The organism is Prevotella sp. AGR2160, from assembly GCF_000424185.1.
Classification (GTDB): domain Bacteria; phylum Bacteroidota; class Bacteroidia; order Bacteroidales; family Bacteroidaceae; genus Prevotella.
In genome coordinates this window covers 173015-288357 of sequence record NZ_AUJK01000002.1, presented here as the reverse complement: position 1 = coordinate 288357, position 115343 = coordinate 173015, and the positions used below count along the sequence as shown (strand labels likewise).

The following is a 115343-nucleotide window of genomic DNA, read 5'->3' as shown; positions in this document are numbered from 1 at the left end:
ACCGCTGGCAACGAGGATGACATCAGGATTCTCATCACTGCCTTTGACGATATACGCACCCTTGCGGGCCTGCTCGTAATCGTTGCCTTCCGGCAGACAGGGGATGCCCTGGCGTGAGAAGATGAGTGCTGTCGGCGTATCCATATTCTCCATGGCCATCTCCCAGCAAACCTTTGTCTCATAGACATCGGCGGGACGGAAGACGCGGACACTGTCCTGGCCTTTGTGGTTCTGCAGTTTCTCCATGAGACGGATCTGAGCCTCCTGCTCCACGGGCTCGTGGGTAGGACCATCCTCACCGACACGGAAGGCGTCGTGGGTCCAGATGAACTTCACGGGGACCCCCATGAGGGCAGCGAGACGAACGGCGGGTTTCATATAATCGGAGAAGACGAAGAACGTGCCCATAGCGGCGATGACACCCCCATGAAGCATCATACCGATGCACATATCAGCCATCGTCAACTCACTGACACCAGCCTGGAAGAAGGCACCGGAGAAGTCACCCTTTCTCAGTTCGTGGGTCTCCTTGAGGAAACCGTCGGTCTTATCGGAATTGCAGAGATCTGCGGAAGCGCAGATCATATTCGGTACCTGTTGAGCGAGTACTTTCAGACAAGCGGAGGAGGCAGCACGTGTGGCGGCATCCGGCTTCAGCTCCACCTTACTCCAGTCGATTTTCGGTGCTTTTCCGGAGAACCAAGTATCCATGAGGGCTTTCTTCTCGGGATTCTCTTTGGCCCATTCTGCTTCGGCATTGCGACGTGCAGCGACGATCTTCGTGAGCTCCTCCCGACGGTCATCATAGAGCTTCTTGACATCATCGAAGATGGCAAAGGGATGCTCGGGATCGCCACCGAGGTTCTTGATGGTGTTGACATAAGCACCGTCACCCAAGGGAGCGCCGTGGGTCTTGACGTTACGCTCATAGCTGCTGCCGTCGGCCTTGCGGGCACCCTTACCCATGACGGTATGTCCGATGATCATCGTCGGACGCTCCTGCTCGGCGATACCGGCATCAAGGGCCTTACGGATCTGTGCGACATCATTACCGTCAATCTCAATGACATTCCAATCCCAGGCACGGTATTTGGCAGCCGTGTCCTCTGTCGTGACGACCTTCGTCTCCGTAGAGAGTTGGATGTCGTTGGCGTCATAGAACATCACGAGGTTATCGAGGCCGAGGGTACCGGCGATACGGCCCACACCCTGAGAGATCTCTTCCTCTACAGCACCATCGGAGATATAACAGAAGATACGATGCTGCATGACGGTATGTCCGAGACGGGCCTCCAAGAATTTCTCTGCCACGGCAGCGCCGGCAGCGATGGCATGGCCTTGGCCCAGCGGACCGGAGGAGTTCTCGATGCCGTGGGCAACGTCACGTTCTGGATGACCGGGACAGACGGATCCCCACTGGCGGAACTGCTGAATATCCTCAAGGGTGAAACGGCCCTGGAGCGTCAGTGCGCCATAGAGCATCGGACTCATGTGACCGGGGTCGAGGTAGAAACGGTCACGGCCGGTCCAGAAGGGATCGGCGGGATCGTAGACGAGATATTCAGAGAAGAGGACATTGATAAAGTCAGCGCCGCCCATAGCGCCACCGGGGTGGCCGGACTTGGCTTTCTCTACCATGGAAGCAGCCAGGATACGGATGTTATCGGCTGCACGATTCATAAGTTTGATATCGTTCATTTTGTTTAGTGTGATGCTTCTTTTTCGGTTGGGGTGTGTAAATACACCACAAATATACGGCTTTTTCTTGAAAGTGACAAATTTTGAACGATGTTTTCAATAAAAACTCATTGTTTTATGAGATGGTGGGGGAATAAAAAAGTAGGTGGCCGCAACATGGCGGCCACCTACTAGTAGGGTTCTGATTAGTCTATTTTTCTTGCGCCATCACTGATGACGACGGGGTAGACCTCGGGCGTATGACCATATTTGGCAGCGAACTTTGTCTTGGCATCCTCAATGAACTTGTCATAGAGCTCATCCTTGACGAGGTTGATGGTGCAGCCACCGAAGCCGCCGCCCATGATACGGCTGCCCGTGACACCGTCTTCCTTGGCGATGTCATTGAGGAAGTCGAGTTCCTCGCAGGAAACCTCATACTCTTTGCTAAGTCCCTCGTGCGTCTCATACATCTTCTTGCCTACGGTCTCATAGTCACCCTTCTCGAGGGCATCGCAGACAGCGAGGACGCGGTCTTTCTCACCGAGGACGAAGTGGGCGCGCTTGTAGTCTTCCTCGCCGACTTCCTGACGGACCTCCTCAAGCTGTTCCCACGTACAGTCACGCAGGGTCTCGAAATGTCCCTCGGGATGTTTGGCGGCGATGACCTTCACGACATGCTCGCAGGAGTTGCGGCGGTCGTTATAGGGTGAGCCGGCGAGCTCGTGCTTGACCTTGGAGTTGACGAGCACGAGTTTGTAGCCTTTCGGCTCGAAGGGGAAATATTCGAACTCACGGCTGCGGCAGTCGAGGCGCATGAGCTTGCCTTTCTGTCCGAAGACGGAGGCGAACTGATCCATGATACCGCAGTTGACACCGATATATTTATGTTCGTTAGCCTGACCGGCGAGGACGATGTCCCACTTGGAGATCTTGTTGTCGGCGAAGAGGTCGTTGAGGGCCACGCCGAAGCAGCTCTCCATAGCGGCGCTGCTGCTCATGCCGGCACCCAGAGGCACGTCACCAGCGAAGGCGATGTTGAAGCCTTTCACGTCGACGCCGAGGGCGCGGAACTCCTGGATCATTCCGTAGATGAAGCGTGCCCAGGTAGCATGGGGACCTTTGGGGTCGTCAACCTTAAACTCCACGCGGTCCTTGAGATCGATGGAGTAGCACATCACCGTATCCGTACCATTGGGGCGCACCTCCGCGAGGATGCCCTTGTCGACAGCGCCCGGGAAGACGTAACCGCCGTTGTAGTCCGTGTGCTCGCCGATGAGGTTGATACGTCCCGGAGCGGTATAGAGATTTCCTGTCTTGCCGTCGAAGTGCTTGATGAAACGGCTTCTTACATATTCGATATCTAACATAGTTGTTTGTTTTATTAGTTTGGTGAGTTTTCTGGAGAATGCTTAGTCTACAGGGATATCCTTGTTGATGTTCTTACTGCCGACGAGGGCGTAGAAGAACATGTAGGCGATGGCGATGAGGGGCACGATGTAACTGATCATGTAACCGGCGTTGTCAGCGATATAGTTCTGGATCAGCGGGAGGACGCCACCACCGACGACCATCATCATGAAGATACCGGAAGCCTGAGCGGTATATTTACCGAGACCTTCAGTAGCAAGGTTGAAGATGGAAGCCCACATGATCGACGTGCAGAGACCGCAGAGGACGAGGAACAGCGCGCTCATCGGAACTGTCGTCATGGCGAAGGAAGAACCGGTGAACAGCGGCATCGTCGTCGTCACATCTTTCGGCGTGAACATGGCGATGAGGATGAAGATGACGGCTACGGACGTGTTGGTCAGCATCATCGTGCGGGAGGAGATCTTGTCAGCGATGAAGCCGGCGACGAAACGGCCGACGAGCATCAGCAGCCAGTAGGTACCGGCGACGAAGCCACCGATGGCGGCGGCATTAGCCATCAGGCCTGCGCCCTTGTCGGATGTATCGGAGATATAGAAGTTCAGCGTACCGGGAATACCGACCTCAACGCCGACATACACGAAGATGGCGATGACACCGAGAACGAAATGGCGGAAGCTCCAGGGGCTGTGCTCAAAGACGGTGTCGGCCGTTGTCTTACCCATCTCAGGATCCTGGATAGGGATGAAGGAGAGGGCGATGAAGGCAGCGGCGAAGACGGCGAGGGCGATGTAGAGCACGAGGTTCACGTCAGCCATCTTGGTGCTGGAGGTGACGGTACCGATGAGGGCACCGACGAACATAGGCGTCAGCGTGCCGGAGAGGGAGTTCAGCGTACCACCGATGAGGTTCAACTGGTTACCACGGTTACCACCGCCACCGAGGAGGTTCAGCATTGGGTTGACGACGGTGTTCAGCAGACAGACGGAGAAACCGGAGATGAAGGCACCGAGGAGATAAACATAGAATCCCGTCATTCCTGTAGGGAAGCCGGAGAGGAACTGGATGAGTACGCCGACGAAGCCGACGCCGATACCCAGAAGTGCCGTTTTCTTATATCCGATTTTCGTGAGCAGCTTACCGGCGGGTATACCCATGAAGAGGTAAGCGAAGAAGTTCATGAAGTTACCCATCATACCGAGGAGGTTGCTGCCGCCGATCTCGGGCTGGTTTTTCCACACCACGCCGATGGGTGCTGCGAGGTTAGTGACGAAAGAGATCATTGCATAGAGAAACATCATCGTAATGATGGCAATGACGGTTCCGTGCTGTTTGTTCTGATTTTCCATTTTGATCGTAATTGTTGAAATTTGTTGTTTCAGATGTGTGTTAAAGATTGGTGAATCCATCCGTCATGGTATGGCGGATGGATTCCATGGAGATATGTTATTTCTCTACACCGAACTGATAGATGGTTTTCTGGGTGTAGGTCTCACCGGGATTCAGTTCCACGGAGGGGAAATATGGATGATTCGGCGTGTCGGGGAAGTGCTGTGCCTCGAGGCAGACGGCGGAGCGACGGGGATAGGTCGCGCCGTGGGTGCCTTTGATACCGGCAAGGAAGTTGCCGGTGTAGAGCTGCAGACCCGGTTCTGTGGTATATACATCGAGCGTACGGCCGCTGACGGGCTCCAGCAGATGAGCGGCATGGGAGAGCTCGCCCTCCTCTTTCTTATTGAGCACGTAGTTATGGTCATAGCCGCTGCCGTTCTTGATCTGCTCGTTGTCGGTATCGTTGATATGGTCACCGAAGGCCATGGGCTTACGGAAGTCAAACGGCGTGCCTTCTACTTTCCGGATCTCTCCCGTGGGGATGGAGACGGGATCGATGGGCAGATAGAAATCAGCGTTGAGCTGGCAGATGACATTGTCGATCGTCGGGGTGGGGTTGGCGATACCGGCGAGGGCGAAGAAGGCGTGATTCGTGAGGTTGATGATTGTCTTCTTATTCGTCGTAGCCTGATATTTGATGATCAGCTCATCATCATCAGTGAAGGTGTAAGCCACCCAGATCTCGAGCTCACCCGTGAAACCTTCCTCACCATAGGGACTCGTCAGCTTGAGGACGCAGGCCTGGTCGTTCATGCGGGTGACATCCCACACACGTACGTTATAGCCTTTCTTTCCGCCATGGAGGTGGTTGGGTCCGTCATTGGTAGCCAGTTGGTATTCCTTACCGTGGAGGGTGAACTTTCCCTTGGCGATACGGTTGCCATAACGACCGATGAGACGGCTCAGATAAGGCTCGGGAGAGTTGATGACATCGTGGATATTATCATGGCCCATAACAACATTGCCGAAGTTGCCGTTTTTATCGGGGACCATGATGGCTACGAGGGCACCGCCGAAGTTGGTGAACGCCACTTCATGGCCTTTCTTGTTCTTGAGGATGTAGAGGTCGGTCTTCTTACCTTCTACCGTGGTCTGGAAATCCTCTCTTTTCAGGCCACACAGATTTTCAGTTTCTGTCGTGCTCATATTCATTCGTTTTTAGTTACTTTGCAATAGTGTTTTGTTATTTATTGCAAAGTAACGAAAAATCCACGACTTTGACAAAAAAAATCCACTGAATTTGCATTCAGTGGACGTTAATTTTTTCTAATTATAAACATTATCGGTGTTATTGCAATCCGGAGAGGAGGTCAGCGACGACATAAGAAGAGCCGCCGACGAAGATGAAGTCATCTTTGTCCGCCTCCTTCAGTGCAGCCTCGTAACCCGCCATGACGGTGGGGAAGGGAGTACCATGGAGTCCGTGCCGTTCTGCCGTCTCCTTGACCTTATCGACGCTGAAGGCACGTTTGCAGGCCGGCTGTACCCAGTAGAATACGGCATCCGTGGGCATCATGGACAGGACATGATCGATATCCTTGTCGTCGACCATGCCGAAGACGATGCGGCGCGTCTTGCAGGGCTGGTCGGCGATCTGCTTGGAGAGGTACTGCCATCCACCGACATTATGTCCCGTGTCGCAGATCACCGTCGGGTCGTCCTGCAGCTTCTGCCACCGTCCCTGGAGTCCGGTAGCCTCACAGACGGTAGCGAAGCCCTTCGAGATGCTGGCGGCATTGCGGATGACACCTTTATTATATAGGAGCTGGCAAGCTGTGAGGATCGTGTTCGTATTCTTATCCTGATAGATACCGCCGAGCTCACTGTGTATCGGACCGAAATAGCGGGTCTGATAGTTGCGGCCGCCATCTTTGGCAGCGTCGGCGGAGATGATCAACGGCAGGTCCTCGGCGAAGACGATGGTAGCATCCATCTCCTGCGCTTTCGACTCAAAGACGATACGCGTCTCGGGCACGGCCTCACCGATGACGACGGGCACGCGCTCCTTGATGATACCGGCTTTTTCATACGCGATCTTCCCGAGGGTGTTGCCCAGAAACTGCGTATGGTCGAAACTGATGTTCGTGATGACGGAGAGGATCGGACGGATGATGTTCGTACAGTCGAGCCGGCCGCCGAGACCTACCTCGATGACGGCGATGTCGACATGCTGGTCGGCGAAATACTTAAAGGCCAGTGCCGTGGTGAGCTCGAAGAAAGAGGGATGGAGGGGCTCAAAGAAGTCCTTCTCCTTTTCCACGAAGTTGACGACATAGTCTTCGGGGATACATTCGCCGTTGACCCGGATACGCTCTCGGAAGTCGACGAGGTGTGGGGAGGTATAGAGTCCCACCTTATAGCCGTCGGCCTGAAGGATGGAGGCGATGGTATGGGAGCAAGAGCCCTTGCCGTTCGTCCCGGCCACATGGACGGAGAGGAAATGGGTGTGGGGATGCCCGAAATGTTCATCGAGGGCCTTTGTGTTCGCCAGCCCTTCCTTATACGCAGAAGCACCCACATGTTCGAAAACAGGGGTGCTATTGAATAGATATTGTACAGTTTCTTGATACGTCATGAATGTATAAAATATTTCCCTTGCGTGGCCGCAATAGGACGGCCACCTACAAAAGGGAAGCTACGAGAACAAGTTCTTGATATGATCGAAGATTGACTTCTTCTCCGTTGATGAGGCTTGGGTGCTGTCGGAACCTTTGAAGACCTCGATGGCTGCCTTCTCCTCCTTCGTCAGCGTCTTCGGGATATAGACGGTGGTACGGACGATGATGTCACCCTTGCCACTGCCGTAGCCCTGGACGGCGGGGAGGCCCTTGCCGTGGAGGCGGAACTGCTTGCCGGGTTGTGTACCCGGTTCGATCTTCTGCTTGATCTTCGTGCCGTCGATGAGCGGAATCTCCACCTCACCGCCGAGGACAGCCGTGGGGAGGTCGAGGATGAGATTATAATACAGATCCTGACCGTTGCGGATGAACGTATCGTTGGGTTCCTCTTTCACGATGACCTGGATATTACCGTTGACCCCGTTGTGGCGGCCGGCATTACCCTTGCCGGGGACGTTGACGACCATTCCTTCGGCGACACCGGCGGGGATGTGGATCTCAACGACCTCTTCGCCTTTGACAACACCCTCGCCGCCGCAGTCCTTACACTTATGGGTGATGACCGTGCCCTCACCATGGCAGGTAGGACAGGTGGTCTGTGTCTGCATCATACCGAGCATCGTACGTACCGTCTTTACCGTCACGCCCGTGCCATGACAGGTGGGACAGGTCTGCGGCTGCGCGCCACCCTCGGCACCGGAGCCGTGACAGGTAGGACACTCGACGTCTTTCTTAACCTTGAACTTCTTCGTCACGCCCGTAGCGATCTCCTGGAGCGTGAGGTGTACCGTCAGGCGCAGGTCACTGCCGCGGAACTGCGGTTTCTGCGCGTGACCGCCGCCGAAGCCGCCACCGAAGCCACTGAAGCCTCCGAAGCCGCTGTGACCGCCGAAGATATCACCGAACATGGAGAAGATATCATCCATGTCCATGCCACCGCTGAAACCACCAAAGCCGCCTTGTGGACCGTCGAAGCCGAACTGGTCGTACTGCTGACGTTTCTGCGGGTCATGGAGGACATCATAGGCCTCCGCGGCCTCCTTGAATTTCTCCTCGGCCTCTTTGTTGCCGGGGTTACGGTCGGGGTGATATTTGATGGCGAGTTTACGGTATGCCCGTTTGATCTCGTCTGCTGACGCGTCCTTGGCGACACCAAGGACCTCGTAATAATCTCTTTTCTGAGCCATAATAATAGTGGGGAATAGGTTGAGCCGGAATGATTACTGACCAACGGCCACCTTGGCGTGGCGGATCACCTTATCGTTGAGGGTATAGCCCGTAAGGACACAGTCGATGACTTTTCCTTTCTTGTCATCGCCCATTCCCGGGACCATCGCGACGGCCTCCATATTCTCCGTATTGAAATCTTTATCCTTCGTATCAATCTTCTTGACGCCGAGACTCTCGAGGGTCTTCTCAAACTTGCGCAGGATGAGTTCCATACCCTCCCGGAGGGCCTTGCCGTCCTTATCTTTGTCGTTGGCGAGGGCACGCTCGAAGTCATCGACGACGGGGAGGATGGCCTTGATGGTCTTCTCGCCGCCGTTGAGGATGAGGTCGGCCTTCTCCTTCAGCGTGCGCTTGCGGTAGTTGTCAAACTCGGCGACGGAGCGGAGGTATTTGTCCTTCAGCTCGGCCACCTGCTGCTGGGCCTCTGCCAGCGGATCAGCGGCCTTCTGGTCCTTCTCCTCTTTTTGATCCTTGGCGGCCTCGTCAGCTTTTTTCTCTTCGGTGTCTGCCTTTTTGTCAGTATTCACCGTTTTCTGTTCTTCCTGGGCGGCCTTCTGCGCGTCGCCGTCCTCTACATGGATATTTTTCTTTTCTTTTTCAGACATCATTGCAATTTTTTGATTTTTGCTCAATGACTTGCAAAAGTTATGCCACGATGTTGGCATTACGTTAGTTATACATTTGTTCCTTCTGGGCCTTGATCTGCTCGTCGTAGATGTAGTCATCGTAATCCATGAGCTTGTCGATGGTACCCTTCGGCGTGAGCTCGATGATCCGGTTGGCGACGGTCTCGATGAACTCGTGGTCATGCGAGGAGAAGAGGACAATGCCCTTGAAGGACACGAGGTTGTTGTTGAACGCCTGGATACTCTCGAGGTCGAGGTGGTTCGTCGGCGTGTCGAGGATGAGGCAGTTGGCATTCTGCAGTTGCATACGGGCAATCATACAGCGCATTTTCTCACCACCGGAGAGGACATTGACCTTCTTTAGGACCTCCTCGCCGGAGAAGAGCATGCGGCCGAGGAAGCCTTTCATGGCCACCTCGTTGCCCGGACCGTACTGGGAGAGCCACTCCACGAGGTTCTTGTCACTCTGGAAGAACTTCGTGTTGTCGAGGGGCAGGTAGGCCGTGGTGATCGTCACGCCCCACTTATACTCACCGGCGTCGGCCTTGCGGTTGCCGTTGATGATCTCGAAGAGGGCCGTCATGGCCTTCGGGTTATGGGAGAGGAAGACGACTTTCTGTCCTTTCTCCACGGTGAAGTTGACATGGTCGAAGAGCACCGTACCGTCCTCATCGACGGCCTTCAGGTCTTTCACCTCGAGAATCTGGTTGCCGGGCTCACGGTCCATCTGGAAGATGATACCGGGATACTTACGGCTGGAGGGTTTGATCTCCTCCACATTCAGTTTGGCGAGCATCTTCTTGCGGCTCGTGGTCTGCTTGCTCTTGGCGACATTGGCGGAGAAGCGGCGGATGAACTCCTCCAACTGTTTTTTCTTCTCCTCAGCCTTCATGCGCTGGTTCTGGGCCTGACGCAGGGCGAGCTGGGAGCTCTCGTACCAGAAGGAGTAGTTGCCGGCGAACATCGTCACCTTACCGTAGTCGATATCCACCGTCTGCGTGGAGACGGCATCGAGGAAGTGACGGTCGTGGCTGACGACGAGGACCGTCTGCTCCACCTCACCGAGATATTCCTCCAGCCATTCCACAGTGTCGAGGTCGAGGTCGTTGGTAGGCTCATCGAGGAGGAGGTTCTCGGGATTGCCGAAGAGGGCCTTGGCGAGCATGACGCGCACCTTCTCGTTGTTGCTGAGCTCACTCATGAGTTTCTCATGCTGGCTCTCCTTCACGCCGAGGTTCTGAAGCAGCTGCGCGGCATTGCTCTCAGCCTCCCAGCCGTTCATCTCGGCGAATTTCAGCTCGAGGTCGGCGGCACGGTTGCCGTCCTCCTCCGTCATCTCCGGCTTGCTGTAGAGGGCCTCACGCTCCTTCATGTTCTGCCACAGGGGCTGGTGACCCATGAGGACGGTGTCGATGACGCGGTACTGGTCGTATTTGAAGTGATCCTGCTCCAGGACGGAGAGGCGCTCGCCGGGGCCGAGCTCCACGCTGCCCTTGTTGGGCTCGAGGTCGCCGCTGATGGCTCTGAGGAGGGTGGACTTGCCGGCGCCGTTGGCACCGATGATGCCATAGATATTACCATGGGTGAATTTCAGGTTCACATCCTTATAGAGGACTCTTTTTCCGAACTGGATTGCGAGATTCGTTACTGTAATCATTTTCTTAAATACTTATCTGATCATTATTTGCGTGCAAAGGTACGATTTTTTTCTGAAATGACCTAAGGAACATTTGTGCATTTGTCAAATATATTGTAACTTTGCATCAAAAAATAAGAAATATGACAATGCATCAACCAGGCAAGATGAGTCAGGGCGACTATGCCCATTACCGTGTGGACCATGAGGCGCCGCTGCTGGAGTGGCTCCTGGAGACCTTGAAAGGGGAGAGCCGCACGAAGGTGAAGGCGACGCTCCAGGGCCGTGGCATCCGTGTCAACGGCAAGACGGTGACGAAATACGACTATCCGCTGAAGCCGGGCATGAAGGTCAGCGTCTCGAAGACGAAGCGCAACCGCGTGACGTGGAAGAGCCGTTGGCTGAAGATCGTTTATGAGGACCGTTGGCTCGTCGTCATCGACAAGCGGGAGGGCATCCTGAGTATGGCGGCCGGCCATTCGACGCTGAACTGCAAGACCGTGCTCGACGAGTATTTCCATGCCACGCGGCAGAACTGTCAGGCGCATGTCGTGCACCGCCTGGACCGTGACACGTCGGGGCTGATGATCTATGCCAAGGACAAGGACACGGCGCTGGCGCTGGAGGAGGACTGGCATCATACGGTCTTCGACCGCCGTTATGTTGCCCTCGTCTCGGGAGAGATGGTGGATGATGAGGGGACGGTAGCCAACTGGCTGAAGGATAACAAGGCGTATATCACTTATTCGTCACCCGTGGATAATGGCGGCAAATATGCCGTGACGCATTATCATGTTCTCAAAAGAAGTGTTGAGCATAGTCTCGTGGAGTTCCGCTTGGAGACGGGGCGTAAGAATCAGATCCGCGTGCATACGGCGGATATGGGGCATCCCGTCTGTGGCGATATTAAATATGGTAATGGGGATGATCCTTGTGGCCGGCTGTGTCTCCATGCCTACCGTCTGTGTTTCTATCATCCCGTGACGCATCAGCCGTTGGAATTTGAGACACCGATACCGAACAATTTCATTAAAAACCTGTAGATGATGTCAGACTTCACCAATTACGTCATGGCCTTGGTGTTCCTGATCGTGGGCATCTGGCTGTTCAAGAAGATCACGTTCTGTCTTTTCCGTATCCTCATCGCCGTTTTCTTCCTGGCGGGGATATATTATTTTCTGTTTGTAGGGTAGGGACATGATTTATCATGTTCCGCCCATGATTCAACGAATATTCTCTGTGGAAATGGCTCCATCAATATTGATGATCATTGATGGAGGCATCTCGTCCACATGTTTTATCGAGTGGTTCAATATAAACGAAAAGACAGAATAACAGATTCTACATATACTGCGCGGCATATGTAAAATCTGTTACTCTGTCTTTTTTATTCCCGGTGTGGGTGGAACATGATGAATCATGTCCCGCACATCGTGGATTCATCCGTCGTACCGACGGCGGGCCGCCACAAGGGACGGCCCCTGCAAAGGGATGTTTTACTTCACGTATTTCTTTCCGTTAACAACGACGATGCCCTTGTAGGCCTTGCTGACGCGCTGGCCGGCGAGGTTGTACACCGGAGTGTTGGCGTTGACCACTGCGGCCTTCGGAGTAGCGATGCCCGTGGAGACGAGGGAAACGATGTAGTTGCCCTTGTTGATTTCATACGTGGTCTTGAACTTTGTCAGCTGACCATAGACGATGACCTCATCGCCCTCGTGGACATCCACACTGGCTTCGTCCTCAAAGGTCTTGTTGTCCAATCCGTTACCACCGTATACTTCCAGACTGTCAGTCGTGGAATTGATATCGTCCTTGATGTAATAATTGATATTCTTGTAAGTGGAGGAATAAGACGGCTTGCTGGAAACGATACCTTTTACATACACGTTGGTAGCGAGGCCCTCACCGGCATCGATGAGTGCCTTGGCCTTAGCGATGGTGTAAGCGGTCTCCTTGGTGTTGGAGATGTCAACGATTGTCGGCGTCGAGCCCTGCTCGTAGAGGGCTACCTTAGAGACCTGAACGAAACCATTTGTAGTACCTTTCTTGCAGTCAAAGACCAGGCGGTAGCACTTGTTGGCTGCGGGAGTGGTGACGGGGATCGTGATGTCGCCCTGTGCGGCACTGACATCGATGGTCTGCTCGGGGGCAGCGAAGGAGGCGGTGGTGGTATCTTTGGCAACGAGCAGCTTGACACTGTTGACATAGTCGGCACTGAACTTGTCGATGGTCACCACGATGTTACCGATGGCCTTGTCCACAGCCACTGCCGTCTCGATATAGGCCACTCCGGCTTGCGTCTTGTTACCACATTTGATGTACGTCCAAGAGCTACTGTTTTTGTTGTTGTTGAAGCCGTAGATGGTCCATTTCTGTCCGTCGGCACCAGTAGCATTCCAAGACTTGTTGTAAGCGCCAACGGCATCCTGCGTCGGTGCGGGGAATGTCAGCGTCTTGTAGGCGTCAGCGGCGCTGGCAACGGTTGAAACGAGCATCATGCAGAGCATGAGCGATAAGCGTAAAATTTTCTTCATAATCAGTTATTTTTATAGGTTTTACATGGCAAAGATACAAAAAAATTACATACGTGTCAAGTTTTGCGTGTTAAAAAATGATGAAGAAAAGGGGAGAAAAACGAAAGCGAAAAGGGAAATGTCATGTAAACGGGAGAGAAAGGAAAAAAATACTAATCAATTCTTTTCTATATCTTAAAAAAGATGTAAATTTGCAGTCAAAGAAGAGAAAAGAGAAATTAGATGAGAAATCTCAAACATGGAAATATACGAGGTGTTGGATGACTATCCTAATGATTCCATTCAACTCCGCGTCCATAATGCCCTTGCCATTTACGAGGCATTCCAACTACAGTTTTGAGGGAATAGACACCACGAAGACGGCTGACTTGCAGCTCCGCGTCTATGAATACTCCGGAGTCAGTAATGAGAGTTGCGAGTTGGGCAATATCCGTTTCCTGATCGAGAAAGATGCTGGGGACGATCATGATCCCACGGCCGTCAAGACCGTTACTGCAGTCCCCGCCTCCCGTGTCGTCCGTCGTTATAACCTTGCCGGTCAACAATCGTTCAAGGACTACGAGGGCATCCAGATTCTTCTGCTGGATAATGGTGAAGTTATAAAGGTAAAAAAGTAAACGTAGGGACATGATGAATCATGTCCCTACATTGTTAAAAAAAACAGTCAGCGGATGATGACACTGACTGAAAACTTTAGAATTTTTCCCTTCCTCTGTTTTTCAGTTCTAGAGAAAGGAATCTTGGAAATGATAGGTGGAGATGGCAAATCTTCGGCGTGAGGAAAATATCTTTCGCGGAAAATTGCGTAAACATCGTGCAGAGAAAATTCTCTACGATAGATACGACTCGTAAATGCCTTCCGGATTTTGAAAAATGCGTGAGATTTTCTGTATATTCATTGAAAAAAGTCTCGAATAGCGTATAGATATGCGAATATTTATGTGGTTTAGAATATGAAAAATACATTGAAAATTTTAAAACTTTGATAATCAGTGAGATAAGAAAGTCCGTCATTTTCGGCGTATTTGCGGCCAGATGTTCGTTTGCTGAATTTCGTGCGATTCTCAATCCTTTACTTAATGCATAGTAGGGACATAATTGATTATGTTCCGCAACAGTAGGTATAGATTTTTTTAGACAGAGTAACCGATCAAACATAAAAAAGACAGAGTAACAGATTTTACATACACTGCGCAGTATATGTTTTTATCTGTTACTCTGTCTTTTTGTATATAATCCGATTAAGTGGGTGCGTGGCCGCAACATGGCGGCCACTTACTTTTTTACTTTTTTACTTTTTTACTTTTACACGAGTCCTTTTCCGTGGCAGTTCTTGAACTTCTTTCCGCTGCCGCAGGGACAGGGATCGTTGGGACGGGGCATGTGCTCAGCGCGGTAAGGCGTGTGGTTCACGCCGGCACCCTCACGGGTGTCACGCTGCATGGCAGCCTGCTGAGCCTGACGCTCGGCCTGCTCACGCTCCTCGTCGAGGTCCGTCTTCTGCTCCTGATAGCGCTGGGAGTGCTGTTCGGGGGCAGCCTGCTGGACTTCCTGCTGCATCTCGGGGATCTGTCCGCGCATGAGGATGGAGGCGATGCGGTTGTTCATGTCGTCGATCATGCTGTCCCAGAGTTTCACGCTCTCGAGTTTGAAGACGAGCAGCGGGTCCTTCTGTTCGTAGGACGCGTTCTGCACGCTGTGGCGCAGCTCGTCGAGCTGACGGAGGTTCTCCTTCCAGTCATCATCGATGATACGGAGCATGACAACCTTCTGGAACTGCTTGACGATGCTCTTGGCCTCACTGTCGTAAGCCTCCTTGAGGTTGCAGGGAATCTGGTAGACACGCTTGCCGTCGGTGATGGGCACCATGATGCGCTCATAGATAGAGCCCTGTTCCTCATAGACCTGCTTGACGACGGGCCAGGCGACACTCTGGATACGGTCGGTCTTGCGCTTGAAGGCAGCCATAGCCTCCTGGAAGGCACGCTCGGCGAGGTCTGCCTTACTGCCGTTCTCAAACTCACCGGCATCGAAGGGAATGTCCATGGCGAGGATCTTGCGGAACTGCTCCTGGGCTCCCTCGTAACCGTTGTTGTTGACGATATTCAGTACACGGTCCCAGATGACATTGGCGATATCCATGCCGAGGCGCTCACCCATGAGGGCATGACGGCGCTTCTCGTAGATCACGGTACGCTGCTTGTTCATCACGTCATCATATTCGAGCAGGTGCTTACGGATACCGAAGTTGTTCTCCTCAACCTTCTTCTGCGCACGCTCGATGGACTTGGAGATCATCGGACTCTCGATACGCTCACCCTCCTCGAAGCCCAGGCGGTCCATGACCTTGGCGATACGCTCACTGGCGAAGAGGCGCATGAGCTTGTCCTCGAGGGATACATAGAAGACGGAGGAACCCGGATCACCCTGACGGCCGGCACGACCACGCAGCTGGCGGTCGACACGACGGCTCTCATGGCGCTCGGTACCGATGATGGCGAGACCACCGGCCTCCTTCACTTCCGGCGTCAGCTTGATATCGGTACCACGACCGGCCATATTCGTAGCGATGGTGACGACACCCTTGCCCTGCGCGTCCTGACGACCGGCCTCGGCAACGATCTGTGCCTCCTTCTGGTGCAGCTTGGCGTTCAGCACGTTGTGGGGGATATTGCGCATCTTCAACATCTTACTCAGCAACTCGGAGATCTCGACACTCGTCGTACCCACGAGGACCGGGCGGCCGCTATTGCGCATGGTCTCGATCTCGTCGATGACAGCCTTGTATTTCTCACGCGCCGTCTTATAGACACGGTCGTCGAGGTCCTTACGGATCACGGGACGGTTCGTGGGGATTTCCACGACATCGAGCTTGTAGATATCCCAGAACTCACCGGCCTCGGTGCTGGCGGTACCCGTCATACCGGCGAGCTTATGATACATACGGAAGTAGTTCTGCAGCGTGATGGTGGCGTAGGTCTGCGTGGCAGCCTCTACCTTCACGTGCTCCTTGGCTTCGATGGCCTGGTGCAGTCCGTCGCTCCAGCGGCGGCCCTCCATGATACGGCCCGTCTGCTCGTCGACGATCTTCACCTCACCGTCCATGACGACATACTCATCGTCCTTGTTGAACATCGTGTAGGCTTTCAGCAACTGCTGCAGCGTGTGGACACGCTCGCTCTGCACGCCGTAGTGGGCCATGAGCTCGTCCTTTTTGTCGAGATAAGTCTGGTCGTCGATCTTCCCGTCGCTCTTCTCTTTCTCCAGGGCGGAGATCTGCGACGTGATATCGGGGAGGACGAAGAGCTCGGGGTTGTTGGTCTGCTTGGCGAGCCAGTCGGTACCCTTATCGGTGAGGTCGGCGGAGTTCAGTTTCTCGTCGACGACGAAATACAGGGGCTCCACGGCCTTCGGCATCTCACGGTTGTTGTTGGCCATATAATACTCCTCCGTCTTCAGCATGCCGGCCTTGATACCCTCCTCGGAGAGATACTTGATGAGCGGCTTGTTCTTCGGCAGAGCCTTATAGGAACGGTAGAGGGCGAGGAAGCCTTCATCGGAGAGCTTCTGGGCCTCCTTGGCATCCTGCGTCTGCTTGCTCTTGTTGATCTTCTGCTTCGCCTCGGCGAGGAGCTCCGTGGCCTGCTTGCGCTGTACCTCATAGAGGCGCTCCACGAGGGGCTGATACTCCTCATACATCTGGTCGTCACCCTTGGGGATAGGACCGGAGATGATCAACGGCGTACGGGCATCATCGATGAGCACGGAGTCGACCTCATCGACGATGGCGTAGTTGTGCTCACGCTGTACGAGGTCGGCGGGGGAGATGGCCATATTGTCACGGAGGTAGTCGAAACCGAACTCGTTGTTCGTACCGAAGGTGATATCAGCCTGGTAAGCCTTGCGGCGGGCCTCGGAGTTGGGCTGGTGCTTGTCGATACAGTCTACGGAGAGGCCGTTGAACTCATAGAGGGGGCCCATCCACTCGGAGTCACGCTTGGCGAGGTAGTCGTTGACGGTGACGACATGGACGCCGTTGCCCGTGAGGGCGTTGAGGAAGACGGGGAGGGTAGCCACGAGGGTCTTACCCTCACCGGTAGCCATCTCGGCGATCTTGCCCTGATGGAGGACGACGCCACCGAAGAGCTGTACGTCATAGTGGACCATGTTCCACTCGATGAGGTTACCGCCGGCATGCCAGCGCTTGTGATAGATGGCCTTGTCACCGTCGATGGTGATGAAGTCATTCTTCGGGTCTGCGGCGAGCTCACGGTCGAAATCCGTGGCCGTGACGACCGTCTCCTCATTCTCCGTGAAGCGACGGGCGGTATCCTTGACGATGGAGAAGGCGACGGGGAGGACCTCGTTGAGGGCTTTCTCATACTGTTCGAGCTCGTCCTTATGGAGCTTGTCGATCTCGTTGAAGATAGACTCACGCTCGTCGATCGGCGTCTCCTCGATCTTGGCGCGGAGCTCGGTGATCTTGTCGCGGTTTTCCTTGCCGGCGTCCTGTACGTATTTCTGGATCTCCTTGGTCTTGGCGCGGAGCTCGTCGTTGGAAAGTTTCTGGATTTCGGGATAGGCATCCTTCACCTTCTGTACGATAGGCTGGATGAGTTTCATATCCCGCGTGGATTTGTCACCGAAGAGTGACTTGAGGAATTTATTGAAGTTCATTTTTTTTCTTTTTTGATAGCGCGCAATAGTTTTTGATAGCGCACGATAGATTTTGATAGCACGCAATAGATAACGTGCGCATGAGATGGATAGATAGGGCAGATTCGCCCTAAGTTTACTTTTTTACTTTTTTACTTTTTTACTTTTCCTCTATCGGTCCGGCGCACGGATGGGATGATAGCCACGGGGAGCAAGGCTCGGAAGCGTGGGCGTGGGGGAGGCGACGACGGGACGCGTGACGGCAGGGTGGGGATGCGGACATCCCGGCTCCTGACGGTGGCGCACGACGTCGTGATCATCGGCCTGCTGCTCGTCGGCGTGGATGACATAGGTCTCCACCGTGAGTTCAGCCAACGCGGCCTTGAGCGCAGCGTCAAATGTCTGCGCCTCTACGCCGGTGGCCGCGAGGACCACCATGAGGACCGTGATATACCGATTGATCATTATACCTTATTTATATAATTAATTTTTTATTTTTTAATTTTCAACGCTGCCCTTAAGAGCAAAGTCAATGCCACAAAGACCATTCCCTCGGCGTAAGACTGGAAGCAGGCGCCGATGAGGGCGAGGATGAGACATACTGTCCATACCTTCCACGCCCAGCCGAACTGCCGGCGGCGGGCCTCCTTCATGGCGGGCCAGAGGAAGAAGAGGAAGAGGGGGTTGAGGGTGAGTATCTGCAAGTTGACGCTCACTGTCGGGTGCTCGGAGAAGATCATCGCCGTGAGGATGAGACCGGCGAGACCGGCGGGGAGGAAGAGGATCAGATCGAGGATCCGGAAATTCTTTTTCTTCTTGTATTCGACGACTGACAGAATGGCAACGACGGCGAAGAGGGCGAGGGCTGCGGCGCGCGGTGTAACCCCTTCGTCGGGGAGGATCTGTGCCTGCGGCGGCAATACATAGAACGTGCTGTCGACGAGTCCCGTCGTGGCGATGTCGCGGCTGAGGTTGTCGGGCAGGAACTCGGCCTCGCGCTGCGTGATCGTGCGGTCGGCGCCGATGCCGAGGAGCAGGTCGTTGCCGAAGCGGGCCCAACGGCGGTATTCATTCCAGTGGTGGATCTCCTCACGGTAGGACGACTTGAAACCGGGACGGTAGTGGAAACGTACATCTTTCACCGGAGCCAGGAGCATGTCGCGGGCCCGTGTTGTACAGTTGTCGTAGAAATAGTTGTAACGATAGGTGCGGTTGGCGGGCATGTAGTTCGTCTCCAGAGCCTGGAGGATCTGAATTTTCTCTTCCGGCGTGAGGCGCAGACGCTGCTGGCGGACCCAACGGCCTTCCTCACGGTATTCCTCGAGGAACATGTCCATCGGACAGACGCCCATCTCGTAGTCCGTCAGTCCAAAGACGAAACGGAGGATGAAATAAGGCTGATGGAAGGAGAAGACGCCGTAGTTGACGGCGATATCCGTCCCGTTGCGGTGGTCCTCGACGCGGATGGCCGTGTGACCGTAGAGGCTCCATACCTCACTGCCGGGCCCGCAGGTGAGCAGACTGATGTCTACCGAGTCCATGCTATTCCGTTGGGACACAACAGGTTCCGTTGCCTTCGCTGAAGGAAGGAAACAAGCGGTGAACAAGAGGAGAAGTCCCCAAAAATTGATTTTGAAACGTTTCACGATGCAAAATTAACTTTATTTTCTGACTTATCCTTCTTTTGTCTCGTTTTTTTTCAATACTTTTGCAAAATAATTCATTGAACAATGAGAAAGCAGACAATCATGGCAGTCCTTCTCTTGGCTGCCTCCGCACCCGCCGCATGGGCACAGAGCGGTACCAACTCCCCCTACAGCCAGTTCGGCCTTGGCACGCTTGCCGACCAGACGAGCGGGTTCAACAGAGGCATGAATGGTGTCGGACTGGCCTTTCGTGAGCATAATCAGGTGAACTATATCAACCCGGCATCTTATTCCGCCATCGACTCCCTGTCCTTTATCTGGGATGTCGGTACCTCTCTGCAGTTGACGCATTTCGAGGAGGGCGGCGTGAAGAAGAATGCCCGCAATGGTAATCTCGAATATGTCGTCGCCGGACTACGTCTGGCGAAAGGTTTCGGCTTGTCCTTCGGTCTCATCCCGATGACGAATGTCGGCTACAGCTATTCCAACACCGATTATGTCGGCTCCTCGAGTGGCACGACGACGCATACGCTGACGAACAGCGGATCGGGTGGCTTCCATCAGGTCTATGTCGGTCTCGGCTGGAGCCCCTGGTTCCACCGCCGTTTCTCCCTTGGTGCCAACTTCTCCTATGTTTGGGGCAATTATACGCGCAGTGTCGCCGAGACCTATTCCGACAGTTATATCAACTCCGTCTCCCGTGTCTATACGGCAGATGTACAGAGCTGGCGCCTCGATCTCGGCGCGCAGTATGTCATCCCGTTGGGCAAGAAGAATGACGTCACGCTGGCCTTCACCTATACCCCGGGACATAGCCTCGGCGGTGATCCGCAGATGATCTCCACGTCGACGAACTCCACGGAGGGCACGTCGACGGCGGACACCCTCGGTACGGGTCTGAAACTGAATATGCCGGATATGTACGGCTTCGGACTGACGTGGAACCAGGGCACGCGCTGGCATGTCGGCATTGACTACAGTCTGCAGAAATGGGGCAAGCTCGAACAGCCCGCCTATATCGGCGAACGTCAGTATGTCATGACGAGTGGACTGTATATGGACCGTAAGAAGATCAATATCGGTGGTGAGTATGTGCCCAACACGATGAGCCGCCGTTTCCTCAACCGCGTCCATTACCGTCTTGGCGCGTCGTATGCTACACCTTATTATAAAATGAATACGACGAGCGGCCTTATCGACGGCCCGAAGGAATATTCTGTCAGCGGTGGTTTCGGCATCCCCTTGAGCAATGCCTACTCGAACCGCTCCTTCCTCAATATCAGTGCCCAGTGGGTACGCTCCACGACGAGTCTCATCAAGGAGAATACGTTCCGTATCAACCTCGGCCTGACCTTCGACGAGCGCTGGTTTATGAAGTTTAAGGTGGAATGATGCGTTGTTGGAGAACTATCCTTCCCGCACTGGGCCTCTTCCTGTTCTTGACGGGCTGTCAGGAGCAGAAAGAGCATATCGCCCCTGCCATCCATGACAGGGACAGTGTTGACGTGATGACCTCCTACGGCGTGAATACCCTCGTCTCCGACTCCGGCGTGATCAAATACCGCATCGTCGCTGAGCGCTGGACCGTCAACGAGGTGAAGAACCCGTCACGGTGGTCGTTTGAGAAGGGGATCTTCATGGAGGCCTTCGACGAGAACTTCCATGTCTACTCGTATGTGCAGGCGGATACGGCCTACTATTACGACCAGCGGAAGTTGTGGAACCTGCGCGGGCGCGTGCGTATCCTCACGAAGGACGGCCTGCGCTTCGCCTCGAATGAGATCTTCTGGGACATGAACAGCCATGAGATCTACTCGTTCTCCTTCTCACGCCTCGTCACCCCCGACCGTACCCTCCAGGGCACGTATTTCAAGAGTGACGAGCAGATGACGAAATATGTCGTCAGCAATACCCGCGGCTCCTTCAGCCGCAGTGATTTTGAGGACGCCGGTGGTAGCCAGCCCGCACCGTCGGATACGGCGGCGGGAATGATGCGGCCGCGCATGACGCCGATGCCCAAGAGTCAGCCGTAAGGGGCTGTTATGAGATAAAAATATGATGACACAAAGTGACCTATACACACTGATGATCGGACTATTGATCACGATGGTGTTCTCCGCCTTCTTTTCAGGCATGGAGATCGCCTTCGTCTCCAGCAACCGCATGATCGCGGAGATGGATAAGGAGAAGAATGGTCCGGCGCAACGACTTCTGAGCATTTTCTACCGACATCCCAACGGCTTCGTCTCTACGATGCTCGTGGGAAACAACATCGTTTTGGTCATCTACGGCATCCTCTTTGCCGATCTCTTCGACCAGACGCTCTTCAAGGCTTTCAACCCCGGCACGCGCGTCATCCTCGACACCCTTGTGTCGACGCTCATCATCCTCTTTACGGGTGAGTTTCTGCCGAAGACGTTCTTCAAGAGCAATCCCAACCGGCTGCTGACGCTCTTCGCGCCGTTGGCTTATCTCTTTTATATCATCCTCTGGCCAATTGCCCGTTTCTCCACGTTCCTATCGAGAGTGATGCTCCGTATCCTCGGCGTGAGGATGGAGGAGGACGATGACGATGAGGGCTTCTCGAAGGTGGACCTCGACTACCTCGTCTCTTCGAGTATCGACCAGGGCAATGACAAAGGCGAGGACAGCGACGAGGTGAAGATCTTCCAGAATGTCCTCGACTTCAGTGATACGAAAGTCCGCGACTGTATGGTGCCGCGTACGGAGATTCAAGCCGTGGAGGAGGGTTGTAGCCTCGAGGAACTCATGCAGAAGTTTATCGAGAGCGGTAAGTCGAAGATCATTGTATACCAAGAAGATATCGATCATATCGTAGGCTATATTCATAGCTCGGAGATGTTCCGCAATCCGAAGACGTGGCGCGAGCATATCCGGCAGATGCCGTTCGTCCCGGAGACGATGGCGGCACAGAAGCTCATGCATATCTTCCTGCAGCAGAAGAAGAGCCTCGGCGTCGTCGTCGACGAGTTCGGCGGTACCCATGGCCTCGTGAGTCTCGAGGATATCGTGGAGGAAATCTTCGGCGATATCGAGGACGAGCATGACAACAGCAGTTATATCGCCAAGAAGGAGCCCGACGGCACCTATCTGCTCTCGGCGCGCCTGGAGATCGACAAGGTCAACGATCTCTTCGGCCTCGACCTCCCGGAGAGTGACGACTACATGACCGTCGGCGGACTGATCCTCAATGCCTACGAGAGTTTCCCGAAGCTCAACGAGGTCGTCCGGGTCGGCCGCTATGAGTTTAAGATTCTCAAGACGACGATGACGAAAATAGAACTTGTCCGGCTGAAAATCGACGAAGAAAAGGAGAAATAAGGGCAGAAGGACGTTTTTTTCCACGGAAAATTACCATATCTGACATTTTCTTTGTATTTTTGTGGTCAGTTTTTGAGAAACAAATTCGAGAAACCCATTCTAAGAATACATAAAAATAAAATAAATCGTTAAAAACAACAATGGCAGCATTAGGAAAAATCAGACAGAGAGGTGTCATCCTGATATGTATTATCGGATTCGGCCTCTTTGCGTTCATTGCCGAGGAGCTGTTCCGTTCGTGTGAAGCCACACAGAACGACGCACGACAGCAGGTCGGTGAAGTGTTGGGTCAGAAGATCAGTGTCCAGGACTTCCAGAAACTCGTTGACGAGTATACGGATGTCATCAAGATGCAACAGGGCACTGACAATCTCACTGAGGACCAGCAGAATCAGATCAAGGACATGGTGTGGAACACGTATGTCCAGAGTAAGCTCGTCGAGAAAGAGGCCAAGAAGCTCGGTCTCACCGTTACCGACGAGGAGTTGCAGAACATCCTGAAGGAGGGTACGAACCCCATGCTCCTTCAGACCCCGTTCGTAAACCAGCAGACGGGTCGTTTCGACGTCACCGCCCTGCAGAAGTTCCTCTCCGACTACAAGGCCCAGAAGGCACAGGCCAACCCGCAGATGCAGGAGCAGTATGACAAGATCTACAAGTACTGGACCTTCATCGAGAAGACGCTCCGTCAGCAGACGCTGGCTCAGAAATACCAGGGCCTCCTCGCTCACTGCTTCCTGAGCAACCCCGTAGAGGCTAAGATGGCCTTCAAGGAGGAGAATGAGGAGAGCAATGTGCAGTTGGCTTCCTTCCCCTACAGTGATATCCCCGACAGTAAGGTGAAGATCGACGACAGCGACCTCAAGGCTAAGTATGACGAGCTGAAGGCCCGTTTCTACCAGCCGGTGGAGAGCCGCGACATTAAGTTCGTCGATTTCCAGGTCAATCCCTCCGCTGCTGACCGTAATGGTCTGATGAGAGAGATGACCGGTTATCAGAAGCAGCTCGCCGCTGCCGCTGATCCTACCGATGTCGTCCGCAAGAGCCAGTCGCTCGTTCAGTATATCGGCGTTCCCGCTCCGAAGGAGTTCTATCCTCAGGATATCGCCGCCGAGCTCGACTCCATCGCCGTCGGTTCCACAACGGGTGTCCGTGAGAACAAGACCGACAACACCTTCGATATTGTGAAGCTCGTCGCCAAGGAGAGTCTCCCCGACAGTGTTCAGTATCGTGCCATCCAGATCGGCGGCGCTACGCCGCAGGAGGCCCGCGCTACTGCAGACAGTGTCATGAAGGCCATTCAGGGTGGTGCCAACTTCGCCGTCATCGCCAAGCGCTATCAGCAGACGGGTGACGCACAGTGGGTGACCGCTCAGCAGCTCATCGGCTCCCTCGCGCAGAATGCTTCCGCCGACTCCAAGAAGATGGTCAGTGCCATTCAGCACGGTGAGGTCAACCAGTTGCAGAACATCGCGCTGACACAGGGTAATGTCATCCTGCAGGTACAGGACCGCAAGGGCTTCAAGGATGCTTATACGGCAGCCGTGATCAAGAAGACCATCGAGTTCAGCAAGGATACCTATCGTGCCGCTTATAATAAGTTCGCCAGTTTCGTGAGTGCCTCTCCGACGGCTGCCGCCATCGTGAAGAACGCGCCGCGCAGTGGCTATCGTGTACAGGATCTGAAGGATATGACGACATCCACACATTATGTCGCCAATATCCACGAGACGCGTGACGCCCTGAAGTGGATCTTCAATGGTGACACGAAGGAAGGCGCCGTATCGCCGATGTATGAGTGCGGTGACAACAACCACCTCCTCGTCATCGTCCTCGACAAGATCCATCCCGCAGGCTATCGTGGCCTCGACGATCCGCAGGTCAAGGAACTCGTGAAGGCTGAGGTTATGAAGGATAAGAAGGCCGAGATGATCGAGGCTAAGCTGAAGGGTGTCAACTCCCTTGCTGCCGCCAAGGCAAAGGGTGGCAAGATCAGCGCCGTCAACCAGATCACCTTCGCCGCTCCGGTCTTCGTCGCTCAGACGGGTGCCAGCGAGCCCGCCCTCAGTGGTGCTGTCTATGCTACCGCTGCCGGTAAGTTCTCCGCTCATCCCGTTCAGGGTCAGGCTGGTGTCTACCTCTTCCAGGTCGTCAGTAAGAAGATGCGCCCTGTGAAGTTCGACGAGAAGGCTGAGGAGCAGAAGCTGCGTCAGAAAGAGATGCAGTATGCCGGCAACTTCATGCAGGAGCTCTATCTCAACGCTAACGTCGTAGACAACAGATACCTCTTCTTCTAAACGGCTCTGCCGTTTAGAAGAAACGGAAAATAGAAAATGGATAATGGATAATGCTGGTGGCATCCTCCATTATCCATTTTCTATTTTCCGTTGTCCATTATTATTCATTCATAAAAAAAATCCCGGACATCGTAAGATGCCCGGGATTTTTTTTATGAATGAATAATTTTACTTCTTGTTCAGCAGCAGGTCGGTCTGAACGGCGACGGCGACGGTAGCGCCGACCATCGGGTTGTTACCCATTCCCAGATATCCCATCATCTCTACGTGGGCAGGAACGGAAGAAGAACCGGCGAACTGAGCGTCACTGTGCATACGGCCCATGGTATCGGTCATACCGTAGGAAGCGGGACCGGCAGCCATGTTATCCGGGTGCAGCGTACGACCCGTACCACCACCGGAAGCAACAGAGAAGTAAGGCTTGCCAGCGGCAATGCGCTCCTTCTTGTACGTACCGGCAACAGGATGCTGGAAACGTGTCGGGTTCGTGGAGTTACCCGTGATGGAGACATCGACATTCTCATGCCACAGGATAGCGACACCTTCGCGGACATCGTCAGCGCCGTAGCACTTCACCTTCAGACGAGCAGGATTGTTGCCGTAAGGAATCTCCTCGACAATATTCAGCTTGCTCGTGTAGTAGTCGAACTTCGTCTTCACATACGTGAAACCGTTGACACGGCTGATGATCTGTGCGGCATCCTTGCCCAGACCGTTGAGGATGACACGCAGCGGTTTCTTGCGAACCTTGTTGGCCATCTCGGCAATCTTGATAGCACCCTCAGCGGCAGCGAAAGACTCGTGACCGGCGAGGAAAGCGAAGCACTCCGTCTCCTCACGGAGCAGACGGGCAGCGAGATTACCGTGACCCAGACCAACCTTACGGTCGTCTGCAACGGAACCGGGGATACAGAAAGCCTGCAGACCGATACCGATAGCCTCGGCACACTCGGCAGCACTCTTGCAGCCCTTCTTGATAGCGATGGCAGCACCGGCTACATAAGCCCACTTGGCGTTCTCAAAGCAGATACGCTGTGTGTCCTCGCAGATCTGATAAGGATCGATACCCAGCTTATCGCAGATTTCATTGGCCTCTTCGAGGTTCTTGATACCATTTGCCTGGAGGGCAGCGTTGACCTGAGCCTCACGACGCTCCTGGCTTTCATACGAAACTTTTCTAATCATACTGTGGTTCCTCCTTATTCTTTACGTGGGTCGATAGATTTAACAATACCCTGGTCAGCGGTGGTACGACCATAGCGGCCCGTGAACTTCTTCACTGCCTCGTTGGCGTCCATACCATTCTTGATGGCTTCCATCATCTTGCCCAGGTGGACATACTCATAGCCACAGACCAGATCGTCCTTGTCGAGGAACATCTTCGTGATGTAACCCTCGGTCAGCTCGAGATAACGTGTACCCTTGGCCATCGTGCCATAGAGAGTACCGGTCTGGGAACGAAGACCCTTACCAAGATCCTCAAGACCAGCGCCGACGGCGAGACCATTCTCGGAGAAAGCGCTCTGAGAACGACCGTAGACGATCTGGAGGAAGAGCTCACGCATAGCCGTGTTGATGGCATCGCAGACGAGGTCAGTGTTCAGGGCCTCGAGGATGGTCTTACCCGGCAGGATCTCAGAAGCCATAGCGGCAGAGTGAGTCATACCCGTGCAGCCGATGGTCTCGATGAGGCACTCTACGATAACGCCCTCCTTGATGTTCAGAGAGAGTTTGCAGGCACCCTGCTGGGGAGCACACCAACCCACACCGTGGGTATAACCAGAAATGTCTTTGATCTCCTTTGCCTGAATCCATTTGCCTTCTTCAGGGATTGGAGCGGGGCCATGGTAAGCGCCCTTTTTGACAACGCACATGTTGTCAACTTCCTTAGAATAAATAATCATATTCGCTAATTTAATTGTTGAATATAGTTGACTTTCTTGTTTCTGTATATTGCGAATGCACCGCAAAGTTACTAAAAAGTTTGGAAAATACCATATTTTAGGTATATCTTTTTAACTCTTTAACCCTTATTTTTCTTTCCGTCGTTTGTCATTTGATTTTTTATCCGTATCTTTGCAAAGTAAAAATAGCAATTTAAAGATATGACAACAATTATCCTCAAGGATGCGGACCTCCGGAAGGCGGCGGAGGAGGGCATGGACGCCTTCGTGGACGTGTTTATCAAGGCCATCAAGGACGGGATCGGCGGGGAGCTGAACGCGGAGAATATGCCGCTCCTCAATGCCGACCAGATCACGCTGCTGGCCTGGGACATCCTCCATACGGAGGTCATGGACGGCGGACTCATCCAGCTCATCCATAACGGCTACGGGCCCTTCATCTGGATCAACCCCACGAGCAAGGCCTTCCGCGAATGGGGCATCGCCGATCTCTGCTCCTGGCTGCGCCGTTCGGAGAAGCTCTTCAAGAAATACCGGGAGGAGCTGACGCGCGACTGCACGGATGAGGAGTTCATGGCCCTCTTCGAGAAGTATCCCGAGTTTGACACCTTCGACGACGAGTTCGTGGAGCGTGAGGAGGAATGGACGGCACAGGTCGCTGCCTATATTGATGATCATATCGATAATTTCGGAACGATAGCATGAATAAGGAACAACAGGAACGCCGGAAGAAGAGTCCGGTACAGATACGTAATAAAAAAGCCTCCTTTGAATACACGTTTGTCGACACCTATACGGCCGGTATCGCCCTGACGGGTACGGAGATCAAATCCATCCGCAACGGCAAGGCCTCCCTCGTCGACTCCTTCTGCGTGATCTACAAAGGTGAGGTATGGGTGAAGGGCATGAATATCTCACCCTATTTCTATGGTTCTTACTCCAACCACGAGGCCCGCCGAGACCGGAAGTTGTTGCTCACGAAGCGCGAGATCCACCGGCTGGAGGAGGACTCGAAGCAGATTGGCTTCACCATCGTCCCTACGCTCCTCTTCATCGACGAGCATGGCCGTGCGAAACTCGACATCGCCCTGGCAAAGGGTAAGCATGAGTTTGACAAGCGACAGACGCTGCGCGAGAAGCAGGACAAACGGGAGATGGACCGCGCAATGAAGCATTATTAAAAATGATTTGATGAAGACACTGAGAGATTTGGTACAACAACGCATCGTGATCCTGGATGGCGCCATGGGCACGATGATTCAGAAGTATGGCCTCACGGAGGATGATTTCCGCGGGACCCGGTTCCGTGATGCCACGGTGGAGATGAAGGGCAACAACGACATGCTCAACCTCACGCGCCCCGATGTGATTCGGGAAATCCTTCGGGAATACCTCCTCGCCGGGGCGGATATCATCACGACGAACACGTTCTCTTCCCAGCGCGTGTCGCAGGCTGACTATCATCTGGAAGACTGTTGCCGCGAGATGGCCTATGAGGGCGCACGACTGGCCCGTGAGGAGGCCGACAAGGTCGCCACGTCCGATCATCCGCGCTTCGTCGCCGGTTCTGTGGGTCCGACGAACAAGACCTGTTCGATGAGTCCTGATGTCAGTGATCCCGCGGCCCGTGACCTCACCTACGACGAGCTCTTCGATGCTTATACTGAGGAAATCGGCGCACTCATAGAGGGTGGTGTCGATGCCATCATCGTCGAGACGGTCTTCGACTCCCTCAACTGTAAGATCGCTATCGATGCCGCCTTGCAGGAGCGGGAGCGTGCCGGCAAGCCTGATCTGCCGATCATGGTCAGTGTGACGATCAGTGACCTCGCCGGACGGACGCTCAGCGGACAGACCCTCGACGCCTTCATGGCCTCTATCTCGTCGTATCCCATCTTCTCCGTCGGACTCAACTGCTCCTTCGGCGCGCCGCAGATGCTCCCGTATCTCCGTGAGCTCGCCTCCCGTGCACCTTATTATATTAGTGCCTATCCGAATGCCGGACTGCCGAACTCTATGGGTGAGTACGACGAGACGCCGGAGTCGATGGCGCCGGAGGTTGCGAAGTTCATGGAGGAGGGACTGGTGAATATCGTCGGCGGCTGTTGCGGTACGACGCCGGAGTTCATCCGGGCCTATCTGCCGTATGCCGCGAAGGCCAAGCCCCACGTGCCGGCGCCGAAGCCGACGACGATGTGGCTCTCAGGTCTCGAGCTCCTCGATGTCACGCCCGAGGTGCGTTTCGTCAATGTTGGCGAGCGCTGTAATGTTGCCGGCAGCAGGAAGTTCCTCCGTCTCATCAAAGAGAAAAATTACGAGGAGGCGCTGACCATCGCCCGTAAGCAGGTGGCTGATGGTGCCCTCGTCATCGATGTCAATATGGACGACGGCCTCCTCGACGCGAAGGAGGAGATGGTTCATTTCCTCAATATGATCGCCTCGGAGCCCGAGATCGCGAAGGTCCCCGTGATGATCGACTCCTCGAAATGGGATGTCATCGTCGCCGGACTGAAGACGATGCAGGGCAAGTGTATCGTCAACTCCATCTCCCTGAAGGAAGGGGAGGAGAAGTTCATCGCCCATGCCCGTGACGTGAAGCGCTTCGGTGCCGCCGTCGTCGTGATGTGTTTCGATGAGGTGGGACAGGCCACGACTTACGAGCGGAAGATCGAGATTGCCGAACGGTCCTATCGCATCCTCGTCGACAAGGTCGGCATGAATCCGCTGGATATCATCTTCGACCCGAATATCCTCTCCATTGCCACGGGACTGGAGGAACACGACAACTATGCCGTCGACTTCATCCAGGCTACGGGATGGATTAAGCAGCATCTCCCCGGTGCCCATGTCAGTGGCGGCGTGAGCAACCTGAGTTTCTCTTTCCGTGGTATCAATGCCATCCGTGAGGCCATGCATGCCGTCTTCCTCTATTATGCCACGCAGCAAGGCATGGACTTCGGTATTGTCAACCCCGCTACGAAGATCACTTATGCCGATATCCCCGAAGATGAGTTGAAGATCATCGAGGATGTCGTCCTCAACCGCCGGAAGGGTGCCGCCGAGAATCTCATCGAACTCGCCGAGCAGAAACGGCAGGAGGCCGCCGCTGCCAAGGCTGCCCGCGAGGGTGGGGCAGGGACTGCTGCCGCTGCCCCTGAAGAGGAGGCCTGGCGCAAGGAGAGTCTCGACGACCGGCTGGCCTATGCCCTCCGCAAGGGTATCGGCAACTACCTTGACGAGGATCTCCATGAGGCACTCAAGCAGTATCCCCATGCCGTGAATATCATCGAGGACCCGCTGATGCGTGGTATGAATATCGTCGGCGACCTCTTCGGATCGGGAAAGATGTTCCTCCCGCAGGTCGTCAAGACCGCCCGCACGATGAAGCAGGCCGTCGCCATCCTCCAGCCGTATATCGAGGCCGAGAAGACGGAGGGTGTCGCCACGGCGGGCAAGGTGCTGTTGGCCACGGTGAAGGGCGATGTCCACGATATCGGCAAGAACATCGTCGGCGTTATCTTCGCCTGTAACAACTATGAGGTTATCGACCTCGGCGTCATGGTGCCGCCGGAGCAGATCGTGAAGAAGGCGAAGGAAGAGCATGTCGACTTCGTCGGACTGAGTGGCTTGATCACGCCGTCGCTCGACGAGATGGTACATACCGCTGAGGCGATGAAAGCCGCTGGCCTCACGATACCTATCCTCATCGGTGGTGCCACGACGAGTGCCCTCCATGTAGCGCTGAAGATCGCGCCCGTCTACGATGGTCCTGTCATCTGGACGAAGGATGCCTCGCAGCCGCCGCTCATCGCCGCCAACCTCATGGATCCTCAGCGTAGGCCGGAATATATCGCCGAACTGAAGGCCGCGCAACAGCAGCTCCGTGATGACTATGCCGTCTCGCAGGGTCAGAAGAAAGAGAAGCTCTCGAGCCTGGAGGCCGCCCGCGCCAACAAGCTCGACCTGTTCTCGTAATTCCTGGTGTTGAATGGCTTGCCGTCGTGTGCTTGTGCTTTGCAAGCACAAGAAAGCGACAATGCCCTCACATCCTAAAAAATTGTTAAGATAAGGGATGATATGATGATCGGTCCCGAAAAATCAGTAATTTTGCAGCATATTTAAAATTTTAGATATGATTTTCAAGAAGAAAAGAAGATGGCACTGCCTTCCCGGTCAGGAGCCCACGGAGATGGACAAGAAGATTATGTACTGGGAGAACAAGGGCAAAGAGGTGCCGACACGTGAGATGGTGAAGACGCCGGAGCAGATCGAGGGCATCCGTATTGCCGGAAAGCTCAATACCGGTTGTCTCGATGCCGTTGCCGCCGCTATTCATCCGGGTATGAACACCCAGGAGATTGACGATATCTGTATGCAATATTGTGAGGACCACGGCTGTCACCCCTCCTGTCTCAACTATGAAGGATTCCCCAAGAGCGTATGTACGAGTATTAATGAGGTGGTCTGCCATGGTATTCCCAAGAAAGAGGACGTGCTGCAGGAAGGTGATATCGTGAATGTCGATATGACCCTCGACTACAACGGTTTCTTCGGTGACGCCTCCCGCATGTTCATCATCGGTGGCAAGACGACGCCGGAGAAGGAACAGCTCGTCCGAGTGACGAAAGAATGTCTGGAGATCGGAGCTGAGGCCGCCAAACCTTACTGCTTTGTCGGTGATATCGGCCATGCCATTCAGAAGCATGCCGAGAAATACCATTATGGTGTCGTCCGTGATCTCTGCGGTCATGGTGTCGGCCTGGCCATGCATGAGGAGCCCGATATCCTCCATTACGGTCATAAGGGCACGGGCATGCTCCTAGTTCCCGGTATGGTCTTCACCATTGAGCCGATGATCAACATGGGCACGTGGAAAGTATTCATTGATGCCGACGATCCTTACGGCTGGGAGGTTATCAGCGGTGACGAGAAGCCGAGCGCCCAGTGGGAGCATACCTTCCTCATGACGGAGACCGGCGTGGAAGTATTATCAGAATAAGTTATGGAAAATATATATATCTTAGGTATCGAGTCCTCATGTGACGATACCTCTGCCGCCGTCCTGCGCAATGGAGTCATCCTGAGCAATGTCACGGCATCGCAGGAGGTGCACCGCGCCTATGGCGGTGTCGTCCCTGAACTGGCCTCGCGGGCGCACCAGCAGAATGTCGTGCCCGTGGTCGACCAGGCCATCAAGCGTGCCGGTATCACGAAGGAACAACTGAGTGCCGTCGCCTTCACCCGTGGTCCCGGACTCATGGGCTCCCTCCTTGTGGGCGTGAGCTTCGCCAAGGGTTTTGCCCGTTCTCTGGATATCCCTCTCATCGATGTCAACCATCTGCAGGGACATGTTATGGCCCATTATATTAAGGAGAGCGATGACGACAACCACATGCCGCCGTTCCCCTTCATCTGTCTCCTCGTCAGTGGCGGCAACAGTCAGATCGTGAAGGTCAACGCCTATAATGATATGGAGGTCCTCGGACAGACCATCGACGATGCGGCCGGTGAGGCCATCGACAAATGCTCGAAGGTCATGGGCCTCGGCTATCCCGGCGGTCCGATCATCGACAAGCTCGCCCGTCAGGGCAATCCGCTGGCTTACAAGTTCAGTGAGCCTCATATCCCCGGTCTCGACTACAGTTTCTCGGGACTGAAGACGAGCTTCCTCTATAACCTACGCAAGTGGGTGGCTGAGGATCCCGACTTTGTGGAGCATCACAAGCAGGACCTCGCGGCCAGTCTGGAACATACCATCGTCGATATCCTGATGAAGAAGCTGCGCCTCGCCGTGAAGCAGACGGGCATCAAGCATGTTGCCGTGGCCGGTGGCGTGAGTGCCAACAACGGTCTGCGCAATGCCTTCCGCGAGCATGCCGCCAAGTATGGCTGGACGATCTACATCCCGAAGTTCAGTTACACCACGGATAATGCCGCGATGATCGCCTGTGTCGGTACGTTCAAGTACCGCGACAACGACTTCGCGCCCATCGACATCCCCGCTTTCTCTAAAGTAACATTCAAATAAATCTATGGAACTCGAAACAAAAATTCTTAGCAAACAGATACAGGAGATCCTCTATGAGTCCGGCAAGACCATCGGCACAGCCGAGAGCTGTACCGGCGGCCGCCTCGCCCAGGCGCTGATCTCCGTCCCCGGTGCCTCCAACTATTTCAAGGGTGGCATCGTTGCCTACACCTATGAGATCAAAGAGAAACTCCTCGGCGTGAGCCATCAGGTCCTCGAAGAGCAGACCGCCGTCTGCGAGGAGGTGGCCCGTGAACTGGTCCTCGGTGCCATTGACGCGCTGAATGTCGACTTCGCCATCTCCGCCACCGGCACTGCCGGTCCTACGGGCGGCACGAAGGAGATCCCCGTGGGCACCATCTGGCTCGGCTACGGCAGCAAGGACGACGTGCGTACGTTCAAGCTTACGGAGGACTTCGGCCGAGACATCAACCTCGCCATCGCCACGAACAAGAGTCTGCACCTTATCCTCGACTTCCTCCGCGAGAAATCGAAGGAATGGGACGTGAAGTAATAAAAAATCTTAAAATATAGACTTCCCTTTCTGTATGAGTTGGTTATCTCACAGAAAGTTTGTAATTTTGCACTCTGTTTGGAATAAGTATCTTTTAACGAATTAAAAATTTTTGAGATAGCAATGTCGAAAATTTGTCAGATTACAGGAAAGAAGGCACAGCTGGGTTGCAATGTGTCTCACTCAAAGCACCGTACGAAGAGAAGCTTTGATGTCAACCTCTTCAGCAAGAAATTCTACTATGTAGAAGAGAACTGCTGGATCAGCCTGAAGATCAGCGCTGCTGGCCTTCGTCTCATCAATAAGGTAGGCCTCGATGCTGCTCTCAAGCAGGCTGTCGCTAAAGGCTACTGCGATTGGAAGGATATTAAAGTAATAGGAGAATAATCATCATGGCTAAGAAAGCTAAAGGCAATAGAGTACAGGTTATCCTCGAGTGCACAGAGATGAAGAACTCTGGTCTGCCCGGTACAAGTCGTTATGTCACGACGAAGAACCGTAAGAACACGCCGGAGCGCCTCGAGTTGATGAAATACAATCCGATCCTGAAGAAGATGACTCTTCATAAGGAGATCAAGTAAAGAACGTTTTAATCAATCATTAAGATATGGCAAAGAAAGCGGTCGCTACCCTCCATGAAGGTTCATCGGATGGTCGCGCATATTCAAAGGTTATCAAGATGGTGAAGAGCCCGAAGACGGGCGCTTATGTCTTTGAGGAGCAGATGGTCCCCAACGAGGCTGTCAAGGATTTCTTCAAGTAAGCCATCTATCGCATTCTGAATCATTCAGAGATTACATAAGTTAGTCGTCGTGTCCTCGGACGCGACGACTTTTTTTTGTTGCCTTTTTTCACCTCGCTGCTCTTTTTTCTATTCGTTCCCTTCGGATATCTCAATATTTTTTTGTAGATTTGCAAAAAATAATAGACTACAGTATGGCATTATTTGGATTATTCGGAAAGAAGAAGAAGGAGACGCTCGACAAAGGTCTGGAGAAGACGAGTCAGAGTGTGTTCTCCAAGTTGGCTCGTGCCGTTGCCGGCAAGTCGAAGGTCGATGATGATGTCCTCGATGATCTGGAGGAGATCCTCATCACTTCAGATGTGGGCGTGGAGACGACGGTGAAGATCATCCACCGCATCGAGGACCGTGTGGCCCGTGACAAGTATGTCTCCACGGCGGAGCTCAATGATATTCTTCGCGATGAGATCGCCGCCCTGCTGGCGGAGAACCATAGTGACGACCATGACAACTGGGATCTGCCGTCGGATCATAAGCCGTATGTCATCCTCGTTGTCGGTGTCAACGGCGTGGGGAAGACGACGACCATAGGCAAACTCGCCTACCAGTTTAAGAAAGCCGGCAAGAAAGTCTATCTCGGTGCCGCCGATACCTTCCGTGCCGCTGCCGTCGAACAGATCAGTATCTGGGGCGAGCGTGTCGGCGTCCCCGTGGTGAAGCAGCAGATGGGTGCCGACCCGGCCTCCGTGGCTTTCGACACGCTGCAGAGTGCCAAGGCCAATGGCGCTGATGTCGTCCTCATCGATACCGCCGGTCGTCTGCACAACAAGGTCGGGCTAATGAACGAGTTGAAGAAGATCAAGGATGTCATGAAGAAGGTGCTGCCGCAGGCCCCCGATGAGGTGTTGCTCGTCCTCGACGGCAGTACGGGACAGAATGCCTTCGAACAGGCCAAGCAGTTCTCCCAGGTCACCTCTGTCGACAGTCTTGCCATCACGAAGCTCGACGGTACGGCCAAGGGTGGTGTCGTCATCGGCATCAGTGACCAGTTGAAGGTCCCCGTGAAATATATCGGCTTGGGCGAGGGTATGGAGGATCTCCAGCTCTTCAACAAGCGTGAGTTTGTGGACAGTCTTTTCAAGCATCAATAATCCCGTTGCCATTCCGTTTTCAGGGAAAACAATATGAAGAAGAATCAAGTAGATTTCGTCACCCTCGGGTGTTCGAAGAATCTCGTCGATACCGAGAGTCTCATGAAGCAGTTTGAGGCCAATGGATATCATTGCGTCCACGACAGCAAGAATCCTCAGGGAGAAATTGCCGTCATCAATACCTGTGGCTTCATCGAGGCGGCGAAGGAGGAGAGTATCAATACGATCCTGGAGTTTGTGGCCGCCAAGAAGGAAGGCCGTCTGAAGCGCCTCTATGTCATGGGCTGTCTGTCACAGCGTTATCAGAAAGAGCTGGAGCAGGAGATCCCGGAGGTCGATAAGTTCTATGGCAAGTTCAACTACAAGCAGCTCCTCAAGGACCTCGGCAAGGAGGATGTGGTGACGTGCGACGGCCTCCGTCATCTCACCACGCCCCATCATTATGCCTATATCAAGATTGCCGAGGGCTGTGACCGCCACTGTGCCTACTGCGCCATCCCCATCATGACGGGCCGTCATGTCAGCCGTCCCGAGGAGGATATCCTTCAGGAGGTCCGTGACCTCGTGACCCAGGGTGTCGTGGAGTTTCAGGTCATCGCCCAGGAGCTCACCTATTATGGCATCGACCTCGACGGCAAGCATCATATCGCCGAACTCATCAGTAAGATGGCCGATATCAAGGGCGTGAAATGGATCCGGTTGCATTATGCCTATCCGAACCAGTTCCCCCTCGAGCTCCTCGATGTCATGCGGGAGAAGAAGAATGTCTGCCGCTATCTCGATATCGCCTTGCAGCATATCAGTGACAACGTGCTGAGCCGCATGCACCGCCATGTCACGAAGGCCGAGACCATCGCGCTGCTGAAGACCATCCGCGAGCGCGTCCCCGGCATCCATATCCGTACGACCCTCATGGTCGGTTTCCCCGGTGAGACGGAGGAAGACTTCCGGGAACTGATGGATTTCGTCCGTGAGCAGCGTTTCGAGCGTATGGGTGCCTTCACCTATTCCGAGGAGGAGGGGACCTACAGCGCTGAACACTACAAGGATGACGTGCCGCAGGAGGTGAAGGACCGCCGCCTCGACGAGCTTATGGCCCTGCAACAGGATATCTCCGAGGAGATCGAGGCCGCGAAAGTCGGCAAGACGATGACGGTGATCATCGACCGCAAGGAGGGCCCGTGGTATATCGGCCGTACGGAGTTCTGCTCCCCCGATGTCGATCCAGAGGTCCTCATCCCCGCCGACGAGAAGCCGCTGCATGTCGGCCGCTTCTATCAGGCCAAGATCACGGGCAGCGAGGAGTTTGACCTCTATGCCACGGTGGTGTAGGCCTACTCTGACCCTTCCCGAAGGGGTGAACTTGCAAATGTTGAATGGCTTGCCGTCGGGTGCTTGCGCTTTGCAAGCGCAAGGAAGCGCAATACCGATGGATAGAAAAATAAACTATGAACAATAAGGAATTTATTGCCGCTCTAGCAGCAAAGACCGGATATACACAGGAGGACACGCAGAAACTCTGCACGACGCTCATCGATGCCCTTGCCGACGAGGTGGAGACATCGGGGGAGGTCGGCGTCACCGGTTTCGGTACCTTCGAGGTACGGAAACGGATGGAGCGTATCATCGTCAACCCGTCAACGAAACAGCGCATGCTCGTTCCGCCGAAACTCGTGCTGAACTTCCGTCCCGTGGCCTCCCTGAAAGAGAAGTTGAAGAACGGCGACGAAAATATCAAACCGGCAAGAACAAACCGAACAGGAAAGGAGGATACTGATGGCACACGCTGAACTCGTCGCCCTCGCCTCCCGCCTTGTGGAGAAGTATCATCTCTCAAAAGGTGATGCCGAAACGTTCGTGTCTGCTTTCTTCGATATCCTGCAGCAGGGGCTGAAGGACGATCGTATCGCAAAGGTCAAGAGCCTCGGCACCTTCAAGCTCATCACGGTGAAAGACCGGGAGAGCGTGGATGTCAATACGGGTGAGCGTATCGTCATCGAGGGACGGGATAAGATCTCGTTTACCCCCGACAAGATCCTCGCCGAACTCATCAACAAGCCCTTCGCCCAGTTTGATACCGTCGTTGTCAATGAGGGTGTCGACTTCTCCGGGATCGATAGGGAATATGAAGAGCAGGAAAGCACCGCAGAGGCTGCCCCCGCAGTTTCAGAGGAAGACCATGCTCACGCAGCATCTGTGCACGCTGCCGCTTCTACAGCTCCTGTTGACGGCAATGAATCCACTGCAGGGGCCGTCCCTTGTGGCGGCCCGTCGTCGGAACGACGAATCGCCCCTAAGGAACAACGAATGGAACCGGAACGAACGGCTGCCCCCGTGGAACCCACCGTGTCGGTTGCCCCCGCGGAACCCACCGCAGAGGCTGCTCCCGTGGAACCCACCGTGTCGGCTGCCCCCGCGGAACCCACCGCAGAGGCTGCCCCAGTGGCTTCCCGTCATTCCCTTTCCCGTTTCAGTTTTTATTTCTTCTGTGGCTCCTCCGTCGTCCTGCTCATCGGACTGATTTTCCTCAGTTTCCTCTATGGCCGTGTCGCCGGAGAGCGGGATAACCTGCAGGCGCAATTGGGAATGTTGAAGCAACAAGTCAGCATGATCCAAGCCAAGACCGGCCAGCCCTCTGCCCGGGAGGCGGCGCTACAAGCCAAGCGGCAGGCCGACAGTGTGGCTCTACTCCGTCAGCATCAGGCCATTGAGGCCGCAGCAAAGGGTGGGGCAGAGGCTGACGCCGCGACTGCAGGAAAAGCGGCCGGGGCTGCTGCCGGGGCGAAAGTTCCTGCGGCAAAAAAGGTTGCCGCCGCCGGGAAGGAACAGCCGGCCGCCAGCCCGTATGCCCAAGCCGGTGCCGCTGATCCCCGTGTCCGTACAGGTGCCTATGAGATTGTCGGTATCGACCATGTCGTCACGGTGAAGGCCGGACAGACCCTTCAGAGCATTTCCCGTTCCCATTTGGGTCCGGGCATGGAGTGTTATGTCGAGGCCATCAATGGCTCTTCCGCCGTCAAGGCCGGAGAAAAAGTCAAAATACCGAAATTACGACTGAAAAAGAAGTAGTATATTTCTGACAATGAGTAGGTGGCCGTCCTATTGCGGCCACGCAAGGGATTCATTCGTGAATATGTTGGATCAATGCGGATGCGTGGCCGCAACATGGCAGGCCACCTACCAGGCCCGGATATTTCATGAGAGAGTTAGCATACCACCATTTCCCCGGGTGGGGTCGCGTGGCGGCCCCCGTGGCATGGTGGATCATGATCAATCATGTCCCTACGATTTTTTAGTATTCCTCGTCATCGGAGATATCCTCGGCCTCGAGGTTAAGGTCCTCGGGATTCTCCTCATAGGTGGTGCGGTAACTCTCTTCGGTGAGCTTGTCGTCATCGAAGGTATCATCATCGTCCTCCTCATCATTATAGTGGTCGTCCTCCTCGGGGAGATCCTCCTCGTCGTCCTCCCCGCTGTCACCGAGGTCCTTCTTGTGCTTGGCTTCCTCATCCTCCTCTTCGAAGTCGACGAGATGGCGCTTGGTCAGTTCCGGTTTCTCCTTGGCGAAGATGGCCTCTATCCAGGTGCCCTTGGGAATCTCCAGCACCTCAAAGCCGTCGTTAACTTTCTTCTCATAGAGTCCGCCGGCCTTGTGGAGGCGGTCTTTGGGCAGGGTAGTGGTAGAGATGTCGAACCCGCTCTCAATGATGTCCTGGATGCTCTGCGGCAGACTCTCCCAGCCGCCGCCGAAGTTGCGGTCGAGGACTTCCATGAGTTTGGTGGCGGAGATATGGTGGATGTTCTCGTAGGTCAGGTCAGTGACCCGGAGGATGGGGCGCTTCTTCAGTGCCATCTTCTTCTTGCCGTTCTCGCCGTCCTCGAGCTTCATCTCGCCGACCTTGAAGCCACGGGCCTCATATTTCTTGATGACCTCGGGCTTGTCGACAGTGATGGGTTCTATCTCGAAGGCACTGCGGATGACATCCAGATAATGTCGCTGATTGTCTTTCAGATCAGCATCCTTTTCGGCTAGTTCCCAGAGGCGGAACACATCGTTCTCCTGAATATCCCACACATTGCTCTTGGTGAGCGTCTTGAGTGTTAATGTCTTTTCTTTTTTCATATGATAATTCTTCTTTTCTCCTGTTGTGATGCGGGAAAGGGATTGCCTTTCCTGCTTATGCGCTGCAAAAGTAAGTATAATCAGATGAAATTACAAATTTTTTCCCGAGTTTTTTTTGCGTATCTGAGAGATTATATTTAATTTTGTATTTGTAATGAGTGAACCATTAGCAGAAAGAATGCGTCCCCGCACGCTCGACGAGTATGTCGGCCAGCAACATCTGGTCGGTCCGGGGGCTGTGCTCCGTAAGATGATCGATGCGGGGCATATCTCCTCGTTTATCCTCTGGGGACCGCCGGGGGTGGGGAAGACGACGCTGGCGCAGATCATCGCCAACAAGTTGGAGACGCCGTTCTATACCCTCAGTGCCGTGACGAGCGGCGTGAAGGACGTGCGTGAGGTCATTCAGAAGGCCGCCGCGCACCGCTTCTTCAACACTCCTTCACCGATACTCTTCATCGATGAAATCCATCGTTTCTCCAAGAGTCAGCAGGACTCCCTCCTCGGGGCCGTGGAGAAGGGCACGGTGACGCTCATCGGTGCCACGACGGAGAATCCGTCCTTTGAGGTGATCCGTCCACTCCTCTCACGCTGTCAGCTCTATGTGCTGAAGTCGTTGGAGAAAGAGGATCTGCTGGAACTCCTCCATCGGGCGATCACGCAGGATGTGGAACTGAAGCAACGGCATATCGAACTGAAGGAGACGGGGGCGATCCTCCGCTATAGTGGTGGTGACGCCCGGAAACTGCTCAATATCCTCGAACTCGTTGTGGAGGCTGCCGGCAGCGGCGATGTCGTCATCACGGACGCGTTCGTGGAACAGCAGTTGCAGGCCAACCCGCTGGCCTACGACAAGGGCGGGGATATGCACTACGACATCATTTCCGCCTTCATCAAGAGTATCCGCGGCAGTGATCCCGACGCAGCCCTCTATTGGATGGCGCGGATGATCGAGGGTGGGGAGGATCCGCAGTTCATCGCCCGTCGTGTCGTCATCAGTGCTGCCGAGGATATCGGACTGGCCAATCCCAATGCCCTCCTCCTGGCCAATGCCGCCTTCGACGCGGTGATGAAGATCGGATGGCCCGAGGGGCGTATACCCCTTGCCGAGGCCGTGGTCTATCTTGCCACGAGTCCGAAGAGCAACTCCGCCTATCTCGGCATAGACAAGGCTCTGCAGTGCGTGCGCAAGACGGGCAACCAGCCCGTGCCCCTGCACCTGCGCAACGCGCCGACGAAGCTCATGGCCGACCTCGGTTATCATGACGGCTATCAATATCCCCATGATTTCCCCGGTCATTGGGTGCAGCAGCAGTATCTGCCCGACGGCCTGCAGAATGCGCATTTCTGGGAGCCCCAGCACAGTCCCGCCGAAGAGCAGCAGACGAAGCGGTGGAAGGGGTTCCGGGGGGAGTGACCCTCCGTAGGGTGCGGATGTTGAATGGCGTGCCGTCGTGTGCTTGCGCTTTGCAAGCGCAAGTTAGCGCAGAAGGATCTTGATTAGAAACAACTAAAAACAACAAGAAATATTTGAACTATGAAAATCGTAGAACTAGACAGTTATGCCGCCAATCCCGGTGATCTCTCCTGGGATGGCCTGAAGGCATTGGGTGAATTGACGCTCTATGACTATTCCCGCCCCGAAGAGGTCGTGGCGCGGGCCAAGGATGCGGATGCGGTCCTTATTAATAAGGTGAATATCACCGATGCGGTCATGGCCCAACTGCCGAAACTGAAATATATCGGTGTGCTGGCCACGGGATTCAATGTGGTGGATACCGCCGCCGCCAACCGCCGTGGCATCATCGTCACCAATATCCCCGCTTACAGCACGAACAGTGTCGTACAGATGGTCTTTGCCCATCTGCTCAATGCCACCAATCAGGTGGCTCATTATGCCGATGAGAACCGCAAGGGGCGCTGGAGCAAGAACCGCGACTTCTGCTACTGGGACACGCCGCTGGTGGAACTGGCGGGGAAGTCGATCGGTATCGTCGGACTCGGCCATATCGGCAGCCGTGTGGCACAACTGGCCCATGACTTCGGCATGGATGTCTCCGCGCTGACGAGTAAGAATGCTACCGAACTGCCCGAATATATCCGCAAGACAACCCTTGAGGGTCTGCTCTCGTCTTGTGATGTCGTTACTCTTCACTGTCCGCTGACGGCCGACAATAAAGGCATGATCAATGCCGAACGGCTGCAGCTCATGCACCCTGGAGCCATCCTTATCAATACGGGCCGCGGACCCCTCGTCGACGAGCAGGCCGTCGCCGATGCCCTTGAGGCCGGTACCCTCGGGGCCTATTGCGCCGACGTGATGACGGAGGAGCCGCCCCGTGCCGACAACCCGTTGCTCCGTCAGCCTCATGCCTATATCACGCCGCATATCGCCTGGGCCACGAAGGAGGCCCGGCAGCGGCTCCTGGATATCTGTGTGGCCAACCTGAAGGCTTTTGAGGCCGGTCAGCCCGTGAATGTCGTCAACCGATGATGAGCTATCCTGATCCCCATCTTGTCCATACACTGCAGCAGGTCATCGAGTTTGTCGGAACCCTCGCTTTCGCCATCTCCGGACTGCGTGCCGCCGCCAACCGCCATTACGACTGGTTCGGCGGTTTCGTCTGTGGCTTTGCCGTGGCCATCGGCGGCGGTACGATCCGTGACGTGATGCTCGGCGTGACACCCTTCTGGATGACCTCCGCCATCTATATCGAGTGTACGTTTCTGGCGCTGATCCTCGTTGTGGCCGGTAACCGGCTTACGAACAGGATGGACAACACCTGGCTCGTCTTTGACACCTTCGGCCTGGCTCTCTTCACCATCGCCGGCATTCAGAAGACAATTGCCTTGGGACATCCGTTCTGGGTGGCTGTCGTCATGGGGTGTATCACGGGGTCTGCCGGTGGTGTCATCCGCGATGTGCTGTTGAATCTCGAACCACTGATCTTCAAGAAAGAGATCTATGCCATGGCCAGCGTGGCCGGCGGTATGGCCTACTGGCTGCTCTACCACTGGCATGTGAACGTGGCGGTGACGGCTGCCGTGACGTTTGCCGTGGTCTGCCTGATCCGTTTCCTCGCCGTCAGATATCATATCTCGTTGCCGACGTTGCATGATGACCGGTCGGGGAATAAAAAATGATTGATATAAATCAAGAAAAAACGTTATTTTTTATAAATCGTCGAAAACGTGTAACTTTTTTGCGCTGAAAAGTTGACTATCTGTAAGAAAAATCGTAACTTTGCAGCAACAAAGTAGCATACGTTAGTAACATAGATATTAAGGTTTAGGAAAATTATGGTAGAAAAGAAAGAAACAAAGACCGCCACTCGTAAAACGACGGGTACTCGCAGGGCAGCAGCCCCGAAGAAAGCCGCAAAGGTTGTTGTCGCGCTGAACGCTGAGAATGTTGGTTTCAAGGCTGGTGATGTCTATCAGGCACTGGCAGCTTCTGAGAAGGCGCTGACGGTAGCAGAGATTGCCAAGGCTGCCAAGATCTCCGAGGAAGAGACACTGCTCGGTCTGGGCTGGCTCTTCAAGGAGGGTAAGATCAAGGACGAGGACAACAAGATCGTTCTCGCTTAACAAAACCCCGAAGAAATGAAGAAAAGGCCGCTGACCTGTGATCAGCGGCCTTTTTGGGCTGTCAGGAAAGATGTCTGTTTACGAACGTGAAATTTTCCGTGTGCTGCAGGAGGCGGGTCCTAAGGGATTGAAGGCCGGGAAAATAGCCCGTCATGTCTTCAATGCCTGTAATACCATGTTTGAGCCTGTTGATTTTCAGGATGTCCATGCTGCTGTCTGTCAGTATCTCCGACAGCAGAGCAAGAAGGCCGGGGGTACCGTCATCCGTACGGACGGGTGGGGCGTCTATCGCCTCAATGACCGCTGCCGTGAGGCCACGCAGCTGCTCCTTGATTTCTCCGGGAAAGAAGCGGAAGAACCAGCGAGAAAGGCTGAAGAGGATCGCTCGCTGAGCCTTTTTTGATTTTTTCTACCTCTTTTCTGTTTCTATATCATTTTTTTTTCTTACTTTTGTGGTCATTAAGAAAATAAGAGAAAAATATGGCGCGAAACAATAACCATGTTGTCATTATGGCGGGTGGAGTAGGCAGTCGCTTCTGGCCCATGAGCACCACGGAACATCCGAAACAGTTTATCGATGTGCTGGGTGTCGGCCGTAGTCTGCTCCAGTTGACCTACGACCGCTTTGAGGGGGTCTGTGATCCCGATCATGTGTGGGTAGTGACCAATAAGAAATACCGGGAGGAGGTCTGCCGGCAACTTCCCGAGATTCCCGGGCAGAATATTCTCACGGAGCCTTGCCGCAGAAATACGGCTCCCTGCATCGCTTATGTCAGTTGGCGCATAAAGGCGCTGGACCCCAAGGCGAATATCGTCGTCACGCCTTCCGACCATTTTGTACTCAACAATGTGGAGTTCCGTCGCATCATCCTCTCGTGTCTGAAGTTCACCTCTGAGACCGACTCCATCGTCACCCTTGGTATCAAGCCCACCCGTCCGGAGACGGGCTATGGCTATATCCAGGCTGATTTCGGTGCTGCCAGTCCGCGCAACAAGGAGATCTTCCGTGTGGACAGTTTCAAGGAGAAGCCCGATCTGCCTACGGCTACGCGTTATCTGAAGGAGAAGAACTATCTGTGGAACTCGGGTATCTTCATCTGGAGCGTAAGCACAATTGTCAATGCCTTCCGTGTCTACGAACCGGCGATGGCCAAGATCTTCGAGAGCCTGCTGCCCGTCTATGGCACGCCCGGGGAGCAGACGCAGATCGATCTGCTCTATCCCGAGTGCGACAATATCTCCGTCGACTATGCCATCATGGAGAAGGCTGAGGAGATCTTCGTCTGTCCTTCCGATTTCGGCTGGTCGGACCTTGGTACGTGGGGCTCTTTGCTCAATCAGGTTCATAAGGATCTTTATGGCAATGCCCTCATCGGACAGAATATCCAGGTCTATGATACGCGTAACACCATCATCCATACCACTCAGGAGAAACTGGTGGTCGTGGAAGGGCTTGACGGCTATATCGTGGCTGAGAAGGACGGTGTCCTGCTCATCTGTAAACTGTCGGAGGAGCAGCGTATCAAGCAGTTCAGAGGAGAAAAATAATTTATTCCTAAATATTATACGATCTTTATGGCAAGAAAAGTAGCCTTAATAACGGGTATTACCGGACAGGACGGAAGTTATCTGTCTGAATTTTTGTTGGCAAAGGGCTATGAGGTCCACGGCATCATCCGCCGGTCCTCCACCGATTACCGCGAGCGGATCATCCATCTCGAGGGACAGCCCCATTTCCATCTCCATTACGGCGACCTCAGTGACTCGATGTCGATCCTCGGCGTCCTCGGACAGGTGCGGCCTACGGAGATCTATAACCTCGCCGCGCAGAGTCATGTGCAGGTCAGTTTCGACTCGCCGGAGTATACGGCTGATGTGGATGCTGTCGGTGTCTTGAGAATCCTCGAGGCCGTCCGTCAGCTCGGTCTCACCGATACCTGCCGCATCTACCAGGCCTCTACCTCCGAGCTCTACGGAAAGGTCGAGGAGGTGCCGCAGAACGAGAATACGCCCTTCCATCCCTTCAGTCCCTATGCCGTGGCCAAACAGTATGGTTACTGGATCATCCGTGAATACCGTGACGCTTACCACATGTTCTGTTGCAACGGTATCCTCTTCAACCATGAGAGTGAGCGTCGTGGTGAGACCTTCGTAACGAGAAAGATCACCCTTGCCGCCGCACGTATCAAACAGGGCAAGCAGGACAAGCTCTACCTCGGCAATCTCTCGAGTCGCCGTGACTGGGGCTATGCCAAGGACTATGTGGAGTGCATGTGGCTCATCCTTCAGCATGACAAACCCGAGGACTTCGTCATTGCTACGGGCGTACAGCATACCGTCCGTGAGTTCGCCACTCTGGCCTTCCATGATGTCGGCATCGAGCTCGAATGGCAGGGTGAGGGCATCAACGAGAAGGGCATTGACAAGTCCACGGGCAAGGTCCTCGTGGAGGTCAGTCCAGATTTCTTCCGTCCCACCGATGTCGTCAACCTCTGGGGCGATCCCACGAAGGCCAAGGCTGAGTTGAAATGGAATCCTACGAAGACCAGTTTCGAGGAACTCGTACACCTTATGGTGGAGAGCGACATGCAGAAGGTCGCCGCCGATGACGCTGCCGCCAAGGTGCGTGTCAACCTCGAGGAATATTTGGAAAAAGGTATTGTAAAATAAAAAAAATAATCACCCCGCCATGAAAAAGGGCGGGGCTTTTTGTTATGGCTTTAGATAAGAACAGTAAGATTTATGTCGCCGGCCACCACGGACTGGTAGGCTCGGCTATCTGGAACAACCTCAAGAAGAGAGGTTACAACAACCTCGTCGGCCGCACCCACCGTGAGCTCGACCTCACGGATCAGGATGCCGTGAAGGCTTTCTTCGACGCCGAGCAGCCCGATGCCGTCGTCCTCGCCGCCGCCTTTGTTGGTGGTATCATGGCCAACTCCCTCTACCGCGCTGACTTCATCATGCAGAACATGAAGATGCAGTGCAATGTCATCAGCAACGCTTATTCCCATCATGTGAAGAAGCTCCTCTTCCTCGGTTCCACCTGTATCTATCCGAAGAACGCGCCGCAGCCGATGAAGGAGGATGCTCTGCTGACCTCTCCCTTGGAGTATACCAATGAGGAGTATGCCATTGCCAAGATTGCCGGACTGAAGATGTGCGAGAGCTACAACCTCCAGTATGGCACCAACTATATCGCTGTCATGCCGACGAACCTCTATGGTCCTAACGACAACTTCCATCTCGAGAACAGTCATGTGCTGCCCGCTATGATGCGTAAGATCTATCTCGCCAAGCTCATCCATGACAACGACTGGGATGCCATCCGCGTGGATATGGATAAGCGACCGATCAACCCGCCGGCAAAGTTGCAGGAACTCATCGGCGACGGTAATGTGGACGGAAAGAGTGATCAGGAGCGAATACTCAAGGCCCTCGCTTTCTATGGCATAGAGAATAATAAGGTGACGCTGTGGGGCGACGGCAGTCCGCTGCGTGAGTTCCTCTGGAGTGAGGATATGGCCGATGCCAGTGTACATGTGTTGCTTAATGTCGATTTCTCCGATATCATCGGCATTAAGAAATACTCCAGCGTCTTCTATGGCGTGAAGGCTGACGGCGTTGTCGACCGTAATAACTCTGATGGCCGCGGCGGTGCTATCCCATCGCTCGGTGAGATCCGCAACTGCCATATCAATGTCGGAACGGGAAAGGAACTGACCATCAAGGCCCTCTCGCAGCTCGTTGTCGACACGGTCGGCTTCACCGGTGAGGTGGCCTGGGACAAGACGAAGCCCAACGGTACGCCGCGCAAACTCATCGATGTCTCCAAGCTCCACAGCCTCGGCTGGCAACACAAGGTAGAGATTGAGGAGGGTGTCCGCAAACTCTATGAGTGGTACCAGGGAACGCTGAAAGGTTAAATTGTGATTTCCCCCGCAATGGACCGCGCCATCATGGTGCGGATCATGTGGGGATCGGAGTAGCGGGCCTGCAGGAACATCAACTTGGTAACGGCGGCCTCGACAGTGGAATCATAACCGCTGAGGACGCCGGCTTCTTTGAGTTGGTAGCCGGTATCATAACGCCCCATTTCAACGACGCCGCTGGCGCACTGACTGATATTGACGATCGTCACACCACGCTCCGTCACCTCCCGCAACAGGCGCAGCAACCACGGCTGCTGAGGCGCGTTGCCACTGCCGAAGGAACGCATCACGATACCGCGGATTTCCGTGGCCTCGAGGATGCGGCGGAAGATGCTCTCCTGGATGCCCGGGAAGAGGGAGAAGACGATGACATGGGGATCCATGGCGAAGTGAGGCATCATCTTCTTCGTGAAATCCGGTCGGAAGATATGATGCTGATGATAGTCGAAGTTGACACCGGCATCACAGAGATGAGGGTAGTTATAGGAGTCAAAAGCGGCGAATCCATCGGCCGCAACCTTCGTGGCACGGTTGCCGCGCAGCAGTTTTCCGTTGAAATAGATACACACTTCCGGGACCATCGGCGTGCCGTCGAGGTGGTGGGCATAAGCCAGTTCGATGCTCGTCAGCACATTCTCCTTGCCATCCGTGCGCAACTGGCCCATGGGCAGCTGCGATCCCGTGAGGATGACGGGCTTCGTGAGATTCTCCAGCATGAAGCTCAGCGCCGATGCCGTGTAGGCCATCGTGTCGGTACCATGAAGGATGACAAATCCGTCATAGTCGTTGTAACGGTCGTCGATAATCCTGACAATCTGGGCCCACTGCCGTGGTGCCATATCACTTGAGTCAATCGGTGGAGTAAACTGATATACATCGATTTCCGCGTTGACATATTTGAGTTCCGGCATGGCGTCGTGGAGATGGTTGAAGTCAAGGGGCTCCAAGGCTCCCGTGACAGGGTTGCGGCCCATGCCGATGGTGCCTCCCGTATAGATCAGGAGGACGTGATGGAGGTGCTTTGTGTTTGTTTCTTGATTCTGCATAGCTTTCGTTGCCTTCGTAATCGTTTTCGTAAAAACTGCATGCAAATATAACTTAAAAATTTCGTTCTGCCAAAAGATTTTGGTATATTTGCAACATAAAAATTCTACTTAGACAAATTATCAAAACATTCTAACAAAAATAATATACAATGAAACAGTTCATGGACGAAAACTTCCTGCTTGATACAGCTACCGCACAGGATTTGTATCATAATCACGCAGCGAAGATGCCGATTATCGATTACCATTGCCACCTCATCCCCGAGATGGTTGCCACCGATCACCATTTCAAGAGCATTACGGAGCTCTGGCTCGGCGGGGACCATTATAAATGGCGTGCCATGCGTACCAATGGCGTGCCGGAGAAATATTGTACGGGTACGGAGACGACGGACTGGGAGAAATTTGAGAAATGGGCTGAGACCGTCCCTTATACCTTCCGGAACCCGTTGTATCACTGGACGCATCTGGAACTGAAGACCGCCTTCGGTATCACGAAGCTCCTCTCTCCGAAGACGGCCCGGGAGATCTATGATGAGTGCAACGAGAAACTGAAACTCCCCGAGTACAGCGCCCGTGGCCTCATGCGCCGCTATCATGTGGAGTGTGTCTGCACGACCGATGATCCCGTCGATGACCTCCACTGGCATAAGGTGACGCGAGAGAGCGGTTTCGAGATTAAGATGATCCCCGCTTGGCGTCCTGACAAAGCCATGAATATCGAGAAGCCGTACTTTGCCGACTACATGGGCAAACTCTCTGAGGTGAGCGGAGTTAGCATCTCTTCGTTCAAGGAAATGATAGATGCCCTCCAGAAGCGTCATGACTTCTTCCACGAGAATGGCTGCCGCCTCTCTGACCACGGTATTGAGGAGTTCTATGATGATCCTTATACGGATTCCCAGATCGAGACGGTCTTCTCCAAGGCCCTGCGTCGCATGCAGCTCTCCGACCAGGAGGTACGCCAGTACAAGCATGCTTTCCTGAAGGCTTGTGCCGAGATGGACTATGCTTCCGACTGGACGCAGCAGTATCACTATGGCGCTATCCGTGACAATAACACGCTGATGTATAACCAGCTCGGACCCGACACCGGCTTCGACTCTATCGGTGAGTTCAATACAGCCCGGGCCATGAGTCATTTCCTCAACGAACTGAATATGGAGCACCAACTCACGCGTACAATCCTCTATTGTCTCAATCCTTGTGCCAACGAGGTCATCGCCACGATGCTCGGAAACTTCCAGGACGGCTCCGAGCCCGGCAAGATCCAGTTTGGCAGCGGCTGGTGGTTCAACGACCAGCTCGACGGTATGACGCGTCAGATGAATGCCCTGAGCACCCTCGGCCTGCTGAGCCGTTTCGTGGGTATGCTCACCGACAGCCGCAGCTTCTTGAGCTATCCCCGTCATGAGTATTTCCGCCGCTTGCTCTGCAACCTTCTCGGTAATGACGTGGAGCGTGGACTGCTGCCCGACGACCATGAGGCCCTGGCCCGTATGGTGGAGGATATCAGTTACAACAATGCCCGCAGATATTTCAAGTTCTATTAATAAATTCCTTTCTCATTCTTGGGGGCGGCCTTGTGGCCGCCCCTATTTGTAGGGGCGGCTCTTGTGGCTGTCCCTTATTTGTAGGAGCGGCTCTTGTGGCCGTCCTTATTTCTATATGTTCGGCAGAATGTTGAATGGCCTGCCGTTGTGTGCTTGCGCTTTGCAAGCGCAAGGCAGCGCATCTGTCCCGCCCCTACTTTTTCTTCCAAAAACTTTCCCAAATATTTGCCATTTCAAAAAAATAGCTGTATTTTTGCAAAAATTTTAGGTTTTTGCTATTCAAAGCTATGAAGAAAATTATTTCTCTTGCGGTTGCCGCTTTGGCAATCATCCTCTCGCTTGGCAGTTGCAACAACGCTAAGCAGGTCGTTTATTGGCAAAACATTGACTCCGTCAACATCTCTAAGCCGATGCAGTGGGACGCGAAGATCATGCCCAAGGATATTTTGAGCATCGTGGTGAGAACCGTAACTTCTGAAGTAGCGCAACCTTTCAATTTCTATCAGCAGAATAGTAATACCGGTACGAGCATCACGGGCAATACTTACCAGACGAATCAGGGATATCTCGTGGACAATGATGGTAATATTCAGTTTCCGGTGATAGGAACGGTGCATGTGGCCGGACTGACCACGCATGAGTGTGAGGAAATGTTGAAAGCCAAGATAGCACCTTATCTGGCTAAAACGGAGAATCCCGTCGTACAGGTGCGTATGTCCAGTTATCATATCACCGTTATGGGAGAGGTAGCCTCTCCGGGCGTGAAATCCGTGCCGCAGGAGAAGATGAATATCGTCGAGGCCCTGGCAGAGAGCGGAGATATGACCCTTTATGGTAAGCGTAACAATATCTTGCTCATCCGGGAGAATGCGCAGGGACAGAAAGAGGTTCATCGGCTGAATATGAATGACGCGAATATTTTCAACTCTCCTTATTACTATCTTCAGCAGAATGACATCATCTATGTGCAACCGAATAAGTTGAGAACGAATACGGCCAGCACAAACCCGTCGGTGTCCTATATCTTCGGTATTGTCTCTTTTGCGGCCTCTATGGCTTCGCTCGTCGTCAATATCCTGAAGTAGGGTAGAAGTAAGTTTGCATTCACGAATATTAAACGATAATATATGTGTGGAATAGTAGGATATATCGGAAAGCGTGAGGCTTATCCGATCCTCATCAAAGGACTGAAGCGTCTCGAATACCGAGGCTATGACTCAGCAGGTGTCGCCCTGATCAACAAAAGGGACGACCTCAATGTCTATAAGACCAAAGGAAAGGTGGCAGATCTGGAGAATTTCTGCTCCGACAAGGATATCACAGGTACGGTAGGTATTGCTCATACCCGTTGGGCTACCCACGGAGAACCCTCTTCGGTGAATGCCCATCCTCATTATTCCGAGTCGAAGAATCTCGCCATTATCCATAACGGTATCATCGAGAATTATGCCCAGATCAAGAAAAACCTCATCAATAAGGGCATGCATTTCCGCAGTGATACGGATACGGAGGTCCTCGTACAGCTCATTGAGTATATCCAGGTGACCCGTAAGGTCCCTTTGCTCTCTGCCGTTCAGATGGCGCTCCGGCAGGTTATCGGCGCTTATGCCATCGCTCTGCTCGACAAGCGTGAGCCCAACCAGATCATCGCTGCCCGCAAGGCCAGCCCACTGGTGATCGGTATCGGCAAGGACTCCGGGGAGTTCTTCCTCGGCTCTGATGCCAGTCCGATTATTGAATATACTGATCAGGTGGTCTACCTTGACGATGAGAATATCGCCGTGATGCGTCCCGGTGAACCGTTGAAGGTCGTCGATATCCATAACATCGCCCTTAACCCCGACGTGCAGACCATTGACATGAACCTCGGACAGATCGAGAAGGGAGGCTTCCCTCATTTCATGCTCAAGGAGATCTTCGAGCAGCCGGAATGTCTGAAGAACTGCATGCGCGGCCGTGTTGTCAGTCGTACCGTGGAGACGCGTGCGATGACCGACGGCAAGAAAGAAGGCCCCATGCAGAGCCATACGGAGATGGGGGTCGTGTTGAGTTCTATCGTTGACCACCGTCAGCAGATCCTCAACGCCCACCGTATCATCATCGTAGCTTGTGGAACAAGCTGGCATGCCGGTCTCATCGGTAAGCAGATGCTCGAGACCTACTGCCGTATACCCGTTGATGTGGAGTATGCCTCTGAGTTCCGCTATCGTAATCCGGTCGTGACGAAGGATGATGTCGTCATCGCTATCTCGCAGAGCGGTGAAACGGCAGACACCCTCGCTGCTATCAAACTGGCCAAGGAGAAAGGCGCCTTTATCTATGGCATCTGTAACGCCATCGGCAGTTCCATCGCCCGTGCCACCGATACAGGTACCTATATCCATGTCGGTCCGGAGATCGGCGTCGCCTCGACGAAAGCCTTCACCGGTCAGGTCACCGTGCTCTGCCTCCTCGCCCTGGCTGTCGGTAAGGAGAAGGGAACGGTCTCCGATAAGGATTATCAGGAGATCACGACACAGCTCTGGGACATCCCCGAGAAGATGAAAGAGGTGCTGAAACTCAACAATAAGATCGCTGACCTCAGCCGTACGTTCACCTACGCCCGCAACTTCCTATATCTTGGCCGTGGCTATTCCTACCCCGTGGCCCTCGAGGGAGCGCTGAAACTGAAGGAGATCAGTTATATTCATGCCGAGGGATATCCCGCCGCAGAGATGAAGCACGGGCCCATCGCCCTCATCGACTCTGACATGCCTGTCGTCGTCATCGCGCCCCATGACGCCATGTACGAGAAGGTGCTGAGCAATATTCAGGAGATCAAGGCCCGTGACGGACGGGTCATTGCCCTAGTGACGAAGGGTGACGAGACAATCTCAAAGATTGCCGACGAGGTCATCGAACTGCCTAAGACCCTCGAGTGCCTCGAACCACTGCTGGCAACGATCCCTCTGCAGCTCCTGGCCTATCATGTGGCGGTCTGCAAGGGCAAGAACGTGGACCAGCCCCGTAACCTTGCCAAGAGTGTAACTGTAGAGTAAAATCACCAGTCCTCCCCATCGATGGGGAGGACCGCAATGACTTTCTAAATAAGATATGGAAAAAGAAATTCATGAGGACTGCGGTGTGGCCATGATCCGCCTGCTGAAGCCTCTCGACTATTTTCAAAAGAAGTATGGAACCTGGATGTTCGGTTTGAACAAGCTCTACCTGATGATGGAGAAGCAGCACAATCGTGGCCAGGAAGGGGCTGGTATTTCCTGTGTCAAACTCGATACGGCTCCCGGCAACGAGTATATGTTCCGTGAACGTGCTGAGGGTAGTAATGCCATCACCGAGATCTTTGGTACGGTTAATCGTCATTTCAAGGACGTCCCTGCTGAGCAGCTCTCTGATGCTCAGTATGCTAAGACTTTCCTTCCTTTCGCGGGCGAACTTTATATGGGCCACCTCCGGTACTCCACTACCGGCAAGAGTGGCCTTTCTTATGTCCATCCGTTTCTGCGCCGGAACAACTGGAAGGCTAAGAACCTCTGTCTCTGTGGCAACTTCAATATGACGAATGTCGACGAGATCTTCCGGCAGATTGTCGCCCAGGGACAGTGTCCCCGCATATACAGTGACACCTATATCCTCCTCGAGCTCATGGGACATCGACTGGACCGTGAGGTGGAGCGTAACTATACGGCGGCTAAGGCCATGGAACTGCAGGGACTGGACATCACGCGCTATATTGAGGATCATGTGAAGATCAGCAATGTGCTGAAGACGTCCATGCAGGATTTTGATGGTGGCTATCATATCTGCGGCCAGACAGGCAGTGGAGAGATGTTCGCCATGCGTGACCCCTGGGGCATTCGGCCCGCCTTCTATTACTGCAATGAGGATTTCATCGCCGTGGCCTCAGAGCGCCCCGTGCTCCAGACGACCTTCGACCTCGAGGTGGAGGACGTGCAGGAGCTGCAGCCCGGCTGTGCTCTCATCGTCAAGAAAAACGGCGAGACTGGTGTGGAGCGTATCCTCGACCAACGTGGTGACAGTGCCTGCTCCTTCGAGCGTATCTATTTCTCCCGTGGCTCCGACCGTGACATCTACCATGAGCGCCTGAAACTCGGTGAGCAGCTCGCTGAGCCCGTGCTGAAGGCTGTGGATTATGACACGCGCCATACCGTCCTCTCTTTTATCCCGAATACGGCGGAGGTGGCTTTTTACGGCTTGACACATGGCTTCCGCAAATATCTCCATCACAAGAAGATCAATACGCTCGTGAATCTCGGTCATCAGGCTTCCGAGCAGGAACTGCAGGACATCCTCGGTGAGGCGGTCCGTACGGAGAAGGTGGCGTGGAAGGATATCAAGCTCCGCACGTTCATCACAGAGGGCAACAGTCGTAACGACCTTGCCTCCCATGTCTATGATGTCACCTATGGCATCCTTGAGCCCAATGTCGACAACCTCGTGATTATCGACGACTCCATCGTCAGAGGTACAACCTTGAAAGAGAGTATCCTCCGTATCCTTGACCGTCTCCATCCGAAAAAAATCGTCGTCGTCTCCAGTGCCCCGCAGATCCGCTATCCGGATTATTATGGCATTGACATGGCCCGCCTGGAGGAGTTCTGCGTCTTCCGTGCCGCCATCCAGCTCCTGAAAGACCGCCACATGGAGGACCTCATCGACCAGACCTATGCCAACTGCCTCGCTGAGGAGAAGAAGGCGAAGGGAAAGATGCGCAATGTCGTGCGTGATATCTACGAGCCGTTCTCCGTGGATGAGATCAACCGCAAGATCGTTGAGATGCTGCGTCCGGAGGGTGTCTCCACACCGATAGAGATTGTCTTCCAAAGCCTTGAGGGGCTTCATGAGGCTATCCCCGATCATAAGGGCGACTGGTATTTCACCGGCCATTATCCCACGCCGGGCGGCACGAAGCTGTGCAACCAGGCTTTCATCAATTACTACGAAAAGGTATATAAAAAATTATAAGATACAGGTATAAATGAAGAACGTAACATTAGTCTTATCAGACGGCAGCCGCTTTCATGGCAAGAGCTTCGGCTATGAGGCCCCGGTAGCCGGAGAGGTCGTCTTCAACACTGCCATGATGGGTTATCCGGAGTCGCTCACTGACCCCTCCTATGCCGGTCAGTTGCTGACGATGACATTCCCCCTCGTGGGCAACTATGGTGTCCCTCCTTTCACCATAGAGAAGAACGGACTGCCGACGTTCATGGAGAGTGACCGCATCTACGCCTCGGCACTGATCGTGAGTGATTACAGTGAACAGTATTCCCACTGGAATGCTGTCCGCTCCCTCGCCGATTGGCTGAAGGATGAGAAGGTGCCGGGCATCACGGGCATCGATACGCGTGAGTTGACGAAGGTACTCCGCGAGCATGGTGTGATGATGGGTAAGATCATCTTCGATGATGAGCCCGACAATATCCCTGAGGCCCGCTATGAGGGCGTGAACTTCGTCGACAAGGTCTCCTGCAAGAAGGTCATCCGCTATAATGAGGGGGGCGGCAAGAAGGTCGTCCTCGTCGACTGCGGCGTGAAGGCTAATATTATCCGTTGTCTTATTAATAGAGGTGTAGAGGTCATCCGTGTGCCGTGGAACTACGACTATACGAAGGATATGGACTTCGACGGCCTCTTCCTGGCCAATGGTCCCGGTGATCCCGATATGTGCGCGGATGCCGTGGAGATCATCCGTCGCCAGATGAGCATCAGCGACAAGCCGATCTGCGGTATCTGTATGGGTAATCAACTCCTCGGCAAGGCTGCCGGCGCTGAGATCTACAAGCTCAAGTATGGTCACCGCGGTCACAACCAGCCGGTACGCCTCGTGGGCACCGACCACTGCTATATCACATCGCAGAACCACGGCTATGCTGTCAATGCCCGTACCCTCGGCGCTGACTGGGAGGAACTCTTCGTCAATATGAATGATGGTAGTAATGAGGGTATCCGTCATAAGACGAAGCCCTGGTTCTCCAGCCAGTTCCATCCCGAGGCCTGCAGTGGTCCGGTGGATACGGAGTTCATGTTTGACAAATTCGTTGAAACACTCAAATAATCGCAGAAAATGAAGGATCCAAATATCAAGAAAGTATTATTGCTCGGTTCCGGTGCCCTGAAGATCGGTGAGGCAGGAGAGTTCGACTATTCCGGTAGTCAGGCCCTCAAAGCGCTCCGTGAGGAGGGTGTCGAGACGGTGCTCATCAACCCGAATATCGCCACGGTGCAGACCTCTGAGGGCGTTGCCGACCAGATCTATTTCCTTCCCGTCCAGCCCTATTTCGTGGAGCGGGTCATCAAGAAGGAGCGTCCCGACGGCATCCTGCTGTCCTTCGGTGGTCAGACGGCTCTGAACTGTGGTGTGGAACTCGACCGCTCCGGTGTCCTGGAGAAATATAACGTCCGCGTCCTCGGTACTCCCGTTAACGCCATCATGAATACGGAGGACCGTGAGCTCTTCGTCGAGCAGCTCGACCAGATTGATGTCAAGACCATCAAGAGTGAGGCTTGCGAGGATATGGCCCAGGCGCGCAAGGCCGCTCAGGACCTTGGCTATCCTGTCATCATCCGTGCTGCCTATGCCCTCGGTGGCCTCGGCTCCGGTTTCGCAGACAACGAGGAAGAGTTGAACAAGATCTGCGAGAAGGCCTTCTCTTTCTCTCCACAGGTATTGGTGGAGAAGAGTCTGAAAGGTTGGAAGGAAATTGAGTATGAGGTGGTACGCGACCGTTACGACAACTGTATCACGGTATGTAACATGGAGAACTTCGACCCGCTGGGCATCCATACCGGTGAGAGTATCGTCATCGCTCCGTCTCAGACGCTCACGAACAGCGAGTATCACAAGCTGCGTGCCCTGAGCATCAAGATCGTCCGCCATATCGGTATCGTCGGCGAGTGCAATGTGCAGTATGCTTTCGACCCGAAGAGCGAGGACTACCGTGTCATTGAGGTCAATGCCCGTTTGAGCCGTTCCTCCGCCCTTGCTTCCAAGGCTACAGGTTATCCCCTGGCTTTCGTCGCCGCCAAACTTGGTATGGGTTATGGTCTCTTCGAGCTGAAAAACTCCGTGACGAAGACCACGAGCGCCTTCTTTGAGCCCGCCCTCGACTATGTCGTCTGCAAGATCCCGCGCTGGGACCTCAGCAAGTTCCGTGGCGTTGACAAGGAACTCGGTTCGAGCATGAAGTCTGTCGGTGAGGTGATGGCCATCGGTCGTAACTTCGAGGAGGCCATCCAGAAAGGTCTCCGCATGATCGGTCAAGGCATGCACGGCTTCGTGGAGAATAAGGAGTTGGAGATTGATGATATCGACAAGGCCCTCCGTGAGCCTACCGACAAGCGTGTCTTCGTCATCTCCAAGGCCATGCACAAGGGCTATACCGTTGACCAGATTCATGATCTGACGAAGATCGATAAGTGGTTCCTCTATAAGCTCAAGCATATTATCGACATCGATGAGCAGTTGAAGAACTGTAATATCAATACTCTCGACAAGGAACTGCTGCGTACGGCAAAGGTCTATGGTTTCACCGATTTCCAGATTGCCCGTGCCGTCGGTCTGGAGAAGGAGATCGGCAATATGCACAAGGCCCTCCTCGTCGTCCGCTCCCTGCGTAAGAACTATGGCATCCTGCCCGTCGTCAAGCAGATCGATACCCTTGCTGCCGAGTATCCGGCACAGACCAACTATCTCTATGTCACCTATTCGGGCGTGAAGAGCGACATCACCTTCGCCAACGACAAGCGCTCCGTTATCGTCCTCGGTAGTGGTGCCTACCGCATCGGTTCCTCCGTGGAGTTCGACTGGTGTGGCGTCCAGGCCCTGAATACCATCCGCAAGCAGGGCTACCGGTCTATCATGATCAACTACAACCCCGAGACGGTGAGTACGGACTATGATATGTGTGACCGTCTCTATTTCGATGAGCTGACGTTTGAGCGTGTCATGGATATCATCGAGATGGAGAATCCCCATGGCGTCATCGTCTCTACGGGTGGTCAGATCCCGAACAACCTCGCTATGTACCTTGACGAGCAGAATGTCACCATCCTCGGTACGCAGGCCCGTGACATCGACCATGCCGAGGACCGTGCGAAGTTCTCCGAGATGCTCAACGAACTCGGCATCAACCAGCCGGAGTGGAGCGCACTGACGAGTATGGATGATATCGACAAGTTTGTCAAGCGGGTAGGGTTCCCGGTTCTTGTCCGTCCGTCGTATGTCCTCTCTGGTGCTGCAATGAATGTCTGCAGCAATGAGGATGAGTTGCGCCGCTTCCTCCAGCTGGCTGCCAATGTCAGTGAGGATCACCCCGTTGTGGTCAGCAAGTTCATCGAGCACGCTAAGGAGATAGACTTCGATGCTGTAGCACAGAATGGTGAGGTCATGGCCTATGCCATCAGTGAGCATATCGAGTTCGCCGGTGTCCACTCCGGTGATGCCACGCTGCAGCTGCCGCCGCAGAAGCTCTATGTCGAGACCGTCCGCCGTATCAAGCGCGTGAGCCGTAAGATCGCCAAGGCCCTGCATATCAATGGTCCGTTCAACGTACAGTATATGGCGCGTGACAACGATATCCTCGTCATCGAGTGTAACCTTCGTTCCAGTCGTTCCTTCCCCTTCGTGAGCAAGGTGCTGAAGATCAACTTCATCGAACTGGCAACGAAGATCATGCTCGGCGTGCCTGTAGAGAAACCCAACAAGAACCTCTTCGACCTCGACTATGTAGGTATCAAGGCCAGCCAGTTCTCCTTCAACCGTCTGCAGAAGGCCGACCCGGTGCTCGGCGTCGACATGAGTTCTACGGGTGAGGTCGGCTGTCTCGGTGATGACACCAATGCCGCCCTGCTGAAGAGTATGCTCTCTGTAGGCCAGCGCATCCCGAAGAAGAACATCCTGCTCTCTACGGGTAGTGCCAAGCAGAAAGCCGACATGCTCGATGCTGCCCGCCAGCTCCAGGAGCATGGCTATGAGCTCTTCGCCACCGGTGGTACGAGTAAGTACCTCACGGAGAATGGCATTAAGAACACGCTCGTCTACTGGCCCAGTGAGGAGGGACAGCCGCAGGCCCTCGACCTCCTTCATGAGAAGAAGATCGACTTGGTCGTCAACATTCCGAAGGATCTCACGTCGCGTGAGCTCACCAACGGTTACAAGATCCGCCGTGCCGCCATCGACTTGAACATCCCGTTGATCACCAACAGCCGTCTGGCCAGTGCGTTCATCAATGCCTTCTGTCATCTCAAACTTGACGATATCGACATCAAATCGTGGGCTGAATACTAAGATAATAAAAGTTTAACTTTCGTTAGCAGTCTGTAAATTATTGATTTACAGACTGCTGAGAAAAAGTTACATAACGACCCTAAAAAAAGTCGTAAAAATATTATCGCCGTATTAAAAAAATGCTTACCTTTGCAACGTCGATTAGAAATAACGACAAACGATTGTTTTACAGATTTTAAAAAGCAAAGAAAATGAAGAAATTAGTTTTAATGTTCGTAGCTATCGCAGCTATCTCTTTCGCATCTTGTGGTAACAAAACCGCTCAGGCTCCTGCACAGGACACTGACTCTGTAGCTCAGAATGATTCTGCAGCTCAGGACACTGCAGCTCAGGACACCGCAGCTGCTGATACTGCTGCAGCTCAGGCTAAGTAATCAGATTGCTTGCGAACTGAAAAATTTAGAGAAAACAGCCGCTGGAAGTTTTACTTTCAGCGGTTTTTCTGTTTTGTAGGGACATTATTCATCATATTCCGGTTATGTAGGGACATGATTCATCATGTTCCGTTCAAAAAGGAAATGATCCTAAACAGGGTGTGGTCACTAGGGCCACACCCTGTTTAGAATCATTTCTTTTCCAATACTACTACATTCTCCACATGTGGCGTGTGGGGGAACATGTCTACGGGCTGGACCTCCATGACCCTGTAGGCGACATCGAGGAGTTGCAGGTCACGGGCCTGTGTGGCGGGGTTGCAGCTGACATAGACGATGCGATGAGGGGCAGCGTTGAGGATGACCTTCACCACATCGGGGTGCATGCCGGCACGCGGCGGATCGGTGATGATGACATCGGGACGCCCATGCTCACGGATGAAATCGTCAGTGAGGATATCCTTCATGTCACCGGCATAGAAGAGGGTGTTGTCGATATGGTTGATCTCACTGTTCACCTTCGCGTCCTCGATGGCCTCGGGGACATACTCGATGCCGATGACCTCACGGGCCTGACGGGCTACGAAATTGGCGATGGTTCCCGTACCCGTATACAGATCATAGACGAGTTCCTTACCCGTCAGGGCGGCGAACTTCCGGGCCACGGAGTAGAGGACGTGGGCCTGGTCGGTGTTCGTCTGATAGAAACTCTTCGGACCGACCTTGAACTTCAGGTCCTCCATGAGTTCGAAGATGTGATCCTTACCTTTATATAATATAAGGGGCAGGTCGTTGAAGGTGTCGTTGCCTTTCTGATTGTCGACATAGAGGAGAGACGTGATCTCCGGGAATGTCGTGGCGAGATGCTCCATCAGGCCGCGGGCACGCGCCTCGTCGCCGTCCTCATCATAATGGAACTGTACGAGGACCATCCACTCCCCACTGTGGGAGTTGCGGATCATGATATCACGCAAGAGGCCATGCTGGGCGCGGATATCATAGAACGTCATGCCCGTCTGAAGGGCATAGTCACGGATGGCGTTGCGGATCTTATTGTGGAGGTCGTCCATGAGCCAGCATTTCTCGATGGGATAGATCTTATCGAAAGCTCCCGTTATATGGAAGCCGATGGCACCACCGCCGAGTCCCGTTCCCTCGGGGAGGGCGGCGAGTTCTTCCTTCGTATACCAACGCTTGTTGGCGCAGCCGAACTCGAGTTTGTTGCGGTATTCGGTGATCTTCTTCGACCCGAGGATGGGATCAAACTCCGGCAGTTCGACCTTTCCGATGCGGGAGAGCTGGTCGTAGACTTGCTGTTGCTTTGCCTTCAACTGTTCCTCGTAGCGCAGGTTCTGCCATTTACAGCCGCCGCAGATGCCGAAATGGGCACAAGAGGGCTCTGTGCGCAGGGGACTCTTCTCGATGAAGCGCTCCACACGGGCCTCGGCATAGTGGTGCTTTTTCCGCGTCACCTGGAGATCACAGATATCGCCTGGGACGCAGAAAGGTACGAAGACGACGAGGTCGTTGACATGGGCCACACATTTGCCCTCGGCGGCAACGGACTCTATCCTGACATGCTCCAGCAACGGGAGCGGTTTCTTATTCTTACTCATAATGTTTGTCTGATTTTGCTTGCAAATTTACGCATTTTTCCACGATTCTGCAAAAGGAATGACAAAAACATGATTTCTGGTTTCACAAAAACATGTATTCCGTTGTTTGCGTAAACATGAAAAAATGTAAGGCTGAGGTGACAAAAAGCGGAAGGAAAATTTGGTGGAAAAGAGAATAATGTGTATATTTGCGATATCTATTTGACAGATATAATAGACAATACAAGATATAAAACCTAAAATCTCAACAGCAAATGAGCGAAAAAAGAGTTTATACGTTCGGTAACGGACAGGCAGAAGGCCGTGCCGACATGCGAAACCTCCTTGGAGGAAAAGGTGCCAACCTGGCAGAGATGAACCTCATCGGTGTCCCCGTGCCTCCAGGATTTACCATCACCACAGATGTCTGCAATGAATATTTTGAGAAGGGAAAGGATGATGTCGTCGCCCTTCTGAAAGTTGATGTCGAGAAGAGCATCCACCATATTGAAAAACTCATGAACTCCACCTTCGGAGATCCTGAGAACCCGCTCCTCGTCAGTGTCCGCTCCGGTGCTCGCGCCTCCATGCCGGGAATGATGGATACCATCCTCAACCTCGGTCTCAACGACGAGGTCGTCAAGGGGCTCGCCAAGAAGACGGGCAATGAGCGCTTCGCCTACGACAGCTACCGTCGTTTCGTACAGATGTATGGTGATGTCGTCCTCGGTATGAAACCCGTTAATAAGGATGACATCGATCCCTTTGAGGCCATTATCCAGAAGGTGAAGAGTCTGCGTGGCATCGTCCTCGACAACGAGATGAATGTCGAAGAGCTCAAGCAGCTCGTCGTCCTCTTCAAGAATGCCATCAAGGAGCAGACAGGCTCCGTCTTCCCCGAGAACCCCGTCGACCAGCTCTGGGGCGCTATCTGTGCCGTCTTCGACTCCTGGATGAACGAGCGTGCCATCCTCTACCGTAAGATGGAGGGTATCCCGCAGGAGTGGGGTACTGCCGTGAGTGTCATGGCGATGGTCTTCGGTAATATGGGTGACACCTCCGCCACCGGTGTCTGTTTCAGTCGTGATGCCGCCACGGGAGAGAACCGCTTCAATGGTGAGTATCTCATCAACGCCCAGGGCGAGGATGTCGTCGCCGGTATCCGTACGCCGCAGCAGATCACGAAGGAAGGCTCCCTGCGCTGGGCTAAGCAGCAGGGTATCTCCGAGGAGATCCGCGCTGCCAAGTTCCCGTCAATGGAAGAGGCCATGCCCGAGCTCTACCAGCAGCTCAACGCCTTGCAGGACAAGCTTGAGAAGCACTACCACGACATGCAGGATATGGAGTTCACCGTCCAGGAAGGAAAGTTGTGGTTCCTCCAGACGCGTAACGGCAAACGCACGGGAACGGCTATGGTGAAGATTGCCATGGATTTGCTCCATGAGGGGCTCATCGATGAGAAAACGGCCATCCAGCGCTGTGAGCCGAACAAGCTCGACGAGCTCCTCCATCCTGTCTTCGACAAGGAGGCGCTGAAAGAGGCCAAGGTGTTGACGCGTGGCCTTCCCGCCTCTCCCGGTGCTGCCTGCGGACAGATTGTATTCTTCGCTGATGACGCGTCGAAATGGCATGAGGACGGTCATCAGGTGGTGATGGTCCGTATCGAGACCTCTCCGGAGGATCTCGCCGGCATGAGTGCCGCCGAGGGAATCCTTACGGCCCGTGGCGGTATGACCTCCCACGCCGCCGTCGTCGCCCGTGGCATGGGCAAGTGCTGTGTCTCCGGTGCCGGTGCCATCAATATCGACTATAAGGCTCGCACCGTGGAGATCGACGGTACCGTTCTCCATGAGGGCGATTACCTCTCCCTCAACGGCTCTACTGGTGAGGTCTATGCCGGACAGGTGAAGACGAAGGAGGCAGAGGTGTCGGGCGATTTCGCCGAGTTGATGGCCCTCTGTGACAAATACACGCGCATGGTTGTACGTACCAATGCCGATACGCCCCATGATGCCGAGGTTGCCAAGCGCTTCGGTGCTGTAGGTATCGGTCTGTGCCGTACGGAGCACATGTTCTTCGATAAGGATAAGATTAAGCCGATGCGTGAGATGATCCTCGCCGACACAAAGGAAGGCCGCGAGACGGCACTCGCCAAACTGTTGCCGCTGCAGAAGAAGGACTTCGTCGGTATCCTGAAATGTATGGACGGACAGCCCGTGAATATCCGTCTCCTCGACCCGCCTCTCCATGAGTTCGTACCCCATGACATCAAGGGCCAGAAGGTCATGGCTGAGGAGATGGGCAAGAGCCTCGCTGAGATCCAGCAGCGTGTCGCCGCCCTCCAAGAGGTAAACCCTATGCTTGGCTTGCGTGGCTGTCGCCTCGGCATCACCTATCCCGAGATCACGACGATGCAGACGAAGGCCATCCTCGGTGCTGCCATCGAACTGAAACGCCAGGGCTATCACCCCATGCCCGAGATCATGGTGCCGCTCGTTGGTACCTATAAGGAACTGAAACAGCAGCAGGCGGTTATCCGTGCCGCCGCCAAGGAGCTCTTCGCCGAAGAGGGTATGGAGGTAGACTTCAAACTCGGTACGATGATCGAGATTCCGCGGGCTGCCCTCACGGCTGATGAGATTGCCAAATATGCCGACTACTTCAGCTTCGGAACGAATGACCTCACGCAGATGACCTTCGGTTACAGTCGTGATGATGTCGCTCGCTTCTTGCCTACCTATCTCGACGAGAAAGTCATCGAGGTCGACCCCTTCCAGGTACTTGACCAGACGGGTGTCGGTCAGCTCGTGGAGATGGGCGTCAAGAAAGGCCGCTCGACGAAGCCGACGCTCAAATGCGGTATCTGTGGTGAGCATGGTGGTGAGCCGAGCAGTGTGAAGTTCTGTCACCGTGTAGGCCTCGACTATGTCAGCTGTTCGCCCTTCCGCGTGCCTATCGCCAGACTCGCGGCAGCACAGGCAGCCGTAGAGAAATAAACCCCGGCGGAACATCATTATTGATGTTCCGCCATATAGGGGAAATAAAAGACAGAGTAACAGATCTTACATATTCATCGCAGGATATGTTTCATCGGTTACTCTGTCTTTTTGTATGTTCTATCTATTACTTGTCCCAGGTGACGGGGACATCCTTGAAGACCAGCGTGCCCTCCTTGCCGTAGTCGACACAGATTTTGATCTTCATCACCGGAAAGGTCTTGGCGGCAGCCTTCCGTACGTTCTTGAAATGCTGGCCTTTCTCGCCCATATCGATCTTCACGAAGACCCCTTCTGTTACGGGGACGGAATAAAGGGTGTTGTCGCCCATGTAACTGTTGCCCTCCTCGTCGAAGGCAATCGTGCGGGATCCACCGTCGATATAGTTGAGCGTTTCCACATATTCGTTCATCTTGATCTTCAGTACTACGCCGACATCTCCGAAGTTGACCGACTTACTATGACCATAAACACCGACGAGTTCCACATCCATGACGGAGCTCAGCGGATTGGTCAGCGTGCCGCCGCCGATGAGTTGGATAGTCTTCCCCGAAGGCTGGTCATCGGGAGTGGCGGTGGAAGAGGACGTACTCTTTGTGGTTGTCGTGGAAGTAACGGTCTCCAGGGCTTTCTTGGCTTTCTTCAGGAGGCCGCCGAGTCCTTGTGCCTGCATGGGCATAGCCATCGTCGCCAACAGCAGTATGGCGAGGAGGCGGAATGTTCTTGTCTTCATAGTTGTCATTTGTTTATAGGTGAATATTGTTGTGCTGTATTTTTATGTCCCAAAGATAGTGATAAATTCCAAGATGCAACTGTCAATGCGTAAAAATTGATCCTTTGAGATAGAATTATTGATGAGGTGAATCGTTTTTTATGGATTGAAAGTTTGGAAATACGATATCCTTTCACTATCTTTGCAAAGGAAGCATGAGCCCAAACCCATCAATGAACCCACTATGGATGCAGAACTGAGCACACGACTGAATGATTTCTCCTGCGGACTGTTCTTTATGTTTCAGATCGTGGGAACCTTTGCTCTATATATAAAAGGACGACAGCACCGGCTTCAGCGGTCGGCTTTCTTTTTCATGCTCTATCTCCTGGCCATCAGTGTCTTTGAGTTCTATGTGTTCTTTATCCATAATTTCCTGGGTGAGAACATGCGGAGCATCACCGATCTGTTGCAGGTCACGGTGGTGCCGTTGGCGTTGTTTTTCCTCTACCGGCTGACCCACAACCATTATATGCCATTGGGTATGGCTGTCGTCAACGGAGGTCCTTATCTACTGACATTTGCCGCCTATGTCTTCACCTTACAATATTGGATTTACGAGTGGACGATGGATGTTGCCTTGATCCATTCCGTATTGATCATTGGTTATGGCTTCTTCGCTGTCAGGCAGTTCAACCGTCAGTTGTCGTCGAACTTCTCATCCGAAGAGCATCTTTCCCTTCATTGGCTGTGGCTCTTCCTCTTTCTGTATATTCTTTTGGGAGTCGTATGGTTTATCGCTACTAAAATTTACTCTCCGATCACGGCATCGGTCTATAATGTTCTCTGTAGTATCATCCTCGGCCTGCTCTGTTATTTCGTCTACCGGCAAGAAGATATGCTGGAGATGCTCCATGGTGAGCCAGCAGCAGAAGAGCGGGACGTTCAGGAACATGATGAGGCTGAGGTGGAAGAGGAGAAAGCCATGGCGGATTTCCATTTCAGTGACCGTTTTGAAGAGATCTTCCGCAAGCAGAAACTCTACCTCAATCCCACGCTGAACATCAATGATGTCGCAAGGGCTATGGGTACGAACCGCACGTATATCTCCGTGTTCCTGAACCGCCGGTTGAATACCACTTTTTATGATTATGTCAATCGATGGCGCGTGGAGAAAGCGGAGGAACTATTGTCCTCCACAGAGCTTCCCCTCGCTGACATCGCCTTGCAGTCCGGCTTTAATTCCATGAGTAGTTTTCACCGACACTTCCAGCGCGTCATGGGAATGACGGCGACGGAATATAGGAAAAGTAAAGAAGTAAAAAGGTAAACGGGTTAAAAGGAAAATTATCTCGTTATTATTTGGAAAAATCATCAGAAAAGATTATCTTTGCAACAAAAACAATAGCTTATGCGATATCTAGACCCAAGGGCTGATCTCACCTTTAAGAAGATCTTCGGAGAACATGAGGACTTGGTGATTAGTCTTTTGAATGCTCTTCTTCCGCTGGATGATAACCATTTTGTGAAAGAGGTGAACTATATACCTGTGGAGATGGTACCCGACAACCCTCTTAAGAAAAATAGTATTGTTGATGTGCGTTGTAAAGATGATCAAGGACGGCAATTTCTTGTAGAAATGCAAATGATCTGGTCGGAAGAATTTATGCAGCGTGTTTTATTCAATGCATCAAAGGCTTATGTCAGACAACTAGATAAGCATGAAAACTATGAACTGCTTCAGCCTGTCTATTCTTTGAATTTGGTAAATGATATTTTTGCGCCTGATCTGCCGGATTATTATCACCACTATGACATGGTGAACGTGCTGCATACAAACAAGGTAATCGAAGGTCTGCATTTGATCTTCGTAGAACTTCCAAAGTTCAAACCGCAGAGTTTCTCTCAGCGGAAAATGCAAGTACTGTGGCTCCGCTTTTTAACGGAAATGGGTAATGTAAAAAAGGTTCCGGTAGAATTTATGGAGAACCCTGAAGTTCGAAAAGCTGTGGATATCTTGGAAGAGTCCTCCTACACGGAAGCTCAGTTGAATGGTTATGACCGTTTCTGGGATATTGTACGCACAGAGCGTACCTATTATAGTAGTGCGCGAAGACATGGTATAGAAGAAGGTCGTGCAGAGGGTCGTGCAGAGGGTCGTGCAGAGGGTCGTGCAGAGGGTCGTGCAGAAGGTCGTGCAGAGGGTCGTGCAGAGGGTCGTGCAGAAGGAGAATTGGCGGGAAAACTCGATATGGCGCGTAAACTGAAAGCAGCGGGTGTCTCTAATGAACTTATCATCCAAACATCAGGGCTGACAAAAGATCAGCTTGATAAAATCGAATAGCAGCATGCAACGATTAAAATGCATTTCTCTCATCCTCTTTCTTCTGCTTAATGCCACTCTTCGTGCCCAGACCTATCAGCAGTTTTTGGCGGAAGGCGACAGTTGCGTGGCACGGTATGACGTGTTCCATGCACTCCGGGCTTATCAGAAGGCAGAGCGGGTGAAGCCAACGGTGGCCGTCAAACTCCGCCTTGCCGACTGCTACTATCAGCGGGCGGACTATAACCGTTGTGCTAAAATCCTGAAGGCGTTGCCGGCAGACAGTCTCACTCATGATGCCTATCGACAACTGTTCTATGGTTATTATTTTCAAAAGGATTATGGGCGGTGCATCCCTGTAGGTAAAGCCCTTGTGGCCCGTTATCCTGACGACGGACAGATTGTCGCCGAGCTGGCGGCAGCCCTCAATCTCTGTGATTTCTCACCCGAAGCCCTGCAGTATGTACAAGCTTATTGCCGTCGTGACTCGTCGAATATCTTGGTCAGCCGCCAGTATGCCTTCGCCTATTTCTACCAGCGGCAGTTTCGTGAGGCCTCCCATGTCTACGACCGTTTGCTGGCGCTTGGCGATACTACCGTAAATACCCTCTATATGGCGGGCATGACCTATGAACAGCTCGGCGACTCCCTCACGGCCTACCGTTGTCTCCACCGTGCCGCTGAGAAGAATAACTATCAGACAGCACGTATGCTCTATCATCTCGCCCGTGTGACAGGACTGCTGAAACGGTATGATGAGGCACGGAAATTAATCTCCAAAGGGATCGGCATTCTGGATGCCGACCGGTCATTGGAGACCGACTTCTATGTCTTGAGAGGAAAAATCAACAATGAGGATCCTAATTCAGACACCCACAAACAGAAGGAAGCCGAGAAGAAAGCCATAGAGGCCATGACGGATCACCCGTTGACGCAGCGTATTCTTGCCCTGTCGACGAAGGATCCAACGAATCAAACAAGATGGGTAGAACTATTGCGGCGGAGCACGGGCTATCCGGAGATTACAGACTCTCTGTATCATGCGTTAGGCTTCGACAGCAAACTGTCGTTGCATGATGCCACAGCAATCCTCGACTCTTGCGGATGGGTGTCCATGTCCAAAGTGCAGGATGCCTCTGTTGCCCTATGGCTTGTCGTCCTTCATGCCCCTGCAGATATTCTCCGTAAGGAGTTGCCCGTCCTGGCCATCGGCGCGGCCACGGGAGATCTCGGCCCTGATGCCTTGGCACAGCTCCAGGACCGCCTTGCTGTCCTCGAAGGTCGTCCTCAGCGTTTCGGTACACAATATATTACTACTGCTGACGGTCACCGTGAGCTCGCTCCGCTCCTTGATCCGTCCAGAGTGGACCGTTGGCGAAATATGGTTGGGATGAAAACGCTTTCTGCCAATGAGTAGGTGGCCGCCATGTTGCGGCCACGCACCCGCATTTGGCGGAACATGATAAATCATGTACCTACGTCAAAAAAAGTTATGAAAAAGTTTGGCTGAACGATGAAAAATGAGTAACTTTGCAGCCGATTATCAAAAAAGAACAAGTTAGAATAGTTCATGAAGAATGACAAGAAGAAACAATTGAAGAATCAATATCGCGTGAATGAGCAGATTCATATCCGCGAGGTTCGTGTTGTAAGTGACAATGGCTCAGAGGTGATGCCTACCCGCCAGGCCCTGAACATGGCCCGTGAGCAGGGTGTTGACCTTGTGGAGATCTCTCCGAATGCCCAGCCGCCTGTCTGCCGTCTTATTGACTATTCTAAATTCCTTTACCAGCAGAAGAAGCATCAGAAAGAGATGAAGCAGAAGCAGGTGAAGGTAGAGGTCAAGGAGATCCGTTTCGGACCGCAGACGGATGAACATGACTATCAGTTCAAGCTCAAGCATGCCAAGGAGTTCTTGACAGACGGTAATAAGGTTCGTGCCTATGTGTTCTTCCGTGGTCGTAGTATCCTCTTTAAGGAACAGGGAGAGGTCCTCCTCCTCCGTTTCGCCAATGATTTGGAGGAACTCGGTAAGGTAGAGCAGATGCCGAAACTTGAAGGCAAGAAGATGTTCATCTATATCGCTCCGAAGAAGAGTGGTGTGGCCAAGAAGAGCCAGCAGAAGCGCGACCGTGAGGAAGCAGAGGCTGCTGAGAAGGCTGCCGCTAAGGCTCAGAAGGAAGCAGAGGCTCAGGCTCACGGCACCCTCGCCGATGTCAAAGGCGGTGAGGCGCTGAAGAAGCTGGCCGACAGCAATAAAGAATAAGAAGAAAAATGGTGCGTTGCGCTTGGTATATGCGTTGCCACCTATTATTAATAACAATTTAAATAACAACAAAAAATGCCAAAAGTAAAGACTAATTCCGGTGCGAAGAAGAGATTCCGTTTCACCGGTACAGGTAAGATTAAGCGTCATCACGCTTTCCACAGTCACATCCTGACTAAGAAGACGAAGAAGCAGAAGCGTAATCTGCAGGGTGCTACCCTCGTCGATGCAGCAAACCGTAAGCAGGTACGTGACTTGCTCAACTTGCGCTAATCATCACTGGAGTCGAACTTTTAAAACTACAAAATTATGCCAAGATCAGTTAATCACGTAGCTTCCAAAGCAAAGAGAACACGTATTCTGAAACTCACCAAGGGTTACTATGGCGCTCGCAAGAACGTTTGGACCGTAGCCAAGAACACTTGGGAGAAAGGTCTTACTTATGCTTACCGTGACCGTCGCAACAAGAAGCGCAACTTCCGCGCTCTGTGGATCCAGCGTATCAACGCTGCTGCCCGTCTGGAGAACATGAGTTACAGCCAGTTGATGGGTGCTCTTCACAAGGCAGGTATCGAGATCAACCGTAAGGTCCTCGCTGACCTCGCTATGAACAATCCCGAGGCTTTCAAGGCTATCGTAGACAAGGTGAAGTAATTCTTCCCTGATGTCTGAAAGGAATAGAGATGGCATTTCCTGCTGAGGGGAATGTCATCTTTTTTTTATAGCATAACACTTTATTATGATTTCTATAGAAGGACTGAAGGTGGAGTTTGGCGTTAAGCCTCTCTTTACGGATGTCAGTTTTGTGATCAACCCCAACGACCGTATCGCTCTCGTCGGAAAGAACGGTGCCGGAAAGTCGACGATGCTGAAGATCCTCTGTGGGTTGCAGAAACCCACGGCGGGAACAGTATCCATTCCCAATGACTGTACCATCGGTTATCTGCCCCAGGTCATGAAAATCTCTGATGACACCACGGTGCGGGAAGAGACGAAAAAGGCTTTTGCCGACACGACGAAGCTCCAGGAGCGTCTGGAGAAGATGCAACAGGAGATGGCAGAACGTACTGATTATGAGAGTGACAGCTATGCCAAGCTCATCGAGACGTTCACCCAGGAGCATGAGCGCTTCATGATGATGGGCGGAGAGAACTACGAGGCCGAGATGGAGCGCACGCTCACCGGTCTCGGTTTCACGCGTGAAGACTTTGACCGTCCTACGAAGGAGTTCTCCGGTGGCTGGCGTATGCGTATCGAACTGGCGAAGATCCTTCTCCGTCATCCTAATGTCCTCTTGCTTGATGAGCCGACGAACCACCTCGATATCGAGAGTATCCAGTGGTTGGAACAGTTCCTGCAGCAGAGTGCGAAGGCCGTCGTCCTCGTCAGCCACGACCGTGCCTTCATCAATAATGTCACCAACCGTACGTTGGAGATTACCTGTGGACATGTGGAAGACTACCGCGTGAAATACGATGAGTATGTCGTCCTCCGTAAGGAGCGTCGTGAGCAGCAACTCCGTGCCTATGAGAATCAGCAGAAGGAGATTGCCGACACGAAGGCATTCATTGAGCGCTTCCGTTATCAGGCCACGAAGGCCGTACAGGTACAGCAGCGCATCCGTCAGTTGGAGAAGATCGTACCTATTGAGGTTGATGAGGTTGACAACAGTGCCATGCATCTGAAGTTTCCGCCCTGTCTGCGCAGTGGTGACTATCCCGTGATCTGCGATGATGTACGGAAGGATTATGGCTCCCATACGGTCTTTGATCATGTCACGTTTACCATCAAACGTGGTGAGAAGGTCGCCTTTGTCGGTAAGAACGGCGAAGGTAAGTCTACGCTCGTGAAATGTATTATGGGTGAGATTCCTTATACGGGAAAGTTGAAGATTGGCCATAATGTACAGATTGGCTATTTCGCGCAGAACCAGGCCCAGCTCCTCGATGAGAATAAGACAATTTATCAGACCATCGATGATGTCGCCACGGGAGAAATGCGGTTGAAGATCAACGATCTCCTTGGTGCTTTCATGTTTGGTGGCGAGACTTCCGAGAAATACGTGAAGGTGCTCTCCGGTGGTGAGCGCTCCCGTCTGGCGATGATTCGTTTGTTGCTCGAACCCGTTAATCTGCTGATTCTTGATGAGCCGACGAACCATCTCGATATGCCGTCGAAGGACGTGCTGAAAGAGGCTATCAAGGCCTTCGACGGTACAGCCATTATCGTCAGCCACGACCGTGAGTTCCTCGATGGCCTCGTCAGTAAGGTCTATGAGTTCGGCGGTGGGAGAGTAGTGGAGCATCTCGGTGGTATCTATGACTATCTCAGAAAGCATAACGCAGAGACTATCGAGGAAAGCCTCACCCCCAACCCCTCTCCGAAGGGAAAGGGGAGTAAAATGTCTCAAGGCTCCGAGGGGAAGAAAGAGACTGTTGCTGCCGGGCAGAAAGGAAAAGGACAACCTACTCCTCTCTCCGTTGGAGAGGGACAGTGTGGTGAGGTTTCCTATGAGGATCGTAAGGCTTTGCGTAAGAAGATCTCCAAGGCTGAGAAGGCCGTGAAGGAGAGTGAGAAAAAGATCGCCACCATGGAGGCCCGCATCCAGGAACTTGACAAACTCCTCATGGATCCGAAGAACGCGTCGAATATGGAACTCGTCACGGAGTATACGTCTGTAAAGACGGCTCTTGATGCCGAGAACGATCACTGGTTTGAACTCTCCGCGCAGCTGGAGGAGCTGAAGCAGTAGTCTGTCGGGACATGATTGATCCTGTTCCGCATTTACGAAATATATTACTTTAACAAATAAGCTTATGAACATTAAAGGTATTCTCCCGATGATGATGATGGCTGTAGCCCCGATGGCCATGGCCCAGAGTCAGACGGGACTGTATGAGAAAAATTTCGACAAGAAGGCCCGTCCGCAGGACGACTTCTATGAGTATGCCACCGGTGGCTGGCAGAAACTCAACCCGCTGCCCGGCGCCTACAGCCGTTACAGCAGTTTCGATCAGCTCCAGGAGACCAACGACAAGCGTATCAATGGTATCCTTGGTGAGTTGAAGAAGAAGAGCTTCAAGAAGGGAACCATCGAGCAGAAGTTGAGCGATTTCTATAAGCTCGCCCTCGACGAGAACCGTCGCAACCAGGAAGGCCTTGCTCCCGTAAAGCCGTATCTTGATGAGATTGAGGGAGCAGCCAATAAAAAGGCCCTCCGTCAACTTCAGTTGAAGTATGCCAAGTATGGCTGGGGCAGTCAGTACGGCTCCTATTTCGCTCCCGACGACAAGAACGTGAAGATGAATATTCTGCAGTTCGGTCAGGGTGGACTGACGCTCGGTCAGAAAGACTATTATGTCAACAACGACTCTGCCACTGTTGCTATCCGTAATGCTTACAAGCAGTATCTGCAGAAGATGTTCGGCCTCTATGGCTTTGATGCTGCCACGGCCAAGAAGCGTGCCAATGCCATCTTCAAGATTGAGACCCTTCTGGCCCTCGTGAGCAAGAGCAATACGGAGCTCCGTGACCCCGTGGCCAACTACAACAAGATAACGCTTGCGCAGTTCAACGAGAACTATCCTAATCTCAATCTCGAGGCTGAGGCCAAGGCTGTCGGTATCCCCGAGGCTGATATCCAGGAGATGATTGTCGGTCAGCCGAATTTCTTCACGGCCCTCGACAAGATGATTGGCCTCTATAGTACCGATGATCTCAAGGCACTCCTCGAATGGGACGTGATCTCCAACAGCAGCAGCTATCTCACCGACGAGATCCGTCAGGCTAAGTTCGACTTCTTCGGTAAGACGATGCGCGGCCGTAAAGAGGACTATCCGCTGTGGAAGCGCGCCACCAACCAGGTGCAGGGCCAGCTCGGCGAGGCACTTGGTAAGATCTACGTGAGCAAATACTTCCCCGCTTCCTCCAAGAAGATGATGGAAGACCTCGTTCACAATCTGCAGGTTTCCCTTGGTCAGCGCATTGACGCGCAAACCTGGATGAGCGACTCCACGAAGGCCAATGCCCACGGGAAACTCAGCAAGTTCTACGTGAAGATCGGTTATCCGAATAAGTGGAAGGACTACAGCAAGCTGACGATCGACCCGAAGAAATCCTTCTTCGACAATATCCTTGCCTGCCAGCAGTTCGAACTGGAGGATGAGATTGCCCGCAAGGCCGGTAAGCCCGTTGACCGCGACGAGTGGCTGATGACACCGCAGACCGTCAACGCCTACTATAACCCGACGACGAACGAGATCTGCTTCCCCGCCGGTATCCTGCAGTATCCTTACTTCGATCCGAAGGCTGATGCCGCCTTCAATTACGGTGCTATCGGCGTGGTTATCGGTCATGAGATGACACACGGATTCGACGACCAGGGCCGCCAGTATGATGCCAATGGTAATCTCCATGACTGGTGGACGGCTTCCGATGCCAAGAACTTCAACCAGCGTGCCGAGAGTTACGCCAAGTTCTTCGACAACATCGAGGTGCTTCCCGGTCTCCATGCCAATGGTCATTTCACCCTCGGTGAGAACCTTGCCGACCACGGAGGTCTTCAGGTCGCTTTCAATGCCTACAAGAACGCTACGGCCAAGAAACCACTGAAGACCGTCGGCGGACTGACAGCTGATCAGCGCTTCTTCGTGGCTTATGCCGGTGTGTGGGCCGGAAACATCACGGACGCAGAGATCCGCAACCGTGTGAAGACCGATCCCCATGCCCTCGGTGAGTGGCGTGTCAATGGCGCTCTGCCGCATATCGATGCCTTCTACAAGGCCTTCGATGTGAGGAAGGGTGACAAGATGTGGATCCCCGAGAGCGAGCGTCTGCAGCTGTGGTAAGCAGCTGCTTGCCGCGAGGCTGAGCTAAAATACTTATAAAAATATAAATCGCAGGTAATCTATAGGGTTATCTGCGATTTTTTTTTTATTTTTGCAAAAAGAAAATAGAGAAAGGATTGTTATGCCGTTAAGATTACCCGATCAACTGCCAGCTATTGATATTCTCAAGAGGGAGAATATCTTCGTCATGGACGAGACGCGCGCCCATTCCCAGCAGATCCGTCCGCTGCGTATCGTGATCCTCAACCTCATGCCGTTGAAGATCACGACGGAGACGGATTTAATCCGCCTGTTGTCGAATACGCCGTTGCAGCTGGAGATTTATTTCATGAAGCTCCGCAGTCATACCCCGAAGAATACGCCCATTGAACATATGAAGATGTTCTACCGCGATTCCAAGGAACTCATGCAGCAGAAATTCGACGGCATGATCGTCACGGGCGCCCCCGTGGAAACGGTGCCCTACGAGAATGTGGACTACTGGAATGAGATTAATGGCATTTTCGACTGGGCCCGTAAGAATGTATGGTCGACGCTCTATCTCTGTTGGGGTGCCATGGCAGCGCTGTATCATTTCTACAATATCCCGAAATACCTGTTGCCGAAAAAGCGGTTTGGCATCTTCCGTACGAAACCCTGTGATCCGAAACTGCCGATTTTCCGTGGCTTTGATGATACGTTCATGATGCCGCACAGCCGTCATACGGAAGTGAAGAAGAAAGATATCAAGAAAGTCCCTGAACTGCATATCATCGCCGAGTCGAAGGAGGCCGGCGTCAGCATTGTCACCTCCCGTGAGGGGCGTGAGTTTTATATCCTCGGTCATCTCGAGTATGCTCCCAATACCCTCGACAAGGAGTATAAGCGCGATCTCGGCAAACGGGATGATGTGGAGATGCCTGAACATTACTATGAGGATGATGATCCGAAGAAGAAACCCTTGGTGACGTGGCGCTCGGCCGCCAACCTCTTCTACAGCAACTGGATCGATTACTATGTCTATCAGGAGACGCCGTATAACATTGATGACATCCATTGATGATCCGCATGGATGGCTACCAGCGTTGTTGAAACACTTAAAAGAAAAAGCGAATTCCGTTTATGCTCAGAACATTAGAACTGTTGGCTCCGGCAAAGAATCTGGAGGTGGGAATGGCGGCTATCGACCATGGTGCCGATGCCGTCTATATCGGTGCCGATCATTTCGGCGCCCGTCAGGCTGCGGGCAACAGCCTGGAAGATATCCGCCGCCTGTGCGCCTATGCCCGTCCTTTCGGCGTGAAGATCTACGTCACCGTCAATACCATCATTTATGAGAATGAGTTGGGGTCAACGAGGCAGCTCCTCCTTGACCTCGGCGATGCTGGTGTCGACGGACTTCTCATCCAGGATATGGGACTGCTGAAGATCTATGAAGAACTTCAGCAAGAAGGCCATCGCCTCCCGGCCCTCCATGCCTCGACGCAGTGTGACACGCGTACGGCGGAGAAGGTGCGGTGGCTCCAAGGGCTTGGCTTTCGTCGTGCCGTCTTGGCCCGTGAACTCTCCGTCAATGAGATCCGTGCCATCCATGCCGCCGTCCCCGATGAGGAGTTGGAGGTATTCGTTCATGGCGCGCTCTGCGTGAGCTATTCCGGTATCTGTTATGCTTCCGAATACTGTTTCCGTCGTAGCGCCAACCGTGGCGCCTGCGCACAGTTCTGCCGTCTGCAGTTCGATCTTGTGGACAATACGGGAAAGGTGATTGAGCATGACCGTCATCTTCTGTCGTTGAAAGATATGTGTCAGATCGATCATCTTGAGGAGCTGGCTGATGCCGGTGCCTGCTCGTTTAAGATCGAGGGCCGTCTGAAGAATGCCGACTACGTGAAGAATGTCGTTGCCGCTTATTCGCAGCGACTCGACGCCATCATTCGTCAGCATCCCGACCGCTATCGTCGTGCTTCAAGGGGTAGGGTAGCCTATACGTTTGAGCCGAGTCTGAAGAAGACGTTCAACCGTGGCTTCACCACCTATTTCCTCAATGGCCGTCAGCCCGACATCGCCTCTTTCGATACGCCGAAGGCCATCGGCGAATATGTCGGGAAGGTCAAGGAAATCGGCCATGGCTGGCTGACCGTTGCCGGCATCAGTAGTTTTGCCAATGGTGACGGCCTCTGTTTCCTCAACAGCGAACATGAGTTGGAGGGCTTCCGCGTCAACCGCGTCAGTGGCAACCGTCTCTTCCCGCTGCATCTGCCGAAGAGTCTGCATAAGGGTCAGGAGCTCTATCGCAACCAGGATGTCGCCTTCGAGAAAATCCTTTCGGGAAAGACGGCGGAGCGGAAGATTCCCGTGATCATGACGCTCACGGCACGACTGCCCGATCGTCTCTCCTTGACGATGGCGGAGGACAGCGGGACAGAAGGGAAAGCACAGGACGTGCATGCGGAAAGCACCGTGACGGTGAAAGCCTCGTTCGCCTTGGCGCCGGCACAGAAGCCGCAGTACGAGAATATCCAGCGGCAGCTCACGAAACTCGGCAATACGCCATATGTCTGTGAGAAAGTGTTGATGCCCGATGACAGTGACCAGTATTTCATCCCGAGCAGTATCCTCGCCCAACTGCGCCGTGATGCTGTTGAGGCCATGGAGTCAAATATGGATGCCCCCAAGTCTCCCATGACTGCCAAGCCCACAGCCGCTCATCCGTCGCTGAAGCCCTGGCAGCGGGAATACGCGCATTATCCCTACCTATATAATATTTCCAACTCCGAGGCCAAGGCTTTCTATGTAGCACAAGGCCTGGAGCATATCGCTCCCGCCTATGAGGTGGAGCGTACGAAGGAGCCGATGATCATGCAGTGCCGTCACTGTATCCGTTACGCCCTCGGCTACTGCGTGAAGCGCGGAGGCCGTAAGCCTACCTGGCAAGAGCCGCTGTTCCTGCAGCTTGCCGACGGCCGCCGCTTCCGTCTTCAGTTCCAGTGCGACGAGTGCCAGATGAACATTATTGCGCTATAGGGAAAAGTAAAAAAGTAAAGAATTAAAAAAGTAAAACTACCGTAAGGACATGATTGATCCTGTTCCGCCAGGCGTAGGGACATGATTCGTCGTGTTCTGCACATAAGAATATTCCGTCGAATATAACACATCATAATAATATGAGACGATTGAGAATTTTGCTGTTGTTGATGCTGACGATGTTCCTCGCCGCCTGCTATAACCAGCCGGTGGGGAAGGGGACGATGCATGTCCGCAAATACACCACGCAGCAGCAGGACTCCATCAATTTCGCCGTCAACCACCACTATACCAACAAGTATAATTTCGTGGTGAAGGCCGACTCCATCGTCTTGTATATCCAACAGCCCGAAGAGGTGGTCAACGGGCTCCCCGTTGACTCCTTTGCCGTGAAGAAACATAAACTCCTCGTCGTCTCCGACATGATGATGGTGCCGCAGGACTCTGTCGATTCCGTATGGATACAACTCGGCACGGAGAATGCGCAGATCGGATGGATCCATGAGTCACGCCTTCTGCCGTCTGTCGTCCCTGATGACCCTATCTCGCAGTTTATCTCTACTTTTTCCGACACCCATGTCCTCGTGACACTCGTGGTGGTCGTAGTGATCTTCTTCCTCTATTTCATCCGGAAGATCCTGCATGAGAAAGGGCCCATCGTCTTCTTCAATGACATCGACTCGTTCTATCCCACACTGCTGTGTCTGACGGTGGCAGCGGCGGCGAGCCTTTACGCGAGCATCCAACTGTTCAGTCCCGGCTCATGGCAGGAGTTCTATTTCCATCCAACGCTGAATCCTTTTTCAGCCCATGGCATCCTCCGCGTCTTCCTGATCACAGTTTGGGCCATGCTGATCATCGCCATCGCCGTCCTGGATGATGTCTATCACGCCCTGTCGTTTGGCGATGCCCTCCTGTACCTCTGTGGCCTCTCCGCCGTCTGTGCCGTGTCCTACATCCTTTTCAGCATCAGCACGCTCTATCTGGTGGGTTACCCTCTGCTGGCGTTCTACATCTTCTGGTCCGTGCGGCAGTATTATCGCCACCACCGTTATGTCTACTACTGCGGCAACTGCGGGGCCAAGCTCCATCGCAAGGGCCGCTGTCCGCATTGTGGGGCTTACAATGACTAAGCGCGGGGATCGGTTGACACTTTTTTGACGTTAGGTAAAGGTTTATTTTGGGCGCGGAAATCAGCAAATGACCAATTGGACGGAAATACGCGAATTTTGGGCGATTTTGTATGTAGTTGATTGATAGGGAGATAACAAAATCTGTCTTTTCGGGATATCATTTTCTTGCATGTTTATCCGCATATTTTAGTGAGATACGTGATTATATTCAATAAATATGCAGAAAAACACTGTCGTTTTTCGTCAGAAACATCGTATTTACAGCTCCTATCTACGAAAGAAAATTTTTTCTGCACGATGTTTACGAAATTTTCTCCGTTGTTTTTCACGTTCCGGAGCATTTTTCGGGCTATATTCTTCCAGAACCGAAATTTTTCTTGCAGAAAAAGAGGGTCAAAAAACAGTCAGTGAGCCTTCTTGTTGAATATTTTTCTTTTCCGTTTTTTCACGACTCTGTAATCTCGTTGTAACATATCGGGGGTACCTTTGCAGCACCATTCTTATAAGGTATAGATTTTTTTTATGAAGAAACTCCTACTTACCGTGGCGCTGGGGATAACAGTGGCGTCATGGTCCCAAGCTAAAACCATTTCGGGATTGGTGAAGGACAAGAAGACCGGAGATCCGATGATCGGCGCGGTCATTCAAGTTAAAGACAACAAGAGCCTGGCCACGACGACCGGTCTTGACGGTACCTTCGCACTGAAGGACCTGCCTGAGACGGGACGGGTAACGCTCGTCGTGACGTACATGAGTTACAAAACCAAGGAGGTCACCGTAGACCTCGGCAAGGCGGAGAACCTCAATGTCAACCTCGAGGAAGACGCCAAGCAGCTCGGCGAGGTCGTTGTTCATGGCGTCCGCAACAACCGCACCGACCGCAGTGCCATCACGATGGAGAAGAATGCCGGACAGGTCCTCAATGTCATGAGTCAGCAGGCTCTCCAGCTCTCTCCTGATGTCAATGTCGCCAGTGCCCTCCAGCGTGTCTCGGGCGTGACGATGGAACGTGATGCCAGCGGCGAGGCTTCCTACGCTATCCTTCGTGGTATGGATAAGCGTTACAACTATACCCTTGTCAACGGCATTAAGATTCCTTCTCCCGATGACAAGAACCGTTATATTCCTCTCAATCTCTTCCCATCCGACCTCATGGACCGCCTCATTGTCTCGAAGTCGCTCACGCCGGATATGGAGGGCGATGCCGCCGGTGGCGTCGTCGATATGAATATGAAGGACGCGCCGGGGCAGTTCATGCTTCAGGCCAATGGCGCCATCGGTGCCTCCGATTATTTCTGGTCTGATTCCCACGACTATCTCTCTGCCGACCGCGGCAACACGACGAGCAAGGCGCCCTACGAGAAATACGGCTCTACCTATGATGCCACGGTGGATGATTTCAAGAATGGTGGTTCGAAGATCAAGAACCATTCCATGCCGATGCCTAATTTTATAGGAGGTATCACTGTAGGAAACCGCTTCTGGAACCACCGCCTCGGCGTCCTCGTCGCCGCCTCTCTGCAGAATACCTATCGCGGCAGTGAGCGTACGCTCAACAAGCCCGTCATGGCCAATGGTGAGACGACGGAATATATCAGCAGCATGAAGAAGCGCTGGTATTCCATCCATGACCTCAACCTCGGTGTACACGCGAAGATCGACCTCTCCCTCGGCAATCATAAGTTCGAATGGTATAACATGTTGGTCGAGCGCAAGGAGGATAATGTCCGTTATAACCAGAGTATTACGACCGATTACGGTTATGATCCCGATAACGGTACCTATACCCGTGACGATGAGTTGCGCTCCCTGACACAGACCCAGGATATCTTCGCTTCGCATCTGAAAGGAACACACCACCTCACCGATCGTCTCACCGTCGATTGGTCTGGTCTCTTCGCTGATGCCCGTGAGAAGGATCCCGACCGCGTGTATGTCGGTATCAAGAACAACTTCGAGAATGGCAGCCTCGCCAAGACGGTCGCCAACAATATGGAGCGCCGCTTCCAGCATAATGATGACAAGGACTGGACGGGAATGCTCAATATCACATACGACACGCCGTTTAAGGGTTTTGATGCCTTGTGGAAAGTCGGTGGGATGTATCGTAATAAGAAACGTAACAACCGCTTCTATTCTTATCTCTTCAATCCCGCATCCAATGATGCCCTCGCTTCCAACGACTATGACCAGTATGAGAATATTAGCTGGTACTGCCGTACGCCGCGCGCTCAGGCTTCACAGCTCAACTACGACTCCAAGGAGCACATCGGTGCCGCCTATGCCATGGTGACCCTCTCCAATAGCTGGGGCGACCTCATCGCCGGTTTCCGTGCTGAGCATACGAACCAGATCTACACGATGCTGCAGAAGTTTGAGAATCTCGGCCCCGTCGGCGAGCAGAGTTACTGGGACTGGCTGCCGTCTGTGGCCCTGAAATGGAAGATGAACAAGCAGATGAATCTCCGGTTGAGCTACTATAAGAGTATCAACCGTCCGGGATTCTATGAGCTCGTGCCTTACCAGATTGAGGGTGAGGAGTATACCGAGAAAGGTAATCCGAACCTGAAGCGCTCCCGTATCGACAATATGGACTTACGCTGGGAGTGGTTCCCCTCTGCCACGGAGCAGATCCTCGCTGGTGTATTCTATAAGTATCTGAAGGATCCTATCGAGACCACGTTTGTCAGCGACCAGCGTCAGACAAACAACAACTACTATATGCCGCAGAACCTGGGTAATGCCAAGAACTTCGGTTTCGAGATTGACGTCATCAAGTATATCCGTCACTTCGGCGTGAAGGCCAACTACACCTATACGCATTCCGCCATCACGACGAATAAGTTGCAGTATACGGCGAAGAATGTCATCGTCAATGTCAATCAGACGCGTCCGTTGGTCAATCAAGCACCGCACACCGCCAACCTCTCCTTATTATATAAGGATACGGAAAACGGCTGGAACGGACAGCTCGCTGCTTCCTATACGGGCACGCGCCTCGTCCTCGTCTCTCCTTTCAAGGATGCGGACGAGTGGGAGAGAGGCATGGTCACCCTCGACCTCAGTGGAGAGAAGAAATTCAAGAATGGCATTTCCATCTTCGTCAAGGCCAACAACCTCCTCAACAACAAGCGCGAACGCTATCTGAAGACGGTCAATGACTTTGACCTCTCTCTTCCTGGTCAGCGCAGCGACCGTACCGTCACCAGCACGTATAAGTTCGGCCGTACCTTCCTCATCGGTATCCGCTATAAACTATAATCAAATAAAAACAAAAACAATGAATAAATTCTTTTTCGCCGGTATGCTGCTAGCTATGACCGCAACGGCACTCACCTCCTGTGAGAATGACAATATCAATCCTGAGGATTACAATGGCAAGAGCAGTAACAGTGCTACTGCCGCTATCACGACAGCCCTCGCTGCCTATCCCGAGAACTCCATTGTATGGACGAAAGACACGACACTGACGGAGTCTTTCAAAGTTCCCGAGGGCCACTCCTTGTATATTGAGCCCGGCGTGCATGTCACCTGTTCCTCCAAGCCGACGGAGGATCATCCCATTGAGATCGTCGTACTCGGTAATCTCTATTCTCTCGGTACGGCCGCCAAGCCCGTCGTTATCGACTCCGAGACGGGAAAGGCCAACTCCTGGGGCGGTATCATCTGCGGTTACAACGCTGAGGAGGTTGTGCTCCGCCATACTGAACTTGCCGACGGTGGCGCCACGCCGACAGAGTCCAGTATCTCTTTCCAGAATAAACTCTTCAAGACAACCATCGATGGTGGTGTCCCCGTCTTCCATTTCTGCAATACGGATGGAAAGTTTGTCATGGACTCCTGCTATGTGCATGACAACTACAACGACCAGACCTATTTCACGGGTGGCAGTGGTATCATCACCGGTTGTGTCTTCGCCGACAGTGGTAACCAGGAGGATGGTGGCGAGGCCATCAACGTCAAGAGCGGTTGTAACCTCGATATCTCCGATAACTTGATTTATAATGCTTGTACGAATGGTTTCAAACTGAGTAATGCCGGTATTGAGAGCGGTATCGCCTCTTCTAACCTTCGTATCTACAACAACACCGTCGTCGACTGTGGCTGGCGTCGTACGAAGAACAAGAAGGGTGGCAGTGTCTGGCTGGAGAAAGGTATTCATCCCGTCATGAAGAACAACCTCATCGCTGACTGCCGTTATGGCATCAAACAGCCGTCGAAGGATGGTGCCGATCTCGCGGAGAGCGTGCTGACGCCGAACTATCTCTTTGCTTCCACGGCTACGGGTGTCAAGCAGATGGCTAAGGGCTATAGTGGCGTAATCTATGAGGATGCCAACCCGACAAGTCAGAGCGCCGGTGATCTCAATCCGCTCTTCCTCTCTTTCAAACAGAGTGACAAGATGAACGTTAACTGCGAGAGTGATGATGTTGCCAATGGCGCGCCGCTGCCTTACGACAACTCTTGGGATTTCCATCTCCAGATCGGCTCTCCTGCTCTCACCGGTGCGGCAACTTCTATCGAGCGACTCTTCCCCACAGGCCTGATGTTCTCCGGACTGAAGAATATCTCTTGGAATGATGCTGCCAACAAACAGAGTTATTACGTCTATTCTCCCGCTATCCAGCCCTACTTCGGCGCCTTCGGAACGAAATAGCTCTTCTCCCTCCGTAGGGGCGGCCCTTGTGGCCGTCCTAACCGGGCATTATTTTCAATCAACATCAATTCATGAATAAAATCTTTCGATTTGTGGCGCTCTTTCTCCTCATGATGAGCGCACTCTTGCTTCATGCGCAGTCGGTCAATCTGTTGTGGTGCAATGATATGGGCCGCAATGGCTATTACGACCAGAAAGCCTGCGCTGCTGCCATGGGCAACCTCGCCGAGAAAGTCGGCGTGGAGGCCGTCATCGCCGTCGGTGACATCCATCATTTCAACGGAATACAGAGTGTCAACGACCCGCTGTGGCGTACAAACTATGAAGATATCTACAGTCATCCCGAACTGATGTGTTTTTGGTATCCTGTTCTCGGTAATCATGAATACCGCGGCAACACACAGGCCGTTCTCGACTATTCGAAAATCAGCCGCCGCTGGCATTTCGAGAAGCGTTATTATACCAAGGTCTTTGAGAATAAAGGTTGCAAGCTCCGCATCGTTTTCCTCGATACTACGCCGCTGATTGACAAGTATCGCAATGATAGTATCACATATCCCGACGCCCATAAGCAGAGCCGCGAGGCTGAACTGCAGTGGCTGGATGAGACATTGAAGAATGCCCATGAGGACTGGGTGATCGTCGTCGGTCATCATCCCATCTATGCCGAGACGGGAAAGACAGTGGATGAGCGCTTGCAGATGCAGAAGTATGTCATGCCGATTCTTCATAAGTATAAGAATGTGGCCGTATACGGCTGTGGGCATATCCACAACTTCCAGTATATTCAGCCGAAAGGTGATGACATCGCTTATTGGGTGAACAGTGCCGCCGCGCTCTCCCGTCCTGTCAAGCCGGTAGACGGCACGCAGTGGTGCAGTCCTTCCACAGGCTTCACGCTCATCCAGGCCACGAAGCAGCAGCTCTCCCTCTCCGCCATCGACAAGGATGGCAAGACGCTCTACACGCTGAATAAAAGTAAAGAAGTAAAAAAGTAAAGAAGTAAAACTGCCGTTTGATTGGCCTGCCGTCATGTGCTTGTGCTTTGCAAGCACAAGGTCGCCTCAGTAACACAACGCGGGGCCGTGCACAACTTTGCACGGCCCCGTATTGTTATCGCTTGAATTTCCGATAGAGCTTCCATCCGAGGATGGCACCGTCGATGAGACCGCCACCCATATTCAGAATTCCCATAATCCGCTGCGTTGGTGTAGCCCCGCGCTCAAAAGCCTCCGAGGGGCGTGTGAGCTGTTTCCACAGCGCAGTGATATGTTCCTCGTCGTCACGGATATCCCGTTTCAACTGTTCCTTCCGCCCTCTGACATCAGCGAGGGAATGGTAGGACATATATTCATCGTTATAATTCATAGTCGTCTGAATAAACCGATTGCTACTGGCATCTTATGACTCCAGAATCATAGACGCCAGAAAACGGACGAGCGGTTTCTCAATCCACTGATGCCGGAAGAGGACCACCAACAACAAAACCACGAGGTAGAAAGCCCCTACGATAGCGAAGGCACCTACGATGCTCCCGATGCAAGTCGCCAAGGCAAAGGCGGCAGCAAAAGAGAGGTAGATGAGGGCGATAAGGAGAAGGACGACGATGACGGCACTCACCAACAGCGCCGTGATCAGGCGTACGATCTTCTCGGAGATGTCGAGCTTCAGATACTCGCTCTGATGCCCGACATATTTCTTCACGGCCTCTACGAGCTCGCCAATGGTCTCTATGTTCTTGTCTGTGGAGAACATCTTTTATTCAGAAATCGTAGCGTCCTTGATATCGTCCACCAAGTCGTCAACCTCCTTGCGGCTGAGCTTGATGTCATGTTTCTTCAGAAATTCGTCTACCGTTGTGGAGATTTTCTTACGCGTGTCCTGACCTTTCTCGGGTGCGCACAGAAGGCCTACTGTTGCTCCGGCGATAGCACCGCCGAGGAATGCGCTGATATAACCAAATGCTTTCATTGCTGATTGCTTTTAAATTGTAAATAGTTCTTGTCTTTTTGGGTTTCGTGGCGATGGCGGGAAGATTTCCTGCTCGTTTGTCACATTGCAAAGATAAGGAAAAAAGCTGAATAAGGTCAAGAAAATTGTCTTAATTAAGTGTTAAAAGTGCAGTATATTGTTAGTTTAACAAACTTTAGGTACGACAACCCGCCTTTTTTGCGAGGAATTTCGTAATTTCGCAAAATAAAAGTCAAACGAAAATTATTTATACCCGAAAAAATGAAGAAGTATATCATGGTGTGCGCAGCCTTCGTAGCTGCTTTGGCAATGACGAGTTGTAAGTCGAGTGAGAGTGCATATAAGAAAGCCTATGAGAAAGCACAGGCGCAGGAACAGCAGCGGGCTGCTGAACAGCCGGTACAGACGGAGACACCGGTAGTCACACCGCTGGAGACCAAGAGCGCTGACGAGACTACGGTCGACAACGCCACCTATCGTACGGAGAAAGTTACCGTCGTCAATGGTGAGGGACTGAAAGACTACAGCGTCGTCGTCGGCTCTTTCGGCTTGAAGGCTAACGCTGAGGGACTGCAGGGCCAGCTGAAGGCTGCCGGCTATCCCGCTCAGGTGGTTTACAATGCTGACCGCAACATGTATCGTGTCATAGCTACGACCTTCTCTGACAAGGCCAGTGCCGTGAAGTCACGCAACGACCTCCGTGCTAAGTATGCTGACGCATGGCTGCTCTTTAATAAATAAGGTGGGAACTGTTCCCTGTTAGAAGAACGATTTCATGCGGATTCTTGCTATCGACTACGGAAAGAAGCGTACAGGACTTGCCGTCACTGATCCCCAGCAGATCATTGCCAGTGGACTGACGACGGTGGAGACGACGGGACTCTATGCCTTTGTGGAGAACTATGTTCAAAAGGAAGGCGTGGAGCGCATTGTCATCGGCAAGCCCCTTCAGCCGAACGGACAGCCGAGTGAGAATCTCGCACGGGTGGAGAATTTTGTCGGCCGGTGGCGTAACAGCCATCCCGACATCCCCATAGAATATTATGATGAGCGGTTTACCAGTGTCCTGGCTCACCGCGCCATCCTTGAGGGTGGTGTGAAGAAAAAGAGTCGTAGGGAGAACAAGGGCCTTGTTGATGAGGTCAGCGCCACGATTATCCTTCAGGACTATATGCGTGCCACTCACCGTTTTTAATAGTAGAAATGACATTACCAGTTTATATTTACGGTCAGCCCGTATTGCGCAAGGTCGCGCAGGATATCACGCCCGATTATCCCGACCTGCCGGAGCTGATCCAGAACATGTTTGAAACGAATACGAACTCCAATGGTGTCGGTCTGGCAGCTCCGCAGATCGGCAAATCGATCCGTATCGTCGTCATCGACCTTGATGTGCTCAAGGACGACTTCCCCGAGTATGCGGGCTTCAAGAAAGCTTTCATCAATGGACATATCCTGGAGTACGACGACAGTGAGATGAAGACGATGGAGGAGGGCTGCCTCTCTATCCCCGGTCTCTCGGAGAATGTGAAGCGGCCTTCGCGCGTACATATTAAATATGTAGATGCTGACTTCCAGCCCCATGACGAATGGGTCGATGGCTATCTCGCCCGCGTGGTCCAACATGAATTCGACCATCTTGAAGGCGTAATGTATACCGACCGCGTCAGTGCCCTGCGCAAGAACCTCATCGGCAACAAGCTCAAGGCCATCATGAAAGGGAAGTTCCGCGCTGCTTACAAGACGAAAGTTTATCGCAAATAATCTCCGTGGCCGTCTTCTTGCGGCCACGACTTTTTATACGTGTATCTTTCACGGAAAGAGTGGTATTTTTATAGGTATTCAGATGAAGAGGATAACAACCCTGTTTTTTCTATTGTTCGCTGTTGTGAGCATGCATGCACAGTATCGTGTTGACCGACTGATGTCGGCAGGACGTAGCGCCATGTTCTATGAGGATTATATCCTCTCCATCCAATATTTTAATCTCGCTATTGGTGCCAAGCCCTATCTCTATGAGCCTTGGTATTATCGTGGCGTGGCCAAGTACTATCTCGATGACTTCGTAGGCTCCGAACAGGACATCACAAAGGCGATGTCCCTGAATCCGTATATCGTGGGGATGTATGATCTTCGTGCCATCGATCGTATCCGGCAGAAGAACTACAACGGGGCAATCAGCGACTATGATCAGGCTATCCGGCTTGAACCGAACAATCAGAATTATTGGTTCAACCGTGCGCTGTGTCGTTATAACAGTGGGCAGTTGAAGCAGGCACAACACGATCTTGACACTGTCGTGACGAAATGGAAGAGTTTCGCCAACGCCTATACGCTGAAGGCGCAGATCGCCCTGCAGCAGAAAGACACGACGCTCGCCGCGCGCATGCTCGATGCCTCTTTGCAATACGATCCTTATGATGCTGATGCCTGGCGTACACGTGGGCTTATCGCGCTGAACCGCCGCCAGTGGCGTGACGCCGACGAGCATCTCTCCAAGGCTATACATCTGCAGCCGAAGCGCGTGGACAATTATCTCAATCGTGCGCTTTGCCGTCTCAACTATAATAATCTCCGTGGGGCTATGGATGATTACGACAAGGTCTGTGACCTTGATCCGAACAACTTCCTTGGGCATTATAATCGTGGTTTGCTGCGTGTGCAACTCGGTGATGACAACAGGGCCATCAAAGACTTCGACTTTATCGTCAGGAAAGAGCCGCATAACTTCATGGCCATCTATAACCGGGCCTTGCTCAATGACAAGGTTGGTAATCTCCGAGCCGCCGTTCGTGACTACAGTCTCGTCATCCAACAGTTCCCGAATTTCTGGACCGGCCTTCAGCAGCGTGCGCAGTGCTATCGTAAACTCGGTATGACGAAACAGGCTGAGCTCGATGAGTTCCGTATCTTCAAGGCGCAGATGGAGAAGCATGTCGGTATCCAGCCGCGCTGGTCTGCCGCCACACGACGCCTCGTCCGTAAGCGTTCGGAGATTGATCTGAGGAAATACAATCAGATCGTTGTGCCCGACGAAGAGCCGACGGCAGAGGAGACTACGGAGTATAAGAGTGAATATCGTGGAAAGGTACAGAACCGTCAGGTCTCTGTGGATATCCTCCCGATGTTCGGTCTCTCGGTCATCAAGCCCGCGAATGCCGTCAACGGTAGTACGACCTACGATGCCCTCGTGGACCAGTTCAATCAGAAGAGTCATGGGATTCCGCTCTATGTCGCTTCCTCCAAGACGCAGCTCTCGGAACAACAGAGTCTCGCCCTCTTCAAGCAGATAGATGCCCTTACGGAGAAGATCACGAAGGAGAAGCAGACAGCCCGCAGCAAGCAGTTGCTCTTGGAGCGTGCTGTCGCCTATAGTGCCCTGCAGGATTTCGAGTCGGCCATCAGTGATCTCACGGCTGTGCTCCAGCTGGACGACAAGAACGCGTTGGCTTACTGGCAGCGGGCAGTCTGTGAGTCGATGATGACCACATACGCGCAGAGTCAGGGACAGCAGGTGCAGTTCTCTGTCGGACAGATGCGTGCCGACTTCGACGAGGCCATCAAGAATCATCCGAAGAGCGCTTACCTCTTCTATAATAGAGGTAACATGCATGCTGCTAATAAGGAGTACAATCAAGCCATTGACGACTATACGCAGGCGCTGCGGTTGGATAGCCGTTTCGCAGAGGCGTTGTACAACCGTGGCATCCTCCGTTGCAAGACAAAACATGTGAAGGAGGGCATCGCCGATCTGAGTAAGGCCGGAGAGCTGGGACTTTATGATGCCTATTCAGTGATTAAACATTTTGGGGAAAAGTAAAGAATATGTGGCAGGGACTTGATTATTCTTGTTCCTGCTATATTTTTTTTACTTTTTTATATTTATAATTTTTTACATCTCAAAAATATATCGTACTTTTGCAACCAATAAATTGATTTATAAAACTAATTTGTAAGATGGTTAAAATCACTTTCCCGGATGGTTCTGTTCGTGAGTATGAGCAGGGCGTAACCGGACTTCAAATCGCAGAGAGTATCTCACCGGCTCTCGCCCGCGACGTTGTATCTTGCGGGGTTAATGGTGAGACCGTAGAGCTCAATCGTCCGATCAATGAGGATGCTACGATCGCCCTCTATAAGTTTGACGATGATGAAGGCAAGAAGACATTCTGGCACACTTCCGCCCACTTGTTGGCAGAGGCCCTTCAGGAGCTTTACCCTGGAATCCAGTTCGGCTTCGGTCCCGCTGTAGAGAATGGCTTCTTCTATGATGTCATGCCGGCACCGGGGCAGACGATCTCCGAGAATGACTTCCCGAAGATTGAGGCTAAGATGAAGGAACTGGCTAAGAAGAATGAGCCCGTCGTTCGCCGTGAGGTCTCTAAGGCTGATGCCCTCAAGGAGTTCAAGGCTGACGGTCAGCAATATAAGTGCGAGCATATTGAGCAGGATCTCGCCGACGGTACCATTACCACCTATACGCAGGGATCCTTTACCGATCTTTGCCGTGGTCCTCACTTGATGTCCACAGGCGCTATCAAGGCGATCAAGATCACGAGTGTCGCTGGTGCGTTCTGGCGCGGTGATGCCAAGCGTGAGCAGATGACGCGTATCTATGGTATCACGTTCCCGAAGAAGAAGATGCTAGATGAGTATCTCGCTATGCTCGAAGAGGCTAAGAAGCGCGACCACCGTAAGATCGGTAAGGAAATGGAACTCTTCATGTTCTCCGACCGCGTAGGTAAGGGTCTGCCGATCTGGTTGCCGAAAGGTACTCAGCTGCGCCTCCGTCTGCAGGATTTGCTGCGTAAACTCTTGAAGCCGTATAACTATCAGGAGGTCATCACGCCGGGAATCGGTTCCAAGAACCTCTATGTTACTTCCGGCCACTACGCTCATTATGGCAAAGATGCCTTCCAGCCCATCCATACGCCGGAAGAGGATGAGGAATACATGCTGAAGCCGATGAACTGTCCTCACCACTGTGAGGTATATGCCCGTAAGCCCCGTAGCTACAAGGATCTGCCGCTGCGTATCGCTGAGTTCGGTACCGTCTTCCGTTATGAGAAGAGTGGTGAGCTCCATGGACTGACGCGTGTACGTACGTTTACGCAGGATGATGCACATATCTTCGTTCGTCCGGATCAGGTGAAGGCTGAGTTTGAGACGATCATCGATATCATCCTGAAGGTGTTCCATATCTTCGGCTTCGATAATTATGACGCTCAGATCTCTCTGCGTGATCCTAAGGATAAGGAGAAATATATCGGTTCCGATGAAATCTGGCAGCAGAGTGAGGATGCTATCCGTCAGGCTTGTAAGGAAAAAGGTCTTCATACTCACGAGGAGATTGGCGAGGCCGCTTTCTACGGTCCGAAGCTTGACTTCATGGTGAAGGATGCTATTGGCCGTAAGTGGCAATTGGGAACGATTCAGGTAGACTACAACCTCCCGGCTCGTTTTAAACTGGAATATACTGCCGAGGACAACAGCAAGAAGACTCCGGTAATGATCCACCGCGCGCCTTTCGGCTCCCTCGAGCGCTTCACCGCTGTGCTCATCGAGCATACCGCCGGTCATTTCCCCTTGTGGCTCATCCCCGATCAGGTGGCTATCCTCCCGATCTCTGAAAAATACAATGACTACGCACTGAAGGTGAAGAAATACTTCGACTCCGTCGATGTCCGCAGCATTATCGATGACCGTAATGAGAAGATCGGTCGTAAGATCCGTGACAACGAGCTCAAGCGTGTGCCTTACATGCTTATCGTTGGTGAAAAAGAGGCTTCTGACGGTCTCGTCTCCATGCGCCAGCAGGGTGGTGGTGAACAGGCCACGATGAAGATGGAAGACTTTGCTAAGCGTATCAATGACGAGGTGAAAGAACAGCTTAAAGAGGCTGAGGAATAAGAAAGAGCCTCACCCCCAACCCCTCTCGGAAGGAGAAGGGAGTAAATACTGAGACACGCCCTGACTTTCCTGCATATAAGGAATGTCAGGGCGTATTTTTGTTCCATCTGTCAATCTGTCTTTTGTTTTCTTCTCCCTGTCTCTTTTTACTTCTCTACTTTTTTACTTTTTTACTTTTACTCGTTTTTTCTTGGTTTTCTCGTTAAAAAGCAGTAAATTTGCAAATGACATTTATAAATGCAATGAAAACGAAATATTTCTTCCTCCTCGTGCTGACGATGACCCTCGGCCTGACAGGCTGTAAGGAGAAAAAAGTTAGTAAAGACATCATCACCACTCTTCCGAAGAAAACGAAAGAGAAGCCTACCCAGTCAATGTCGTCCTATCATGATGAACGGCAGACTGACTGGTGTGAGAGTAGATATACGGTTTCTGTTATTCGTGAGGCTGATCATAGTCTCCCGCTTGTTCATGGCGATGACAGCACAAAGTATTTCGACAATCATGTTGTGGTGAAGGTCTTTAGAGAGGATAAGACGGTATTTTTCGAACAGACGTTTACAAAATCTTTCTTTAAGAAATACATCAGTGATGAGAACATCGCAGCTAGTGCTCTCCTGGGAGTGGTGTTTGTGAAGGCTGAAGGTGACTATCTTTATTTTGCTGTCAGTGTCGGTTCACCTGATGTGACGAGTGATGAGTATATTCCCTTGGTATTGAAACTCTCCCGTTTTGGAAATTTGACGGTGACAAAGGATGATCACCTGGATACGAGCAGTCAGGAGGAAGAAGATTAATTTTTTTTTCTTAATTAAAAAGAATGGCTTTAATGGGCACGTAACTCATTAAAGCCATTCTGATTTATATGGGCTCTATTTCATCAGTTTACGATAGAACTTCTCAAAACTCTGCGGATGCTTGCTCTGAAGAACCGTGTTGAGAAAGCAGTTGGCGACAATCTGCGTGTCGTTGAGGTCTACACCTTTCTCTTTCCGCAATTCCTTTCCCAAGATCACATCCCACGATGTCTGAAAGCAAGTGTCGGGAACTCCGACAAAAGTCTCGTCTGTTGACGGATTATCAATGAACTGAAAACGGATGTCCTTCTTGCTCAGCGTTGGTTTCAAGCCCTGGAGTATTTCAAAGGCCTTACGGAACACATCCTCGTGAAGGTGAGCATTCGGAAACATATTATTGACTTCGGGGAAGATCTCCTCGAAATCATAAGCCTGTAATAACTGATAGAACTTCATATCTTAGAACTTGGCCATTTTGATGGCGTCGACAGCGCACTCATCACCTTTGTTGCCGAGTTTGCCACCGGCGCGGTCTTTTGCCTGCTGGAGGTTATTGGTCGTCAGGAGACCATAGATCACCGGCGTGTCCTGCGTGGCGTTGATACGGGCAATGCCGTAGGTGACGCCCTGACAGATATAGTCGAAATGCGGAGTCTCGCCGCGGATGACGGAGCCGAGGATGATCACGGCATCGTAACCGCCGTTGAGAACCATCTGCTTGGCACCGTAGACGAGCTCGAAACTTCCCGGCACCGTCTTGACATGGATATTCTCCGACAAGGCACCATGTTTCTCGAGTGTCTTTACGGCACCCTCGAGAAGAGTGCCCGTGATCTCACTGTTCCATTCTGCCACGACAATGCCGAAGCACATGTTGGAAGCGTCAGGGACACTGTCGAAATCGTAATCAGATAAGTTATGTAATGCTGTTGCCATATTTTTAAAGAAAAAATTGTGGGACATGATATATCTTATCCTTACTTCGGATCAAGATAAGTCATGTCCCTAAGTCAAGCCTTAGTTGCTTGCGCGCTCAATATATTTGTCGATCTCATTACTCTGGACGAGCTGAGAAGCGGCATAGTTCTTCTTGATGTCCTGGTAGACTTTCAGTGCGTCAGCTTTCTTGCCCTGACTCTCGAGAATCATACCGGCTTTCAGCATGAAGGTCGGAGAGAGAGAGTTATTGACGCCATTGTGACCCTCATCGTCAGCCATGGAAGCAGCTTTCTTGAACTGGTCAACAGCTTTGTCAAGCTGGTTCAGATGAGCATAGGCATCGCCAAGGGCAGCCTCAGCAGCAGGAGAGACCATCTGGTCACTGCTCGGAGAATAAGCCTCGAGGTATTTCTCTGCCTCAGCCCATTTGTTGAGGTTGGCATAGCTCAGACCGGCATAGAGGTTGGCGAGGTTTGCTGCGTCGGTACCACTGTAGTCGTCTGCAATCTTGGCGAAACCGACATAACCGGCACCATCACCATTGACAGCCTTGTCGAACATCTCATTGTCGAAATACTCCTGACCACGGGCCAATGCCGTGCTGGCTTTCTCTGCTCGTGGAGCAGCGATGAGACTGCGATAAGCGAAGAAACCGCCGACGAGGACGACGAGGGCTACGATAACGGTGATGATAGTCTTCTTGTATTTCTCATAGAAGACTTCTGAACTTGTGAGTGCGTCGAATGTCTCTGCATTCGGATTTTTTTTGTTTGCCATTTGTTTATTTTCGTTCTTTTTATTTTTTCTCTTTGTTGTCGAATCAGGGCGATTGCTGTCACTCAACAGATCTGTCAACCCCATTCTTCGGCGCAAAATTACGGAAAATATTGGAGATATAGAAATTTATCCCTCACTTTTTATTTTTTAAGGTCTCCTTTTTCGCTTTCTGAACAAAAAAACGTAATTTTGCAGCCATGATTATCAAGCATCTCTCTCTTATCAACTATAAGAACATCCGCGAGGCGACGCTCGACTTCTCTCCGAAGATGAACTGTTTCATCGGTCATAATGGAGTGGGGAAGACAAATCTCCTTGACGCTCTCTATTATCTCTCGTTCTGTCACAGTGCCTTCAATCCCATCGACTCGCAGCTGATCACCCATGGCGAGGATTTTATGGTGCTCGAAGGACTCTATACTTCTGACGACGGCAACGACGAAGAGCATATCTACTGTGGCATGAAGCGTGGACAGAAGAAACACTTTAAACGGAATAAGAAGGAGTACAAGCGACTCTCTGAGCACATTGGCCTCATCCCTGTTATCTTTGTCTCTCCGTCTGACAACAGTCTCGTTGACGGCGGGAGCGAACAGCGAAGGAAACTGATGGACAGGGTTATTTCTCAGTATGATCCATCGTATATGGATGCGCTGGCCAACAACAACAAGGCGCTGCAGCAGCGCAATGCCTTACTCAAACAGGATGATCCCGATACGCAGCTCCTTGATATCTGGGAACGGGAGATGGCGTCGTCGGGAGAGATTCTCTATCATAAGCGCACCGACTTCATCCAGCGGCTCGAGCCGCTCTTCCAACAGATCTACAGTCAACTCTCCGGCGGACATGAACAGGTGAGTCTGCGCTATGTCTCTCATGGACAGCGGGGCCCGTTGCTTGATATTATCCAGCGTGACCGTTTCAAGGATCTTGCTGTCGGCTATTCCCTTCATGGCGTTCATCGTGATGACCTGGAGATGCTCATCGACGGCTTTCAGATGAAGCGCGAGGGCTCGCAGGGACAGACGAAGACGTTTGTCATCGCCTTGAAACTGGCACAGTTCGACTTTCTTCGTCAGACGGTGAGCAAGACGACGCCTCTGCTCCTTCTCGATGATATCTTCGATAAGCTCGACGCCAAGCGCGTGGAACAGATCATCAGCCTCGTCTCGAGTGACCGCTACGGACAGATCTTTATCACGGATACCAACCGCGAGCATCTCGACAGGATTCTTGCGGCCTCGCAGACGGACTATCGGCTCTTTGAAGTGGAGGATGGAGAAGCAAAACTATTATAGGGTAAAAAATAATATAAAAACTATTCTCATTCCATTCTTTTTTCGTACCTTTGCAATAAAATAAAAGATGTTATGAATATAGAGAAAAATACAGAGAATCAGAAAAGACAGAATCCATTCCTTCACCCCTATAATACTCCGCATAATACCGTTCCTTTCGACCGTATTCAACTGGCCGATTATGAGGAGGCATTCGTGGAAGGTATCCGCCGTGATGATGAGGAGATTGATAAGATTATCCATAATCCCGACGCGCCGACCTTCGACAATACCATTGCTTTCCAGGACGACAGTAAAGGTCCGCATTATTATGACCTTCTCGACCGCGTGTCTACCGTCTTCTCTTGTATGCTCAGTGCTGAGACAAATGATGATCTCGACGCGCTGGCGCAGAAGATGACGCCGTTGTTGACGAAGCATGCCAATGATGTCAGTCTCAATAAAGAGCTCTTCCTGCGTACGAAAGCTGTGTACGATCATCCGGATCGTGAACTGACGGTAGAGGAGAAGACGCTGCTGAAGAACAGCTATGACGGCTTTGTCCGTTCCGGTGCTCTCCTTGATGATGAAGGAAAAGAGAAGCTGCGGAAACTCACGGAAGAGGCAAGCATGCTCAGTCTGCAGTTCTCTCAGAACTTGCTGAAGGACACGAAAGCCTACACGCTGCATATTACGGATGAGCAACAGCTCGCCGGTCTGCCGCAGACGGCCATTGACGCTGCCGCTCTCGCTGCGAAGGAGAAAGGACTGGAAGGCTGGGTGTTCACGCTCGACTATCCGAGTTATTCGCCGTTTATGACGTATTCGAAGGTACGCAGCCTTCGTAAGGAGATGTATATGGCGCGCAATACGCTCTGTATCCATGACAACGAGAATAACAACCTCGAGATCTGCAAGAAGATCGTCAATGTCCGTCGCGAGATCGCCCAGCTCCTTGGCTATGATACCTATGCCGACTATGTGCTGGAACATCGTATGGCCTCCAACGTGAAGAATGTTTATAAACTTCTCAACGACCTCATTGATGCTTATAGGCCCACAGCAACTAAAGAGGTGGAAGATATTGAGAATAAGGCCAAGGCGCTTGAGGGCCCTGACTTTCAGCTGGAGCCTTGGGATTTCAGCTATTATAGTCATCAGCTGCAGATGGAGCGTTTCAATCTCGATGCCGAGATGCTGCGTCCCTATTTCCAATTGGATAAGGTCATCAAGGGCGTATTCGGACTTGCCCATACCCTCTATGGCATTACCTTTCAGGAGAATAAGGATATCCCCGTTTATCATCCCGATGTGAAAGCCTATGAGGTCTATGACAAGGACGGCAGTTATCTCGCCGTGTTCTATGCAGACTTCTATCCCCGTAAGGGCAAGCAGGGCGGCGCATGGATGACGGAGTTCCAAGGACAATGGATCACGCGCAAAGGTGAGAATGTACGTCCGCATGTCAGTGTCGTGACGAATCTTACCAAGCCGACGGCAGAGAAACCCGCTTTGTTGACACTCGGAGAAGTGGAAACGTTCCTGCATGAGTTCGGGCATTCTCTTCATGGCATGTTCGCCAATACTCGTTTCGAGAGTCTCAGTGGTACGAATGTATGGTGGGATTTCGTGGAGTTGCCGTCGCAGTTCATGGAGAACTACGCCACGTCGAAGGAGTTCCTCCGTACGTTTGCCTTCCATTATCAAACCGGAGAGCCGATTCCCGATGAGCTCGTCGACCGCATCGTCGCCTCCCGTAACTTCAATGCCGCCTATTCCTGTCTCCGTCAGGTGAGTTTCGGACTCTTGGATATGGCTTACTATACGAAGAAGGAGCCGTTCACGGGTGACATCATTCCCTTCGAGAAGAAAGCCTGGGAGAAGGCAATGGTCATGCCGCAGCTCCCCGACACCTGTATGACCACGCAGTTCTCGCATATCATGGCCGGAGGCTATGCCGCGGGGTATTATAGTTATAAATGGGCCGAAGTCCTCGACGCCGATGCCTTCAGCGTCTTCAAGAAAGAGGGAATTTTTAATCCCGTTACAGCACAGCGTTTCCGCGACTGCGTCCTATCCAAGGGCGGTACGGAACATCCGATGACGCTCTATAAACGCTTCCGTGGCGGTGAGCCTACGATCGATGCCCTGCTGGAGCGTGACGGTATCAAAAAGAATTAAGTTATGGATAAGCAGTTATTATTAGACTACCGCTATCTGCGTATGGCCCGTATCTGGGCCGAGAACAGCTACTGTAAGCGCCGTAAAGTCGGAGCTTTGGTGGTGAAGGACAAGATGATTATCAGTGACGGCTACAACGGTACGCCCTCGGGCTTTGAGAATGTCTGTGAGGATGAAAACAACGTCACCAAGCCCTATGTCCTCCATGCCGAAGCCAACGCTATTACGAAACTGGCGCGCAGCAATAACAACAGTGAGGGCGCTACGCTCTATGTAACGGCCTCGCCGTGTATAGAGTGTTCGAAACTCATTATTCAGGCTGGTATCCGCCGTGTTGTCTATGCTGAGAAATACCGTCTTGACGATGGTCTCCAGCTGCTGCGGCGGGCCGGTATCGAGGTAGTCTATCTCAATCCTGACGACGAAGAAAAGTTAAAAGACAATGAAACTGAATCAACAAAATAAGAACCGGCTCATGCCGCTCGTCATGGCGGTATGTGTCGTAGTAGGTATCATCATCGGCTCCTTCTTCTCCAATCATTTCGGAGGGACGAGGCTGAGCATCATCAATTCAGGTAGCAACCGACTCAACAACTTGTTGCATATCATTGATGACCAGTATGTCGATCCCGTGAATATCGACTCGCTCGTGGACAAGGCTATCCCGCAGATTCTCGCAGAACTGGATCCCCACTCGGTATATATCAGCGCAAAAGACGTTGCTCAGGCCAACGACGACCTGAAAGGCTCTTTCTCCGGCGTGGGTATCGAGTTCACGATCCGTCAGGATACCATCCATGTGCAGAACGTGATCAAGAACGGGCCGGCAGAGCGTGCCGGCATCCTTGCCGGTGATAAGATCGTGATGGTCGACGGCAAGAAGTTCGTCGGCAAGCAGGTGACGAATGAAGAAGCCATGCACCGTCTGAAAGGTCCGAAGGATACCAAGGTGAAGATTGGCGTCCTCCGTTACGGCAGCAATGCCATTAAGACTTTCACCGTCACGCGTGGTGAGATCCCGACGAAGAGTATCACCGCCTGCTATATGCTCGACGATCATACAGGATATATCAAGATCAAGAACTGGGGAGAGACGACTTATCCCGAGCTCCTCATTGCGTTGGCCAAGCTCAGTCAGAGCGGCTTCAGTAACCTCGTTATCGATCTCCGTGACAATGGCGGCGGCTATTTGGAGAGTGCCGTACAGATTGCCAACGAGTTCCTGCCGAACAACAAGCTCATTGTTTATACGCAGGGCCGCAAGAGTCCGCGTAAGGAATACCGCAGCAATGGAGAGGGCAGTTACCAGAAAGTTCCTCTCGTTGTATTGATCAATGAGGCATCGGCATCTGCTTCAGAGATCTTCGCCGGAGCCATGCAGGATAATGACCGTGCTACCATTATTGGTCGCCGCTCTTTCGGTAAGGGTCTCGTACAACAGCAGATAGCTTTCCCCGATGGCAGTATGATTCGTCTGACCGTTGCCCGTTATTACACGCCTTCCGGTCGTTGTATCCAGAAGCCCTATACGATGGGTGATGACAAAGACTATGAGCAGGATTTGCTCGACCGCTATGAGCATGGTGAGTTCTTCAATGCCGACAGTATCAAACATACCGGCCCCGCTTACCATACCAGTATCGGTCGTGTTGTCTATGGTGGCGGTGGTATCACGCCGGATATTTTTGTGGCCGAGGATACGCTTGGCATGACATCCTATTTCAAGGAGGCTGTTATGAGCGGTCTGATTCTGCAGTATGCTTTCACCTATACCGATGACAACCGTCCGAAACTGAACAACTTCAAGGAGATGATGGAACTGTCTGACTATCTGCAGAAACAGAATCTCGTGGAGCAGTTTGCTGACTATGGCGACAAGAATGGCCTTCAGCGCCGTAATCTTCTTATCGAGAAGAGTCACCGACTCCTTGAACGGTATATCAATGGACGTATCATCTATAACATGCTTGATGATGAGGCTTTCACCGAGTATGCCAATCAGGATGATCCGGTGATTAAGAAAGCTATGGAAGTCATGGATAACCATGCGGCATGGCCGAAGAAGCCGGCTCCGAAGAAGGCGGCGCCCGCAGCCAAGAAAGGCTTAGGGGCTAAGCAGGGCGTCACTCATAAGCGGTAAACAAGTATGTGTAAAACAACAGCAAACCATTCAGGCAAATCGATGAGCGTGGCCGCCCAGAAGAAACGGGCGGTCCGTGCGTCGATCCGCTCCGTCAAGCGGCAATATAGCGGTGCTCAGCTTCAAGCGATGTCCCAGCCGATCATCGAGCGTATTCTCTCCGATGAGCATGTGCGGCAGTCGCCTGTCGTTTTCGCCTATTATTCCATGGCTGACGAAGTGGATACCCATGAATTGGTGCGGGCCCTTGACAGAGCCGGACATCTCGTCCTCTTGCCACGTGTCATTGATGGCACTCATCTCGAACTGCGGGAATATCACGGCGATCAGGATCTCAAAGAAGGAATAGCCTATCATATTCTCGAACCCGTGGGCCCCGTTTTTCCACCCGAGCGTTATGGCGAGATTGGTGTGGCCCTTATTCCCGGCGTCGCTTTTGATCGCAGCGGCCATCGCTGCGGGCACGGTAAAGGCTATTATGACCGGACGCTGAAGCAGTTGACACATTCTTATAAAATAGGTGTTGCCTTCCCTTTTCAAATCATCGCGGAGATTCCTACCAATGAGTTTGACGTGATGATGGATGAGGTGATTTACGAATAATTTTCTTGAAGACAAATGATATCTTTTGAGAGTGACTACAATAACGGTGTCGTGTTTTAGTCGGAGTTAGGACGGCCTCAAGGGCCGCCCTTCGGTGGGAGAGAATTGTTGATTATTATGTTCAGAAGAAAAGTACAAGGTATTAGAGATCTGCTCAACAAGACGCTGCGGCAGGAAGGCCTGGAGACGCCGTTGAAGCAACACCGTCTGTTGGAGGCATGGGATACGGTGGCGGGTCCTATTGCTGCCCGTTATACGACGGAGAAATTTATCCGAAACCAGACGCTCTTGGTGAAGATCGTCAATCCTGCTGCCCGTGCGGACCTTTCCATGCGCCGCACGACCCTTGTTCGCCAATTGAATGAACTCGTGAAAGGGCAGATTATCACGGAGATCAAGTTATACTAAAAGCCTCACCCCAGGGGTGAGGCCTCAATTTCTTCTATTGTAATGATTCCCCTTGTTAATCTCAGATAACCTAAATCTTGCAGCCGGTTGAGCGCTTTGGAGATATCGAGGCGACTGTCGTTGAGCTCGGCAGCGAGGCGCGTCATCTTGATATGGAAGACTTTCTTACCGGCAGGATGAAGACAGCGATCCGTAAACCAGCGGATGATGCGGTGCTCGAGATCCTGTGGCGTGGCACGCCAGAGTAGGGCGGCACGGCGTTGTGCTTTCGTGGCAACGGCGTTGAGAAGATTCAACCGAATAATGTCGTAACGGTCGGAAAGAATGCGTACCTCATCCTTGCTGATGGCAACCGTACTGCACGGTTCTGCTGCCCGGTAGTCATGGGTGAAGCGCTGGCGGAGACCGAAGAGGGCTTCAGGCTCAAGCATGACGGGCACACGAAGCGTCTCACTGACTTCATAGCCGTAGTCGTCGGCCCAACCGTCAACGCCGACGAGACCACGAAAGACGAAGATCAGTCGGTTGCAAGCATCGCCATGGCTGACAATCATCTCGCCTTCCTTGTATTTTCGGAAGTCGAAATGTGCCTGCGTCACAATCTCCGTCATCTCGCTCACACCCAGTCCCATGAACAGGGGTAAGTTGATGAGCTGGTCATACATCATCATACTGACTCTTCGGCTAAAAGGATTATCTCATGATCTTCTCTTTCATATTCGGAGAGAACCAAACCTTATTCTTTCCATGGTCATCATAGATAAAATAAACCATGAGCTCAGGATGTTTGGCGAGCACTTTCTGTGCGCCATTCAGACCTAGTACCATGAAAGACGTCGCGTAGGCATCCGCTGTTGCGCAGTTCTTCGCCAATACTGTAGAAGAGAGAATGTTATGCTGAACGGGATAGCCCGTGTGCGGATCAATGGTGTGGGCATATTTCTTTCCACCTTTATAATAGAAGTTACGGTAGTTGCCACTCGTTGCCATAGCCATATCCGTGACATTCAGAATGGTCTGAATCTCCTGATTGGTATTCAGACTGTCATCGGTGGGTTTCGTGACGCCGATGCGCCAGGGCACGCGCTCGGCATTGATGCCCCGTGTGACAATCTCGCCGCCAATCTCAATCATGAAGTTGTTGATGCCCTTACTCTCGAGAAAACGGGCCACGACATCAGAGCCGAAGCCTTTGGCGATAGCACTGAAGTCGAGCATCGTCTTCGGATCAGTCCGGCGGTAGAGAGAACCCTGCAGTGCTACTTTCTCCATGCCGATATGACTCTTCAATTCCTTCACCTGTGCAGCCGTCGGCATCTGCTCGTGCTTGAAACCGAAGCCCCAGGCATTGACGAGCGGTGCCACGGTGATGTCGAAGGCACCGTCGGTCTCCGTGTTTACGGTCTTTGCCAGTTGGAAGACTTCATCAAACATCCCATTGCCTTTCACCTGTCCATTCTTGTTGAACAGAGAGACGAGCGACTGGTCGTTGAACATGGAGAAGGTGTTGTCCACCTCTTTCAACTGGGCTTCTATATCTTTCTGTAAGTCTTTATCATACTGATAAGTGACATGATATTCCGTACCGAAGATGAATCCCTCATTATGCTGGTAGGGCGTCGTCTGTTGTTCGCGGATAATAACGACAGTACCGATGATCAGAAAGAGAAGGAAGGGAATCTGCCAGAGGAGTTTTTTCTTTTTCATAGATTCAATTCAATAATGATGTTGAATGTTCCGTTGAGATGTCCGTTGCCCTGACGACCAAAGCCGGGAACATACCAGCTGTTGCCGACTTCACCGTCCTTATAGGCCAGCCGTTTCTGATAACGCACGCTCCAGCCGAGGTGGAGGGGCTGACAAATGGTGACATCGACACCGAAGACGCCTTCGGCCCAGTGATAGTAGCCTTTCTGATTATCGGCACGGTATTCTGCAGCACCGCCGTAAACGGGATCGGTGACACTGTTGTTCCATATATCGTAGGAATAATTCGTATAAGCATAACGGGCGCCGGCATAGAGACGGTAGCGGTCATGCTTGTTGCGCAGGATATTAAAATCCATACCGACACGGAAGTAAGGGGCGGAAGTCTTGAAGTGCGTATGCTTGGTATCATCCTCAGCATCGGCCTGCCCGATACCGACTTCGACGATCGGGAACCAACGGTCCTTGAGATTCAGCCGGGCTGCGACCTCATACTGTCCGTAGTCGGAGAAGACGCGTCGTCCAATGCCGAAGAGATCGGCAGAGACAGCTACACTGCGGAACATGGCGGTAGTATCTTTCTCTTCCACTTTCGGCTTGCGGCTTTGGGCCTGTGTGCTGAGGGGTAGGAGAATACTACTCAGAAGGACGCATATAGAGGTAGAAATGTGTGGATGTCTGGTCATAGTTCACATAAGAAGTATGAATGGTGATGGAGTCGATGGCATGCTTCGTATAGCTCACGCCCTGGATCTGATGGAAGAAGGAGGGTGTACAGTCGATGGACTCGAAATGGGGCTCGTTGTCCTTGGCTACCGTCACCGTGTCACGGAAAGTTTGAAAGTCACGGGTATGGAGGGTGAAGAAGAGCGAGTCACGACTGCCGCTATAGCTCATGGGGATGAGAAGGCTGTCGACACCGACAAGCTGGTTGCACAGCGTCGTATCGCTGCCGTTATGGCGGTGTGTCGTGATCGTCAGGGTGTCCTCGAGCGTTGTGACATTTCCGGCGAACTTGTATTTGGAATAAACCGTATTGTTCATCGGACAGTCGATGCTTTCGCAACTAGCAAGGCCACCAAGTATCGCGGCGCCGAAGAGGAAGGGGATGATACGTCTCATGAGCTTAACCGTTCTTACGGATATTGTCGGAGAGGTGGATCGTCTCGGCAATCTGATAGTCATTACGATGCGGGTTCTGTCGGCTGACGAGGTCACCGAGGAACCCGGCGAGGAAGAACTGGCTGCCGAGGATCATGGAGGTCAGGGCGATGAAGAACCACGCGCTGTCAGTGAGGAGATGGCCGTAGATGCCATTGCTCATGTCGATGATCTTTCCGCCGGCGAGACAGCAGAGGGCGATGAAGCCAATGAAGAAGATCATGGATCCGATGAAGCCGAAGACATGCATCGGCTTCTTACCGAAATTCGTCAGGAACCACAGTGTCAGCAAGTCGAGATAACCATTGAAGAAACGATTAATACCGAACTTGGAATGTCCGTATTTGCGGGCCTGATGGTGCACGACTTTCTCGCCGATCTTGTCGAAGCCGGCATTCTTGGCCAGATAGGGGATGTAGCGGTGCATCTCTCCGTAGACCTCGATATTCTTCACCACATCACGGCGGTAAGCCTTCAGACCACAGTTGAAGTCGTGAAGGTTATGAATGCCGGAGATCCAGCGGGCGGTGGCATTGAAGAGTTTCGTAGGAATGGTCTTGGACAACGGGTCGTAGCGTTTCTGCTTGTAACCGCTTACCAGGTCATAGCCTTCTTCGGTGATCATCTTATACAGTCCGGGAATCTCATCGGGAGAGTCCTGAAGGTCAGCATCCATGGTGATGACGACATCGCCGAGGGCCTCCTTGAAACCACAATAGAGGGCGGGGCTCTTGCCGTAGTTACGGCGGAACTTGATACCCTTCACTTCCTCATGCTGTTCGCTGAGCGCCATGATCTCCGCCCACGAGTTGTCGGTGGAGCCGTCGTTGACGAAGATAATCTCATAGGTGAAATGATTGGCGGCCATCACACGGGCAATCCAAGCGTAAAGCTCGGGGAGTGACTCTGCCTCATTATAAAGGGGTACGATAACGGATATATCCATATTCTTAATCTGTATTTTTTCGGGTTATTTCTTTCGCTGCATGATGGCGGCGATGATGGGACTGAGGACGAGACCGGCGATGATCTCCATGATCAGGAAGAGGGAGGCCCACGCCAGCGGTGACATCATCGCGACAGCTTCTTTCAACTGACTGGCTTCGGCGGCACTCATCTGATAGGCCGCGATGACGGCCTCATAGGACGCCTGCCACTGAGTCATGAATCCACTGACATTGCCATAACGGAACCACAGGAATTGTACTACGGTGAGCAGTACGGCGCCATGGAAGAAGGTCTCCATGCAATAGAAGAGTCCCCGGCGGAAAGAGATATGTCCCTCGAGGGCGTCGTTGCGGAAGGCTTTCAGTCGATAGGCGACGAAGAACGGTGTGGCCAGTGTGGCCAGATTACCGATGAGTCCCAACGCGGCATCCGTATTGGCATACATCGTGGCGATGAATCCGGCTGTCCATAGCAGGGCGAGAAAAACGCCGTCCTGACGGGCATAATCCCGTACTTGAATGATATCTTGTGATGAAATCATATTGAGTTGCTTTTGTTTTGCAAAAGTACTCAAAAAAATTGGATTTCGGAACTTATCCTTTGGGAAAATGGTCATGAGAGTGTTAAATTTTTAGATGTCATTTAGCGGAGCTATCTACGTGAGATATTTTTTTATCTTTCGTAGATAAAAAATTATCTACGTTGTTTACGGGTCGTAAATGCCATAGATAAAAAATTATCTATGCTATTTATGAGTCGTAAATACCATAGATATTTTTCCATACAAAAAAAAGAGCAGATATCCGTTTGAGATATCTGCTCTTGAGAGCCTCTTGTCGGATTCGAACCAACGACCCCGAGATTACAAATCACGTGCTCTGGCCAACTGAGCTAAAGAGGCGGGTGGGCAAGCGATTCTTATCGCGCCGCTACAACCAAGTACCCTTGCTATGTTCCCATCCTGGGGGATTCCGAGGGAGCTGGCCGTAAGAGACTTGCCCATGTTTGCTGTTTTCTTTCGAAAAGCGGTTGCAAAGATACTGCTTTTTTCGGAAACAGCAAAATATTTTACCAATTATTTTTAACCGATATCGACAACGGTGATGCCGGCGCCACCAAACTGGACATGCTCGTCGCCGAAATGGGTCACGTTGGGAACGGTGGCGAGATACTGTCGGATGAGCTGTCGCAGGATGCCGTTGCCCTTGCCGTGGAGGATGCGCACACGGGGCATGCCGACGAGGATGGCATCATCGATGAAATACTGTACGGCGTTGAGGGCCTCGTCGCCGCGCATGCCACGGACGTCAAGATCCTGATGGAAATTGGTCTTATGATCGTCGATGGTCTTGCGCGTGGCCTGACTGATCTGATAACTGCTGATGCGCTCAGCCATGGCATCGCCTTTCGTCACCTGTTGTTCCTTGTCGGCAGAGGCGCGCTCGAGGCGGTCGACCTTCACCTTCGTCTTCATATCGCCGAAGACCACGAGGGCTGTCTTACCGTCAATACTCTCCATGGTGCCGATGGAGGTTGTACCTTTCATGCGCACAGGGTCTCCGGGCTGCAAGTGCCCTTGCGGGATCTGGTGGTTGACGGCCTGGCGGAGTGTGGCGGCGGCTTTCTCCTGACGCTTGGCCTTCTCAGCCTGGTGGCGCTCATGGCGTTCCTTACGCTGCTTGATCTGTTCGATCTTCTTGCTGATGGCGTCATCCTTGGCCTTCGTATCGATATCGTCGACACCCTCGGAGAACTCCTTCAGCTCTTGACGGATACGCTTCGTCTCTGCCTTCTCGGCTTGTGACTCACGGATCTCCCGGATGGTATTTTCGATGCGGCGGTTACTCTCCTGAAGCAAGGCCTGCGCCTCTTCCTTGGCCTTTCTGAGTATTTCCTTGCGCTCGGCCTCTACCTCCTGCAGACCATTCTCATAACGGTCCATCGTTTTCTCGAGTTCTTTCTCCCGTTGATGAATGGTCTGTCGCTTGTTCTCCCAGTAACGTTTGTCGCGGACGATATCCTGCAGATATTTGTCGCTCTGGATATAATCACTGCCGACAATCTCGGAGGCTTCCTGGATGACATCCTCGGGGAGTCCGATCTTACGCGCGATCTCAATGGCGAAGGAGCTGCCGGGACGGCCGATGGCCAGTTGGAACAACGGCCGCATCTCATGGCGGTCGTAGAGCATGGCACCATTGACGACACCGGCGTGGCTGTCGGCGAAATGCTTGAGATTCTGATAGTGGGTCGTGATGACGCCCCACGCTCCTTTCTGACAGAACTTGTCGAGCACACTCTCGGCGATGGCACCACCGATCTGAGGCTCTGTTCCCGTACCGAACTCATCAATGAGAATCAGGGTCTTGGGTGAAGCCTGTTTCATCATATTCTTCATATTCAACAGGTGGGAAGAATAAGTAGAGAGGTCATTCTCCAAACTCTGTTCATCACCGATATCAATCATGATGTCATGGAAGATGCCGGTCTTCGAGGTCTCACTCACGGGGATGCTCAAGCCGCACTGCAACATATATTGCAACAGACCGACGGTCTTCAGACAGACGGACTTACCACCGGCGTTCGGACCGGAGATGATGAGGATATGTTTCTCCGGCGTCAGCGTGATGTCGAGGGGGACAATACGCTCTACGATACGCTCGAGGAGAGGATGGCGGGCAGCGCCCCAGTCGATGTGGGGATGGTCGACGACTTCGGGCTCGATAGCGCGCATCTGTTGAGCCAGGGCCGTACGGGCATGGACGAGGTCGATCTGCGCGAGAAAATGATAACTGTCGAGGAGTTCCCTCGTGTAAGGTCGGATCTTCTTCGTGATCTCCGTGAGGATACGGATCACCTCCTGTCGTTCTTGGCTCTCCAATTCACGGATATGGTTGTTGGCCTCCACAACTTCCTCGGGTTCGACGAAGATCGTCTTGCCCGTGGCACTCTCATCGTGGACAATACCTTTGATCTTTCGCTTGACGGCAGGATTGATCGGAAGAACGAGACGGCCGTCACGGACGGCAGGCGTGACATCCTTGTCGACGAGGCCCTCACTCTGGGCACTGTGGAGGATACTGTAGAGTGTACGGGAGATGGAGCCTTCCGCACGCTGCAGCTCCCGGCGCAGGCGCAGCAGTTCCGGTGATGCCGTATCGCGCAGATGGCCGAAACGGTCGAGAATCTGATCGATACGCTGGATGAGATTGGGGAAGGTTGCCACACCGTCGGCAAGGCGGTGGAGGGCAGGGTAGGGATAGTTGCTGTCGCGGAGGGCGGCAACGACGGCAGCCGTCTGCGCATTCTCTTCGGCACCCGTATTCGTCGTTTCGTCCTCGTCGTCAGTCTCTGGTATATCCTCCTTCGGCTTGTTGAGGATAGTGACGATTTGGTTGATGGTGTCGAGGGAGCGACGGAGGTTGAAGAGCTCTTCCTCTTCTAAATGCGTGTTCTCGATACGGATACGGGCGACGGCCGTACGCATGTCATAGAAGAAATTCAAGGGAAAATCTTCCGTTTCCTCCAGAAGGCGGCGGAATTCGCGCGTCTGTTGCAGACTTTCGCGGATGGCCGAGGCATCGGTGAGGAAAGTTATTTGGGCGGCTTCTTCTTTTCCGAGGGTGGAGAGGCAGTGGTCTGCCAGCATCCGTCTGACTTCGGAGAAACCGATTTTCTGTTCAAAATTCTTGGGATAAATCATGTAGAATAATCAAATCAAGGGTTGTTCTTGAGCCAGTCGTCGAGGATCATGCGGGCGATACTCAGTTTCTCAGGAATCGTAGGCAGATTATCCTTTGTAAACCACGAGCCACGGCTGAGCTCACTCTTCTGCAGATGAATCTCTCCGCTGACCCAGTCAGCGTTGTAGCCTACCATGAGTCCGCAGGGATAAGGCCAGGGCTGGCTGCCGAAATAACGGAGGTTCGTAATCGTCATGCCTGTCTCTTCCATCACCTCACGGTGGACGGCTTCTTCAAGTGTCTCTCCCGTCTCCACGAATCCGGCTACGAGACCGTAGAAATTCGTATGGAAGTTGCGGGCATGGACGAGGAGTACCTCGTCACCGCGGTGGATGAGGACGATGATCGCCGTGGCCAGTTGCGGCCAAACCTCTTTGCCGCAGTTCGTACAGCGCTTGGAGATGATGGTATGCATCTTCATCGGCGCGCCACAGATTCCGCAGAACTGGGTGTTCATGTCCCAGTAAAGGAGTTCGTGGCATTTTCCGGCTTTCAGATAGAGCGTGTTGGTGAGTTTATAATAGGATGGCCGGAGGCCGCACATCTCTAAGTGAGGATCGTCGGTCACGGGCTGATCGATGCGGAACGCCCTCACGGGAGTGCCGTCGGCCATCGGCGCGATCTCCATGACATGTGTCCATGGCTTTACGCTGACGGGCGACTCCTCACGTAACGGGATCGTAAAACTGCCGTCGGCCTTCTTCTCCAGTACAAGGTCTGACTTACAGAATATAAACCAGTATGTCTTCATTATGATTTCTTCGGCTTTATTATAAATTCATAGATCCCTTTGTAGGTGGCCGCCATGTTGCGGCCACGCACCCGCATTGGGCGGAACAAAAGTAATCATATCCCTACATATTTCCTATTTTACTCTCTTGACCGGGAAGAGCAGCTGCTTGTCGCGCTCTCCGGCTTTCTTGGCCCACTTCTCAGGGATGAACTTCCAGTTGTTGCCGGCTTTGGGCGTAATAGTGCCCATGCGCTCGATCTCCTGCATGAGGTAGAAACGGAGGTCACGCTTCGAACGCCATACGATGCGGTTCTCCAACTGGTCCTTAGGGATACCGGCACCCTTCGTCAGCAGCTCGCCGCCGCCATTGCCGCGGTAGCTGTTCATGGCTACGCGGTAGGTCTTGTTGGGATCGAAGGGTTGTCCGTTGCTCATGCGCAGGATCGTTACCTTACTGCCATTGGGCTTTGTGACATCCACGGTATAGTCAATGCCGTAGGCGGAGTCAAAGTTGAAGCTGAAGTTCTTGAAGCCCAGGCGTTGGCTGTCATCCTTACTGCCTTCGTTGAGCAACAACAAATGGTCCTTACTGGAATGCATCGTGTTCACCCATTGGTCATAACTCATCTCCAGATGTTTGCGGATCTCCTCGCCGGTCATCTTCAAGACATAGACCTGATTCTCATACTTGTAGAAGTTGAACATGTCACTGACATGGAGATTTCCCGCATTAATAACGGTATTGAAGAGCACGGGGGCGTTGAAGGAGAGGTCTGCACCTGTCAGCTTCAGTTGAGTCTGTTGGATGAGATCGCCGAAAGCAGAGGGACCGAAGAAGCAGTCACGCGTGAAGAGGGGCTTCGTCAGATAACCGATGCGGCGGTTGACAAAGGCCTTCACCTTTTCTGTGGCTCCCTCGAAATGGCGGCAGTAATCGCTGTCAATAGGTTCCTTTGTGATATCCACCACTTTGCCATGAACGGAGATATGCTGTTTCTGATTGCCCTTTTTGTCAGCCTGGCCGATTCGGGTGAAGGTGATCTCTGCATCAGCGACACGAATGCCGTTGTTAGCCGGGTCGAGACAGACAACGGTATGACCGTCATTATCAGTTACCGTACCGCTGTAGGGCTTATGGTCATGACCAAATAATACAAGGTCAAAGCCCGGTACTTGTTGGGCAACGGTCAGAGAGGCGTCCTCGTCGTATTCCGGTGTATGGATGCCACCGGTGTCGGCGCTACGACCACTGTGGAAGAGGCCGATGACGATGTCAGGATTTTCTTTCTCCCGGATCTCTTTCATCCAGTAACGGGCGGCTGTGACCATGTTGTCAAAGCGCATGCCTGACCACAGATTCTTGGCCAGCCAGTTGGGAATGGCCGGTGTTATCATACCGAGAACGGCGATCTTTACGCCTTGGCGCTCGAGGATGACATAAGGCTTGAAGTAAGGCTTCGACGTGGCAGTGTTGACCACGTTGGCGCCGAGGAGAGGACAGCGCAGCTCCTTCGCCCACTTGTCGTAAACATTGTGGCCGGTCTCAATATCGTGGTTGTCGATGGTCTCGGCGTCATAACCCATATAGTTGACGACGCTGGCGGCAATGTTCTCTGCCGTCGTGTCAACGAAGTTCGTGAAGTAGTTGACAGGCTGGCCTTGGAGGATGTCGCCATTATCGAGAAGGATGAGGTCCTTGCCATAGGTCTTTCTCAAATCCTTAATATAGGAGGAGATGCGGGCCATCGTACCGGCCTGCGGACGGCGGTTGACTTCATCGTAAGGGAAGAAACTTCCGTGGATATCACTGGTCTCGATGACACGGAAGGTGATGGGCTCTTCATGCTGGGCCATGACGGGAATATTCATAAGAATTGCCACTGCGGCAGTGAGAATGGTTTTTTGCATATTGAAAAGTTTTACGCTCGCAAAAGTACAAAAAATATGTCGTTCGGCATACTCTTTGCTGAAAAAATTGTAAAAAATAAACAATCATAAAAAAGAGGAGGAATGGATTATGGCATTTATTGATTATTATAAGATTTTGGGAGTCAACAAAGACATCCCACAGAAAGACGTGAAGGCCGCTTATCGGAAACGGGCTAAACAGTTCCATCCGGACTTGCATCCCAACGATCCGAAGGCAAAGGCTAAGTTCCAGGCTCTTAACGAGGCCTATGATGTCATTGGCGATCCGGAGAAGAGAGCCAAGTATGACAAGTATGGCGAGCACTGGAAGGAGGCGGAAGCCTACGAGCAGGCTGGTGGTGGCGCCGGTGGCTTCGGACAAGGAGGCACCTATAGTGGCGATCCGTTTGAAGGCTTCGACTTCAGTAACTTCGGCAGCGGAGGCAGTGGCTTCTCCAGCTTCTTCGAGGATCTCTTCGGCGGCGCCGGTGGCGGTCATGTCCATTTCCATACCACAGGCGGAAATGGCCGTGGGTTTAGCGGCTTCTCTTCCGGCGGCAGTTATGGCCGTGATGCCCGTTACTCAACGGGAGAGATGGATGCGAAGGTGACGATACCCTTGAAGACGGCTCTTCTCGGCGGTGCCGTCGTCATCAGGCTCCATGATGGTCACGAGGTGAAGCTGAAGATTAAACCGGAGACGCAGCCCGGCACGAAAGTCCGTCTGCGTGGCAAAGGCTATGATCGTGGCGATGGTACCTATGGTGATCTGATCATCACCTATCAGGTGAAGTTGCCCACCGGTCTTACGGACCATCAGAAAGAACTCCTTAACGAGGCCTTGTAACACAAAAAGCCCCGCTCTCTGTTGGGAGAGCGGGGCTTTCTTCGTTCTGTTGTGAGCTATAGAGCCCTATTCTATAATCTTGATCATGGACATTGAGGAGATCTTTCCGTCGGGACTGACGGTGGCATTGATCTTGAACTTCGTGCTGCCGTTTTTCGTCGGATCAGTGTATTCAACATCCTGGCGGGCAGAGAAGCTGACATTATATTCATACTCCTCATCACCGACGGAGCGCTTCTTGATAACGTAGTCATTATTCAAGCGCCAGTTCATATTCGTCATGTCATCTTTGTAGATCTTATCCATGAAGGTAATGACATCACTCTTCGTGGCGCCGGTCTTGCCGAGGAAGTTGCTCATGACATCCTCCACCTGATCCGTCAGGCGGTTCTCGTCACGAGAGTTGATGCTTTGGAAGAAACGGCGGAAGAGACCGCTGATCATCGTCTTCTCCTGTGGCTGTAACTGCTTGGAACGGATCTTCTTGATATCGTCATTAGCCTCATCGATATGAGCTCCTTCCGGGTGCATGGAGAGATACTTCTGATAGGACTGCTCGGTATTCAGGCCTTTTGCTTCTACCCAGTCGAGGGAGTCGATACGGTCACGGGCCTCCCCGGCATGAGGAGAATTAGGATGACTGTTCAGATAGTCCTGAAGGGCAGAGCGGCTGCCACTCATCAGCGCGTTGTTCCAGTCCTGGTCATTCTCTTTAAGCATTTGCAGGTGACTCTGGATGGAGTCGATATGAGCCTCGGGGGCATCGCGGTAGGTATCGAGGTAACTCTGCAGTACCTGAGGATCAGTACTCTGCATAGCATACTCGTATGCCTCTTCCTCCTTGCTGTCTTTGGCGTCATGATAATAGTAGAACATGATACCTACGCAGCAGAGCGCAATGATAAAGGCAACGATAAGAGCCGTATGGTTTCTTTTCTTGTTGGGTTGCTGAGGACCTTCTCCTGATTTGTCGACTCCCTCGTTTCCATGACCGTTGCCTGAACGTGGTGGAACAGGAGGAACTGGAGGTGTGGCGCGGCGTACGGGCCGTGGCGTCTGCTCAACGGTCTGCTGCTGATGCGGCTGCTGAGGAATCGCCGTCTGTTGTGGATGCGGCTGTCCCTCTTGGTCCTTGCTCTGTACGGCGTCAGACTTGGACGGAGGAACGGGGGCTTGATGTAGCTCTGTAGGTGTGGTGGCACTTGACGTGCCAGGAGTGGGATAATGGCAGTTGGGGCACATCTCCTCATCTTTGAAATATACTTCTCCACAATTCGGACACCGGATCACTTTCCCTGCAATCTCAACACCACAGTTAGGACACGTGGGGGCTTTATCACTGATCTGATGACCACATTCCGGACATTTTATTATTGCCATAAACTTTTTATTTTTAAAGGTAGGATACTTTCTCTATATTTTCTTGCTCAGAGGAGGTAAGAATCTGCTCTCCTCATCGGTGACGGAAACGGATCTCACGGAGTCGGTGGCGTCCCATGAATCGGCTCTTGTCAACATAACCTCTGATACCATTCAGATGTCCCTTTCCGGTATATTGCCATAACTCGAAGTCACGGTGATCACGGAGTACCGGGATGCGCTTGGTATATTGAGCGATCATCAACCGGTAGTTGTCAATCTTTCCGCAGAGATTGTTGTCGTAGAAGTTCGCCCCTGTATAGATGAGTGGCTTCTGGCGGTAGGCACGCTCCACCAAATGGAGGAACTTAAAGAGACTGTCGCAGAACTCTTCTTTGCCCAGACCACTACGGGTTTCTATGTCAATCATCGGGATGAGATCCTGGTCACCAGGGCGGCACTGTGCCATGAAATTCTCCAACTGTGTCTGCTGGTCGATCTTGGGGCGATAGAAATGATAACTGCCCACTTTCAAACCATACCGATGTGCCAGGTCTATATTCTGTTTGTATTTGCTATCCACGCGTGAGCCTCCCTCTGTAGCCTTCAGATAGACATAGGCCATCTTACTGCTGCCGATCGTCTCCCAAAATACATTTCCTTGATAATGACTGAGATCGATGCCATGGATATGCCGACAGGTATCCTCACACTCTATCTGCGCATGTGCCTGTGTGAGCGTAACAATCATTAGAAGAAATATAAAAATTCGTCTCATGACCGCAAAGTTACACATTATTCTTCAATTTCGGAAAGAGACCGTGCAAAATTATGTAAAAAATTGCTTGTTGTCTCGATGGGCGCATAGCCGAAATAGCGCATGGAGCGTTTCAGATTGCGGCGGAGCATCTTGGAATTGTTATGTACGAATCCTGTTTGGCTCTGTTTGAAATGCCACTCTTCCTGATAGTCTTTAATAGTATGGTAGAGGCTGCGCAGGGTCAGCTTATAGGCTCCTCGTTCGAGGTGGCGGACGAAGGGTATCTCGTCAGCATCAAACTCGAAGAAGGTGATGAGGATAGAGCCTTGAAGTTGGGCCAGTCGCTGGATGTGGAGCGTGGTAAGCCAACTGTCGAGTTTAACGAAGTCGACTTTGTCACCTTTTGTTCGTAGATACTGCCCAAGTTGGATGATTCCTTTGAGGTTGATACCGGCATTGAGCATAGCATTGACATTCGTAACGATGATGCGCAGCAGCGTCACCGTGTCCATGTTCGTGTCAATCTGATGTGGCTCTTCTTCCTGAATACGCTTGAAACGGTTGTTCAGTACGGGATTAGTCAAAGCCACGGCGCCCACAGGAGCTTCCTTGACATTCTTCAGAAGTTCCAGGAGCTTGTTGCGCTTAAATCGGGTCATCGGATCCAGGTTCTCTCCCGTCTGGAAGAAGTCTGCCCGTAATTTCTTAAAAACATTCTGCTGAATAAAATTCATAGCTAATCTCCTTTCTGTTTAACTGTATTTCTTCGGGTAACGCAGGAAGATGGCCAGGAGGGCGGCGATGCCTATTGCTGCCGGATAATATAAATAGGTGATGATGGACATCGGATTGCTCTTCGACAGTCCGGCAGCGAGCAACAGCTGTACGCCGTAAGGGATAAGACCTTGTACGCAACAAGAGAAAGTATCAAGGATACTTGCTACCTTTCGGTTGTCGAGATGGTATTCTTCACTGATCTTTTTGGATATACTGCCGACAGTAAGGATGGCTACAGTATTGTTGGCCGTACAGATATTCACCAGACTTACCAGTCCGGCAATGGACAGCTCGGCGCCGCGCTTGCCGCGGACATGTGCCGTGATTTTCTCAATGATGAAATCAATGCCGCCATTAGCACGGATGATTTCCAACATGCCACCGGCCATCATGGCAATGATGACGAGTTCGCCCATGCCGAGGACACCGTCGCCCATATTGGCGAACCAACCAATGAGACCGTAGTCACCTTCGCAGATTCCAATCACGCCACAGAGAATGATGCCGATCGTGAGCACTGCCAGCACGTTTATACCGCAAATGGCAGTGATGAGTACGACGAGATAGGGTATGACTTTCACAAAGTCGACAGCGGGAACGTGGGCCGGACTTTTCACGCCTTGTCCCATGAAAGCATAGATGATGAATACGAGAATCGCTGCGGGAAGGACGATGAGGAAGTTGACGCGGAATTTGTCGCTCATCTTACAGCCCTGACTCTGTGTCGCTGCCACCGTCGTGTCGGAGATGAACGAGAGGTTGTCACCGAAATAGGCGCCGCCGACGATGACTGCTGTCATCAGCGCTACGTTAGAGCCCGTCGTATGGGCGATGCCTGCGGCGATGGGGACAAGGGCGACGACGGTTCCGACACTCGTGCCGATGGATGTAGAGATGAAGCAGGCAGCGAGGAAGAGACCCGGCATGATCATGCTCGCCGGCAGATAGTTCAACGCTACGTTTACGGTAGCGTCGATGCTTCCCATGCCCTTCGCCGATGCCGCGAAGGCACCGGCGAGGACATAGATCCAGAGCATGAGCATGAGGTTGGCACTCCCCGCGCCACGGCTGAACATATCTATTCGTTGGCGTACGGGGATGCCACCACTGATGATGATGGCATAGATACTCGAGAGCATGAATGCCACCGTCAGTGACAGGTTGGGCTGGTCATCGGTCTTGTCCACCGAATAGACGGTGAACATGACGATGAACACGATCAGTAAAAACAGTGGCGACAAGGCCAGTAATCCTCTTCTTGTATTCATATATAATTATTATAGCGTCACGCCATTCTTAAAGATGGCGATCTCGCGGTATCCGTTTTCTTCATTGCGGGCCCGCTCTCCACTGGCAACGGCGATGATCTTGTCGGTGAAAGCCTTCAAGAGTTCATCCCAGTCTTTGCCATCGACGAGCTGTCCGGCATTGAAGTCGATCCAGTTCGGCTTGCGGGCGTAGAGCTGGCTGTTCGTCGAGATCTTCATCGTCGGAACGAAGGTGCCGAAGGGCGTTCCGCGTCCTGTAGTAAAGAGCACAAGCTGGCAACCGGCAGAGGCGAGGGCCGTAGAGGCC

General features: G+C 52.6%; 101 protein-coding genes and 1 tRNA gene (2 of these 102 running past the window's edge). 63 read left to right on the top strand and 39 right to left on the bottom strand.

Features of this window, described 5'->3' with window-relative positions:
* From G604_RS0102775 to G604_RS0102740, 8 genes are all read right to left on the bottom strand, one after another.
* On the bottom strand, positions 1 to 1698 hold the 5' portion of the coding sequence (locus tag G604_RS0102775) for a transketolase family protein (RefSeq protein ID WP_028909216.1). The gene continues 324 nt to the left of window position 1, outside the view; the window shows 1698 of its 2022 coding nt (coding positions 1-1698); the start codon lies at positions 1696 to 1698; its stop codon lies off the left edge, out of view.
* Between the two features lie 185 nt (positions 1699 to 1883).
* Positions 1884 to 3047 (bottom strand): galactokinase, encoded by a 1164-nt coding sequence (gene galK, locus G604_RS0102770; protein ID WP_028909215.1) that lies wholly within the window; start codon positions 3045 to 3047, stop codon positions 1884 to 1886.
* A 42-nt stretch (positions 3048 to 3089) separates the two neighbouring features.
* A complete protein-coding gene (locus tag G604_RS0102765) occupies positions 3090 to 4397 on the bottom strand; it encodes an MFS transporter (RefSeq protein ID WP_028909214.1) in 1308 nt (435 codons plus the stop codon).
* A 97-nt stretch (positions 4398 to 4494) separates the two neighbouring features.
* Positions 4495 to 5586 carry an aldose epimerase family protein gene (locus tag G604_RS0102760; RefSeq protein ID WP_028909213.1) on the bottom strand — a complete coding sequence of 364 codons (1092 nt, stop codon included), beginning with the start codon at positions 5584 to 5586 and terminating at the stop codon, positions 4495 to 4497.
* A 142-nt stretch (positions 5587 to 5728) separates the two neighbouring features.
* The gene (locus G604_RS0102755; protein ID WP_028909212.1) at positions 5729 to 7015 is read right to left on the bottom strand and encodes a bifunctional folylpolyglutamate synthase/dihydrofolate synthase; all 1287 of its coding nucleotides are present in this window, start codon (positions 7013 to 7015) and stop codon (positions 5729 to 5731) included.
* Between the two features lie 60 nt (positions 7016 to 7075).
* Positions 7076 to 8245 (bottom strand): molecular chaperone DnaJ, encoded by a 1170-nt coding sequence (gene dnaJ / locus G604_RS0102750; protein WP_028909211.1) that lies wholly within the window; start codon positions 8243 to 8245, stop codon positions 7076 to 7078.
* Between the two features lie 33 nt (positions 8246 to 8278).
* Positions 8279 to 8893 (bottom strand): nucleotide exchange factor GrpE, encoded by a 615-nt coding sequence (gene grpE / locus G604_RS0102745; RefSeq protein ID WP_028909210.1) that lies wholly within the window; start codon positions 8891 to 8893, stop codon positions 8279 to 8281.
* A 64-nt stretch (positions 8894 to 8957) separates the two neighbouring features.
* On the bottom strand, positions 8958 to 10571 hold the full coding sequence (locus G604_RS0102740; protein WP_028909209.1) for an ABC-F family ATP-binding cassette domain-containing protein: 1614 nt from the start codon (positions 10569 to 10571) through the stop codon (positions 8958 to 8960).
* Positions 10572 to 10699: 128 nt separating this feature from the next.
* Between G604_RS0102740 and G604_RS0102735 the strand changes: the two genes are divergently transcribed.
* The gene (locus tag G604_RS0102735; RefSeq protein WP_028909208.1) at positions 10700 to 11593 is read left to right on the top strand and encodes an RluA family pseudouridine synthase; all 894 of its coding nucleotides are present in this window, start codon (positions 10700 to 10702) and stop codon (positions 11591 to 11593) included.
* Positions 11594 to 11743 carry a hypothetical protein gene (locus tag G604_RS15365; protein ID WP_196801080.1) on the top strand — a complete coding sequence of 50 codons (150 nt, stop codon included), beginning with the start codon at positions 11594 to 11596 and terminating at the stop codon, positions 11741 to 11743.
* Positions 11744 to 12046: 303 nt separating this feature from the next.
* Here G604_RS15365 and G604_RS14655 read toward each other — a convergent pair whose 3' ends face one another.
* Positions 12047 to 13087 (bottom strand): hypothetical protein, encoded by a 1041-nt coding sequence (locus tag G604_RS14655; protein WP_155941838.1) that lies wholly within the window; start codon positions 13085 to 13087, stop codon positions 12047 to 12049.
* A gap of 305 nt (positions 13088 to 13392) precedes the next feature.
* Between G604_RS14655 and G604_RS13335 the strand changes: the two genes are divergently transcribed.
* Positions 13393 to 13704 (top strand): hypothetical protein, encoded by a 312-nt coding sequence (locus G604_RS13335; RefSeq protein ID WP_231376022.1) that lies wholly within the window; start codon positions 13393 to 13395, stop codon positions 13702 to 13704.
* 688 nt (positions 13705 to 14392) lie between these two features.
* Here G604_RS13335 and secA read toward each other — a convergent pair.
* The 3 genes from secA to G604_RS0102705 all read right to left on the bottom strand — a co-directional run bounded on the left by secA (position 14393) and on the right by G604_RS0102705 (position 19284).
* Entirely contained in the window at positions 14393 to 17764 is a 3372-nt protein-coding gene (gene secA / locus G604_RS0102715) for a preprotein translocase subunit SecA (protein ID WP_028909205.1), read from the bottom strand.
* Between the two features lie 150 nt (positions 17765 to 17914).
* Positions 17915 to 18118 carry a hypothetical protein gene (locus tag G604_RS13330; protein WP_196801081.1) on the bottom strand — a complete coding sequence of 68 codons (204 nt, stop codon included), beginning with the start codon at positions 18116 to 18118 and terminating at the stop codon, positions 17915 to 17917.
* 116 nt (positions 18119 to 18234) lie between these two features.
* Positions 18235 to 19284 (bottom strand): DUF4105 domain-containing protein, encoded by a 1050-nt coding sequence (locus tag G604_RS0102705; protein WP_231376020.1) that lies wholly within the window; start codon positions 19282 to 19284, stop codon positions 18235 to 18237.
* A gap of 189 nt (positions 19285 to 19473) precedes the next feature.
* Here G604_RS0102705 and G604_RS0102700 point away from each other — a divergent pair, with 189 nt between their 5' ends.
* The 4 genes from G604_RS0102700 to G604_RS0102685 all read left to right on the top strand — a co-directional run bounded on the left by G604_RS0102700 (position 19474) and on the right by G604_RS0102685 (position 25028).
* Positions 19474 to 20781, top strand: a complete 1308-nt coding sequence (locus G604_RS0102700; RefSeq protein ID WP_028909203.1) for a membrane protein — start codon at positions 19474 to 19476, stop codon at positions 20779 to 20781.
* Positions 20778 to 21422: an LPS export ABC transporter periplasmic protein LptC gene (gene lptC, locus G604_RS0102695; protein ID WP_410524360.1), complete on the top strand. Its 645-nt coding sequence runs from the start codon at positions 20778 to 20780 to the stop codon at positions 21420 to 21422. Before G604_RS0102700 ends, lptC begins: the two co-directional genes overlap by 4 nt.
* Positions 21423 to 21444: 22 nt before the next feature.
* On the top strand, positions 21445 to 22731 hold the full coding sequence (locus G604_RS0102690) for a hemolysin family protein (RefSeq protein ID WP_231376019.1): 1287 nt from the start codon (positions 21445 to 21447) through the stop codon (positions 22729 to 22731).
* Positions 22732 to 22871: 140 nt separating this feature from the next.
* On the top strand, positions 22872 to 25028 hold the full coding sequence (locus G604_RS0102685) for a peptidylprolyl isomerase (RefSeq protein ID WP_028909200.1): 2157 nt from the start codon (positions 22872 to 22874) through the stop codon (positions 25026 to 25028).
* A gap of 168 nt (positions 25029 to 25196) precedes the next feature.
* Here the strand turns inward: G604_RS0102685 and G604_RS0102680 are convergent, their stop codons facing one another.
* Together G604_RS0102680 and G604_RS0102675 are read right to left on the bottom strand one after the other, a co-directional pair.
* Positions 25197 to 26213 carry a GGGtGRT protein gene (locus G604_RS0102680; RefSeq protein WP_028909199.1) on the bottom strand — a complete coding sequence of 339 codons (1017 nt, stop codon included), beginning with the start codon at positions 26211 to 26213 and terminating at the stop codon, positions 25197 to 25199.
* Between the two features lie 14 nt (positions 26214 to 26227).
* Positions 26228 to 26929 (bottom strand): iron-sulfur cluster assembly scaffold protein, encoded by a 702-nt coding sequence (locus tag G604_RS0102675; RefSeq protein WP_028909198.1) that lies wholly within the window; start codon positions 26927 to 26929, stop codon positions 26228 to 26230.
* A 204-nt stretch (positions 26930 to 27133) separates the two neighbouring features.
* On the opposite strand from G604_RS0102675, the gene G604_RS0102670 reads away from it, so the two are divergent.
* The 13 genes from G604_RS0102670 to G604_RS15470 all read left to right on the top strand — a co-directional run bounded on the left by G604_RS0102670 (position 27134) and on the right by G604_RS15470 (position 38436).
* Positions 27134 to 27637, top strand: a complete 504-nt coding sequence (locus G604_RS0102670; protein WP_028909197.1) for a DMP19 family protein — start codon at positions 27134 to 27136, stop codon at positions 27635 to 27637.
* On the top strand, positions 27634 to 28113 hold the full coding sequence (smpB, locus tag G604_RS0102665) for an SsrA-binding protein SmpB (RefSeq protein ID WP_028909196.1): 480 nt from the start codon (positions 27634 to 27636) through the stop codon (positions 28111 to 28113). Before G604_RS0102670 ends, smpB begins: the two co-directional genes overlap by 4 nt.
* A gap of 10 nt (positions 28114 to 28123) precedes the next feature.
* Complete coding sequence (gene metH / locus G604_RS13325; RefSeq protein ID WP_051220177.1) at positions 28124 to 30907, top strand: methionine synthase; 2784 nt, start codon at positions 28124 to 28126, stop codon at positions 30905 to 30907.
* A 157-nt stretch (positions 30908 to 31064) separates the two neighbouring features.
* Complete coding sequence (gene map / locus G604_RS0102655; protein ID WP_028909195.1) at positions 31065 to 31931, top strand: type I methionyl aminopeptidase; 867 nt, start codon at positions 31065 to 31067, stop codon at positions 31929 to 31931.
* A gap of 3 nt (positions 31932 to 31934) precedes the next feature.
* Positions 31935 to 32960, top strand: a complete 1026-nt coding sequence (gene tsaD / locus G604_RS0102650) for a tRNA (adenosine(37)-N6)-threonylcarbamoyltransferase complex transferase subunit TsaD (protein WP_028909194.1) — start codon at positions 31935 to 31937, stop codon at positions 32958 to 32960.
* Between the two features lie 4 nt (positions 32961 to 32964).
* Complete coding sequence (locus G604_RS0102645) at positions 32965 to 33474, top strand: CinA family protein (protein ID WP_028909193.1); 510 nt, start codon at positions 32965 to 32967, stop codon at positions 33472 to 33474.
* 123 nt (positions 33475 to 33597) lie between these two features.
* Entirely contained in the window at positions 33598 to 33861 is a 264-nt protein-coding gene (gene rpmB, locus G604_RS0102640) for a 50S ribosomal protein L28 (RefSeq protein ID WP_028909192.1), read from the top strand.
* Positions 33862 to 33866: 5 nt separating this feature from the next.
* The gene (gene rpmG, locus G604_RS0102635; protein ID WP_004340645.1) at positions 33867 to 34055 is read left to right on the top strand and encodes a 50S ribosomal protein L33; all 189 of its coding nucleotides are present in this window, start codon (positions 33867 to 33869) and stop codon (positions 34053 to 34055) included.
* 26 nt (positions 34056 to 34081) lie between these two features.
* Positions 34082 to 34237, top strand: coding sequence for a DUF4295 domain-containing protein (locus G604_RS14965; RefSeq protein WP_081657620.1), 156 nt, complete (start codon positions 34082 to 34084; stop codon positions 34235 to 34237).
* Between the two features lie 173 nt (positions 34238 to 34410).
* Positions 34411 to 35367, top strand: coding sequence for a signal recognition particle-docking protein FtsY (ftsY, locus tag G604_RS0102625; protein ID WP_028909191.1), 957 nt, complete (start codon positions 34411 to 34413; stop codon positions 35365 to 35367).
* 33 nt (positions 35368 to 35400) lie between these two features.
* Positions 35401 to 36699 (top strand): 30S ribosomal protein S12 methylthiotransferase RimO, encoded by a 1299-nt coding sequence (gene rimO, locus G604_RS0102620; protein WP_028909190.1) that lies wholly within the window; start codon positions 35401 to 35403, stop codon positions 36697 to 36699.
* Between the two features lie 116 nt (positions 36700 to 36815).
* On the top strand, positions 36816 to 37157 hold the full coding sequence (locus tag G604_RS13320) for an HU family DNA-binding protein (protein ID WP_051220176.1): 342 nt from the start codon (positions 36816 to 36818) through the stop codon (positions 37155 to 37157).
* Complete coding sequence (locus G604_RS15470) at positions 37144 to 38436, top strand: HU family DNA-binding protein (RefSeq protein WP_036904407.1); 1293 nt, start codon at positions 37144 to 37146, stop codon at positions 38434 to 38436. Before G604_RS13320 ends, G604_RS15470 begins: the two co-directional genes overlap by 14 nt.
* A 223-nt stretch (positions 38437 to 38659) precedes the next feature.
* Here G604_RS15470 and G604_RS0102605 read toward each other — a convergent pair whose 3' ends face one another.
* Entirely contained in the window at positions 38660 to 39490 is an 831-nt protein-coding gene (locus G604_RS0102605; RefSeq protein ID WP_028909188.1) for a hypothetical protein, read from the bottom strand.
* 154 nt (positions 39491 to 39644) lie between these two features.
* On the opposite strand from G604_RS0102605, the gene G604_RS0102595 reads away from it, so the two are divergent.
* From G604_RS0102595 to G604_RS0102560, 8 genes are all read left to right on the top strand, one after another.
* Complete coding sequence (locus G604_RS0102595; RefSeq protein WP_028909187.1) at positions 39645 to 40907, top strand: replication-associated recombination protein A; 1263 nt, start codon at positions 39645 to 39647, stop codon at positions 40905 to 40907.
* A 120-nt stretch (positions 40908 to 41027) separates the two neighbouring features.
* Positions 41028 to 41984: a D-2-hydroxyacid dehydrogenase gene (locus G604_RS0102590; RefSeq protein WP_028909186.1), complete on the top strand. Its 957-nt coding sequence runs from the start codon at positions 41028 to 41030 to the stop codon at positions 41982 to 41984.
* Positions 41984 to 42634: a trimeric intracellular cation channel family protein gene (locus tag G604_RS0102585; RefSeq protein WP_028909185.1), complete on the top strand. Its 651-nt coding sequence runs from the start codon at positions 41984 to 41986 to the stop codon at positions 42632 to 42634. Before G604_RS0102590 ends, G604_RS0102585 begins: the two co-directional genes overlap by 1 nt.
* Positions 42635 to 42790: 156 nt before the next feature.
* A complete protein-coding gene (locus G604_RS0102580) occupies positions 42791 to 43078 on the top strand; it encodes a winged helix-turn-helix domain-containing protein (RefSeq protein ID WP_028909184.1) in 288 nt (95 codons plus the stop codon).
* Between the two features lie 70 nt (positions 43079 to 43148).
* On the top strand, positions 43149 to 43481 hold the full coding sequence (locus G604_RS0102575) for a hypothetical protein (protein WP_028909183.1): 333 nt from the start codon (positions 43149 to 43151) through the stop codon (positions 43479 to 43481).
* Between the two features lie 77 nt (positions 43482 to 43558).
* The gene (locus tag G604_RS0102570) at positions 43559 to 44626 is read left to right on the top strand and encodes a mannose-1-phosphate guanylyltransferase (RefSeq protein ID WP_028909182.1); all 1068 of its coding nucleotides are present in this window, start codon (positions 43559 to 43561) and stop codon (positions 44624 to 44626) included.
* A 27-nt stretch (positions 44627 to 44653) separates the two neighbouring features.
* On the top strand, positions 44654 to 45748 hold the full coding sequence (gmd, locus tag G604_RS13315; protein WP_051220174.1) for a GDP-mannose 4,6-dehydratase: 1095 nt from the start codon (positions 44654 to 44656) through the stop codon (positions 45746 to 45748).
* 44 nt (positions 45749 to 45792) lie between these two features.
* Entirely contained in the window at positions 45793 to 47004 is a 1212-nt protein-coding gene (locus G604_RS0102560) for a GDP-L-fucose synthase family protein (protein ID WP_028909181.1), read from the top strand.
* Here the strand turns inward: G604_RS0102560 and G604_RS0102555 are convergent.
* Positions 47001 to 48056, bottom strand: coding sequence for an asparaginase (locus G604_RS0102555; RefSeq protein ID WP_028909180.1), 1056 nt, complete (start codon positions 48054 to 48056; stop codon positions 47001 to 47003). The genes G604_RS0102560 and G604_RS0102555 overlap by 4 nt on opposite strands.
* 149 nt (positions 48057 to 48205) lie before the next feature.
* On the opposite strand from G604_RS0102555, the gene uxaC reads away from it, so the two are divergent.
* From uxaC to G604_RS0102520, 7 genes are all read left to right on the top strand, one after another.
* Complete coding sequence (uxaC, locus tag G604_RS0102550; protein WP_028909179.1) at positions 48206 to 49609, top strand: glucuronate isomerase; 1404 nt, start codon at positions 48206 to 48208, stop codon at positions 49607 to 49609.
* A 287-nt stretch (positions 49610 to 49896) separates the two neighbouring features.
* Positions 49897 to 50694 carry a polysaccharide biosynthesis/export family protein gene (locus G604_RS0102545; RefSeq protein WP_028909178.1) on the top strand — a complete coding sequence of 266 codons (798 nt, stop codon included), beginning with the start codon at positions 49897 to 49899 and terminating at the stop codon, positions 50692 to 50694.
* Between the two features lie 42 nt (positions 50695 to 50736).
* Positions 50737 to 52647: a glutamine--fructose-6-phosphate transaminase (isomerizing) gene (gene glmS, locus G604_RS0102540; RefSeq protein WP_028909177.1), complete on the top strand. Its 1911-nt coding sequence runs from the start codon at positions 50737 to 50739 to the stop codon at positions 52645 to 52647.
* Between the two features lie 55 nt (positions 52648 to 52702).
* Positions 52703 to 54592 (top strand): amidophosphoribosyltransferase, encoded by a 1890-nt coding sequence (locus tag G604_RS0102535; RefSeq protein ID WP_028909176.1) that lies wholly within the window; start codon positions 52703 to 52705, stop codon positions 54590 to 54592.
* 13 nt (positions 54593 to 54605) lie between these two features.
* Positions 54606 to 55685, top strand: a complete 1080-nt coding sequence (gene carA, locus G604_RS0102530) for a glutamine-hydrolyzing carbamoyl-phosphate synthase small subunit (RefSeq protein ID WP_028909175.1) — start codon at positions 54606 to 54608, stop codon at positions 55683 to 55685.
* Between the two features lie 9 nt (positions 55686 to 55694).
* A complete protein-coding gene (gene carB / locus G604_RS0102525; RefSeq protein ID WP_028909174.1) occupies positions 55695 to 58916 on the top strand; it encodes a carbamoyl-phosphate synthase (glutamine-hydrolyzing) large subunit in 3222 nt (1073 codons plus the stop codon).
* A 191-nt stretch (positions 58917 to 59107) separates the two neighbouring features.
* Entirely contained in the window at positions 59108 to 59290 is a 183-nt protein-coding gene (locus G604_RS0102520) for a hypothetical protein (RefSeq protein WP_028909173.1), read from the top strand.
* Positions 59291 to 59481: 191 nt separating this feature from the next.
* On the opposite strand, the gene rlmD is transcribed toward G604_RS0102520, so the two are convergent.
* Positions 59482 to 60906 (bottom strand): 23S rRNA (uracil(1939)-C(5))-methyltransferase RlmD, encoded by a 1425-nt coding sequence (gene rlmD, locus G604_RS0102515; protein WP_028909172.1) that lies wholly within the window; start codon positions 60904 to 60906, stop codon positions 59482 to 59484.
* A gap of 254 nt (positions 60907 to 61160) precedes the next feature.
* Between rlmD and ppdK the strand changes: the two genes are divergently transcribed.
* Complete coding sequence (gene ppdK / locus G604_RS0102510; RefSeq protein ID WP_028909171.1) at positions 61161 to 63881, top strand: pyruvate, phosphate dikinase; 2721 nt, start codon at positions 61161 to 61163, stop codon at positions 63879 to 63881.
* A gap of 127 nt (positions 63882 to 64008) precedes the next feature.
* Here ppdK and G604_RS0102505 read toward each other — a convergent pair whose 3' ends face one another.
* Entirely contained in the window at positions 64009 to 64614 is a 606-nt protein-coding gene (locus G604_RS0102505) for a hypothetical protein (protein WP_028909170.1), read from the bottom strand.
* A 223-nt stretch (positions 64615 to 64837) separates the two neighbouring features.
* Between G604_RS0102505 and G604_RS0102500 the strand changes: the two genes are divergently transcribed.
* The 14 genes from G604_RS0102500 (at position 64838) to G604_RS0102435 (ending at position 83820) form a co-directional block, all read left to right on the top strand.
* The gene (locus tag G604_RS0102500) at positions 64838 to 65923 is read left to right on the top strand and encodes a helix-turn-helix domain-containing protein (protein WP_036904405.1); all 1086 of its coding nucleotides are present in this window, start codon (positions 64838 to 64840) and stop codon (positions 65921 to 65923) included.
* 81 nt (positions 65924 to 66004) lie between these two features.
* The gene (locus tag G604_RS0102495) at positions 66005 to 66937 is read left to right on the top strand and encodes an Rpn family recombination-promoting nuclease/putative transposase (protein ID WP_028909168.1); all 933 of its coding nucleotides are present in this window, start codon (positions 66005 to 66007) and stop codon (positions 66935 to 66937) included.
* Positions 66938 to 66941: 4 nt separating this feature from the next.
* Entirely contained in the window at positions 66942 to 68333 is a 1392-nt protein-coding gene (locus G604_RS0102490) for a CDC27 family protein (protein WP_036904404.1), read from the top strand.
* Positions 68334 to 68486: 153 nt separating this feature from the next.
* Positions 68487 to 69182, top strand: coding sequence for a translation initiation factor IF-3 (gene infC, locus G604_RS0102485; RefSeq protein WP_028909166.1), 696 nt, complete (start codon positions 68487 to 68489; stop codon positions 69180 to 69182).
* A gap of 75 nt (positions 69183 to 69257) precedes the next feature.
* Positions 69258 to 69455, top strand: a complete 198-nt coding sequence (rpmI, locus tag G604_RS0102480; protein WP_028909165.1) for a 50S ribosomal protein L35 — start codon at positions 69258 to 69260, stop codon at positions 69453 to 69455.
* Between the two features lie 36 nt (positions 69456 to 69491).
* Positions 69492 to 69836, top strand: a complete 345-nt coding sequence (gene rplT / locus G604_RS0102475; RefSeq protein WP_028909164.1) for a 50S ribosomal protein L20 — start codon at positions 69492 to 69494, stop codon at positions 69834 to 69836.
* Positions 69837 to 69921: 85 nt separating this feature from the next.
* Positions 69922 to 71934 carry an ABC-F family ATP-binding cassette domain-containing protein gene (locus tag G604_RS0102470; protein ID WP_028909163.1) on the top strand — a complete coding sequence of 671 codons (2013 nt, stop codon included), beginning with the start codon at positions 69922 to 69924 and terminating at the stop codon, positions 71932 to 71934.
* Positions 71935 to 71998: 64 nt separating this feature from the next.
* A complete protein-coding gene (locus G604_RS0102465; protein ID WP_028909162.1) occupies positions 71999 to 74029 on the top strand; it encodes a M13 family metallopeptidase in 2031 nt (676 codons plus the stop codon).
* 121 nt (positions 74030 to 74150) lie between these two features.
* Complete coding sequence (metA, locus tag G604_RS0102460) at positions 74151 to 75068, top strand: homoserine O-succinyltransferase (RefSeq protein WP_028909161.1); 918 nt, start codon at positions 74151 to 74153, stop codon at positions 75066 to 75068.
* A 62-nt stretch (positions 75069 to 75130) separates the two neighbouring features.
* A complete protein-coding gene (locus tag G604_RS0102455) occupies positions 75131 to 77032 on the top strand; it encodes a peptidase U32 family protein (protein ID WP_036904402.1) in 1902 nt (633 codons plus the stop codon).
* Between the two features lie 140 nt (positions 77033 to 77172).
* Entirely contained in the window at positions 77173 to 78165 is a 993-nt protein-coding gene (locus G604_RS0102450) for a hypothetical protein (protein WP_028909159.1), read from the top strand.
* Positions 78166 to 78687: 522 nt separating this feature from the next.
* On the top strand, positions 78688 to 81426 hold the full coding sequence (locus G604_RS0102445; protein WP_028909158.1) for a TonB-dependent receptor: 2739 nt from the start codon (positions 78688 to 78690) through the stop codon (positions 81424 to 81426).
* 19 nt (positions 81427 to 81445) lie between these two features.
* Complete coding sequence (locus G604_RS0102440) at positions 81446 to 82822, top strand: right-handed parallel beta-helix repeat-containing protein (protein WP_028909157.1); 1377 nt, start codon at positions 81446 to 81448, stop codon at positions 82820 to 82822.
* Between the two features lie 71 nt (positions 82823 to 82893).
* Positions 82894 to 83820, top strand: a complete 927-nt coding sequence (locus G604_RS0102435; RefSeq protein ID WP_028909156.1) for a metallophosphoesterase — start codon at positions 82894 to 82896, stop codon at positions 83818 to 83820.
* 115 nt (positions 83821 to 83935) lie between these two features.
* Here the strand turns inward: G604_RS0102435 and G604_RS0102430 are convergent, their stop codons facing one another.
* The 3 genes from G604_RS0102430 to G604_RS0102420 are packed head-to-tail and all read right to left on the bottom strand — an operon-like array spanning position 83936 to position 84793.
* Entirely contained in the window at positions 83936 to 84190 is a 255-nt protein-coding gene (locus G604_RS0102430; RefSeq protein WP_028909155.1) for a hypothetical protein, read from the bottom strand.
* Between the two features lie 33 nt (positions 84191 to 84223).
* The gene (locus G604_RS0102425; RefSeq protein ID WP_028909154.1) at positions 84224 to 84577 is read right to left on the bottom strand and encodes a phage holin family protein; all 354 of its coding nucleotides are present in this window, start codon (positions 84575 to 84577) and stop codon (positions 84224 to 84226) included.
* 3 nt (positions 84578 to 84580) lie between these two features.
* On the bottom strand, positions 84581 to 84793 hold the full coding sequence (locus G604_RS0102420) for a YtxH domain-containing protein (RefSeq protein WP_028909153.1): 213 nt from the start codon (positions 84791 to 84793) through the stop codon (positions 84581 to 84583).
* A gap of 261 nt (positions 84794 to 85054) precedes the next feature.
* On the opposite strand from G604_RS0102420, the gene G604_RS0102415 reads away from it, so the two are divergent.
* The 6 genes from G604_RS0102415 to G604_RS0102390 all read left to right on the top strand — a co-directional run bounded on the left by G604_RS0102415 (position 85055) and on the right by G604_RS0102390 (position 91500).
* Positions 85055 to 85534 carry an SPOR domain-containing protein gene (locus G604_RS0102415; protein WP_028909152.1) on the top strand — a complete coding sequence of 160 codons (480 nt, stop codon included), beginning with the start codon at positions 85055 to 85057 and terminating at the stop codon, positions 85532 to 85534.
* Between the two features lie 34 nt (positions 85535 to 85568).
* A complete protein-coding gene (ruvX, locus tag G604_RS0102410) occupies positions 85569 to 85988 on the top strand; it encodes a Holliday junction resolvase RuvX (RefSeq protein ID WP_028909151.1) in 420 nt (139 codons plus the stop codon).
* Positions 85989 to 85996: 8 nt separating this feature from the next.
* A complete protein-coding gene (gene def / locus G604_RS0102405) occupies positions 85997 to 86557 on the top strand; it encodes a peptide deformylase (protein WP_028909150.1) in 561 nt (186 codons plus the stop codon).
* A gap of 82 nt (positions 86558 to 86639) precedes the next feature.
* Complete coding sequence (locus G604_RS0102400; protein WP_028909149.1) at positions 86640 to 88613, top strand: tetratricopeptide repeat protein; 1974 nt, start codon at positions 86640 to 86642, stop codon at positions 88611 to 88613.
* A gap of 137 nt (positions 88614 to 88750) precedes the next feature.
* Positions 88751 to 90703 carry a threonine--tRNA ligase gene (thrS, locus tag G604_RS0102395; protein ID WP_028909148.1) on the top strand — a complete coding sequence of 651 codons (1953 nt, stop codon included), beginning with the start codon at positions 88751 to 88753 and terminating at the stop codon, positions 90701 to 90703.
* A 242-nt stretch (positions 90704 to 90945) separates the two neighbouring features.
* Positions 90946 to 91500, top strand: coding sequence for a DUF4738 domain-containing protein (locus G604_RS0102390; RefSeq protein WP_028909147.1), 555 nt, complete (start codon positions 90946 to 90948; stop codon positions 91498 to 91500).
* A gap of 75 nt (positions 91501 to 91575) precedes the next feature.
* Here the strand turns inward: G604_RS0102390 and G604_RS0102385 are convergent, their stop codons facing one another.
* The 3 genes from G604_RS0102385 to G604_RS0102375 all read right to left on the bottom strand — a co-directional run bounded on the left by G604_RS0102385 (position 91576) and on the right by G604_RS0102375 (position 93216).
* Positions 91576 to 91956, bottom strand: coding sequence for a hypothetical protein (locus G604_RS0102385; RefSeq protein ID WP_028909146.1), 381 nt, complete (start codon positions 91954 to 91956; stop codon positions 91576 to 91578).
* A gap of 3 nt (positions 91957 to 91959) precedes the next feature.
* Entirely contained in the window at positions 91960 to 92436 is a 477-nt protein-coding gene (ribH, locus tag G604_RS0102380; RefSeq protein ID WP_028909145.1) for a 6,7-dimethyl-8-ribityllumazine synthase, read from the bottom strand.
* Between the two features lie 81 nt (positions 92437 to 92517).
* Positions 92518 to 93216 (bottom strand): tetratricopeptide repeat protein, encoded by a 699-nt coding sequence (locus G604_RS0102375; RefSeq protein WP_028909144.1) that lies wholly within the window; start codon positions 93214 to 93216, stop codon positions 92518 to 92520.
* Positions 93217 to 93413: 197 nt separating this feature from the next.
* Between G604_RS0102375 and recF the strand changes: the two genes are divergently transcribed.
* The 6 genes from recF (at position 93414) to G604_RS0102345 (ending at position 99825) form a co-directional block, all read left to right on the top strand.
* A complete protein-coding gene (recF, locus tag G604_RS0102370) occupies positions 93414 to 94514 on the top strand; it encodes a DNA replication/repair protein RecF (protein WP_028909143.1) in 1101 nt (366 codons plus the stop codon).
* A gap of 72 nt (positions 94515 to 94586) precedes the next feature.
* Positions 94587 to 96674, top strand: coding sequence for a M3 family metallopeptidase (locus G604_RS0102365; RefSeq protein ID WP_028909142.1), 2088 nt, complete (start codon positions 94587 to 94589; stop codon positions 96672 to 96674).
* 3 nt (positions 96675 to 96677) lie between these two features.
* Complete coding sequence (locus G604_RS0102360) at positions 96678 to 97139, top strand: deoxycytidylate deaminase (RefSeq protein ID WP_028909141.1); 462 nt, start codon at positions 96678 to 96680, stop codon at positions 97137 to 97139.
* On the top strand, positions 97117 to 98814 hold the full coding sequence (locus G604_RS13310) for a S41 family peptidase (protein ID WP_410524359.1): 1698 nt from the start codon (positions 97117 to 97119) through the stop codon (positions 98812 to 98814). The genes G604_RS0102360 and G604_RS13310 overlap by 23 nt, the downstream gene beginning before the upstream one ends.
* A gap of 6 nt (positions 98815 to 98820) precedes the next feature.
* The gene (locus G604_RS0102350; protein ID WP_231376018.1) at positions 98821 to 99417 is read left to right on the top strand and encodes a 5-formyltetrahydrofolate cyclo-ligase; all 597 of its coding nucleotides are present in this window, start codon (positions 98821 to 98823) and stop codon (positions 99415 to 99417) included.
* Positions 99418 to 99534: 117 nt separating this feature from the next.
* Entirely contained in the window at positions 99535 to 99825 is a 291-nt protein-coding gene (locus tag G604_RS0102345) for a DUF721 domain-containing protein (RefSeq protein ID WP_028909139.1), read from the top strand.
* A 5-nt stretch (positions 99826 to 99830) separates the two neighbouring features.
* On the opposite strand, the gene G604_RS0102340 is transcribed toward G604_RS0102345, so the two are convergent.
* The 10 genes from G604_RS0102340 to G604_RS0102295 all read right to left on the bottom strand — a co-directional run bounded on the left by G604_RS0102340 (position 99831) and on the right by G604_RS0102295 (position 110025).
* A complete protein-coding gene (locus tag G604_RS0102340; RefSeq protein ID WP_028909138.1) occupies positions 99831 to 100496 on the bottom strand; it encodes a Crp/Fnr family transcriptional regulator in 666 nt (221 codons plus the stop codon).
* Between the two features lie 22 nt (positions 100497 to 100518).
* The gene (locus G604_RS0102335; protein ID WP_028909137.1) at positions 100519 to 101532 is read right to left on the bottom strand and encodes an FAD:protein FMN transferase; all 1014 of its coding nucleotides are present in this window, start codon (positions 101530 to 101532) and stop codon (positions 100519 to 100521) included.
* Positions 101529 to 102218 carry a DUF6048 family protein gene (locus G604_RS0102330; protein ID WP_051220173.1) on the bottom strand — a complete coding sequence of 230 codons (690 nt, stop codon included), beginning with the start codon at positions 102216 to 102218 and terminating at the stop codon, positions 101529 to 101531. Before G604_RS0102330 ends, G604_RS0102335 begins: the two co-directional genes overlap by 4 nt.
* On the bottom strand, positions 102169 to 102654 hold the full coding sequence (locus tag G604_RS0102325; protein WP_028909135.1) for a DUF6452 family protein: 486 nt from the start codon (positions 102652 to 102654) through the stop codon (positions 102169 to 102171). The genes G604_RS0102330 and G604_RS0102325 overlap by 50 nt, the downstream gene beginning before the upstream one ends.
* A gap of 4 nt (positions 102655 to 102658) precedes the next feature.
* A complete protein-coding gene (locus G604_RS0102320; RefSeq protein WP_028909134.1) occupies positions 102659 to 103639 on the bottom strand; it encodes a glycosyltransferase family 2 protein in 981 nt (326 codons plus the stop codon).
* A gap of 24 nt (positions 103640 to 103663) precedes the next feature.
* Entirely contained in the window at positions 103664 to 104182 is a 519-nt protein-coding gene (locus G604_RS13305; RefSeq protein WP_051220172.1) for a DUF4199 domain-containing protein, read from the bottom strand.
* A gap of 286 nt (positions 104183 to 104468) precedes the next feature.
* A tRNA-Thr gene (locus G604_RS0102310) sits at positions 104469 to 104542 on the bottom strand.
* A gap of 180 nt (positions 104543 to 104722) precedes the next feature.
* Entirely contained in the window at positions 104723 to 107344 is a 2622-nt protein-coding gene (locus tag G604_RS0102305; RefSeq protein ID WP_028909133.1) for an endonuclease MutS2, read from the bottom strand.
* A gap of 14 nt (positions 107345 to 107358) precedes the next feature.
* Positions 107359 to 108135 (bottom strand): NAD(+) diphosphatase, encoded by a 777-nt coding sequence (nudC, locus tag G604_RS0102300; RefSeq protein ID WP_028909132.1) that lies wholly within the window; start codon positions 108133 to 108135, stop codon positions 107359 to 107361.
* A gap of 114 nt (positions 108136 to 108249) precedes the next feature.
* Entirely contained in the window at positions 108250 to 110025 is a 1776-nt protein-coding gene (locus G604_RS0102295) for a 5'-nucleotidase C-terminal domain-containing protein (RefSeq protein WP_028909131.1), read from the bottom strand.
* A 109-nt stretch (positions 110026 to 110134) separates the two neighbouring features.
* Here G604_RS0102295 and G604_RS0102290 point away from each other — a divergent pair, with 109 nt between their 5' ends.
* Positions 110135 to 110872, top strand: coding sequence for a DnaJ domain-containing protein (locus G604_RS0102290; protein WP_028909130.1), 738 nt, complete (start codon positions 110135 to 110137; stop codon positions 110870 to 110872).
* A gap of 66 nt (positions 110873 to 110938) precedes the next feature.
* On the opposite strand, the gene G604_RS0102285 is transcribed toward G604_RS0102290, so the two are convergent.
* From G604_RS0102285 to G604_RS0102265, 5 genes are all read right to left on the bottom strand, one after another.
* The gene (locus G604_RS0102285; protein ID WP_028909129.1) at positions 110939 to 112252 is read right to left on the bottom strand and encodes a zinc ribbon domain-containing protein; all 1314 of its coding nucleotides are present in this window, start codon (positions 112250 to 112252) and stop codon (positions 110939 to 110941) included.
* A 73-nt stretch (positions 112253 to 112325) separates the two neighbouring features.
* Positions 112326 to 113009, bottom strand: a complete 684-nt coding sequence (locus tag G604_RS0102280; protein ID WP_028909128.1) for a glycoside hydrolase family 25 protein — start codon at positions 113007 to 113009, stop codon at positions 112326 to 112328.
* Between the two features lie 17 nt (positions 113010 to 113026).
* Positions 113027 to 113725, bottom strand: a complete 699-nt coding sequence (locus G604_RS0102275; RefSeq protein ID WP_028909127.1) for a hypothetical protein — start codon at positions 113723 to 113725, stop codon at positions 113027 to 113029.
* Positions 113726 to 113743: 18 nt separating this feature from the next.
* Positions 113744 to 115036, bottom strand: coding sequence for a Na+/H+ antiporter NhaC family protein (locus G604_RS0102270; protein ID WP_028909126.1), 1293 nt, complete (start codon positions 115034 to 115036; stop codon positions 113744 to 113746).
* A 9-nt stretch (positions 115037 to 115045) separates the two neighbouring features.
* Positions 115046 to 115343, bottom strand: the final stretch of a protein-coding gene (locus G604_RS0102265; RefSeq protein WP_028909125.1) for a UxaA family hydrolase. It continues 1202 nt past the right edge of the window; the window shows 298 of its 1500 coding nt (coding positions 1203-1500); its start codon lies off the right edge, out of view; its stop codon occupies positions 115046 to 115048.

What these genes read in the sequence shown, in the direction of transcription:
- galK (WP_028909215.1), bottom strand. Translation starts at nt 3,047, where the DNA reads ATGTTAGATATCGAATATGTAAGAAGCCGTTTCATCAAGCACTTCGAC.
- G604_RS0102765 (WP_028909214.1), bottom strand. Translation starts at nt 4,397, where the DNA reads ATGGAAAATCAGAACAAACAGCACGGAACCGTCATTGCCATCATTACG.
- G604_RS0102760 (WP_028909213.1), bottom strand. Translation starts at nt 5,586, where the DNA reads ATGAGCACGACAGAAACTGAAAATCTGTGTGGCCTGAAAAGAGAGGAT.
- G604_RS0102755 (WP_028909212.1), bottom strand. Translation starts at nt 7,015, where the DNA reads ATGACGTATCAAGAAACTGTACAATATCTATTCAATAGCACCCCTGTT.
- dnaJ (WP_028909211.1), bottom strand. Translation starts at nt 8,245, where the DNA reads ATGGCTCAGAAAAGAGATTATTACGAGGTCCTTGGTGTCGCCAAGGAC.
- grpE (WP_028909210.1), bottom strand. Translation starts at nt 8,893, where the DNA reads ATGTCTGAAAAAGAAAAGAAAAATATCCATGTAGAGGACGGCGACGCG.
- G604_RS0102740 (WP_028909209.1), bottom strand. Translation starts at nt 10,571, where the DNA reads ATGATTACAGTAACGAATCTCGCAATCCAGTTCGGAAAAAGAGTCCTC.
- G604_RS0102735 (WP_028909208.1), top strand. Translation starts at nt 10,700, where the DNA reads ATGCATCAACCAGGCAAGATGAGTCAGGGCGACTATGCCCATTACCGT.
- G604_RS15365 (WP_196801080.1), top strand. Translation starts at nt 11,594, where the DNA reads ATGATGTCAGACTTCACCAATTACGTCATGGCCTTGGTGTTCCTGATC.
- G604_RS14655 (WP_155941838.1), bottom strand. Translation starts at nt 13,087, where the DNA reads ATGAAGAAAATTTTACGCTTATCGCTCATGCTCTGCATGATGCTCGTT.
- secA (WP_028909205.1), bottom strand. Translation starts at nt 17,764, where the DNA reads ATGAACTTCAATAAATTCCTCAAGTCACTCTTCGGTGACAAATCCACG.
- G604_RS0102705 (WP_231376020.1), bottom strand. Translation starts at nt 19,284, where the DNA reads ATGGACTCGGTAGACATCAGTCTGCTCACCTGCGGGCCCGGCAGTGAG.
- G604_RS0102700 (WP_028909203.1), top strand. Translation starts at nt 19,474, where the DNA reads ATGAGAAAGCAGACAATCATGGCAGTCCTTCTCTTGGCTGCCTCCGCA.
- lptC (WP_410524360.1), top strand. Translation starts at nt 20,778, where the DNA reads ATGATGCGTTGTTGGAGAACTATCCTTCCCGCACTGGGCCTCTTCCTG.
- G604_RS0102690 (WP_231376019.1), top strand. Translation starts at nt 21,445, where the DNA reads ATGATGACACAAAGTGACCTATACACACTGATGATCGGACTATTGATC.
- G604_RS0102685 (WP_028909200.1), top strand. Translation starts at nt 22,872, where the DNA reads ATGGCAGCATTAGGAAAAATCAGACAGAGAGGTGTCATCCTGATATGT.
- G604_RS0102680 (WP_028909199.1), bottom strand. Translation starts at nt 26,213, where the DNA reads ATGATTAGAAAAGTTTCGTATGAAAGCCAGGAGCGTCGTGAGGCTCAG.
- G604_RS0102670 (WP_028909197.1), top strand. Translation starts at nt 27,134, where the DNA reads ATGACAACAATTATCCTCAAGGATGCGGACCTCCGGAAGGCGGCGGAG.
- smpB (WP_028909196.1), top strand. Translation starts at nt 27,634, where the DNA reads ATGAATAAGGAACAACAGGAACGCCGGAAGAAGAGTCCGGTACAGATA.
- metH (WP_051220177.1), top strand. Translation starts at nt 28,124, where the DNA reads ATGAAGACACTGAGAGATTTGGTACAACAACGCATCGTGATCCTGGAT.
- map (WP_028909195.1), top strand. Translation starts at nt 31,065, where the DNA reads ATGATTTTCAAGAAGAAAAGAAGATGGCACTGCCTTCCCGGTCAGGAG.
- tsaD (WP_028909194.1), top strand. Translation starts at nt 31,935, where the DNA reads ATGGAAAATATATATATCTTAGGTATCGAGTCCTCATGTGACGATACC.
- G604_RS0102645 (WP_028909193.1), top strand. Translation starts at nt 32,965, where the DNA reads ATGGAACTCGAAACAAAAATTCTTAGCAAACAGATACAGGAGATCCTC.
- rpmB (WP_028909192.1), top strand. Translation starts at nt 33,598, where the DNA reads ATGTCGAAAATTTGTCAGATTACAGGAAAGAAGGCACAGCTGGGTTGC.
- rpmG (WP_004340645.1), top strand. Translation starts at nt 33,867, where the DNA reads ATGGCTAAGAAAGCTAAAGGCAATAGAGTACAGGTTATCCTCGAGTGC.
- G604_RS14965 (WP_081657620.1), top strand. Translation starts at nt 34,082, where the DNA reads ATGGCAAAGAAAGCGGTCGCTACCCTCCATGAAGGTTCATCGGATGGT.
- ftsY (WP_028909191.1), top strand. Translation starts at nt 34,411, where the DNA reads ATGGCATTATTTGGATTATTCGGAAAGAAGAAGAAGGAGACGCTCGAC.
- rimO (WP_028909190.1), top strand. Translation starts at nt 35,401, where the DNA reads ATGAAGAAGAATCAAGTAGATTTCGTCACCCTCGGGTGTTCGAAGAAT.
- G604_RS13320 (WP_051220176.1), top strand. Translation starts at nt 36,816, where the DNA reads ATGAACAATAAGGAATTTATTGCCGCTCTAGCAGCAAAGACCGGATAT.
- G604_RS15470 (WP_036904407.1), top strand. Translation starts at nt 37,144, where the DNA reads ATGGCACACGCTGAACTCGTCGCCCTCGCCTCCCGCCTTGTGGAGAAG.
- G604_RS0102605 (WP_028909188.1), bottom strand. Translation starts at nt 39,490, where the DNA reads ATGAAAAAAGAAAAGACATTAACACTCAAGACGCTCACCAAGAGCAAT.
- G604_RS0102595 (WP_028909187.1), top strand. Translation starts at nt 39,645, where the DNA reads ATGAGTGAACCATTAGCAGAAAGAATGCGTCCCCGCACGCTCGACGAG.
- G604_RS0102590 (WP_028909186.1), top strand. Translation starts at nt 41,028, where the DNA reads ATGAAAATCGTAGAACTAGACAGTTATGCCGCCAATCCCGGTGATCTC.
- G604_RS0102585 (WP_028909185.1), top strand. Translation starts at nt 41,984, where the DNA reads ATGAGCTATCCTGATCCCCATCTTGTCCATACACTGCAGCAGGTCATC.
- G604_RS0102580 (WP_028909184.1), top strand. Translation starts at nt 42,791, where the DNA reads ATGGTAGAAAAGAAAGAAACAAAGACCGCCACTCGTAAAACGACGGGT.
- G604_RS0102575 (WP_028909183.1), top strand. Translation starts at nt 43,149, where the DNA reads ATGTCTGTTTACGAACGTGAAATTTTCCGTGTGCTGCAGGAGGCGGGT.
- G604_RS0102570 (WP_028909182.1), top strand. Translation starts at nt 43,559, where the DNA reads ATGGCGCGAAACAATAACCATGTTGTCATTATGGCGGGTGGAGTAGGC.
- gmd (WP_051220174.1), top strand. Translation starts at nt 44,654, where the DNA reads ATGGCAAGAAAAGTAGCCTTAATAACGGGTATTACCGGACAGGACGGA.
- G604_RS0102560 (WP_028909181.1), top strand. Translation starts at nt 45,793, where the DNA reads ATGGCTTTAGATAAGAACAGTAAGATTTATGTCGCCGGCCACCACGGA.
- G604_RS0102555 (WP_028909180.1), bottom strand. Translation starts at nt 48,056, where the DNA reads ATGCAGAATCAAGAAACAAACACAAAGCACCTCCATCACGTCCTCCTG.
- uxaC (WP_028909179.1), top strand. Translation starts at nt 48,206, where the DNA reads ATGAAACAGTTCATGGACGAAAACTTCCTGCTTGATACAGCTACCGCA.
- G604_RS0102545 (WP_028909178.1), top strand. Translation starts at nt 49,897, where the DNA reads ATGAAGAAAATTATTTCTCTTGCGGTTGCCGCTTTGGCAATCATCCTC.
- glmS (WP_028909177.1), top strand. Translation starts at nt 50,737, where the DNA reads ATGTGTGGAATAGTAGGATATATCGGAAAGCGTGAGGCTTATCCGATC.
- G604_RS0102535 (WP_028909176.1), top strand. Translation starts at nt 52,703, where the DNA reads ATGGAAAAAGAAATTCATGAGGACTGCGGTGTGGCCATGATCCGCCTG.
- carA (WP_028909175.1), top strand. Translation starts at nt 54,606, where the DNA reads ATGAAGAACGTAACATTAGTCTTATCAGACGGCAGCCGCTTTCATGGC.
- carB (WP_028909174.1), top strand. Translation starts at nt 55,695, where the DNA reads ATGAAGGATCCAAATATCAAGAAAGTATTATTGCTCGGTTCCGGTGCC.
- G604_RS0102520 (WP_028909173.1), top strand. Translation starts at nt 59,108, where the DNA reads ATGAAGAAATTAGTTTTAATGTTCGTAGCTATCGCAGCTATCTCTTTC.
- rlmD (WP_028909172.1), bottom strand. Translation starts at nt 60,906, where the DNA reads ATGAGTAAGAATAAGAAACCGCTCCCGTTGCTGGAGCATGTCAGGATA.
- ppdK (WP_028909171.1), top strand. Translation starts at nt 61,161, where the DNA reads ATGAGCGAAAAAAGAGTTTATACGTTCGGTAACGGACAGGCAGAAGGC.
- G604_RS0102505 (WP_028909170.1), bottom strand. Translation starts at nt 64,614, where the DNA reads ATGAAGACAAGAACATTCCGCCTCCTCGCCATACTGCTGTTGGCGACG.
- G604_RS0102500 (WP_036904405.1), top strand. Translation starts at nt 64,838, where the DNA reads ATGGATGCAGAACTGAGCACACGACTGAATGATTTCTCCTGCGGACTG.
- G604_RS0102495 (WP_028909168.1), top strand. Translation starts at nt 66,005, where the DNA reads ATGCGATATCTAGACCCAAGGGCTGATCTCACCTTTAAGAAGATCTTC.
- G604_RS0102490 (WP_036904404.1), top strand. Translation starts at nt 66,942, where the DNA reads ATGCAACGATTAAAATGCATTTCTCTCATCCTCTTTCTTCTGCTTAAT.
- infC (WP_028909166.1), top strand. Translation starts at nt 68,487, where the DNA reads ATGAAGAATGACAAGAAGAAACAATTGAAGAATCAATATCGCGTGAAT.
- rpmI (WP_028909165.1), top strand. Translation starts at nt 69,258, where the DNA reads ATGCCAAAAGTAAAGACTAATTCCGGTGCGAAGAAGAGATTCCGTTTC.
- rplT (WP_028909164.1), top strand. Translation starts at nt 69,492, where the DNA reads ATGCCAAGATCAGTTAATCACGTAGCTTCCAAAGCAAAGAGAACACGT.
- G604_RS0102470 (WP_028909163.1), top strand. Translation starts at nt 69,922, where the DNA reads ATGATTTCTATAGAAGGACTGAAGGTGGAGTTTGGCGTTAAGCCTCTC.
- G604_RS0102465 (WP_028909162.1), top strand. Translation starts at nt 71,999, where the DNA reads ATGAACATTAAAGGTATTCTCCCGATGATGATGATGGCTGTAGCCCCG.
- metA (WP_028909161.1), top strand. Translation starts at nt 74,151, where the DNA reads ATGCCGTTAAGATTACCCGATCAACTGCCAGCTATTGATATTCTCAAG.
- G604_RS0102455 (WP_036904402.1), top strand. Translation starts at nt 75,131, where the DNA reads ATGCTCAGAACATTAGAACTGTTGGCTCCGGCAAAGAATCTGGAGGTG.
- G604_RS0102450 (WP_028909159.1), top strand. Translation starts at nt 77,173, where the DNA reads ATGAGACGATTGAGAATTTTGCTGTTGTTGATGCTGACGATGTTCCTC.
- G604_RS0102445 (WP_028909158.1), top strand. Translation starts at nt 78,688, where the DNA reads ATGAAGAAACTCCTACTTACCGTGGCGCTGGGGATAACAGTGGCGTCA.
- G604_RS0102440 (WP_028909157.1), top strand. Translation starts at nt 81,446, where the DNA reads ATGAATAAATTCTTTTTCGCCGGTATGCTGCTAGCTATGACCGCAACG.
- G604_RS0102435 (WP_028909156.1), top strand. Translation starts at nt 82,894, where the DNA reads ATGAATAAAATCTTTCGATTTGTGGCGCTCTTTCTCCTCATGATGAGC.
- G604_RS0102430 (WP_028909155.1), bottom strand. Translation starts at nt 84,190, where the DNA reads ATGAATTATAACGATGAATATATGTCCTACCATTCCCTCGCTGATGTC.
- G604_RS0102425 (WP_028909154.1), bottom strand. Translation starts at nt 84,577, where the DNA reads ATGTTCTCCACAGACAAGAACATAGAGACCATTGGCGAGCTCGTAGAG.
- G604_RS0102420 (WP_028909153.1), bottom strand. Translation starts at nt 84,793, where the DNA reads ATGAAAGCATTTGGTTATATCAGCGCATTCCTCGGCGGTGCTATCGCC.
- G604_RS0102415 (WP_028909152.1), top strand. Translation starts at nt 85,055, where the DNA reads ATGAAGAAGTATATCATGGTGTGCGCAGCCTTCGTAGCTGCTTTGGCA.
- ruvX (WP_028909151.1), top strand. Translation starts at nt 85,569, where the DNA reads ATGCGGATTCTTGCTATCGACTACGGAAAGAAGCGTACAGGACTTGCC.
- def (WP_028909150.1), top strand. Translation starts at nt 85,997, where the DNA reads ATGACATTACCAGTTTATATTTACGGTCAGCCCGTATTGCGCAAGGTC.
- G604_RS0102400 (WP_028909149.1), top strand. Translation starts at nt 86,640, where the DNA reads ATGAAGAGGATAACAACCCTGTTTTTTCTATTGTTCGCTGTTGTGAGC.
- thrS (WP_028909148.1), top strand. Translation starts at nt 88,751, where the DNA reads ATGGTTAAAATCACTTTCCCGGATGGTTCTGTTCGTGAGTATGAGCAG.
- G604_RS0102390 (WP_028909147.1), top strand. Translation starts at nt 90,946, where the DNA reads ATGAAAACGAAATATTTCTTCCTCCTCGTGCTGACGATGACCCTCGGC.
- G604_RS0102385 (WP_028909146.1), bottom strand. Translation starts at nt 91,956, where the DNA reads ATGAAGTTCTATCAGTTATTACAGGCTTATGATTTCGAGGAGATCTTC.
- ribH (WP_028909145.1), bottom strand. Translation starts at nt 92,436, where the DNA reads ATGGCAACAGCATTACATAACTTATCTGATTACGATTTCGACAGTGTC.
- G604_RS0102375 (WP_028909144.1), bottom strand. Translation starts at nt 93,216, where the DNA reads ATGGCAAACAAAAAAAATCCGAATGCAGAGACATTCGACGCACTCACA.
- recF (WP_028909143.1), top strand. Translation starts at nt 93,414, where the DNA reads ATGATTATCAAGCATCTCTCTCTTATCAACTATAAGAACATCCGCGAG.
- G604_RS0102365 (WP_028909142.1), top strand. Translation starts at nt 94,587, where the DNA reads ATGAATATAGAGAAAAATACAGAGAATCAGAAAAGACAGAATCCATTC.
- G604_RS0102360 (WP_028909141.1), top strand. Translation starts at nt 96,678, where the DNA reads ATGGATAAGCAGTTATTATTAGACTACCGCTATCTGCGTATGGCCCGT.
- G604_RS13310 (WP_410524359.1), top strand. Translation starts at nt 97,117, where the DNA reads ATGAAACTGAATCAACAAAATAAGAACCGGCTCATGCCGCTCGTCATG.
- G604_RS0102350 (WP_231376018.1), top strand. Translation starts at nt 98,821, where the DNA reads ATGTGTAAAACAACAGCAAACCATTCAGGCAAATCGATGAGCGTGGCC.
- G604_RS0102345 (WP_028909139.1), top strand. Translation starts at nt 99,535, where the DNA reads ATGTTCAGAAGAAAAGTACAAGGTATTAGAGATCTGCTCAACAAGACG.
- G604_RS0102340 (WP_028909138.1), bottom strand. Translation starts at nt 100,496, where the DNA reads ATGATGATGTATGACCAGCTCATCAACTTACCCCTGTTCATGGGACTG.
- G604_RS0102335 (WP_028909137.1), bottom strand. Translation starts at nt 101,532, where the DNA reads ATGAAAAAGAAAAAACTCCTCTGGCAGATTCCCTTCCTTCTCTTTCTG.
- G604_RS0102330 (WP_051220173.1), bottom strand. Translation starts at nt 102,218, where the DNA reads ATGACCAGACATCCACACATTTCTACCTCTATATGCGTCCTTCTGAGT.
- G604_RS0102325 (WP_028909135.1), bottom strand. Translation starts at nt 102,654, where the DNA reads ATGAGACGTATCATCCCCTTCCTCTTCGGCGCCGCGATACTTGGTGGC.
- G604_RS0102320 (WP_028909134.1), bottom strand. Translation starts at nt 103,639, where the DNA reads ATGGATATATCCGTTATCGTACCCCTTTATAATGAGGCAGAGTCACTC.
- G604_RS13305 (WP_051220172.1), bottom strand. Translation starts at nt 104,182, where the DNA reads ATGATTTCATCACAAGATATCATTCAAGTACGGGATTATGCCCGTCAG.
- G604_RS0102305 (WP_028909133.1), bottom strand. Translation starts at nt 107,344, where the DNA reads ATGATTTATCCCAAGAATTTTGAACAGAAAATCGGTTTCTCCGAAGTC.
- nudC (WP_028909132.1), bottom strand. Translation starts at nt 108,135, where the DNA reads ATGAAGACATACTGGTTTATATTCTGTAAGTCAGACCTTGTACTGGAG.
- G604_RS0102295 (WP_028909131.1), bottom strand. Translation starts at nt 110,025, where the DNA reads ATGCAAAAAACCATTCTCACTGCCGCAGTGGCAATTCTTATGAATATT.
- G604_RS0102290 (WP_028909130.1), top strand. Translation starts at nt 110,135, where the DNA reads ATGGCATTTATTGATTATTATAAGATTTTGGGAGTCAACAAAGACATC.
- G604_RS0102285 (WP_028909129.1), bottom strand. Translation starts at nt 112,252, where the DNA reads ATGGCAATAATAAAATGTCCGGAATGTGGTCATCAGATCAGTGATAAA.
- G604_RS0102280 (WP_028909128.1), bottom strand. Translation starts at nt 113,009, where the DNA reads ATGAGACGAATTTTTATATTTCTTCTAATGATTGTTACGCTCACACAG.
- G604_RS0102275 (WP_028909127.1), bottom strand. Translation starts at nt 113,725, where the DNA reads ATGAATTTTATTCAGCAGAATGTTTTTAAGAAATTACGGGCAGACTTC.
- G604_RS0102270 (WP_028909126.1), bottom strand. Translation starts at nt 115,036, where the DNA reads ATGAATACAAGAAGAGGATTACTGGCCTTGTCGCCACTGTTTTTACTG.